This is a genomic window from Streptomyces sp. NPDC059897 (assembly GCF_042730865.1).
In the GTDB taxonomy this organism is placed as follows: domain Bacteria; phylum Actinomycetota; class Actinomycetes; order Streptomycetales; family Streptomycetaceae; genus Streptomyces.
In genome coordinates this window covers 68864-150437 of sequence record NZ_JBHWKQ010000018.1, presented here as the reverse complement: position 1 = coordinate 150437, position 81574 = coordinate 68864, and the positions used below count along the sequence as shown (strand labels likewise).

Below are 81574 nucleotides of genomic sequence, written 5' to 3'. Positions count from 1 at the left end.
CCGCCGCCGAGCCGATGTCCTCTTCGCGATGCTCCGCGACGGCACCTACTACCAACCACCAACCCCGATTGCCCCTTGACCAAAGTCATAGGGGCACCCCCCCCGGGTGGGCCGATTCCTAGACCTGCGGAGGCCTCGCCTCGTACGGGGTGGAGAGGACCACCGTCGTGCGGGTGGAGACGCCGGCCAGGGAGCGGACGCGGGCCAGGAGGTTCTCCAGCTCGTGGGGGGTCTCGACCCGCACCTTGAGGATGTAGTTCTCGTCGCCGGCCACGCTGTGGCACGCCTCGATCTCCGGGACGCCCGCGAGGCGCTCCGCGATGTCGTCGGGGGCGCTCGGGTCGAACGGTTTCACCGAGATGAACGCGGTGAGCGGCAGGCCGACCGACTCCGGGTCGACGACCGCGGCGTAGCCACGGATCACCCCGCGCTGTTCGAGGCGGCGCACCCGCTGGTGCACCGCGGACGTGGACAGGCCCGTGGCCTTGCCCAGGTCGGTGTAGCTCATCCGCCCGTCCTTGACGAGCAGCTGCACAATCTGTCGGTCGAGCTCCTCCATGCCGCTGAACCTACCCGCCCCTTGATCCTCACGGATACCTGGAGGAACGAGATGGGCGATACGTCTACCGCCGGACGGGCAAGTCCATTCGACATGTGACGAACACCACAGGCCTGGGGCCGTGTCCACCGGCATGGAGTGATTACCTCGACGAGGAGCCGGGAAATGCTTGCTGTGGCCGAGGCCGCCACTCATGGACATCAGCGGCCGGCCCACCCGAGGGGGAGAATCCCATGCAGAGTGTGAAGCGTTCCGGACGTCCTGGCGCGCGCGGACGCCAGCAGGCGATCGCCGAGCCCCAGCCGGAGGGCGTCGAACCCGACCTCTTCGGCATCGAGGGGGACGCGGGCGACGGTTACGAGACGTTCGAGATGTACCGGGTGGCCTGCCCCGACTGCGGCAAGGCCATCGCCCTCCTCGCGGAGGAGGAGGTGCTGCCGGAGCACGCCCATGTCACGTCCCCCTGGGACCCGTTCGGGCTCACCGTCTGCGTCGGCAGCGGCAGGACCATCACGGACGCCCTGCCCACCGACGACCTGGTGGGTGCCCAAGAGCAGGACGCCGCGCTTCTTTTGACGCTCCCTCAGGGGCTCGACTGGCGTACCCAGCCCTTCTCGCACGCCGGTGGCCCCGGCTCGCGCCCCATCCGGGTGCCCGACCAGCCCTACCGCCGGGCCGCGGCCTGATCCACTACGCCCGGTCGGCCGGCCCGTCGGTCCAGTAGCTGCCCCGCACCATGGCCCGCAAGCTGTCGTGGTGCAGGATCAGCGTGTCCGGGTCCGCGGGTTCGGTGGCCTCGCCGAAATGGATCTGCCGGTAGGCGACGCGGAGCATCACGACGGCGTGCCGCAGGGCCGCGTAGAGCGTGTAGAAGTCCATGTCGCGCGGTGTGTGCCCGGTGAGTCGGGCGTACCGGGCCTCGACGCGGTCACGGCGCAGGAAGTCCGGCAACCCGCGCTGCCCGAAGGCCTCGGTCAGATCCTGGAAGAAGCGGTGCAGATACACCGTCCAGCCGAGGTCGACCTCGCGCGGGGCGAGCGCGGCCATCTCCCAGTCGAGGACTGCGGCGGGCGCGAACCCGTCCTGCTCGTAGATGATGTTGCCGATGCGGGCGTCGCCCCAGTTGAGGACCGTGGGGCCCGGCTCTCGCGGCCACAGTTCCTCCAGTCGTGCGAAGGCGCTCTCGATGAGGGGCGAGGGGCTCCGGCCGTCCACCACCCATGCGTAGTAGGCGCGTTGGGCGTCCACATGGCGGCGCAGCGGGCTCCCCTCCCCCGGCAGTTCCAGGAAGGACGCCTCGGCCGCCGGCACTCCGTCGTGCAGTCGCGCGAGCACCTCGATGCTCGCGTCCTCCAGTCGCTCCCGTTCGTCGTCGGTCGCCTCGTGCAGCCAGTTCCCGTCGTACGTATAGGGCATGACGTCGGGCGGTACACGGCCCGCGACCCGTTCCATGACGAAGAACGGGGCGCCGAGCGGCCCCGCGTCCTCCTCCAGCCACAGCACGCGCGGCACCGGAAGGCCGGTGCGTTCGGCGGCGAGGCGCATCGTCCGGTACTGGCGCGGCATGTCGTACACCGGGAAGATCGTGTACGCCGACGGGTCGGCGGCCAGCCTCAACGCGCAGGCGCGTACGGGTGGTTCGGGGTGCTCGATGTCGAAGAGCAGGGTTTCGCTCGACATGCCGTTGGACTCGGGGACGGTGACGTTCACCGCCTTCGCCCCGGGCAGCCGGCGGCCGAGCCACGCGGTCAGGCGCCGGGCGATCTCCTCGGGCTCGCGGGTGGAGGTGCGGGGCCTGGGCTGTCGGGGCGCTGTCGCCATCGCCGAACTCCCTGTCCGTGAGGGGTGGTTACGACCGTTCGGGGGCCGGGGCGACCGAGTCGAAGCCCGTGAAACCGCTCGGGTCGTGGCGGCCGAAGGAGCCGTGCTCGAAGATGCCGTGCCCGACCTGTCCGTCGAGGGTGAAGCGGGCGGCGTGGTCGATGACCCCGTACGCGGCCCGGGGGTGGGCCGCAGGGTCGGCCAGGTCGTACGTCCGCCGCTCGCGCCAGTCGCGGCCGCGCCAGGTCCCGTGCTGCCAGTCGTCGGCCGGCGGGTAGCCCGCGCCGACGGCGAGCGGGGAGGAGGCAAGGATCTCGACGCCCACGTCGAGCGGTTTGCGGTCGACCGGGTCCATGAGGTGGATGACCGCGCGCTCGGGGTGGCGGGTGCCGGGGCGGTAGGTGATGTCGGTCTGCGGCCAGCCGAGTTGGCGGTCGCGGTGGCCCGCGCGGACGAGCGTGGCGTCGTTGAGGGTGCGGTAGCCGTCGGCGTCCTCCTGGGTGATCACCATGAGGAAGCGGTCGTCGAAGCGGATCGGCGCCCAGATCCAGTGGAAGCCCTCGGTGGGGTGCTCCTGTGCGAGCCGGCCGCCTTCCTCCCCCGGTATCGGCCGCACGCCCCAACTCCGGTCCCGGGTCCCGGTCCAGCCGTCCAGGCGGGTCTCCCGGCCGCCGATCCGCAGCCAGCCGTCGCACCGGCCGGCCTGCACGAACCGCTTGCCCTCCAGCGTGAGCCGGGCGCCCTTGCGCTGGGTGTGGTGCGGCTCCCACAGGGCCGGGAAGTCGGCGGCCCAGTTGATCTCGTACGAGAGCCCGTCGGGGTCGTCCGGATCGGCGGCGCAGGTGAGGATGAAGTCCTTCAGGGGGCGCTCGACCATGATCTTCAGCGGGCCGACCCGCATGTTCATCCGCGTCTCGTCGCTGAGGGCGTCCGAGGCGCGGACCGCGTGCAGGGTGTCGCCGACGCGCAGGGTGGCGTAGGCGTCGATCACCCCCAGGTTCGGGTAGACGCCGAGGCCGAGGATGAGCAGGAACCGGCCCTCGGGGTCGAAGAGGTGGAAGATGCAGCGGTCGTAGGCGTTGCGGTCGCTGGTGGCGACGTGCTTCATCGACAGCGGCACCTGATGGACGGGCCACTCGTCGAAGGCGACCGGGCGGTCGACGGTCTCGTCTGCGGACACGGCAAACCTCCGTGGATGCACGGCAGTTGACGTCGCCCGGAGGGGTGCGGCCTGCCCGGCGGCGGAGTTGACGGTACGTCAGCCCGGCGGTGCTGGCCAGACGTTCGACCGGCCCATGCCACGCGTACGGGTATGTCGTGAACTGACGCTCGAATTCGTCAACCAGTGACCTCGTCCATCCCTCTTTCGTTGAACGGACATGACCTCGACGCAGACCTCGGCACCTGCGCCCACGGGACGACGCAGGCGCATCCTCGTACCGGTTACCGCAGAATCGGTTCACCAGGGGCGGCAGCCCCCCACGTCCCCCTCGTCCAACCCGCTGCCCCAGGGCCGGCAGACGCCACAGGGACAGCAGTCCCAGCAAACGTCACAGGCTCAGCACACCCCCCAGGCCGCACCGTCCCCGCGGCCTCCCGCCCCCTCGGCCGCGCAGCCTCCCGCCGCGCAGCCCCCCGCGCTCCAGCCGCCCGCCCTCCAGCCGGCGGGACCGCAGCCGCTCCCCCGGCCGCAGCAGGCCCGGCCGCCGCAGCCGCCGCACCCGCAGCCACCCCAGCCGCGCCTGCACAACCCGCCGATCTACCAGGCGATGATCACGGCCTGGACCGAGCGCGGCAGGACGCTGCCGGGGCGCGAGGACCCGGAGTGGACACGGCTGATCGCGCCCACCGTGCGCGCCGGGCAGTTCAGCGCGATGCAGAGCGGCCGACAGTAGGTCCCGCGGCGTCTCGCCCCCCTTACTGCCGGCCGCTCTCGGGACCGGCGAGGTGACGGGCAATGACCATGCGCTGGATCTGATTGGTGCCCTCGACGATCTGGAGCACCTTCGCCTCCCGCATCAGGCGCTCCACGGGGAAGTCGGCCGTGTAGCCGTACCCCCCGAGGACCTGCACCGCGTCCGTGGTGACCTTCATCGCGGCGTCCGTGCACAGCAGCTTCGCCATGGCCGCCTGCTTGGAGAAGGGCCTGCCCGCGTCCCGCAGCCGGGCCGCCGACAGATACAGGGCGCGGCCCGCCTCGATCTGCGTGGCCATGTCCGCGAGCATGAAGCGCAGGCCCTGGAAGTCCGCGATGGGCCGGCCGAACTGGGCGCGCCCCTTCGCGTAGTCCACCGCCGCGTCGAGCGCGGCCTGCGCGACGCCGACCGCGCAGGCCGCGATCCCGAGGCGGCCCGAGTCGAGCGCCGAGAGGGCGATCTGGAAGCCCTGCCCCTCGTCCCCGAGGCGGCGCGCGTCGCTCACCCGCACCCCGTCCAGGTGGATCTGGGCGGTGGGTGAGCCCTTCATGCCCATCTTCTTCTCGGGGACCGCCGCGCTCAGTCCCGCCGCGCCACCGGGCACCAGGAACGCCGTGATGCCGTGCGCCCCCTCGCCGCCGGTGCGGGCCAGGACCGTGTAGAAGTCGGCGACGCCGCCGTGGGTGATCCAGGCCTTCGTCCCGGTGAGCACCCAGTCGTCGCCGTCGCGGACCGCCTTGGTGCGCAGGGACGCCGCGTCGGAGCCCGAGGACGGCTCGGAGAGGCAGTAGGCGCCGAGCAGGCCGCCGCCCAGCATGTCGGGCAGGTGCTCGGCGCGCTGCTGCTTCGTCCCGAAGTTCGCGAGGGCGTGGCAGGACAGCGAGTGCACGCTGACGCCGAGGCCCACCGTGAGACGGGCGGCCGCCAGCTCCTCCAGGACCTGGAGATAGACCTCGTACGGCTGCTCGCCGCCGCCGAACTCGGCGTCGTACGGCAGCCCGAGGAGTCCCGACTCGGAGAGGAGGCCGAAAGTCTCGCGCGGGAAGCGGCCCGCCTCCTCGTCCTCGGCGGCGCGCGGGGCGATCTCCCGCTGCGCGATGTCGCGGACGAGCCGCATCAGATCTTGAGCTTCGTCCGTCGGCAGCTGACGCTCGACTCCTGGCTCCGGCATGGCGACGCTCTCCTCCCTGGGCGGGCACTGCGGCGGCGGCCGCCGGGTGGGCGGGCGCCGCCGGATGGTCACTGCCGGGCCGATGCTGCCCTTCCGGATCACGGAAAGCGCAGACCAAGCGGCCGCGGCGTGTTGAGTATTCCCGATCCGGAGCGCCCCGTCACTGGTTAACGACCGCTTACTCAAAGTTTTTCCGGGGCGGCGGAATTGGTTCGGACCATTGACCCCACTGGTCTAGTCCTTCTAAGGTGCGGCGCGCAGGTCCACAGCACGAACCCCCACGCTCCCCTCCCCCACGAGGAGACACGATGCTCAGACCGCACCTCCCCCGTAGAGGCCTCAAGGCCCTCGTATCCGCCGCATGTTGCGCCGTCCTCGGCGCGGGGCTGCTCGCCGGAGCGGGCGGCGCCTCCGCACAGCCGCAGAGCGACACCGAGCCGAAGGCGGCAGGCTCGAAGGTCGTCGGATACTTCACCGAATGGGGTGTCTACGACCGGAATTACCACGTCAAGAACGTCGAGACGTCGGGTTCGGCCGACAAGCTCACGCACATCAACTACGCCTTCGGCAACGTCCAGGGCGGAAAGTGCGCGATGGGCGACTCCTACGCCGCGACCGACAAGGCGTACACGGCCGATCAGTCCGTGGACGGCGTCGCCGACACCTGGGACCAGCCGCTGCGCGGCAACTTCAACCAGCTGCTCAAGCTGAAGAAGAAGCATCCGGACCTCAAGATCCTCTGGTCGTTCGGCGGCTGGACCTGGTCCGGCGGCTTCGGCGACGCGGCCAAGGACCCGGCCGCGTTCGCGCAGTCCTGCTACGACCTGGTCGAGAACTCCAAGTGGGCCGATGTCTTCGACGGCATCGACATCGACTGGGAGTACCCGAACGCCTGCGGACTCACCTGCGACACCAGCGGGCGCGACGCCTACAAGAACCTGATGGCGGCGCTGCGCGCGAAGTTCGGGGGCGACTACCTGATCACCTCCGCCATCCCGGCCGACGCCTCGGAGGGCGGCAAGCTGGACGCCGCCGACTACGCGGGCGCCGCCCAGTACGTCGACTGGTACAACCCGATGACGTACGACTTCTTCGGCGCCTGGGACGCGAAGGGGCCGACCGCCCCGCACTCGCCGCTGACCTCGTACGACGGCATCCCGAAGGCGGACTGGAACTCCTCTGCCACGATCGCGAAGCTCAAGGCGATGGGCGTGCCCGCCGCCAAGCTGCTGCTCGGGGTCGGGTTCTACGGGCGCGGCTGGACCGGCGTCACACAGGACGCCCCCGGCGGCACGGCGACCGGGCCCGCCGCCGGCAAGTACGAGCAGGGCATCGACGACTACAAGGAGCTGAAGAGCAAGTGCCCGGCCACCGGCACGGTCGGCGACACCGCCTACGCGCGCTGCGGAAACGACTGGTGGAGCTACGACACCCCGCAGACGATCGCGGGGAAGTCCGACTACAAGAACCAGCAGGGCCTCGGCGGCACCTTCTTCTGGGAGCTGTCCGGGGACACGTCGGACGGTGAGCTGATCAAGGCGATCGGCTAGGGCCTGATCCAAACAACAGACCCTGGGGCCTGACCGGCCCCGAACACCCGCTCCCCTGACCACGCGCGCGTACCCGCGCGTGGTCAGGGGAGCACCGGCGCCGGATGCGCGGGCTCGAACTCCTCGATCACCCGCAGGGTCTCGCCGAGCGTGCGCACCAACAGGGCGCGCACCGTGTCCCGTTCGAGCGCGTGGTGGCCGATCCAGTCGAGGGTGATGCCCTCGACGCTGCACAGCCAGCCGAGCAGCGCCGTGCGCGCGAGCAGCGGCACCTGTGAAGTCCCGTACGCGGCGCGGGCGATGGTGGCGATCAGTGCGTCCCGCACCTCGTCCCTGATGGCCTGCACCTCGGCGTCGAAGCCCACACCGCCCGTGACGATCGTGCGGTACGCCGCCTGGTTGCGCTCCGCGTAGCGCAGATAGCCGTCCACCGTGCGGTGCACCCGCTCGACGGGGGCCAGGTCACCGACGCTGCTCGCGCCGTCGACCAGCTCGCCGACGGACTCCTCGATGATCGCCAGGTAGTAGCCGCGCTTGGACGTGAAGTAGTAGTAGATGAGCCCCTTGGCCACGCACGCGTGCCGCGCGATGTCGTCCACGGACAGCGCGTCGTAGGACGTGTCGGCGAACAACTTGCGGCCGATGGCGATGAGTTCGGCGCGGCGGGCGGTGGAGCGGTCGGCGCTCTGCGCCCGCTGTTGGCTGGTCTTCAATTCCGGCCCTGGTCTCGGACTCCGTGCGGAAGCCCGCAGTATGGCACTTTTCGGCGTGCCCTCATGACTCCGAGGTGGGGCGCCTCACGTCGCGGTGCGCGACGGGGCGGTCACATCCAGCCGAGCTGTGTGACGAGCATCGCGAGGACCACGACGAAGGTCCAGCCCAGGACGTGTTCGAGGATCTTGGGCCCGTTGTCCTCGGGCCCGCCGGTGCGGGCGCGCGGGGCGGCGGTGGAAGCGGTGGCGGAATTCGCGGTCATGGGTGTCTCGCTCGGGTCGCGGTGCTGGTCCTGACTCCCCCGGCTGCGCCCGATGTCCCCCTGCGGCGCCTTCTCCACCTTGCCATCGGATCGCCGCCCCGCGGCCGAGACCTTGGTCACGTACAACCGGGCCGCGGCGTCGCGCGTCCCACCTAGCGACGCGTTCCGTCCGACCGGAAGGTTCCCGATGAGTACGTACCGGACACCCCGCCGCAGAACCCGTCTCGCCCTCGCGGCGGCGATCACCGCCACGGCCGCGCTGACCGGCCCCGCGGCCGTCTCCCGGGCGGCCACCGATGCCGCGACGCCGGGCGCCCCGGGCCTCGGCGATCCGATGTTCCCGCTCGACGGGAACGGCGGCTACACGGTGTGCCACTACACGCTCGACTTCGACTGGCAGGCGCCGCGGACCCCGTTCGCCGCCGCCACCACGATCAAGGCCACCGCGACGCAGGGGCTGTCCCGCTTCAATCTCGACTTCGCCGGGAACGAGCTGCGCTCGGTGACCGTGAACGGCCGCACGGCACAGGCCCGGCGGGACGGCGACGAGCTGATCGTCACGCCCGCCGCGCCGATCCCCAGGGGCAGCGCCTTCACCGTGAAGGTCGGGTACACCGCCGACCCGACCCAGGTGCGCCACCGCGACGACGCGATCGAGGACTACGGCTGGATCCCGACGCCCGACGGGACGGTCCTGTACCCGCAGCCCAACGGCGCCAAGATGATCTTCCCGTCGAACGACCATCCGAGCCGGCGCGCCCCCGTCACGTTCCGCGTGACGACCCCGGGCGACCGCACAGCCGTCGCGAACGGGCGCCTCGTCGACCGCACCGAGCGCGCCGACGGCCGGATCCGCTGGACGTACGACTCCGAGCAGCCGGTCGCGACGCAGCTGGTCCAACTGGCCGTCGGGAAGTTCACGTTGATCGACGGCAAGGGGCCCGGCGGGCTGCCGCTGCGCGATGTCGTGCCGGACGCGCTCGTGGCGCCGACCAAGCAGTACCGCGACCTGACGCCCGAACACCTGACCTGGCTGCAAAAGAAGTTGGGCCCCTACCCCTTCAACCGGTACGGCGTCCTCGTCGGCGACACGGACCTCGGGGTGGCCCTGGAGACGCAGACGCTGTCGCTCGTCCCGAAGGCGGACCTGCTCGGCACGAAGGTCGACGCCGAGCGCAATCTCGTCCACGAGCTGGCCCACCAGTGGCTGGGCGACAGCGTCGGGATCGCCACCTGGTCCGATCTGTGGGTGAGCGAGGGCCACGCCCGCTTCTACGAGCGCTGGTACTCCGAGGAGCACGGCGGCGACAGCTTCGAGGCCGCGATGAGGACGGCCTACGAGAACCACGACCAGTGGCGCCACGACTTCGGTGCCCCCGCCGAGCCCACGGAGCCGAACCTCTTCAAGCGGATGCGCTACGACGGCTCGGCGCTCGTCCTGTACGCGCTGCGCGAGCAGGTCGGCGCGGAGACCTTCGGGAAGATCGAGCGGGCCTGGGTCACTCAGTACCGGGGAAGGACGGCGTCCACGGCCGACTTCATCGCGCTCGCCTCCAAGGTGGCGGGCCAGGATCTGACGGGCTTCCTGCGTCCCTGGCTGTACGGCTCGAAGACGCCTCCGATGCCGGGCCACCCCGACTGGGTGGTGAAGCCGGTCGTCACCGGCTGACCCGGCCGCCGGGAGCGTCCCTCGGCGAGTGCCCGTCGCCGGCACTCGCCGAGGAGCGGGGTGCGCTCAGCGCACGCCCACCGCCGCCAGCGCCTTGCGCTGCTTCTCGGTCGGCTGGGCCGGGAAGTACAGGTAGCAGACGCCGCCGGTGCCGGAGACGACCTTGCCGGTGGCGTTGTAGCGCTTGGTGCGGAGCCAGATGTTCTCCCATTCCCGCCGCTTGTAGACGCGGCGGACCGCGGGGTTGCTGGGCGAGGCCGGGTCGTTGGCGATCACGTCGCCGTCGGCGGTGAAGCCGATGACCGTCATCAGGTGTCCCGCCGTGCCGTACCCCGCGCCGGTCAGCTCCTCCTTGAGGAACGACTGGGACGTTATGGCCGGGATGCCGGCCGCGATCAGCTTCTCCAGGTCGCCGAGGGAGGAGAGGCGGGTGACGACGCCCTGCAGGTCCTTGTACGTCGCCGCGTACGCCGCGTTGAACGGCCAGTTGCCGCAGCCCTCGTACTGGTAGTCATACGTATAACGGGCGGCGTGGCAGACCTGCGGGTCGGCGAACGAGGGGTCCACCCAGGCCAGCTGCTCCGGCGTCGGCTTCCGGCCCCAGTACTCGATGATCATCTGCGAGGACGTGGGGCTGCACCAGGCCTCTCCCCCGTTGTCGTACTCGGGGTACTGGCCGATGTGGGTGTTCTGCGAGTAGCGCGGGACCTTCAGCTCCTTGGCGAGGCCCGGTGTGGACGCGGGGACCGTGAAGCGGTCCGGGACGTCCGAGCCCATGGCGCCCAGGCGCCACACCGTGGGCGCGGCCTTCGAGCCCGGCGCGCGCAGCAGCCTCAGACGCAGCCGGTAGGAGACCAGGCGCAGCCCCGAGGCCGTGTCGTCGATGGAGAACGTGTCCGTCCAGATGCTCGACTTGCCGTCCGACTGGTCGTCCACGGACGTGCGGCGGATGTCGGCGTCCTTGTCGTCGCCCGCGGTCCAGCGGCCCATGACGTACCAGGGGGTCGTCGCGCCGTCCGTGTAGGTGCCCTGGAGTTCGATCTGGATCCAGGTGCCCTTCGGGGTGCGCGCGTTCCAGGACGCGATGACCTCGGTGGCGGGCGCCGCGAGCGCGTGCACCGGGGAGAGCCACTCGGCGTACTCCCACTCGGCCGTCTTGTTCAGGTGCGGGTCCTTGTACGTCGTCGTCCCGGCGGGCGTGCCGATCGTCACGCCGGGGCGCGCGCCGCCCACGACGCGCGTGCCGCGCGCGGTGCCGGTGCGCCAGTCGGCGGACGTGGTCCAGGTGCGGTTGTCCACGTGGCGGTTCACGGCGGCCTTCCGTGCGGCCGGGGTGGTCGGTGCGGACTGCCGCCCGGACGAGGCGGCGCCCGCGACGCCCGCGGCGGCCGTCGTGGCGAGCGCGGCGCCCGCGGCCGCCGCGAGAACGGTTCTCCGGGAGAGCGGGGACGGGGTTTCGGGTCGGGTCATCGGCTGATCCCTCGGTCGTCGGTGCTGACGGACGTGACGGAGACGGAGACAGAGGCGGAGACTGACGTGACAGAGTGCGCCAACTATGGCCGCCGGGGCGAGATTTCCACCAGCGTTTCGCAGCGGCGCGCCCGCACGAATATTGGTCTTCACCACTGGCATGACCTGCGGCGGCGCGCGCGAAACCGATCCGGGCGGCGTCGTACCCTTGCGGCCGTGAGCTATCACCATGTGCCCCTCGCCGACTGCGCCGACCGGATCCGCCGGCTGCCGCCTTCCTGCGGCCCCGTGCGGCTCGTCGGCATCGACGGGCACGCGGGTTCCGGGAAGTCGACCTTCGCGACACGGCTGGCCGGAGCGCTCGGCGGGGCGCCCCTGCTGCGGCTCGACGACCTCGCGAGCCACGACGCGCTCTTCGGCTGGACCGAACGCCTGCGCGACCAGGTCCTCGCCCCGCTCTCCCGCGGCGAGGCCGCGCGCTACGAGACGTACGACTGGCGCGCCCGCCGCTACGCCGCCGTGCGCGAGCTGCCGGCGGCGGACGTCGTCCTGATCGAGGGCGTGGGGGCGGGCCGGAGCGAACTTCGGCCGGAACTCGCGATGTTGCTGTGGCTCGACATGCCCCGCGAGGCCGCCTGGGCGCGGGGACGGGCGCGGGACGGGGAGGAACAGCGGGAGTTCTGGGACGGCTGGATCCCAGCGGAACAGGAGCACTTCCAAGTGAACCCGTCCCTCCCCTTCGCACACCTTTTGGTACGGGAGTGTCCAGAGGGATACGAGGTACGCGAAGGGCCTGGCGGGATCCCACCCTTGAAGGAGACCGTCACTCACGGTGATGGACCGCCAGCGGTCCGGTGAACCTGTGGAAACACCCTTCCGCCACTTTCCACGAGAGCCCCAACTCTGCTTGACCGAGGGGCCGTACAGGACTTACGTTCTCAATGTGCGGCCTTTCGGGGCCGCCTACAGACGCGAAGCCCCCGGTTGTTCCCCCGTGATCGGGGGCTTCGTTCTGCCCTCAATGCCCCTTGCCGAGCGCACCGAGCCGCCGTTCGCTCACCCTGGGTCACCATCCGGTACCGCGCTCACCTGCACCGAATCCCCCCGCCCGTGCCCCGATCCGGCCGGGTCGCGCCCTACGGCCGAGCTCGCCCCCGCAGGTACGATGCCCTCGGTGCGGTCTACGGACGGCTCGCTGTCCGCATCGTGACAACTCCCGTCCATGACAGAGCGGTTCATCGGGGGCACGGTTTGTGGGGGACGTGATGGACTTCGGCACCGGTGCACAGGCCGGCCCGGCCGACCTCGCCTGGCTGCGAGGCGTCGACGCCTACACCATGGGCGCCTATCCGCAGGCGGAGGACGAATTCCGCACGGCGGTACGGATGGACCCGGGGATGGCCGACGGCTGGCTCGGGCTGCACGCCCTGCGCGTCGACACGACGACGGCGCTGCTGCGCATGTTCCGGCACCGCGACCGGTTCGGGGAGCAGCGCATGCGCCATCGGCGCACACTCAACTCCTGGTACTGGCTGGGCTGGTGGGTCCAGCCGGTCCTTGAACACCCGCGCGACCTGCTGCTCGCGCACGCCTCGCACTGGCTGGACGGGCGTCATGTGCCCGACCTGGACCGGGCGTTGGCCACGCTGCCGCCGTTCGACGCGGACCCGCAGGTGAGGTTCCTGCACGCCTGCCGCTCGTACCTGGTGAAGGACTGGGATCAACTGGTCCGGCACACCGACCCGTTGACGAACGACCCGATGCTGGGCATCGAGGCCGGTCTGTTCGGCGGCATGGCCCGGGTGCGCCTGGAGATGTACGGGCAGGCGGAGCCGCTGCTCTCCTCGGCCCTGATGCGCTGCCGCAGCGAGCAGCCGCAGCGCAAGGAGCTGCGCTACTGGCTGGCCAGGGCGCACGAGGGCACGGGACGCTCGGCGGCCGCGCTGCCCCTGTACCGGGCGGTGCACCGGGTCGACCCCGCCTTCATGGACACCTCCGCGCGGCTCGCGGCGATCGCCGAGGGAGACGGTTACGGCGACTTCGGCGACGGGTCGGACCTCACGCCGCTGTCCATGACGGGATACCAGGACGGGGTCGACGGCGACGCGGTCGATCCGCTGTACGAGAGCGACGGGCGCGACCTCAAGGTGACCGACCCCGACCTGCCGCCCCCCGGTGGCGGGTCCGGCGACGACGCCGACATGGTCCGGGAGAAGGCCGTCGTGCCGGTGCCCGCGCCGCCGCCGGCCGGCAGCGCGGATCCGGTGCTCCTGGAGGAGGCGCTCAGCGAGCTGGAGCGGATGGTGGGCCTCGAGCCCGTGAAGCGCCAAGTGAAGGCGCTGTCCGCCCAGTTGAACATGGCGCGCCTGCGGTCCGGGCAGGGGCTTCCGGTCCAGCCGCCGAAGCGGCACTTCGTCTTCTCCGGGCCTTCGGGTACGGGGAAGACGACGGTGGCGCGGATTCTCGGGCGGGTGTTCTACGCGCTCGGGCTGCTCGGCGGGGACCACCTCGTGGAGGCGCAGCGCGCGGATCTGGTCGGCGAGTATCTGGGGCAGACGGCGGTCAAGGCGAACGAGCTGATCGACTCGGCGTTGGGCGGTGTGCTGTTCGTCGACGAGGCGTACGCGCTGTCCAACTCCGGTTACGGGAAGGGCGACGCGTACGGGGACGAGGCCCTTCAGGTGCTGCTGAAGCGGGCCGAGGACAACCGGGACCACCTCGTGGTGATCCTCGCCGGGTATCCGGAGGGGATGGACCGGCTGCTCGCGGCCAACCCAGGGCTTTCGTCGCGGTTCACGACGCGGGTCGACTTCCCCTCGTACCGGCCGCTCGAACTCACCTCCATCGGCGAGGTGCTTGCCGGGGAGAACGGGGACGTGTGGGACGAGGAGGCGCTGGACGAGCTGCGGTCCATCGCCGGGCACGTCGTCGACCAGGGGTGGATCGACGAACTCGGGAACGGGCGGTTCCTGCGGACGCTGTACGAGAAGTCGTGCGCGTACCGGGACCTTCGGTTGACCGGGTATGTGGTCGAGCCCACGCGGGACGATCTGGCCACGCTCCGGTTGCCCGATCTGATGCAGGCCTACGGTGAGGTGTTGTCGGGGCGGGGGCCGTCCGGCGGTTGATCCGTCGGGCCCCGGTCCCGTTTTACCGGAACCGGGGTTGACGTCTCGGGGCGCTGCCCCGGACCCCGCGCCTCAATCGCCGGCGGGGCTTGAATTGGCTCAATTGGCGCCGAAGCCTGCCGACTTCCCTACGCCAGTGCCTCCTCACGCTTGCGGGCCGGGGGGACCTGGACGTGGGTCGGGTCGTTGACCTCGCCGACCAGGAGTTCGAGGACGTCCTCCAGGGCGACCAGGCCGAGCACGCGGCCGGAGGCGTCCGCGACCTGCGCGAGGTGGGTGGCCGCGCGGCGCATCACCGTGAGGGCGTCGTCCAGGGGGAGTTCCGAGCGGAGCGTCGCCATCGGGCGCCACAGCTGCTGCGGGACCGCGCGGTCCGTGTCGGGGCCGTCGATCAGGTCGAGGACGTCCTTGACGTGCAGATAGCCCATGAAGGCGCCGTCGTCGGAGCAGAGCGGGAAGCGGGAGTAGCCCGTGCGGCCCGTGAGGCCGATGATCTCGGCCGGGGTGACCGCGGGGCCCACCGTCACCAGCGAGGCGCGGTCGAGCAGCACGTCCGTCACCGGGCGGGAGCCCAGTTCCAGGGCGTCCTCAAGGCGCTCCTGTTCCTCGGGGGCCAGCAGCCCCGCCTGGCCCGAGTCCTCCACGAGGCGGTTGAGCTGCTCGCTCGTGAAGACCGCCTCCACCTCGTCCTTCGGTTCGACCCTGAAGAGCTTGAGGATCAGCCGGGCACAGGCGCCGAGGGCGACGGTGACCGGCTTGCAGAGGCGGGCGAAGGCGACGAGTCCGGGGCTGAACCACAGCGCCGTCCTCTCCGGCGCCGCCATCGCCAGGTTCTTCGGGACCATCTCGCCGATGACGAGGTGGAAGAAGACCACGGCCGCGAGCGCGATCACGTACCCGAGGGGGTGGATCATGCCGTGCGGGACGTGGGCCGCCTCGAAGACGGGCTCCAGGAGGTGCGCCACCGTCGGTTCGGCCACCGCGCCCAGTGTCAGCGAGCACACGGTGATACCGAACTGGGCCGCCGCCATCATCTGCGGCAGGTGCTCCAGGCCGTACAGGACCTGCTTGGCCCGCTTGCCCGGGATCGGTTCGATCTGGCTGCGGCGGACCGACACGAGAGCGAACTCCGCGCCCACGAAGAAGCCGTTGGCGAGGACCAGCAGGGCGGCGAAGACGAGTTGCAGCGCGCTCACCGGGCCGCCTCCAGGACGGGCCGCGGGGCGTCCGCGAGCTTGACGACACGGACGCGCTCCGCCCGGTAGTGGTCCACGGCGCGCACCGACAGGCGCCAGCCGGGGAGTTCGGCCTTGTCGCCGGGGGCCGGGATGCGGCCCAGGAGATCGGCGACGAGCCCCGCCACGGTCTCGTACGGGCCCTCGGGGGCGTCGAGGCCGATGCGGCGCAGGATGTCGACGCGGCAGCCGCCGTCGGCGTCCCAGGCGGGACAACCGTCCTCGGCCGGGGCGACCGCCAGTTCCGGCAGGTCGAGCCCGTCGTGCTCGTCGCGGACCTCGCCGACGAGCTCCTCCACGATGTCCTCCAGGGTGACGACCCCGGCCGTGCCGCCGTACTCGTCGACGACGACGGCGATCGGCTGCTCGCTGCGCAGGCGCGCCAGGAGGGGCTGTACGGGGAGGGTCTCGGGGACCAGGAGCGGGGGCTGCGCGATGCGGCTCACCGGTGTGCGCAGCCGTTCGTGCGCGGGCCTCGCGAGGGCGTCCTTCAGGTGGACCATGCCGATGATCTCGTCGATCCGCTCCCGGTAGACCGGGAAGCGGGACAGACCCGTGGCGCGGGTCAGGTTGACCACGTCCTCGGCGGTCGCGGACGCCTGCAGCGCGCTGACCTTCACGCGCGGCGTCATGACGTGCTGCGCGGTCAGCCCGGCGAGGGAGAGGGTGCGGACGAACAGGTCGGCCGTGTCCTGCTCCAGGGCGCCCGCCTGCGCGGAGTGCCGGGCCAGGGAGACCAGCTCGCCCGGGGTGCGGGCGGAGGCCAGCTCGTCGGCCGGCTCGACGCCGAGCGCGCGCACGATCCGGTTCGCCACCGCGTTGAGCAGGGCGATGACCGGCCGGAACAGCCGGGAGAAGGCGTGCTGCGGGCCGGCCACGAACCGGGCGACCTGGAGGGGTTTCGACACCGCCCAGTTCTTCGGGACGAGTTCACCGATCACCATTTGCACGGCGGAGGCCAGGAGCATGCCGACGACGACGGAGACACCGCCGACGGCGCCCTCGGGCAGGCCGACGGCGGTGAAGGGGCCGTGCAGCAGCTCGGCGAGGGCCGGTTCGGCGAGCATGCCGACGACCAGTGAGGTGATGGTGATGCCGAGCTGGGTGCCGGAGAGCTGGAAGGACAGCTGTTTGAGGGCGCCGACAACGGTGCGGGCGCGCTTGTCGCCCGCGGCCGCGGCCTTCTCGGCGTCGGGGCGTTCCACGGTGACGAGGCCGAACTCGGCCGCCACGAAGAAGCCGTTGGCGAGGATCAGGAGGAAGGCGGCCGCAAGGAGCAGCAACGGGATGGTCATGCCGCCGCCTCCGGGGACGTGTGCGCCTCGGAGGCGCTGTGTCGGGAGGGGGCGGCGCAGGTACTACCGGACGATCCGTCCATCGCTGGAGGGAGTCACTCCTCGGTTAGCAGGAGCCCTTGGCTCCGCCGGGTTGGCGGGTGGGGGCGGGGCGGCGCGGTGGGCGCGCCCCGGGACCAGATTAATCAAGCCGGGGGGTTGTGCGGCAGGCCTCACGCGGTTGACGTCTCGGGGCTCTGCCCCGGACCCCGCGCCTCAATCGCCGGCGGGGCTTGACTGGTGCGCGGATTCGGTCAGGGCGCGGAGCGCCTTCGCGTCGCGGATCGCGGCCTGCTTGGCCATGCCGGGCTGGATGCCCATCGCCGCCATGCTCGTGCCGTCGGTGAGGTCGAGGAAGGCCCAGGGGTCGCCGGGACGCAGGTTGACCTGGACGATCTCCGCCCAGGTCAGGCGGCGGCTGCGGGCCACGTTGACCACCGTGACGCCCTCGGCGTCGGCGACGACCTTGGGCCGGGCGAGCAGCCAGAGCACGGCCCAGAACAGGGCCCCGGTGAAGACGAAGCTGGCCTTCTCCCCCGGGTTCAGGCCGCCGAGCAGCAGCGCGACGACCGTGATCACCACGAAGGACGCGGCGCCGAGCGCGTGCAGGACGGCGCGGGTGCGGCCCGGTCGGAAGGTGACGGGCAGGCTGGGGTGGTCGGACATGGCAACGTCCTCAGACATGGCAGCGTCCTCAGAGGCGGCAGGCGTGGATGGCCGTGGTGAGGATGGCCCGCGCGCCGAGGGCGTACAGGTCGTCCATGATCCGCTGCGCGCCCTTCGACGGGACCATGGCGCGCACCGCGACCCAGCCCTCGTTGTGGAGGGGCGAGATCGTCGGGGACTCCAGGCCGGGGGTGAGGGCGACCGCCTTCTCCAGGTGCTCGGCGCGGCAGTCGTAGTCCATCATCACGTACGTCCGGGCGACGAGGACGCCCTGGAGGCGGCGCAGGAACTGCTGCACCTTGGGGTCGTCCGACGTGTCGCCCTTGCGGCGGATGACGCAGGCCTCGGAGCGCATGATCGGCTCGCCGAAGACCTCCAGGCCCGCGTTGCGCAGCGACGTGCCGGTCTCGACGACGTCGGCGATCGCGTCGGCGACACCGAGCTCGATGGCGGTCTCGACGGCGCCGTCGAGGTGCACGACGTTGGCCTCCACGCCGCGCTCGGCGAGGTACTTGGCGACGATGCCCTCGTACGAGGTGGCGATCGTCCGGCCCGCGAGGTCGGCGAGGTCCTTGACGGCTCCCGGGCGCGAGGCGAACCGGAAGGTCGAGCGGGCGAAGCCGAGCGGCAGGATCGTCTCGGCCTGGGCGCCGGAGTCGATCAGCAGGTCCTCGCCGGTGATGCCGATGTCGAGCTTGCCCGAGGACACGTAGATCGCGATGTCCTTGGGGCGCAGGTAGAAGAACTCGACCTCGTTGTCCGGGTCGACCGTGACGAGTTCCTTGGACTCCTTGCGCTGCCGGTATCCGGCCTCATGCAGCATGTCCGACGCAGGCCCTGAGAGTGAACCCTTGTTGGGGACGGCGATGCGCAGCATGAGGTCGGATTCCTTTGCGTAAGGGGTGAGTTGCGGATGGAGGAGGTACGCGGGCTTAAAGGTGCGCGTACACGTCGTCGAGGGAGATGCCGCGGGCGACCATCATCACCTGGACGTGGTAGAGGAGCTGCGAGATCTCCTCGGCGGCGGCTTCCTTGCCCTCGTGCTCGGCGGCCATCCAGACTTCGGCGGCCTCCTCGACGACCTTCTTGCCGATGGCATGGACGCCCTTGTCGACCAGCTCAGCGGTGCGGGACGTGGCGGGATCGCCGTTGGCTGCCTTGTGCTGGAGCTCGGTGAAGAGCTCCTCGAACGTCTTATTGGACATGGTGGCGTCTACTTTACGCGTCCCGGCCCCGCGCTCAGCGCCAGGGCTCGGCGACAGTGCGCAGCGTGGTCGCGGTGGCGACGGCGGCGGTGACCGCCTCGTGCCCCTTGTCCTCGCTGGAGCCCTCGATACCGGCCCGGTCGAGCGCCTGCTCCTCGGTGTCGCAGGTCAGGACGCCGAAGCCGACGGGGACGCCGGTGTCGACGGTGACCTGGGTGAGGCCGTTCGTCACGCCCTGGCAGACATACTCGAAGTGCGGGGTGCCGCCGCGGATGACGACGCCGAGCGCGACGATCGCGTCGTAGCCGCGGCCCGCGAGGACCTTGGCGACGACCGGCAGCTCGAAGCTGCCGGGGACGCGCAGGACGGTGGGCTCGCTGATGCCCAGCTCGTTCAGGGCGCGCAGCGCGCCGTTCACGAGTCCGTCCATGACCTGCTCGTGCCACTGGGCCGCGATGACGGCCACGCGCAGGTCGCCGCAGTTCTTCACGCTCAGTTCGGGTGCACCCTTGCCGCTCACGCGCTTCTCCTCGTACGTACGTATCTGAAAACGGTTGGCTTACTGGTTGTTGCAGGCGGACGTGCGCGGGGCGTCCAGCCACGGCAGGTCGTGGCCCATGCGGTCCCGCTTGGTGCGCAGGTAGCGCAGGTTGTGCTCGCCCACCGTGACGGGCATCGGCTCCCGCTCGGTGACCTTGAGGCCGTGCCGGGTGAGGGCGTCGGTCTTGTCGGGGTTGTTCGTCATCAGGCGCAGGCTGCGGACGCCGAGGTCGCCGAGGATCTGGGCGCCGGCGGCGTAGTCCCGGGCGTCGGCGGGCAGGCCGAGCTCCAGGTTGGCGTCGAGGGTGTCGCGGCCCTGCTCCTGGAGCTCGTAGGCGCGCAGCTTGGACAGCAGGCCGATGCCGCGGCCCTCGTGTCCGCGCAGGTAGACCACGATGCCGCGGCCCTCCTCGACGATGCGGCGCATGGATTCCTCCAGCTGGGGGCCGCAGTCGCAGCGCAGCGAGTGGAAGACGTCGCCGGTCAGGCACTCGGAGTGGATCCGGGCGAGGACCTCCTCGCCGTCGCCGATCTCGCCGTGGACGAGAGCGACGTGCTCGACGCCGTCGACCGTGGAGCGGTAGCCGTAGGCGGTGAACTCGCCGAAGGCGGTGGGGAGCTGGACGGTCGCCTCGCGCTTGACCGTGGGCTCGGAGGTGCGGCGGTAGTCGATCAGGTCCTTGATGGAGATGATCGTCAGGCCGTGGCGGCGGGCGAACGGGACGAGCTCGGGCAGGCGCAGCATGACGCCGTCCTCGCCCGCGATCTCGACGATGGCGCCGGCCGGGCGCAGGCCCGCGAGCCGGGCGAGGTCGACGGCGGCCTCGGTATGGCCGTCGCGGACCAGGACGCCGCCTTCCTTCGCGCGGAGCGGGAAGATGTGGCCGGGGCGGACGAAGTCGCCGGCCATCGAGGTGCCGGAGGCGAGCATGCGCAGCGTCTTGGCGCGGTCGGCGGCCGAGATGCCGGTGGTCACGCCGTGCGCGCCGGAGGCGTCGACGGAGACGGTGAACGCGGTCTGCATCGACTCGGTGTTGTTGCCGACCATCTGCGGCAGTTCGAGCCGGTCGAGCTCGGCGCCCTCCATGGGTGCGCAGATCAGGCCGCGGCACTCGCTCATCATGAAGGCGACGATCTCGGGCGTGATCTTCTCGGCGGCGACGACGAGGTCGCCCTCGTTCTCGCGGTCCTCGTCGTCGACGACCACGACGGGGCGTCCTGCGGCGATGTCGCGGATCGCCATCTCGACCGGGTCGAGGATAAGGTCCTCGACCTCGTAGAGGTTCGGTGCCGTGCTCATGCGCGAGCTCCTTCCATGGCCGGGGTGGCGGGGGCAGCGGCGGCGCGGGAGCGCAGCCACCAGTCGCGCATGCCCCACAGGACGAGCGCGCCGTAGATGACGTAGACGAAGCCGGAGAAGGCGAAGCCGTTGGCGAAGTTCAGGGGGACGCCGACGAGGTCGACGAGCAGCCAGGCGAACCAGAACTCGACCATGCCGCGGGCCTGGGCGTACATGGCGACGACGGTGCCGACGAAGATGTACGCGTCCGGCCACGGGTCCCAGGACAGCGTCGGGAACGCGGTGAACAGGCCGCCGACGGCGAGCGTGCCGACGGCCGCCGCGCCGACCAAGTAGCCGCGCTCGCGCCAGGTGGCGAAGCGGACCGCGATGGAGCCGTCCTGCGCCTGGCCCTTGCCGCGGTTCCACTGCCACCAGCCGTACAGGGCGACGGCGATGACGACGAGCTGCTTGCCCGCGCTGCCCGAGAGGTGGGCGGTGGCGAAGGCGGTGAGCAGGATCGCGCCGGATATCAGCTGGGCGGGCCAGGTCCATATGGAGCGGCGCCAGCCGAGCGCGAGGGCGATGAGGCCGATGGTGTTGCCGATCATGTCGGACCAGAGGATGTGCTGGCCGAAGATCGTGAAGGCCTCGGTGTTGAGCCAGTTCACCGGGCACCGCCCTGGGCTCCGAGCATCCGCTCGACGTACTTGGCGATGACATCGACCTCGAGGTTGACCGGGTCCCCGGCCTGCTTCACGCCGAGCGTGGTGAGGTCGAGGGTGGTGGGGATGAGGCTGATGGTGAAGTAGTCGTCGGCGGCCTCGACGACCGTCAGGCTCACGCCGTCGACGGTGATGGAGCCCTTCTCGACGACGTACTTCGACAGCTCGGCGGGCAGCGAGATCTTGACGATCTCCCAGTGCTCGGAGGGGGTGCGGTCGACGATCGTGCCCGTCCCGTCGACGTGGCCCTGCACGACGTGCCCGCCGAAGCGGCCGTCGGCGATCATCGGCCGTTCGAGGTTGACGCGGGAGCCCGTGGCGAGCGCGCCGAGGCTGGAGCGCTTGAGGGTCTCGGCCATGACGTCGGCGGTGAACTCGTCGTCCTCGTGCTCGACGACGGTCAGGCACACGCCGTTGACGGCGATGGAGTCCCCGTGCTTGGCGCCTTCGGTGACGACGGGGCCTCGGACACGGAAGCGACATGCGTCATCGAGCGTCTCGACGGCGGTGATCTCGCCCAGCTCTTCGACGATTCCGGTGAACACTTCCCGGGTCCTCCCTCTACGGGCCTGGACTCCGGGGCACTGTCGTTCGACGACGACAGAACGTACGGACTGCGACACCTGGGGCGACGCCGCGGTCGACACCGGTCCCCTTGACAGGGACCGCTGAAACAGCCGGCGACGCGCACTCACGTGCCCGCCCGCCGCGCACTGCCTCCCATCCGGACTTTAACCGTCGGTCCAGGAATTTCACCTGGTCAACCGGTCACAAGGTGCGTGACCGGGTCGCGGACTGTAACCGCCGGTTCGGACTTTCACCGACCCCGGAGTGCGCTGCTTCTGGTACAGAGCCAGTCTGCCACGTCTGCCCGACGCGCACGCATGCGAATGCTGTGGGCTGACTCACAGGCCGCGTCGCTGGTTTTCGTCCGCCCGCGGGAATACGCCGCCGTTCTGGCAGTCTGAGCGCGTGACCAGCACGCAAGGCCCGGAGCGCGCCGCCGAGTTCGAGACCCACAGGGCCCGGATGTTCGGGCTCGCCTACCGGATGCTCGGCTCCGCCGAGGAGGCCGAGGACACGGTTCAGGACGCGTATCTGCGGTTCGGCGCGACCGAGCCGGGGGCCGTCGAGCACGCCGGGGCCTGGCTCGCCAAGGTCGTCACGAACCTCTGCCTGAACCGGCTGTCCTCCGCCCGCGTCCAGCGGGAGCAGTACGCGGGGCCCTGGCTGCCCGAGCCCGTCCTCACCTCGGACGGTGCCCTCGGCCCGCTGGAGTCGGCCGAGCAGCTGGACTCGGTGTCGTGTGCGCTGCTGGTGCTCCTGGAGCGGCTGACGCCGACGGAGCGGGCGGTGTACGTGCTGCGGGAGGCCTTCGCGTACGGGTACCGGGAGATCGCCGGGGTGCTCGACCTCGGGGAGGCGAACTGCCGTCAGCTGTACCGGCGTTCCGTGGCGCGCCTGGAGGAGGAGCGGGCGCGCTTCGAGCCGTCGGAGCGGGTGCGGCGGGAGCTGGTCGAGGCGTTCGTCGGGGCGGCCCGCGAGGGCGATGTGGCGGGCCTGGAGAAGTTGCTCGCCACGGATGTGCGGTGGTGGGGCGACGGCGGCGGCAAGGTCACCGCGGCCCGCAAGGCCGTCTCGGGCCGCGAGAAGGTGCTGCGGTTCCTGGCGGGCATCGCCGAGCGGTACCTGGTGGGCGTGGAGCTGTACGTCGAGGAGATCAACGGGGAGCCGGGGATCGTCGCGCGGCAGCCGGACGGGGGCCTGTTCGCGGTGGTCTGCTTCGAGGCCCGGGACGGGCGCGTTTCGGTGGGGCGGACGATCCTGAATCCGGACAAGCTGGGGTTCGTGACCCGTCAGCTCAAAATGGCGGCCTAGGGGCTGTCACAAACGCGCGGCGCCGCCGGTTCTCAGCTGACGACGGGCGTTCCGCAGGGGGACGTCCGGGCGCGAAGGAGCTGAGAAGGCGATGACCACGATCCTGGTGACCGGCGGAACCGGAACGCTCGGCCGGCTCGTCACCGAGCGGCTGCGCGGGGCGGGGCACGAGGTGCGGGTGCTGAGCCGGCACAGCGAGCCGTACGCCGTGGACCTGCGCGAGGGCGGGCCCGCGCTCGACCGCGCGGTGACGGGTGTGGACACGATCGTGCACTGCGCGTCGACGCAGACCGGCGGTGACGAGAAGGCGGCGGCGAACCTGATCGCGGCGGCGCGGCGGGCGGAGGTCCCGCACCTCGTCTACATCTCGATCGTCGGCGTGGACGAGGTCCCCTTCCCGTACTACAGGGCGAAGCTCGCGGTGGAGCGGCTCGTCGAGGAGTCGGGGCTGGGGTGGACGGTGCTGCGGGCGACGCAGTTCCACGATCTGGTGGCGACGGTTCTGCGGGTCGCGGCGAAGCTGCCGGTGGTGCTGTCGCCCTCCGGGGTGAGCGATCAGCCGATCGAGGTGGCGGAAGTGGCGGAGCGGCTGGCCGAGTTGGCGCAGTCGCCTCCGGCGGGGCGGGTGGAGGACATGGGCGGGCCGGAGGTTCTCGCGTTCACGGATCTTGCGCGTACGTATCTCAGGGCGGCGGGGAAGCGGCGGGCGGTCGTCTCGGTGCCGCTGGCGGGGAAGGCGTATCGGGCGTTTCGGGCGGGTGGGCATCTGACGCCGGAGCGGCGGACCGGGAAGGTGACGTTCGCGGAGTATCTGTCCCGGCGTTGACCGGTCCTACGTCGCGGGGCTCCGCCCCGGACCCCGCGCCTCAATCGCCGGCGGGGCTTGAATTGCGAGCGCCGCGGGGGGGCATTCCAAGCACCACGGGGGCGCGCATTTCAAGCGCCGCGGGGGTGAGCACTTCAAGCCCCTGCGGCGATTGAGCAGCGGGGTATGGGGCGGAGCCCCAAGCTCAGCGCCGGGTGGCCTCGTGGGGATAGACCGCCTCCTGCGCCGCCTCCCGGGCCATCAGGAGCGCCCCGCGGAGGACCGCGTCGCCGCCCAGTTCGCCCGCGCGGATGTCGGTCGGCAGCGGGGACATCGCGGCGACGCGGGTCGCCACCCGGTCGGCGAGGGCCGCGCCGCCCGCGCGGCCGATCTCGCCCGCGAGCACCACGCAGCCGGGGTCGAGGACGGCCACCATCGCGGCGGCGCCCAGCACCACCCGGTCGGCCAGCGCGTCGAGGAAGCCGGCGGGCCCGTCGCGGACCACGTCGGTGGCGCGCTCCAGCGGTTCGCCGGGGCCCACGAGCCCGTGGGCGACGGCCAGTTCGAGGATCGCGGCGGAACCGGCGAGCGAGTGGAAGCCGCCGTCGCAGCCGGTGGCCGAGGGCAGGCCGGCCGTTCCGGGCACCGGCAGGAAGCCGACCTCGCCGGTGCCGCCGGAGGCCCCGCGGCGGAGCTTGCCGTCGAGGACGACCGCCGCGCCGATGCCGAGCCCGAGCCACAGCAGCACGAACGTGTCGCGGTCGCGCGCGGCGCCGTCCTGGCGTTCGGCCACGGCGGCGAGGTTCGTCTCGTTCTCCACCAGCACCCGCGCGGGCAGCCGCTCCTGGAGCGCGGCGACGAGGCGGCGGTGCCAGCGCGGCAGCCCCGAGGAGTCGCGCAGCTCACCCGTCGCCGGGTCGATCAGCCCCGGCGCCCCCACGCCCACCGTGTGCAGGCGCTCGACCCCGGCCTCCTTCGCCGTGCGTTCGAGCAGCCCCACCGCGCGCTCGACGGCGACCCCGGTGCCGTCGCCGGGCTCGACCGGCGCGGACGCCTCCGCGAGCACCCTGCCCAGCAGATCCGCGACGACGAGCCGGACGCCTCCGGTGCGCACGTCGAGCGCGGCGAGGTGGGCGCGGTCGGCGACGATCCCGTAGAGCCGGGCGTTGGGGCCGCGCCGCTCGGCGCCCGACTCGCCCGCGATCTCGATGAGGCCCGCCGCGGTGAGCCGCTCGACGAGGTCGGCGACGGTGGGCCGGGACAGGCCGGTGCGGTCCTTCAACTGCCCGGCGGTGAGCGGCCCTTCCTCCTGCAGGAAGCGCAGCGCGAGCCGGTCGTTGATGGCTCGGGCGGTTCTCGGCGAGGCGGGCGGCATGGCGGGATCCTACGCGGATATCACTGGCATTATCAGGCAGGGTTCCTGATAGTTTACGGCGGCACGCAAGGGAGACTTGGGGAGGGCTCGCGGGATGCCGGAACTGACGTACAAGCCAAGGGAGTTGAAGCGGGCGCGGTACGCCGTCGCCACCGTCTTCTGCATCCATGGCTCCGTGACGGGGTCGTTCGCAACGCGGGTGCCCTGGATCCAGGAGCACGCGGGCGTGAGCGCGGGCCAGCTGGGCCTCGCGCTCGCCTTCCCCGCGATCGGCGCCTCGCTCTCGATGCCCCTTGCGGGCAGCGTCACCCACCGCTTCGGCGCCCGCGCCGGGCTGCGCGGACTGCTCGCGCTGTGGACGCTGGCCCTGATCCTGCCCTCGCTCGCGCCCAACCTGCTCACGCTGTGCGCCGCGCTGCTCGTCTACGGGGCGACCGCGGGCATGTCGGACGTCGCCATGAACGCGCTGGGCGTCGAGATCGAGACCCGGCTCGACAAATCGATCATGTCTGGGCTGCACGGGCTGTGGAGCGTGGGCGCCCTGATCGGCTCGCTCGGCGGCACCCTCGCCGCGCATCTGGGCTCGGACGCGCGGCTGCACCACGCGCTCGCGGCGGCCGTCCTGACCGTGGCGGGGCTGATCGCCTGCCGCTGGGTGCTCGATCTGCGTCCGACGGAGGAAGAGGAGGCGCCGCCGCGCTTCGCGCTGCCGCCGAAGTCCGCCCTCCTCATCGGGGCCGTCGGCTTCTGCGCCGTGTTCGCGGAGGGCGCGAGCCTCGACTGGTCGGCGGTGTATCTGCGGGACGTGCTCGGCACATCGGCCGGGCTCGCGGCCGCCTGCACCACGGCGTTCACCCTGACGATGGCGGTGGCGCGGATCGCGGGCGACGCGGTGGTGGACCGGTTCGGCGCGGTGCGCACCGTGCGGATCAGCGGCATCGTGGCCACGCTCGGCGGGCTGCTCGTGGTGGTCGCGCCGAACCCGGGCGTCGCGATGGCCGGATTCGGCCTGGTGGGCCTCGGTATCGCGGTCGTCGTGCCGCTGTGCTTCGCCGCGGCCGGGCGCAGCGGCCCGAACCCGAGCCTGGCCATCGCGGGCGTCGCCACCATCACGTACACCTCGGGCCTGATCGCCCCCTCGGCGATCGGCACGATCGCCGACGCGACCAGCCTCGTCGTGTCGTTCGGCCTGGTCACGGTGCTGGCGACCGGGCTCGTGGTGTTCGCGAAGGTGCTGCGCGGCGGCGACCGTACGCCGACGGGGGCGGTGGAACCGAACGCCGCGCGGGCGACGGATCACGCCTCGTAGGACCGTTCAGGTGGGCGGCGGCTCGGTACGAACTCGCACTTACGTCGCATTAACATGAAGCGATCATTCCGAGCCGCACAGGCACCACCCACCTCACGGCCACCACAGAAGGCGGAAACTCTCATGGACCTCGGCGTGCGCTGGAAACTGCACGGCGACGGGCGCACGCCGGCTCCCGGCGCGGTCGTCCGCCCCGACGAACGCCTCTCGTGGCCGCGCACGGTCGGGCTCGGCGCACAGCATGTGGTCGCGATGTTCGGCGCGTCCTTCGTGGCGCCCGTCCTGATGGGCCTCGACCCGAACCTCGCGATCATGATGTCCGGCGTCTCGACGGTCATCTTCCTGCTCGCGACGCGCGGCCGGGTCCCCAGCTACCTGGGCTGCTCGCTCTCCTTCGTGGGGGTCGCGGCCGTGATCCGGGCGCAGGGCGGCAGCAGCGCGACGGTCACGGGCGCGGTCTTCGTCGTGGGGGCCGCCCTGTTCCTGGCCGGACTCGCGGTGCGGAAGTTCGGGGCGCGGATCATCCACGCGGCGATGCCGCCCGTGGTGACCGGCGCGGTCGTGATGCTGATCGGCTTCAACCTGGCCCCGGTCACGGCCTCCACGTACTGGCCGACGGACCAGTGGACGGCGCTGCTCGTCATGCTGTTCACCGGTTTGGCCGTGGTGTGCCTGCGCGGTTTCTGGTCGCGCATCGCGATCTTCCTCGGCCTGGTCTTCGGCTACGCGCTCTCCTGGGTCCTCGACCAGGTCTTCGGCAAGATCCACTCGCCGAACAGCGGCGGCAAGGCCGTCGACCACTGGCGCCTCGACCTGTCGGCGGTCGGCCAGGCCGACTGGTTCGGCCTGCCGTCCTTCCACGCCCCGTCCTTCCAGTGGTCGGCGATCCTCGTGGCGCTCCCGGTCGTCATCGCGCTGATCGCGGAGAACGCCGGGCACGTCAAGGCGGTCGGCGAGATGACCGGCGACAACCTCGACGGCAAGCTCGGCACGGCGATCTCGGCGGACGGCGTCGGCTCGATGCTCTCCACGGCCGTCGGCGGCCCGCCCAACACCACGTACTCCGAGAACATCGGCGTCATGGCCGCGACCCGCGTCTACTCGACGGCGGCGTACTGGGCGGCGGCGGGCTTCGCGCTCCTCTTCGGCCTGTGCCCGAAGTTCGGCGCGATCGTCGCGGCGATCCCGGGCGGCGTGCTCGGCGGCATCACGGTCATCCTCTACGGCATGATCGGCCTGCTCGGCGCGCAGATCTGGATCAACGCGGGCGTCGACCTCCGCAACCCCCTGAACCTCGTCCCCACCGCCGCGGGCATCATCATCGGCATCGGCGACGTCTCCCTGAAGTTCACCGACACCTTCTCGCTGAGCGGCATCGCCCTCGGCACCGTCGTCGTCATCACCGGCTACCACGCGCTGCGGGCCATGGCCCCCGCCCACCTCAAGACGCAGGAGCCGCTGCTGGACGAGGGGACGTCCTCGTACGACGAGGGCGCGTCGTCCGACAACCAGGGCGCGGCGTCCGACAAGAAGTAGTCACCCTCCCGCCCACCGGTCCACATCGGGACCCGGCAGGGCGAGTTGATCGAGGACCCGGGCGACCGTGTGGTCGACCAGGTCCTCGATCGTTTTCGGGCGCCGGTAGAAGGCCGGCATCGGCGGCACGATCCGGACGCCCATGCGGGCGAGGGCGAGCATGTTCTCCAGGTGGATCTCGTGCAGCGGGCTCTCGCGCGGCACGAGGACCAGCGGGCGGCGCTCCTTGAGGACGACGTCGGCGGCCCGGCCGATCAGTCCGTCCGCGTACCCGGCGCGGATCCCCGCGAGCGTCTTCATGCTGCACGGGGCGATCACCATGCCGTCGGTGCGGAACGAGCCCGACGAGACGGCCGCCGTCTGGTCGCCGGGACGGTGCACGACGTCGGCGAGTTTTTGTACGTTGCCGGGGCCCAGGTCCGTCTCCGACTCGACGGTCGTCCGGGCCCAGCGAGTGAGGATCAGATGCGTCTCGATGTCGGGCACTCCACGCAGGGCCTCCAGGAGGCGGATGCCGTAGACGGCGCCGGTCGCACCCGTGATCCCGACGATCAGCCGCCGCATGCCGGGCCCCGGTCCAGCAGGTCGCGGGCGCGGGCGACGCGGGCCGGTTCCGTGCGGATGCGGACGGCGTCGAAGTGCGGGCCGCGGGTGGCGTCGAGGGCCATGCGGGACGTGGTGCCGTCCGGCGTCGACGACGGATCGAGGGGGCTGCCGGGCAGCCCGTCGACGGTGAACAGGTCGGTGTGCGGCTGGAAGTGGGTGGCGAGCGCCCACAGCACGTCCGCGTCGCGGGTGACGTCCACGTCGTCGTCGACCGCGACGACCGTCTTCAGGTACGGGTCCCAGCCCAGCAGCGCCAGCATGATCTGCCGGGCCTGTCCGGGGCGGGCCTGGCGCAGGGCGACGTACGCATGGAAGTGCGTGCCCGATGTCGGGTAGTGCAGGGCGATGACCTCGGGGAACCGGGACCTGAGCTGTTCCGCCATCTCCGACTCGCGCGGAATGCGGGCGAGGTTGAGGTGCTCGGCGCTGTTGCCGCCGACGACGTCGAAGAGGACCGCGTCACGGCGGCGCAGCACGCTGTGCACGGTGAGGACGTTGTTCGTGGAACGGTCGGACGAGTAACCGGAGAACTCGCCGAAGGGGCCCTCGGGGGCGGTGCGCGCCGGGTCGATGACGCCTTCGAGGACGATCTCGGCGTGGGCGGGGACCCGGATTCCGTGCCGTGGGGTGCGTACGACGTCCAGAGGTGCGCCCAACAGGCCGCCCGCGAGGGTGCGTTCGTCGACGTCGGGGCCGACGCGGGCGGAGGCGGCGAGCTGGAAGAAGGGGTGGGCGCCGATGACCATGGCGACGGGGAGGGGTTCGCCGCGCTCCTCGGCGAGGCGCAGCAGCTGCCAGAGGTGTCCGCGGGAGTGCAGGCTCGTGGCGAGTTCGGTGCGACTGTGCAGGAGGGCGCGGTGGTAGCTGAGGTTGCCTGAGCGGTGCGGGGTGTCGGGCCGGTCGGGTGTGCCCGGTGGTGCTTCGGCCGTGATAACGCCGCTGGTGATGTACGGGCCGCGGTCCGAGTCGAAGTGCTTGAGGAGCGGGAGCGTGGTCAGGTCGACGTCCGGGCCCTCGGCGACCGTGTCGAGGACGCGGCCGGTGGGGACGGTGCGGGGTTCGGTGCGGCGAGCGGCGGCCCGCTGGTAGGCGTGGTGCAGGCCGGCCGGGTCGGTGCCGAGGAGGCGGGCGACGCGGGTGCGCGAGGCGAACAGGTTGGTGACGAGGGGCGTGCCGTCGAGGCCCGACACCTGGCGGCAGAGCAGGAGTTCGGTGCGGCCGCGGGCGGCGAGTTCGGCGACGAGGGCGGCGACGTCCTCGCCCTCCAGCTTCTCGTCGACGGTGAGTACGTCGTCGGGGTGGGCGGTGCGGTAGGCGTCGAGGAAGGCGTGCAGGTCCTGCTCGCGGGTGGCGGTGGCCGTGGCCGTGGTGATCGCGGTGGCACGGGTGGGGTCAGTGGGTGTCACAGCAGACTCCCGCGTGCACGCCGCCCGTGAACAGCCCGCCCCACGCGGGTGCTTCGACGCCCGTGCCGAGCAGGTCGAGGCCGGTGCGGACCGCGACGCGCGCGCCGTCGTGCACCGGCTTGCCCAACTCCCGTTCCACCATGGCCGCGACGGGGGCGACCGGCAGCTCGGTTCCCGCCACCACCAGGCACTCCGCGTCGGCGGAATCGGCGTCGAGGAGGATCCGGCGGACCCTCGACACGGGCAGCTCGGCCGCCTCGCGCGGGGTGGCGAGGTCGAGGGCGGTGACGGAGGCGATGCGGAGGCCCGCGGCGAGGCAGGTGTCGGCGAGGCGGCCCGCCTGTTGTGCGGAACCGGCGGTGACCAGGGCGATGGAATGGGTCGCGGCGCGGGCCAGGAGGTCGAGTTGGCCGAGGGTGACGGTGGAGGCGCGGACGCCTGCGGTGCGTTCGATGACGCGGGCGGCGGCGCGGGCGTGGGCGGCGCCGTCGAGGCCGCCCGATGTGCCGTGCCACACGATGGCGTCGGCGCCGGCCTGGGCCAACTGTGCGGCTCCGCGTTGCAGTTCGGCGGTGTGGGTGGGGGGCAGGGCCGGGCCGTACTGGAACTCGGGGAGGAGGGCGCGGGCGGTCGGGTGGGCGATGTCCACCTGGACCGGGGCGCAGATCTGGGCAACCCAGCGGTCGGCGCCGAGGGAGGTGGCGGGGAGGAGGTGACCTATACGTCGCATTCTTGGCGGGTCCTGTCTGTTGCGGTGGGGCGGGGTCGGGGGTGTGGTTCGGGTCGTCGGTGTCTGGTGGCGGGGGCGGGGGTGTGGCCAGGGTCGTCCGTGACGGTTGGGCGGGGCCGGGGCACGGGCCGTGGCCAAGGCCACCCGTGACGGTTGCGCGGCACTGGGGCACCGGCCGTGGCCAAGGCCACCCGTGACGGTTGCGCGGCACCGGGGCACCGGCCGTGGCCAAGGCCACCCATGCCCGATAACACGGCACCGGGCCTCCGCCGGCTGCGCCGGTGCCCGCCCATCTCCCACCCGCCCGCCCCCTCCGGGGGCTTCGGCCCCCGTGGGTGCCCCGGCTCGGCGCCCCCGTTCCCTTGCACCGCACCGCGCCTACGCACCGTCCGCCGACCGGCACCGAGGTTACGTACCTGCGCCGTAGCCTGGGCCGTCGTTCGCGGTGCGCGGCACCGGGGGCCGCCTTGCCCACCCTGCCGCCCAAGGCGGCAGATTGCCCAAGGCGGGGGCGGCCCACCGGAATGGGTGGGGAGCCGCGGCCTGCGGCCCGTCGCCCAAGGCGGTGGCGGCCCACCGAAATGAGTGGGGAGCCGCGGCCTGCGGCCCGTCGCCCAAGGCGGTGGCGGCCCACCGAAATGAGTGGGGAGCCGCGGCCTGCGGCCCGTCGCCCAAGGCGGTGGCGGCCCACCGAAATGAGTGGGGAGCCGTGCCCCGCGGCCCGTCGCCCAAGGCGGGGCTCGACCGACCGCAACGGATGGGAACCGTGGCCGACGACCCGTCACCCAAGGCGGGGCTCGACCGACCGCAACGGATGGGAACCGTGGCCGACGACCCGTCACCCGAGGCGGCGGCCCGGTCGACCGCAACCCTTGGGAGTCACGGCCGGGAGCAACGGGCACCGGCACCCCGGCGGGCCGACGCCCCCGGAGGGGGCGGGTGGGTGGGAGATGGGCGGCGGATTCGCCCGAGGCCGTGGCGGTCGGCCGCAACGGCCCCGGAGCCACGCCCCGGAGCCGCCCCGCGGCAACGACACCCCCTCCACCCCGGGTGACCGATCAAGCCCGTCCGGCGATTGAGGACGAGGGGGTCCGGGGGCGCAGCTCCCTGGGGCCGGCCCCGTCGCAGGCCACCGGAGGCCGGAGCCGAGCCACGCCACACCCCAGCCCGCCCCGGCCCCCGCCCCCCGTCACCTCCGCGCGACCGTGTCCAACGACGCGTACGTATCCGTGAGGCGAAGTTGCGCCTCTTCCTGGTTGCGCGGCGGAGGCGTCGGCTTGAGGTCGAGGAGCTTGGCCATGTTGTTGCCGAGGTATCCCTCCAGGTGTTCCTCGGAGAGGTTCATGCCCTGCGGCGGCGGCCCGCACAGCACTTCCAACTCCCGCGCCCACATGCCCGGTTCGTTCGGCGGGGAGTCCGTGCCGAAGACCAGCTGGTGCTTCTCCATCTGCTGCGCGAACTCCACGATCCGCGACTGGAGCAGCCAGCCGGACTCCCCGTACACGTTCGGCGAGTCGAGGATCATGTAGAGCGCCTCGAAGCAGTACACGCCACCGGTCTGCACACCGAAGTGGGCGAGGATGAAGTTGACGTTCGTGAACTCCCGGATGATCGGGTAGAACTGCGTCGGGATCGAGTACGGCCCATCACCGGTGTGGATGAGGACGACGACACCCAGTTCGTCGCAGACCCGCAGCACGGGCCGCAGCCAGTCGAGGGCCCGGTCGGGCCGGTAAGCGTGCATGTTGGCATGCAGCTTGAGCATCTTGTAGCCGTACTCCTTGACGTGGAACTCCAGCTCCTTCGCGCCGTTCTCGGGCCCGAAGCGCGGGTTGTACATGAAGTTCCCGATGAACCGGTCGGGGTACGTGGTGACCAGTTCGGTGATGTACGACATGTAGTCGCGGATGCCCTCGCGGCCGGTGCGCATCCCGTCCTGCCAGACGGAGTTGCCGGGGGGCGGCATGATGCAGCCGTAGTCGATGCGGCGCGGCTTCCCGTTGATCATGTACGGGCCGTCCATCATCTCCAGCGTGCGCTCACCCGTGAACGGGGAGCCGTCGTGCCGCCACGCCTGGTCGACGATGTTGGTGGGGTGCATATGGGTGTCGATGATCAAGGTCTTGTTTCCTTCCCAGCTGGTGCCAACCGTGTTCTGTGGTGGACCGTTTGGGGACCCAGGGCAGGGCCCGCCTCACCTCCCTTCTGCTGCGACGACGATGTGTTCCGGCCGCACCGGCACCTTCGCCAGCTCCAGTCCCGTCGCGGCACGCAAGGCGTTCGCGATCGCCGGAGTCGACGACAAAGTGGGCGGCTCACCGACGCCGTTGAGGCCGTACGGCGAATCCGGGTGCGGAAGTTCCAGAAGCTCAATGGGCACGTGCGGCATGTCGGCGATGGTCGGGATCAGGTAGTCCGTGAACGACGGGTTGCGCAGCCGCCCCGCCTCCACGCGCAGTTCCTCCATCACCGCGAGGCCGAGTCCCTGTGCGCTGCCGCCCTCGATCTGGCCCGCCACGGCAAGGGGATTCATCGCTTTGCCGACGTCCTGGGCCGTCGCCAGCTCGACGACCTTCACGAGCCCCAGTTCCGTGTCCACGTCCACGACCGCCCGGTGCGCGGCGAACGCGAACGCGATGTGCGCGTCGCCCTGCCCGCGTTCGTCGTCGACGGGGAACGTGCGGCGGTGCGCGTACTCGTACTCGGCCTCCAACGGGCCGACCTCGGTGAGCAGTTCGGCCAGCGGCCGGTCGTTCCCCAGCTCCGTGATCCGCTCGCGCAGCGCCTTGCACGCGCCCTGCACCGCTCCCCCGCTCATCCAGGTGATGCGCGACGCCGAGGACGATCCGGCATCGCCCACCCGCGTATCGGCAGGGAGCACCACCACCCGCTCGACGCCCAGCTCCGTCCGTACGATCTGCGTCTGTACGGTGACGATGCCCTGGCCGCACTCGGCGGCCGCGGTGTGCACTTCGGCGACGGGTTCGCCGCCGTTCAGGACGAGCCGTACTCGGGCGATCGACCGGTCGTCGACGCCGCCGGAGAAGCCGATGGCCTTGACCCCGATGGCGTACCCGACCCCACGCCGGATGCCCTCCCCACGACTGGTGTTGTTCAGCCCGCCCGGGTTCCCGAACGCCCCCTCCCCCACCCCCGGAAGAGGCCGCGCCCGCAAGCGCTCCAGCAGCTCCGCCGCCGGCGCGGGGCCGTCCACGGCCTGTCCGGTCGGCAGCACCGTCCCGGTCGTCATGGCGTTCCGGATCCTCAACTCGACTGGATTTACGCCGAGTTCGCCCGCGAGCTTGTCGAGATTCGACTCGACGCCGAAGCCGCGCATCGCGCCGCAGGGCGGGTTGTTGGTGAAGACGGACCAGCCGTCGATCTCGGCGTGCGGCACGTCGTAGGCGCCGGCCGCGAAGTACGAGCCGTTGGCGATGACGACCTGCGAGGTGGAGGTGTAGGCGCCGCCGTCGAAGAGCAGCCTGGCCCTGACGAACACGATCCGGCCCTCGCGCGTCGCCCCGTGCTCGAACCACATGCGCGCGGGGTGGCGGTGCACATGGCCGTAGAAGGACTCCTCGCGGTTGTAGCTCATCTTCACCGGACGGCCGGTGCGCAGGGCGAGCATCGCCGCGTGGATCTGCACGGACACGTCCTCGCGCCCGCCGAACGCGCCGCCCACGCCGGACATCGTGAGCCGTACCTTGTCCGGCGGCAGGCCGAGCGCGGCGCACATCTGGTGCTGGTCGTCGTGCAGCCACTGCGTCGACACGTAGACATCGACGCCGCCGTCCTCCGCGGGGATCGCGAGCCCCGACTCGGGGCCGAGGAAGGCCTGGTCCTGCATGCCGACCTCGTACGTGCCGCTGACGATCACGTCGGCCTCGGCGCGCGCCGCCGCGACGTCGCCGTGGCGGATGCGGACGTGCCGGACGACGTTGCCGTGCTTGCCGTCGACGCGCTCGGTGTGGACCAGCGGGCCCGTGCCCCGTACGGCCTCCTCGGGGTCGGTGAGCGCGGACCGCTCCTCGTACGCGACGTCGATGAGCGCCAGCGCCCTGCGGGCCGTCTCGGGGTGGTCGGCGGCGACGAGCGCCACCGGCTCCCCCTGGTAGCGGACCCGGTCGGCGGCGAGGACCGGCTGGTCGGGGACCTTCATGCCGTACGTCGCCCGCCCGGGGACGTCCTCGTGGGTGAGCACCGCCAGCACCCCGGGCAGCCGCAGCGCCGCGCTCGTGTCGAGCCGGACGATGCGGGCGCTCGGGTGCGGCGAGCGCAGGGTCGCGCCCCACACCATGCCCTCGGCCCGCAGGTCGGAGGAGTAGGCGAAGTCGCCCTTGACCTTGAGTCGGCCGTCGGGTCGTGCGGTGCTGGCGCCGACGCCGTCACGGACAGCGGTGGCGGTGCCGGTTGCGGTGCTCACGGTCGTTCACTTCCCTTCTGGCTTGCGCTGAACGGGAGTTGATCGTGCGAACGTGGTGCGTTGCTCCAGGCGGTGACGGCGCTATTCGACGGGGCGTACGCGGCCGGGCTCTGCGGTGTCCGAGGGCCCCGGCGCGACCGCCTGCGAGAGGCGGATGCGGAGCTTGCGGATGTGGTCGCGGGCCGCGAGGTCGGCGGCGTCCGGGTCGCCCGAAGTCATCGCCTCGAAGATCCGGCGGTGCTCGGCGACGGCGAGCCGCGGCGCCTCCTGGCCGCGCCACAGCTGGTGCAGCGCGAGGTGGGCGCGGCCCTGGATGGTGTCGAGGGCAGCGGTCAGGTGCGGGTTGTCGGCCACCTCGCGGATCATCCGGTGGTACGCCATGTCCATCTCGATGTGGGTGCGCTCGTCGACCCCGGTGCCGACCTCCCGCTCATGGCGCTCAAGGAGGTCGCGCAGTTCGGCGAGGCGGGAGGCGTCGAGCCGCTCGGTGGCGAGGCGGGCGGCGAGGCCCTCCATCACCTCACGGACGACGTACAACTGCCGGACGTCCTCCACGTCGACCGTGGCGACCACGGCCCCTTTGTGCGGGACGTGCGTGGCCAGGCCGTCGTGGATGAGGCGCTGGACCGCCTCGCGCACTGGGCTGCGGCTGATGCTCAGCTGTGCGGCGAGGGCGGGCACGGAGAGGGCGTCGCCGGGGCGCAGCCGGTTCGCCAGGACGGCGCCCTTCAGCTCCTCGTACGCCCGGTCCGCCAGGAGGCTGCCGGCCGCGACCGGATTGACCGCACGCTCTGCGCTCATCCCAACTCCCCCTCACTGCTTGCCCGTTGGAGATACATGTTGCATGTAATGTTCGGGCGCGTCAATGGATCCGGCGTCCTTCGACGGCTCCTCCCGGTCCTTGTGCCGTTTTCCGAAGGGCAGGCGCAGGTGGTGGAAGAAGAGGTTGAGGAACACCGCCGTGAGCGTGCCGAGGATGATGCCGCTCTCGAAGAGCGCGTGCAGCTGCCGCCCCGGCATCTGCTCGGCGAACTGCGGGAACGCGGTGGGCAGGAAGCCCACGCCGACGCTCGCGGCGACGAGGATGGTGTTGCGCTGGTCGGTCAGGTCGGCCTGGAAGAGGATCTGCACGCCGACGACGGCGATGGTCGAGAACAGCACGATGGTCGCGCCGCCGAGCACCGAGGCCGGCATCGCGGCCACGACCGCCCCCACCTTCGGTACGAGCCCGAGCACCATCATGATCACGCCGGACGACGCGACGATCCACCGGGACTTGACCCTGGTCAGCCGGATCAGGCCGATGTTCTGCGAATAGACCGTGCTGGGAAAGGAGTTGAGGACCCCGGCGACCGCCGTGGCCAGGCCGTCCGCCCGCAGGGCGCGCGTCACGTGCTTGCCCTCGACCTCGCGGTCCACGATCTCGCCGACGGCGAAGAACTGCCCGATGGACTCGACCGCGATGATGATCATGACCAGGAATATGGAGAGCACCGCGACGACGTCGAACCGGGGCGCCCCGTAGTGCAGCGGCGCCGCCGTGCCCAGCCAGGGCGTGGAGGCGATCCCGGAGAAGTCGGCGAACCCGGTGAACGCGGCCACGACCGTGCCGATGAACAGGCCGACCAGGACCGCCACCGTCGCGAGGAAACCGCGCGAGAGCTTGTGCAGCAGCAGGATGACGACGAGCGTGACGGCGGCGAGCCCCAGATGCGCCGGCGAACCGAACGAGCCCTGGCTCGGGTCTCCCCCGCCCACCTGCCGCGCGGCGACGGCGAGCAGCGTGATCCCCACGATGGTCACGATCGTGCCGGTGACCAGCGGCGGGAAGAACCGCACCAGCCTGCTGAAGACGGGTGCCACGACGAACAGGGCGAGCCCCGCCGCGATCACCGCCCCGAACACGGTCGGCAGGCCCGCCTTCGCCCCGCCCGCCGCGAGCCCCACGGACACCAGCGAGGGCACCGCCGTGGTGGAGGTGCCCTGCACGACGGGCAGCCTGATGCCGATGCCCGGCAGCCCCGCGGACTGCAGGAGCGTGGCGAGGCCGCAGGTCAGCAGCGAGGCGTTGACGAGCAGGGCGATGTCGTCGCCCTTCATGCCGATGCCCTCGGCGACGAGCAGCGGCATCACGACGGCGCCCGCGTAGAAGGCGAGCACGTGCTGGAACCCGTAGACGACGAGGCGCCACGCGGCGGGCACGGAGTCGACGGCGTCCTTGCGCGGCGCCTCGATGCCGACCCCCGCCGCCTCCACCTCCGCCCCCGCCGCCGTGCCGCCCTGCGTACCGTCCTGAACTTCCTTCTCGGACATGTGCGTTACTCCCTCCACCCGGCGGTCCGGGTGTTGTCTCGTGCGCACTAGGGTTCTTCTGACGGATCAGGCTGGATGCGGGAGGCCGCTTTTTCGGCTCGGGGTAATGGGGCCTCCCCTGCTCGAGCGGAGCCGAGAGCTTGGGGAAGCGTGCAGCTGCAAGGCGGAGGAGGGCGTCAACGCGAAGGGGGCACCTCCCGCCCGAGCCTGGCGGAGCCTGGTTCGAGGGTGGGGGAGTTGGCAACCGACGACAACGCCGCAGATGCGCGTGCCAGGGCCCGCGACTCCAGCAAGATCCGTCAGGAGGGTCCTAGACCGGGGCCGTGGACGGACGGCCGCTACCTGTGGCTGTCAGTGGCTCTCCGTGCTGCCGGTGGCTCTCAGTGCTGCCAGGGGGTGGTCAGCGGGGCGAAGCCGGCCCGGTGGACGAGGCGTTCGGCGCGTTCCTGGGCCTCGGCCAGCAGCGCCTCCTCGTCGACGAGCGTGCAGCGACCGTCCTCGACGACGACGCGGCCGCCGACGACGGTCGTCTCCACGTCGCCGCCGCGCGCGGAGTAGACGAGCGCGGCCACCGCGCGGTGCAGCGGGCGCAGGTGGGGGCGGTCGAGCGCGACCACGGCGAGGTCGGCGGGGGTGCCGGGCGCGAGCACCCCGGCGCCGTTGCCGACGTACCGGCCGCCCTCCCTGGTGGCGAGCTCCAGGGCCTCCTCGCAGCGCGCCACCGCCGGGTCGAGCGTGTCGAGGCGCTGGGCGAACAGGGTCTGCTTCATGACCTCGAACATGTCCTGGCGGTGCCCCGCGCTCGGCCCGTCGGTGCCGAGCGCCACCACGGCCCCGGCCTCGCGCAGCCGCCGCAGCGGCATCACTCCGGAGGCGAGGTACGCGTTGGAGGCCGGGTTGTGGGCGACCGCGGCGCCGCGCTCCCCGACCGCCTTGGTCTCGGCGTCGTCGAGCCAGACGGCGTGCGCGAGGGTGGCGCGCTCGTCGAGGAGGCCTTCCGCGGCGAGCCAGCTCACGGGCCTGATCCCGTACGCGTCGAGGTAGCTCGCCGGGTCCTTGGCGCCCTCGCTGCAGTGCGTGTGCCAGCGGGTGCCGAACTCCCGGGCCAACTCGACGGCTCCGCGCACCAGTTCCTGGTCGCCGTAGCTGAGGTTGAGGGGCGCGGGCCAGATCTCGACGCGGGAGCCGGGCGGCCGGCTGCGCATGCAGTCGCGCGTGATGTCGAGCTCGTCGGCGACCGAGTGGCGGAACAGGCCGTCGGGCAGTCCGCGCGCGGCGGCGACGGCCGTCTTGTGCCCGATCATGCCGCGCGCGACGACGCCCCGCAGCCCAGTCGCCTCAATGGCGTCCGCCACGGAGAGAACCGTTTCGGCATCGGTGGGCGCGTAGTGGTTGTCGACGACCGTGGTGATGCCGGAGCGCAGCGCCTCCACCGCGCCGAGCGTCGCCGCGATCCGCGCGTCCTCGGGGTCGACCGCGATCGAGTACGGCCACATGAACTCGCACAGCCACGGCCAGATGGCCTTGCCTTCGCCGAGCCCCCTGGCCAGCGCCTGGAACAGGTGGCTGTGCGCGTCCACGAACCCCGGGAGCACGGCCCGGCCCCGGCAGTCCACCACCCGCGCGGCCCGCCACCCGGCCTCGATCTCCGCCGCCGGGCCCACCGCCACGATCCGCTCGCCCGACACCGCGACGGCGCCGGGTTCGTACACGTTCCTCGCGTCGTCCACCGTGACCACGTGGCCACCGGTGAACAGAAGATCGCACTGCCGCACGGATTCCATCGAGCCTCCAGGGTCCAGGGATCTCGGGCATCGGCCATATTTCACATTGCATGCAACATATTCCGGCCACTGGAACTGTCAACCCCTCAAGTACGTACGGGACTTACCGGAGCGGCCGCCCGGTGAGCGCTTCAGTCCGCCAGCTCGTACGCGTAGTCCGCCGTGAAGGTCCCCGGCTCCCCCTTGCACCCGTCCGACTCCCCGGGCAGCTTCACCCACAGATACGCGTCTATGCGGGCCTCCCCGGTGCGCAGCGTCGGGGGCCGGCCCAGTTCGCGGCCGTCGGGGTCGCACCACTCGCCGTCGGCCGGGGCGCCGTTGCCGTTGCGGCTCGTGTCGATGACGGCGCCCAGGCCGCTCGGCCCGCCCAGCGCGGCGAGCACCTTGCGGGCGTACACGATCTCGTCCGGGGTCCGGTGGAAGTTGGAGACGTTCGTGAACACGCCGTCGGACGACGCGGCGGAGGCGGCGCCCGCCGCGCGCAGCCGTGCCGCCTGCGTTCCGGGCGGGTTCCAGGCGGAGTGCCCGGCGTCGTAGTAGACGCGGGCGCGCGGGTTCGCCGACTTCAGGGCCCGGCCCGCGTGCGCCAGCGCCGCGTACCGGTCGGCCTGTCGGCCCTTGGACAGGCATTCGGTCTGGGACAGCGCGTCGGGCTCCAGGATGACGATGACCTCGCGGGAGCCGAGGCCCCGCGCGAAGTTCTCGATCCAGTCGCCGTACGCGTCCAGGTCGGGCGCCCCGCCCTCGGAGTGCCCGCCGCAGTCGCGGTCGGGGACGGCGTACGGAACGAGCACCGGCACCTGTCCGGCGCGCGCACCGGCCGAGGTCACGGCGCGCACCCGTGCCGTGATCGTGGCGGGCGCGTAGTCGGCGAACCAGACGGCGGCCGGGCGGTCCGCTATCCGGGACTCGATGAGCGGGCGGCGCGGGTCGGAGCGGTTGGCCCGCACCCAGTCGAGGACCTGGGAGTCGCCGTACCGGTACAGGTCGTTCGCGGCGGGAGGGGCGCTCGTCGGCTTCGGCCGGGCCGGGGCCGTCTTCTTCGGCTTCGGTTTCGGCTTCGAACTCTTCGTCGGTGACGGTGAGTTGCTCGTCGCCGAAGGGGTCGGCACCGCGGGCAGCGGGCGCAGGCTCGGGGTGGCGCTGGCCGTCGGGCGCGCCTCGTCCGCCGTGCCGCGACCGTCGTCCAGGGCGGAGACGAGGCCCGCCACGGCGCCGACGGCCACCACGGCCGAGGCCGCCGCGGCGAGCGCTCCGCGTAAGACGCCGCGGCGTCGTTCCGCCCGTCGTTCGGCCAGCCGTCGCGCGCGTGAGCCCGACACCGCACCCTCCCCCTTCAGGTCCGCCGTTCCCTCGTTCTGGGGAAGCCCCCGGCCAGCCGACGTCCGCGCAAGGCTACGACTGGGACGCTGCGTTCATGGCGCAGTTGGAGCGGTTCGAACAGGCCCGGATTCCCGCTCAGGGGGTCGACATCGTGATCGCACGGATGCGCGCGCTCGGGGCGGATCTGCCGCCGCGCGACGGCGTGGCCGTCTTCAACCGGGTCTATCTCTCCGTCACGGAGGCGGTCGGCCGGGCCATCGACGGCGACCCCACCGGCGGCTTCGCGGACCGGGGAGCAGCGGCCACGCTGGACGTCCGGTTCGCCGAGCGCTATCTCGTGGCGGTCGACGCGGCGGCCCGCGGCGCGCGCCCGCCCGCCTGCTGGCGGCCCCTGTTCCAGCTCCGCCGGCATCCCGGCGTACGCCCGTTGCAGTTCGCGCTCGCGGGCATCAATGCGCACATCGGGCACGATCTGGCGCTCGCCGTCGTGGACGCGTGTCGCACGCTGGGCTGCGAACCGGATGCCCTGGAGGACGAGTTCGAGCGCGTGGGCGACCTCCTCGTCACGCTGGAGGAACGCATCCGCGAAGAGCTGATGCCGGGCCCCGATCTGCTCCAGGTCGCCGATCCGCTGACCCATCTGCTCGGCGCGTGGAGCCTGGAGCGCGCCCGCGACGGCGCGTGGGGTGCGGCCCGCGCGCTGTGGGCGCTGCGCGACCTGCCGTCCGTGGAGGCCGAGTTCGCGCACCGCCTCGACGCCTCGGTGGGCCTGGTCGGCCGCATGCTGCTCACCCCGCTGCCGGACTGACCCGGTCGGCACGTCGGGAACTTCCGTACCGCATATGGGCGTTGACACGACGACGCGCGCTGTCGAGCGAAGGAGCACGAGCATGGCGACGACCACCCGACTCGGCCTCGGCCTGCCCCAGATGAAGCAGTACGACATCGGCAGGGACGTCCCGGACGTGGCGCGCGCGGCGGAGGCCGTGGGCTACGACAGCCTGTGGGTGTTCGAGCGGGTCCTGTACCCCGAGCCCGCCCGCCAGGGCCTGTACGGGATCCCGGGCCTGCCGTGGCCCGACCAGTACCGCTCGGTCGCCGACCCGTTCGTCGCGCTCACCCTGGCGGCGGCCGCGACGTCCCGCGCCCGGCTCGGCACCAGCGTCCTGGTGGCGCCGCTGCACATCCCGTTCCAACTGGCACGCTCGCTGGCCTCGTTGGACGCGGCGAGCGGGGGCCGCGTCGTCGCGGGGTTCGGCACGGGCTGGTCGCACGACGAGTACGCGGCGGCGGGCGTGGCCCCCTTCGAGCGGCGCGGCAAGGTGCTCGACGAGCTGCTCGACGTGTGCCGCGCGGTGTGGGGCCCGGACCCGGTGGCGTACGAGGGCGAGCTGACGACGATCGCGCCGTCGGTGGTCGGCCCGAAGCCCGCGGGACCGCTGCCGATCCTGCTCCCGGCGAACAGCCCGCGGTCGGCCCGCCGCCTGGTCGACAAGGCGGACGGCTGGATGCCCGCGGCGATGGGCGCGGAGAAACTGAAGCAGCAGTGGGCCGACCTCCAGGCCCTCGCCGAGGAGCGCGGCCGCACCGCTCCCCTCCGGACGGTGCTGCGCGCCAACGCGAACCACACGCGCGATCCGTACACCGGCGAGGACCGCAGGCCGTTCCACGGCAGCGTCGACCAGATCGTCGAGGACCTGGTCGCGCACGACGAGGTGGGCCTGGAGGAGATCCTGCTCGAACTCCAGGGCCAGGCCCGCGACGCCCAGGAGCTCAAGGACGTCGCGGCGGAGGTGTACGAGAAGGCGCGCGCGGCGGGCGTCTGACCCCTCTGAGCGTCTAGTCCTCCGGGAGCTCCACCGGCGCGATCTCCTCGAACACGTCGCCCGGGCCGGGGTTCGACGCGTCCGTGCTGCCGCCCAGGTGGTGCATGACGCCCCACACGGCGTTCAGCGCGGTCTGCACGGCACCCTCGGCCCAGCCGGCCGTCCACGAGATGTCGTCGCCGGCGAGGAAGATGCCGCGCCGGTCCTCGGGCAGCGTCTCCTGCATGAAGTGCGTGAACAGGCGGCGCTGGTAGCGGTAGTGGCCCGGCAGGTTCGCCTTGAACGCGCCCATGAAGTACGGCTCGTTCTCCCAGGACACGGTCACCGGGTTGCCGATGATGTGCTTGCGGATGTCGACCTTGGGATAGATCTCGCCGAGCGACTTCAGCATCACTTCGAGGCGCTCGTTGGCCGACAGCGGCAGCCACTTCAGGCTGTCGTCGCACCAGGTGTAGGAGAGGCAGATCGTGGCGGGCTTGTCCGGACCGTCGTCCAGCAGGTACGTGCCGCGCGTCATCCGGTCCGTGAGCGTCATCGACATGACGTCACGGCCGGTGTCCTCGTCCTTGTCGAGCCAGAACGGCCGGTCCACCGGCACGAACAGCTTGCTGGACTCCATGTAGTGCGTGCGCTCGATCGCCGTCCAGTGGTCGATCGGGAAGAGCGAGTCGTCGCAGTCGACCTTGGACAGCAGCATCCACGACTGGGCCGTGAAGATGGCGGCCTTGTACGTGCGGATGTCGCCGTCGGCGTCCGTGACGGTGATGTGGTTCCCGGCGGTGCGGGACAGCCGGGTGACGGCCGGGCGCGGCTTGCCGTCCGCGTGCAGGCTGGACAGCGAGGTGCCGGGCGCCCAGTGCACGATCTTCTGCGGCTCGCGCTCCCACAGGCGCAGCGGCAGCTGCTGCGAGCCGCCCTCGATGCCGCGGTGGTGGTCGTCGGCCTCGGTGTAGACGACGCGCAGGATCTCCAGGATGGAGTTCGGGAAGTCGGTGTCCCAGCCGCCGGTGCCGAAGCCGACCTGGCCGAAGATCTCGCGGTGCCGGAAGGACTTGAACGCCTCGGACTCGCAGAGGAAGCCGTAGAAGGTCTGGTTGTCGAGCTTCTCGACGAGCTTGCCCCAGATCTCGCGGATGCGCGGCACGTCGCGCTCGCGCATCGCCTGGTTCATGTCGGAGAAGTCGGCGCCCTCGTCGAGGCACTTGTTCCAGGCCTCGGCGACGTCGCGGTAGACCTGCGGCAGGTCGGCGATCGTCTCGGCGTAGTGGGACTCGCCCTTGAGGTCGACGACGGTCGAGGGCGTGGCCTCGGACAGCGGGTTGGGGAACGCCCTGGTCTTGAGGCCGACCATGTCGATGTAGTGCTGCAGCGCCGTGGACGACGGCGGGAAGCGCATCGCGCCCATCTCGGCGGTCAGACCGGAGGCCTGCGGCGGGGTGCCCTCGAAGCCGACCGTGCGCAGCCGGCCGCCGATCTGGTCGGCCTCGTACACGACGGGCGTGAGGCCCATCTTCATCAGCTCGTACGCGGCGACGATGCCGGACAGACCGCCGCCGATGACCGCGACCTCCGTGCCGTGCTCGGTCGCGGGTATCTGGCCGAGGCCCGCCGGGTGGGCGAGGAAGTCGTCGTACGCGTACGGGAAGTCCGGCCCGAACATCGTGATGGGCGGCTGGCCCTCGGTGTGCTGGGCGGCGGTGGGCACCGTGGACGTCATGGGGTGCGGACTCCTTGCGGGGTACTGAAGTGCTGGGCAGGAAGCGGGAGTTGAGGCAGGGCCGGGGGGGGCGGGGCCTCAGGAGGTGAGCGGGCCGTACAGGGACGGGCGGCGGTCGCTCAGATACGGGTTGGCCGCGCGGGAGGCGGCGAGGAAGTCGGGGTCGGCGTCGGCGAACACCAGCTCCTCGCCGCGGCCCGCGCGGGCGCGAGCCACCCCGTCGGGCCCCGCGAGCGTGGAGAGCCCGACGAACTCGAACTCGCCCTCGGGGCCGACCCGGTTGACGTACGCGACGTACAGCTGGTTCTCGAAGGCGCGCACCGGCACGACCGATTCGGCGACGAACTGGAAGGGGTGCATCTGCGCCGTCGGCACGAGCAGCAGGTCGGTGCCGGCGAGGGCGTGGGCCCGTACGTTCTCCGGGAACTCGACGTCGTAGCAGATCATCAGGCCGACCCGCAGACCGTTCACCTCGGCCTGCACGACGGGCTGCTCGCCGGGCGTGAACTGCTCGCGCTCGAAGCAGCCGAAGAGGTGCGTCTTGCGGTAGTTCGTGAGGCGGGCGCCTTCGGCGGAGATCAGCTGTACGGCGTTGTAGACCGTCTCGCCGTCCCGCTCGGGGTAGCCGTAGGCGACGGCGAGGCCGTGCCGGTGGGCGATCTCCGCGACGGCGTCGGCGGAGTCCCCGTCGGCGGACTCGGCGAGCCGGGCCACGTCGTCGCCGATCGCGTACCCGGTCAGGAACATCTCCGAGGTCACGAGGATGCCGGCGCCCGCCGCGGCGGCCCGGCCCGCGGCCGCGTCGAGAACCTTGAGGTTCGCGGTGGTGGAGCCGGGGTGTCCTGAGCTCTGGAGCAGGGCGGTGCGCATGGGTGTCCTCAACCGGTACGGGGCGGGGTTCGGGGTCACCAAAAAGCTACGGGGACCCGCCACCGCGGACAAGAAGCACCTGTTGCACGCTGCCGAGCTGTTCGTTGCGTGATTTTCGCGCGGAACGGCGATTCGTTGCGCGAGGCCGTGCGCAGGCGTGGGATTCCCGCTAGGCGGGCGAACCCGAGGTGAAGCGCCGCATCAGCGGCGACAGGACCAGCACGGATTTCGTCCGCTCGACGAAGGGCTCCCCCGCGATCCGCTCCAGGACCCGCTCGAAGTGCCGCATGTCGGAGGCGAAGATCTGGACGAGCGCGTCCGCGTCCCCGGTGACGGTGGACGCGGACACGACCTCTGGATAACGCTCCAGGCCCCGCCGGATCGCCTCCGGCGAGGTGTTGGAGCGGCAGTACATCTCGATGAACCCCTCGGTCTCCCAGCCGAGCGCGGCCGGGTCGACGCGCACCGTGAACCCGGTGATCGCGCCGGTGGCCCGCAGCCGGTCCACGCGGCGTTTCACGGCGGGCGCGGACAGGCCGACCAGCTGGCCGATGTCCGCGTAGGAGCGGCGGGCGTCCTCGGCGAGGGCGTGCACGATGCGTTCGTCGAGATCGTTCAGCAAGGCAGGAGGTTCACTTTTCTGCGTCTACGAGGCCTGTGTCAGAGGCGGCCAGGCGGGAGCGGCGCATCCCGTAACTGAAGTAGAACACGAGACCGACGGCCATCCAGACACCGAAGACGATCCAGGTGATAGCGGACAGGCTGCCCATCATCCACACGCAGAACGCGAAGCCCGCGATCGGCAGGACCGGCGAGAGCGGCACGCGGAAGGTGCGCTTCATGTCGGGGCGGGTCCGGCGCAGGATGATCACGGCGATGTTGACCAGGGCGAACGCGAAGAGCGTGCCGATGCTGGTGGCGTCGGCGAGCTGGCCGAGCGGGACGGCGGCCGCGAGGATGCCGCAGAACAGGGAGACGATGATCGTGTTGGCGCGCGGCGCCCCGGTCTTCGGGTGCACCTTGGCGAAGCTCTTGGGCACGAGGCCGTCGCGGGACATCGCGAAGAGCACACGGGTCTGGCCGTATAGCACGGTGAGCACGACGGACGCGATGGCGATGACGGCACCGGCGGCGAGCACCGTGCCCCAGAACGGCTGCCCTGTGACGTCCTTCATGATCGCGGCGAGCGTCGCCTCGGAGTCCGTGAAGTCCGTCCAGCGACGGGCGCCGACGGCGACGGCGGCCACGAGGACGTACAGCGCGGTGACGATGATCAGCGACAGCATGATGGCGCGGGGCAGGTCGCGCTGCGGGTTCTTCGCCTCCTCGCCGGCGGTGGAGGCGGCGTCGAAGCCGATGTACGAGAAGAAGAGCGTGGCACCGGCGGCGCTGACGCCCGCCATGCCGAGCGGCATGAAGTCCTCGTAGTTGCCGGACTTGAAGCCCATGAAGCCGATGGCGCAGAAGAGGATCAGGGCCGCGATCTTCACGGCGACCATGATGGTGTTGGCGCGCGCGGACTCCTTGGCGCCGCCCAGCAGGAACACCATGGCGAGCAGCACCACGATGAGCGCGGGCAGGTTGAAGATTCCGCCGTCACCGGGCGGCGCGGACAGCGCGGCCGGGATGGTGACGCCTATCGTCCCGTCGAGCAGCTCGTTGAGGTACTCGCCCCAGCCGACGGCGACCGCGGCGACCGAGACGCCGTACTCCAGGACCAGGCACCAGCCGCAGACCCAGGCGAGAAGTTCGCCCATCGTTGCGTACGCATACGAGTAGGAGGATCCGGCGACCGGGATCGTGCCGGCCAGCTCGGCGTACGAGAGCGCCGAGAAGAGCGCCGTGAGGCCGGCGATCACGAAGGACAGCGTGACGGCGGGACCGGCCTTCGGAACGGCCTCGCCGAGCACCACGAAGATGCCGGTGCCGAGCGTGGCACCGATGCTGATCATGGTGAGCTGCCAGAGCCCGAGGGAGCGCCGCAGCGATCCGCCTTCTCCCTGGCCGCCCTCCGCGACCAGCAGGTCCACCGGCTTGCGCCGCATGAGGCGGGCGCCGAACCCCACGGGCGTGGGGGCTTGCGGGGTGCGCGGTGGTGCGCCGTGATCGAGCACGGACTGGCTCCTTGATCGCTGCCGGGTGGGGTTGACCGCAGCGAGGGGGACGCGGCGGAGCACACCCGGAAAACGGGTCCCGCCGAGCAGGCCGAACCCCCGCCACGCAACGTACAGCGGATGACTCTAGAGGAGTTCTGTTCTCAGGTGTAATGCAGCAACCTTGCGCAGTCGCGCATGATCGTTGCGCTACGTTCCGAGGATCGAACGATCGTTGCGCGCGACCTTTCGTCCATTGCGCGCGGATTGGCCGAATACGACAAAACCCCGCGCCCCTCCGGAGAGGGACGCGGGGTTCGCGACGGGGTCGCGCCGGGGTCTGGGTGGGGTCAGCTCCAGCTGGCGTGCAGCGGCTTGCCCTCGGCGTAACCGGCGGCGGACTGGATGCCGATGGTGGCGCGCTGCTCGAACTCGGCGAGCGAGTTGGCACCGGCGTACGTGCACGAGGAGCGGACGCCCGCGATGACCGAGTCGATCAGGTCCTCGACGCCCGGACGCTCCGGGTCGAGGAACATCCGCGAGGTGGAGATGCCCTCCTCGAAGAGCGCCTTGCGGGCGCGGTCGTAGGAGGACTCGTCGCTCGTCCGGTTCTTCACGGCGCGCGCGGAGGCCATGCCGAAGGACTCCTTGTAGGCGCGGCCCTTGGCGTCGTGCTGGAGGTCGCCCGGGGACTCGTAGGTGCCCGCGAACCAGGAACCGATCATCACGTTCGACGCGCCGGCGGCGAGCGCCATGGCGACGTCGCGCGGGTGCCGGACGCCACCGTCGGCCCACACGTGCTTGCCGTACTTCTTGGCCTCGGCGGCGCACTCCAGGACGGCGGAGAACTGCGGACGGCCGACGCCGGTCATCATGCGCGTGGTGCACATGGCGCCGGGTCCGACACCGACCTTGATGATGTCGGCGCCGGCCTCGATGAGGTCCTTGACGCCCTCGGCGGCCACGATGTTGCCCGCGACGATCGGCACCTGCGGGTCGAGCGCGCGGACCTTCTTGATCGCCTCGATCATCGACTCCTGGTGGCCGTGGGCCGTGTCGATGACGAGCGTGTCGGCACCGGCGTCGAGCAGCTGCTTGGCCTTGCCCGCGACGTCGCCGTTGATGCCGACGGCGGCGGCGATGCGCAGCTTGCCGTTGGCGTCGGTGGCCGGGGTGTAGAGGGTGGCACGGAGCGCGCCCGTACGCGTCAGGATGCCCGCCAGCCTGCCGTCCTTGTCCACGGCCGGGGCGTAGCGGCGGTTGGCGCCGTCGAGCTTGTTGAAGGCGTCGCGCGGGTCGATGTCCGCGTCGAGCAGCAGCAGGTCCTTGGACATGACCTCGGACAGCTGCGTGAAGCGGTCGACGCCGGTCAGGTCCTGGTCGGTGACGACGCCGACGGGCCGCTGCTCGCCGTCGACGACGACACCGGCGTTGTGCGCGCGCTTGTTGAGCAGCGCGAGGGCGTCCGCGACGGTCTGCGTCGGCGCGAGGACGATCGGGGTGTCGAGCACCAGGTGGCGCGTCTTGACCCAGCCGATGACCTCGGTGACGACGTCGATCGGAATGTCCTGCGGAATGACGACGAGCCCGCCACGACGGGCGACGGTCTCGGCCATGCGGCGCCCGGCGATCGCGGTCATGTTGGCGACGACCAGCGGAATCGTGGTGCCCGTACCGTCCGGCGACGAAAGGTCCACGGCCTGCCGGGAGCCGACGGCGCTCCGGCTCGGCACCATGAAGACGTCGTCGTACGTCAGGTCGTACGCGGGCTTGATGTCATTGAGGAAACGCACGTGCGGACATCCCAGTCGGTAGAAGGGGGTCCCCGGAAGTCTGCTCCCGGGGCACAAAGCACGTACTTCATTTTCCCATGCCGCTCGCAGGCGCGTCTTCGGGCCGAACGTCCCAAGGTCAGGGGGCCGGCCTGGATGATCATCCAAGTTCGAGGCGGATCCGCGCGGCCGACGCCTGTGCGAACACCTCACGGGCGATCGCCCACTGCTCCGGGTGGGCAGCCTCGAAGGCGGCCCACCCGGTCACGACAACGGCGAGCGCCTCGCCCTCGGGGGCCTCGGGCAGTTGCCCGGGGTCGCCGAGGGCGTCGGCGAGGGCGTCCCAGTTCCGCCCGAACCACGACGGCAGTTCGAGCGCGGCGGCACACCGCTCCATGAACCCGTCCTTGTCGACCACGCCCTGAAGATCAACCCGCCGCACGCCCACCGATCCTCCAAATCAAGCCCCGCCGGCGATTGAGGCGCGGGGTCCGGGGCAGAGCCCCGAGACGTCAACCCCGCCTCCGGCCTCACACCCCGTCCGGATCCGCCCGCTGCAGCGCCGGCTTCGGCGCCGACCCGGCCGCCAGCAAGAAGTCCGCCGCGGCCGTATCCGTGACCAGGCTGGTCACGAGGCCCGACCGCAGTACCGCGTCAATGGCGGCAGCCTTCCGCTGGCCGCCCGCGATGGCCACGACCTCCGGAATCCGCCGAAGCCGGTCCGCCTCGACGGTGATGCACCGCTCCCCGAGGTCACGCCCGACCCGACGCCCCTGCGCGTCGAACAGGTGCGCCGACATCTCCGCCGCGACACCGAGGGACGCGTAGTGCGCACGCTCCTCGTCGCTGAGCATGTCGTGCACGGTCGAGATGCCCGGCTCCCAAGAGCCGATGGACACGCACGCGACGGTGACCTTGTCGAAGTACTCGAAGGCGCGGGCGATCCCCGTCTGGTTGCGCAGCGCCGCCGCCGTCGCGGCGTCCGGCAGCAGCATCGGCGCGTAGATGGGGTGCGCGTCGCCGCCGGACACCTGCGCCGCACGCCGCACGGCCTCCACGGAGCCGCGCTCCGCGGTCCCCGCGTCGTACACGCCCGTCAACTGCACCACGGTGCACGGCGGAAGCCGGTCGAGGGCGGCCGCCATGTGGATGGTGGAGCGGCCCCACGCGAGGCCGAGCACATCGCCCTCGGTGACCAGCTCGCCCAGCAGATCGGCCGCGACCTCGCCCAGGTTCTCCGGGTCGGGGGACTCGTCGACCTCGGCGGGCGACTCGACCACGACCGCGTGGCGCAGCCCGTAGCGGGCCCGCAGCGCGTCGGAACGCTCGGCGTCCAGCTCGGCAGGGACCCGGATCTCGATGCGTACGAGATCCCGCTCGAGGGCCGTCTCGAGAACCCGCGCCACCTTGAAGCGGCTCACGCCGAACTCCTCGGCGATCTGGATCTTGGACTTGTTCTCGAGGTAGAAGCGACGGGCCATGGCCGCCGCCTGCACCAGCTCCGCGGGTCCCATCCGCAGGGCCGCCCGTCCCGCCGATGATGCGGACACGGCGTTCTCCTCACTTCTCTTACGTCACGAAACTTCTCTTAAGCCATGAAATCGACTGCTGCTCACGAATCGACTCGCGAGTCGACTTTCGGATCGACTGCTGCGCACAACCTGGATACGCCGTTCATCCTTGCAGATCCGACGCGGTTGATCAGCCCCGATGGACGCCGTTCACGAACCCGTGGCTCAGTGGTCGCACGCCCAGGCCGCGGACGCGGTGGCGCCTTCCGCCTGGGTGCGCAGTGCACGTACCGCCTCCGCCGGATCCTTCGCCCCGTAGACCGCCGAACCGGCCACGAAGACGTCGGCGCCCGCCTCGGCGCACCGCTCGATCGTCGCGGCGGACACTCCGCCGTCGACCTGCAGCCACAGCTCCAGACCGTGCTTTCCGATCAGCTCACGGGTGCGGCGGATCTTGGGCAGCATGATGTCCAGGAACGCCTGCCCGCCGAATCCCGGCTCAACCGTCATGATCAGCAGCATGTCGAGCTCGGGGAGCAGATCCTCGTACGGCTCGATCGGCGTCGCCGGCTTCAGGGCCATCGACGCGCGGGCGCCCTTGGCGCGGATCTCGCGCGCGAGGCGGACGGGGGCGGCTGCCGCCTCCGCGTGGAAGGTGACGGACCCGGCACCCGCTTCGACGTACTGAGGGGCCCAGCGATCGGGGTCCTCGATCATCAGATGGCAGTCCAACGGGGTGTCCGTCGCGCGCGCCAGCGACTCTACGACCGGAACCCCCAGGGTCAGGTTCGGGACGAAGTGGTTGTCCATGACGTCGACATGGAGCCAATCGGCGCCTTCGGCGGCCTTTGCCTCGTCGGCAAGGCGGGCGAAGTCCGCGGACAGGATGCTGGGGTTGATCTGCACGGCCATGCCCCAAGCGTGCCATGCCCCGGGCGCCCGCTCCGCCTCGGTCCGGACCAATACGTGAGACCGATACCGAGCCGTGCCCGCCCATGCCATTCTTGGCGGCTCGCAGGAGGGGCCGGACTGCGGCCCCCAGGAGCACCGCGCACGACGCAGCGGGGGACGCCATGGCGGACGAGCAGAGCACGGTGAGCACGACGCCCGGACGCCGCGGCGTGGCGTGGCTGGTGTGCGGGCGGCGCAGCAAGTGGCTGGTGCTGCTGCTGTGGCTGGTGGTCATCGTCGGTACGGCGCCGCTCGCCCAGAAGCTCACCGACGCCCAGGACAACGACGCGCAGTCCTGGCTGCCCGGCTCCGCGGAGTCCACCCAAGTCCTCGACCTCTCCAAGGACTTCAGGCCGGAGACGATCCCCGCCGTGGTGATCTACGCGCGCGAGGGCGGGCTCACCGTCGCGGACCGGGCCCGGATCGCCAAGGACGTCGCGCAGATCAAGCAGCTGACCGCGCACGGGGTGCGGGGCACGGAGACCCGCGGCCCGCTCCTCGACGAACGCCGCCGGCCGTCTGCGGCCCAGGTCTACGTCCCGATCACGATGGACGCCAAGGGCTGGGAGCGGATCGGGCCCGCGGTGGACTCCGTCAAGGAACTGACCGGCACGTCGGCGGAGGGGCTTCAGGTCCACGTCACCGGGCCCGGCGGCACCTCCGCGGACTTCTCCGAGGCCTTCGAGGGCATCGACTCGACGCTGCTGTTCTCCGCGCTCGGCATCGTCATCGTGATCCTGCTGTTCACGTACCGCAGTCCGTCCCTGCTGCTGGTGCCGGTGCTGAGCGTGGTGGCGGCCCTGTTCACGGCGCAGGCGCTGATCTATCTGCTGGCCGAGCACGCCGGGCTGACGGTGAACGGGCAGAGCGCGGGCATCCTCACCGTCCTCGTGTTCGGCGCGGGGACGGACTACGCGCTGCTACTCGTCGCCCGCTACCGCGAGGAACTGCGCAGGCACGAGGACCGGCACGAGGCGATGGCGCTCGCCCTGCACCGGGCGGGCCCCGCGGTGCTCGCCTCGGGCGCGACGGTCGTGCTGAGCATGCTGGTGCTGCTGACGGCCGAAATGAACTCGACGCGCGGCCTCGGCCCGGTCTCGGCGATCGGCGTCGCCGTCGCCCTGCTCGCGATGCTGACGCTGTTCCCCGCCCTGCTGGTGATCTTCGGCCGCTGGCTGTTCTGGCCCGTGATCCCGCACCTCGGCTCGCCGGAACCCACCGAGCGGGGCGTGTGGGCGCGCACCGGGCGGAAGATCGCGCGCCGCCCGCGCCTGATCTGGATCGCGACGGCGGCGGCGCTCGCGCTGCTCTCCCTCGGCCTGATCCAGCTGAAGGCGGAGGGCATCAGCAACGCCGACTCGTTCACCGACAAACCCGACTCGATCGTGGGACAGGAGGTCTCGGCGGAGTACTTCCCCGCGGGCACCGGCGACCCGCTCGTCATCGTCGCCAACCAGGAGCGGGGCGAACAGGTGCGGCGCGCGGTCGCCACGACGGAGGGCGTCGTACGCGGCAGCATCGGCGTACCGCCGAACACGAAGCCGGCGGCGGACGGCCGGATCCTCTTCGAGGCGACGACGACGGCGCCGTCGGACAGCCAGGCCGCCAAGGACACGGTGGACCGGGTGCGGGCCGCGGTGCACGACGTGGACGGCGCGGAGGCGAAGGTGGGCGGCGGCACGGCGGCCCTCCTCGACATGGACCGGGCGACCACGCACGACAACAAGCTGGTGATCCCGCTGGTCCTGGTGGTCGTCCTGCTGATCCTGGGCCTGCTGCTGCGGGCCCTGGTGGCACCGCTGCTGCTGATCGGGACGGTCGTGCTGTCCTTCGCCGCGGCCCTCGGCATCAGCGCGCTGGCCTTCCGCCACATCTTCGACTACGCGGGCGAGTCGACGGACTTCCCGCTGTTCGTCTTCGTGTTCCTGGTGGCACTCGGCATCGACTACAACATCTTCCTCACGACCCGCATCCGTGAGGAGGCCGCGCGCCAGGGCACACGCCCCGGCGTCGTCACGGGCCTGGCCGCGACCGGCGCGGTGATCACGTCGGCGGGCCTGGTCCTCGCGGGCACCTTCGCGGCCCTCGGCACACTCCCCATGGTCGCCTTCGCCGAAATCGGCTTCGCGGTGGCGGTGGGCGTCCTCCTGGACACGTTCGTGGTCAGGTCGGTGCTGGTGACGTCCTTGTTCCTGGACGTGGGGGCGAAGGTCTGGTGGCCGGACAAACTGAGCCGCGACCTTTCAAGCCCATCCGGCAATCGAGGCCTTGCAAACCCCGCCGGCGATTGAGGCGCGGGGCCCGGGGCAGCGCCCCGCGACCTCAACCCCGGACGACCGCGACACGACTCAGGCCGTACGCCGGATCAACGCCAGATACATCGCATCGGTCCCATGCAGATGCGGCCACAACTGCACATCCGGCCCCTCCCCCAGCGCCGGCACCCCCTCGAACAACGGCCGCGCGTCGACCAGTTCCGCCCCGGCGACCTGCTTCAGCACGTCGTCCACGACCGCCCGCGTCTCCGCTAGATGCGGCGAGCACGTCGCGTACCCCACGACGCCACCCACCCGCACGGACTCGAGTGCCTTGCGCAGCAGCCCCCGCTGCAGCGGACCGAACCCGTCCAGGTCCTCGGGACGCCGCCGCCACCGCGCCTCCGGACGCCGCCGCAGCGCACCAAGTCCCGTACAGGGAACGTCCATCAGGATCCGGTCGAACGTCCCGGGCCCCCACGGCGGCCGCGTGCCGTCCGCGGCGATCACCTGGTACGGACCCGGGTTCCCGGCCAGCGCCTTCGCGACGAGCCCGGCCCGGTGCGGCTGCTTCTCGGAGGCGAGCAGCGTCGCGCCCCGCTCACTCGCGAGCCCGGCCAGCATGGCCGCCTTGCCGCCGGGGCCCGCGCACCCGTCGAGCCACTTCTCGTCGCGCCCCTCGATGGGAGCGTTCGCGAGTGCGATGGCCACCAGCTGGCTTCCCTCGTCCTGCACTCCGGCACGGCCGGACCGCACGATGTCGAACGAGCCCGGCTCACCGCCCTCGGCGAGTCGCACGGCGTACGGCGACCAGCGCCCGGGAAGCCCCGACTCCTCGCCCACCTCGGCGAGTACGGCCTCGGCCGTGGTCCGCCCGGGCCGCGCCACGAGCGTCACCTCGGGCCGCTCGTTGTCGGCCTCGAGCAGGTCCTCGATCCCGGCCCGGCCGCCGCCCAGCGAGTCCCACAGCGCGGAGACGACCCATCGCGGATGCGAATGCACCACGGCCAGATGGTCGTCGGGGTCCTCGTCGTAGGGCGGCGCGACCCGCTCGACCCACGCGTCGAGATCATGCTGCGAGACCTTCCGCAGCACGGCGTTGACGAACTTGGCCCGCCCGTCGCCGAGCACCACACGCGCCAGCTCGACCGACGCGGACACGGCGGCGTGCGTCGGGATGCGCGTACCGAGCAGCTGATGCACACCCAGATTCAGCACGTCGAGAACCGGCGGGTCGACCTCCCGCAGCGGCCGGTCGATGCAGGCCGCCACGATCGCGTCGTACGTCCCCTGCCTGCGCAGCGTCCCGTACACCAGCTCGGTCGCGAGCGCGGCGTCCCGGCCGTCGAAGTCGCCCTTCTCGCGGGCCTTGCGCAGCAGCGGCGGCAGCACGAGGTTCGCGTACGCGTCCCGCTCGTCCACCGCGCGCAGCGCCTCGAAGGCGAGGATGCGCACGGGGTCCTTCTTGGGACGACGGTGGGGCTTGCCGGGCTTACGAGGGGGCCGGCCGGGCTGGTCGCTCAAAGGTGCTCCGCTGCTGGGATCGTACGGGCGCTACGCACGGGTCGTACGCCGGGATGAACCCTCCCAGGGTACGTCCCGGCGCCGACAGCGGTCCTCGTGGGCCCGTCGGTCCAAGGCGTGCGGGCCCGTCAGCCCAGGGTCTCCCCCTCGGCGATCCGGGTGCCGCGCGCCCAGTCCGCCGCGGCCATCGGCTTCTTGCCCTGCGCCTGCACCCAGAGCAGCTCGACGGCGTGCGAACCGGTGCCCACGTAGAGGTTCTTCTTGCCCGCGCCGATCTCGCCGGGCGCCAGGTCCGTGCGGTCGGGCGCGAGGACGGCCGTGCGCACCTTGAGCCGCTCGCCGCGGAACTCGGTCCAGGCACCCGGCGCGGGCGTGCAGCCGCGCACGACCCGGTCGACCCGGAGGGCGGGGGCGTTCCAGTCGATCCGGGCGTCGTCCACGGTGATCTTCGGCGCGAGCGTGACGCCGTCGGCGGGCTGCGGCACGGCCTGCACCGTGCCGTCCTCGATCCCGTCCATCGTCGCGGAGAGCAGCCCGGCGCCCGCGAACGCGAGGCGGGTGAGCAGGTCGCCGCTGGTGTCGGTGGCACGGACCGCCTCGGTCACCGTCCCGTACACGGGCCCGGAGTCGAGCCCCTCCTCGATGAGGAACGTGGACGCACCGGTGATCTCGTCGCCCGCCATCACCGCGTGCTGCACGGGCGCGGCGCCCCGCCACGCGGGCAGCAGCGAGAAGTGCAGGTTGACCCAGCCGTGGGCGGGCACGTCGAGCGCGACCTTCGGGAGCAGCGCCCCGTACGCGACGACCGGGCAGCAGTCCGGGGCGATCTCGCGCAGCCGCGCCAGGAACTCCTCGTCGCGCGGCTTGGCCGGCTTGAGCACCTCGATGCCGGCCTCCTCCGCCCGCTGGGCGACCGGGCTCGCGACCAGGCGACGGCCGCGCCCCGCCGGGGCGTCGGGCCGGGTGACGACCGCGGCGACCTCGTGCCGGTCGGAGGCGATCAGGGCGTCCAGGGCGGGAACGGCGACCTCGGGGGTGCCTGCGAAGACGAGCTTCATCGGTGGCGTACAGCCTCTCGGGGCAGGGTCACGGGCAGCGCACCAGTCTATGGGCGCCGTCCGGCGGGCGCGTACGGGGCGCACGCCGTGACGTGCGCCCCTCGCATATGCGGATACGCCCGAACAGCGTGACCCGACACCGGATGGCGCGTTGGTCAAGAAAGAGTTGACCAGTCATGGGCCGCATTCAGTCATCCGTCATCGCTCACTCGTCTTCGTCGGTGTCGCCTGACGCGAGCGTGGCCCGATCCTTTTTCATCGCCGGTTCGAGAGGCTTGTTCATGGCCGACCACGCAACCCACGACGCCCAGGCACGGGCCAGCCTGCATCTTCTTGTGCGGGACATCGAGCGGGTCCGCCGTCAGGTGGACGCACTGCGCACCCTCACCGCACAGCTGGGCAACGTCTACCGCCCGCGCCGCTCCGGCCCCTCCGCGGGGTTCGTCGTCTACGGGAGGGCGCCCGCCCCCACCGTCCGTCTCGCCCAGGAACTGCGCGACAGCGTCGAGACGTTGGTCACCGCAGCCGTGGACTTCGACCGTTCACTGGGGTTCTCGTGGGACGCGGTGGGCTCCGCGCTCGGCGTCACCAAGCAGGCGGTGCACCGCCGGTACGGGGCCCGCAGGGCGGTCACCCAGGCGGCGGCCGAGGCCGAGCGCGGGGCGGAGGCCCCGGCGTCTCCGACGTCCGCCGTGCCGTCCCCGGCCGGGGCCCCGCGTCCCACGGTGCCGATGGGAGCGGGCCCGTTGGTGCCCGCCGCCCGCGCGCTGCCCACCCAGCCGACGGCGGTCACGACGGGCCTGCGCGACGACTCGCGGCCCAGCGCCTTCCCCGGCCCGCGGCACGGCTGAGCCCGCCACGGCTGAGCCACCGCGTCACATACCTCTGCCTCCCCGTGCGCGACCTGGCGCACGGGGAGGCAGAAGTGTGTGGCATAGGGTGTCCGACATGAGGCGATGGGTACCGCGTTCGGCCGCGACGTCGGTCGTGCTGCGCGGAACCCTCGCGCTCCTTGTGGCCTTCGTCGGGGTGCTGTGCGTGTTCTCGCGCGCCATGGACCAGCAGCCGGTGACCGTCGAACGGGCATCGGTCACGCAGATCGAGGCGCGGTCGGGCGAGCGAGCCGCGGCGCAGCCCGAGGCGTCGGCCGCGTCCATGACGCCGTGCGGCAAGGTCAAGGCCGTCGCCGAGTCCGGCCCCTCCCGCGCCCAGAGCGAGGCGCACGCGCCCGCCCTGGCCGGCGCCGCCCTGGCGCCCGACGTCACACCGCGGTTCGCCCCGGACGCCGTCCACGCCCGTGCCTGCGGACCGGAGCCGCCCCCACCGCCCGCCACCCACTCCGTCCTGCGGATCTAGGCCGACCCGTGTGGTCCTGCCTTCCCTCTTCCCGCAGTTGAACGGAGTCCTTCCTCATACGCTCTTCCCGGCGCTCTGTCAGCCGGGCGGGCCGGTCGCTGCTCGCGTGGCGGGCCCGGCAGTGGTGGGTCGCGGGCGCCGGTGCGCTCGTCACCGCCGCCGTCGTCGGCATCCCCACGGATGTCGTGCCCAACCCGCTGTTCAGCCGTTCCGTCCCCGTCCAGTGGTGGAACTATCCGGCCCTCGCCCTGACCTCGGTCCTCGCCGGACTCGTCCTCGGTACGTACGTCTCGGCGCCCCGCACTGAGCGGATGAGCCGCTTCGGCGCGGCGGGCGCGGTGCTGTCGTTCTTCGCGGTGGGCTGCCCGGTCTGCAACAAGCTGGTGCTGCTGCTGATCGGCACGTCCGGCGCGCTCAGTTACTGGGCCCCGTTGCAGCCGCTGCTCGCGGTCGTCTCCGTCGCGCTCCTCGCGGAGGCCGCGCTGCGCCGCCTGAGCAACGCGACGGTCTGCGCCCCGGCCGGTCGCGCGTGACGCACGGCGCCCGCCGCTGACGGCTCCCTCCTGACGCCTGCTCCACCTTCCTTCGCCGCGAACGGCGGCGCCGGGCCCGGCCCCGGCGCCGCCCCGCACGGTCACCCGATATCCAGCGGATCCACCCGCACCCGAACCGGCTCCCCCGCCCCCCGGGCCATCCGCGCCGCCTGCGCCTGCTTCAGGGCGCGTGCCAGCACCGCCCCGCTCCCCGGCGGCACCCGCACCAGCACCCGCTCCCACTGCTCCCCGGCCGGCGGCCCCCCACCCCGCCGCGCCCCACCCGGTATCGCCTCCGGCACCGGAACCGGCCCCAACACCTCCGCGTCTCCCGGCAGTTCCACCGCCGCCATGAACCCGGCGACCGCCTCCGCCGTCCCCGTGACCGCCGCCATCCGCGACACCGGCGGAAACCCGAGCTCCGCCCGGTCCGCGAGCTCCCGCACCGCATGCCCCACGGGATCCCACCGCACCAGCGCCTGCACGGGCCGCAACGTCGGCTCGGCGACCACGACCACCGCGCCCCCCACCTCCTGCGGCCGCACCAACGCGGACGCCGCGATCCACCGCCGCAGCGCCTCCTCCCCCGCCCGCAGATCGGCCCGCCCCAGCATCGCCCAACCATCGAGCAGCAGCGCCGCCGCGTACCCGCCCTCGGCGACCGGCTCGGCCCCCGGCGTGCTCACGACGAGCGCGGGCGTCCCCGGCACCGTGTCGAGCACCTGCTCGCGCCCCGACGTCCGCACCGGAACGGTGGAGAACGCCCGCCCCAACTCCTCGGCGGTGCGCCGCGCCCCGACGACCTGCGCCCGCAACCGGGTCCCCCCGCACTCGGCGCACTGCCAGCCCCCTTCCTCGCGGCCGCACCACCCGCACGCGAGCACCCCGGTGGCCTCCCGCGCCTCCAAGGGCCCCGCGCACTGCCGGCACCGGGCGGGCTCACGGCACCGCTGGCACGCGAGCCGCGGCACGTACCCCCGCCTCGGCACCTGCACCAGCACCGGGCCCTCGCGCAGCGCGGTCCGCGCCACCTCCCAGGCGAGGCTCGGCAGCCGGGCGGCCCGCGCCGCCTCGTCGCGCGCCACATCGCGGTCCCCCACGGTGCGTACGAGCGGGGCGACCCGCCGTACGACGTCCCGCGGCGCGCTCACGGCAGCGGCCCACCCGCTCCGCACCAGCTGGGCCGCCTCGACGGTGCAGCTCCAACTCCCCAGCAGGAACGCGCACTTGTCCCGCGTGGCCCGCAGCTCCAGAACCTCCCGCACGTGCGGGAACGGGGCATGGTCGTCGCTGTGATGCTGGTCCCCGTCCTCCCAGACCACCACAAGGCCGAGATCACGCACCGGGGCGAACATGGCCGCCCGGGTCCCGACGACAGCCCGCACCGCCCCGCGCCGCACGGCAAGCCACTCGGAATACCGCCGCTGCTGACCGGCATCGGCGGTCAGCAACGCATGCTGTCCCTCCCCCAACTGCTCGCGCAGCGCGGCATCGACGCGCGCCGCGAGCCGCACGGTCGGGACGACGACCAGAGCCCCGCGCCCGGAGGCCAGCGTCGCCCGCACGGCCCGCGCGATCTCGTCGGCCCACTCGGGCCCCGGCAGCGCCGTCCACACCGCCCGCGGCGCGCCCCCCGCCGCCAGCGACCCCACGAAATCGGCGCCCCGCTCGTACCGCGCCCAGGACCCCGCGTCCGGGGCCCCCGGCGGCGCGGGCGGAGCGGGAAACTCCCGGGCCTCGGCCTTCGCATGACGCGGCGGGATCGCGAGCTGCAGCACATCGGCGAGGCTCCCCGCGTACCGGTCGGCGACCGCCCGCGTCAGCCCCAGCAGCTCCGCGTCGAGCACCGGCTCCGGCGACACGACCTGCGCGAGCGCGGCCAGTGGGCCCTGGTACTCGGCCTCGGCGACCCGCTCGACGAGAAACCCGTCGATCAGCCCGCCGCCTTCGCGCCGCCCGTCCCGCACGTTCCGGTTCCCCGCCCCGAAGCGCACCCGTACCCGCACACCCGGCTGCGCGGCGGCGTCCAGCTCCTTCGGCACCGCGTACTCGAAGTACCGGTCGAGATGCAGCACCCCCTTGTCCACGAGCACCCGCGCCACCGGCAGCTCGTCCGCCAAGGGCGCCCCCCGCCACGTACGCGGCTTCGCCTTCGGCACCTTGGCAGCCCGCACGCTCTCCCGGATCAACGCAAGCTGCTCCGGCTCCCCGCCCTCGTCGCCCCTGTCGTTCTCGCTGCTCACACGTGCATTCCTACCAGAGCGCACTGACACCGGGCCCGCCCCGAAGCGGCCCGGACACGCCGAAGGGCCCGGCTCTCCCCGAGGAGAACAGGGCCCTTCGGGCCGATCAAAGACTCAAGGCCTACAGGCCCGCCGCCTTGCGCAGCGCGTCCACGCGGTCGGTCTTCTCCCACGTGAAGTCGGGCAGCGCGCGCCCGAAGTGGCCGTACGCGGCCGTCTGGGAGTAGATCGGGCGGAGCAGGTCGAGGTCGCGGATGATCGCGGCCGGGCGGAGGTCGAAGACCTCCGAGATGGCCTGCTCGATCTTGTCCGTGTCGATCGTCGCCGTACCGAAGGTCTCGACGAAGAGACCGACCGGCTCGGCCTTGCCGATCGCGTACGCGACCTGGACCTCGCAGCGCGCGGCGAGACCCGCGGCCACGACGTTCTTCGCGACCCAGCGCATCGCGTACGCGGCCGAGCGGTCGACCTTGGACGGGTCCTTGCCGGAGAAGGCGCCGCCACCGTGGCGGGCGTAGCCGCCGTAGGTGTCGATGATGATCTTGCGGCCGGTCAGGCCGGCGTCGCCCATCGGGCCGCCGATCTCGAAGCGGCCGGTCGGGTTGACCAGCAGGCGGTAGCTCTCGGTCTCCAGCTTGATGCCGTCGTCGAGCAGCGCCTTCAGCTCCGGCTCCACCACGAACTCGCGGATGTCGGGGGCGAGCAGGGAGTCCAGGTCGATGTCGCTCGCGTGCTGCGAGGAGACCACGACCGTGTCCAGGCGGACCGCCTTGTCGCCGTCGTACTCGATGGTGACCTGGGTCTTGCCGTCGGGGCGCAGGTAGGGGATCGTCCCGTTCTTGCGCACCTCGGACAGGCGGCGCGACAGGCGGTGCGCGAGGTGGATCGGGAGCGGCATGAGCTCCGGCGTCTCGTCGCACGCGTAGCCGAACATCAGGCCCTGGTCGCCCGCGCCCTGCTTGTCGAGCTCGTCCTCGTCGCCCTCGACGCGCTTCTCGTACGCCGTGTCGACGCCCTGCGCGATGTCGGGCGACTGCGAACCGATGGAGACCGAGACGCCGCAGGACGCGCCGTCGAAGCCCTTCTTCGACGAGTCGTAGCCGATCTCGAGGATCTTGTCGCGCACGAGCTGCGCGATCGGCGCGTACGCCTTCGTGGTCACCTCGCCGGCGACGTGCACGAGGCCAGTGGTGATCAGCGTCTCGACGGCGACGCGGGACGTGGGGTCCTCGCGCAGCAGCGCGTCGAGAATGGTGTCGCTGATCTGGTCAGCGATCTTGTCGGGGTGACCCTCGGTCACGGACTCCGAGGTGAACAGGCGACGGGACACAACGCTCCCTGTGGTTGCAGCGGCTGCTGGCTGATCATTTGACGGTTGGTGCGGGGGGCTGCGCCCGGCACCGTCCTGGAACAGTTTATCGGTCGTACTCGCCCGCCGGTCCACGTGTCTCGCCCAATGGGAGTGCTGTGACCTGCGACACCGCATTCTGCGATACGACGATCGGTCTTCGGAAGGGTACTGCTCGCCCGAAAATGGCGTGTTTTCCGGGTTTCCCTGCGCCAAACGCGCCGGATGTGAATTTCACGTACCGGTGAGGTTCCGCGCGTGTTCGACCAAGGTTCAGCCCGACGCCAGGGGCGTGAGCCGCCGCGCCGTCTCGTCCCAGATGCGGTCGGCGAGCGCTTCCTTCGGGCCGTACGGGACCGGCGTCTCGTGCCCGTCGGCGCCCAGGATCACGGCCTCGTTCTCCTCGGAGCCGAAGGTCTTGCGCTCCCCCACCTCGTTGACGACGAGCAGGTCACAGCCCTTGCGGGCGAGCTTCGCGCGGCCGTTGGCGAGGACGTCGTCGGTCTCCGCGGCGAAGCCGACGACGACCTGTCCCGGGCGGGCCCGGTCGGCGGACAGCTCGGCGAGGATGTCCGGGTTGCGGACGAGGACGATCGGCGCGGGCTCCTCGCCGTCCTTCTTCTTGATCTTCCCGGTGGCGTACGCCTCGGGGCGGAAGTCGGCGACGGCCGCGGCCATGACGACAGCGTCGGCGTCGGCGGCCGCCTTGAGGGCCGCCTCGCGCAGTTGAACGGCCGTTCCTACGTGGACGACGTCGACGCCCGCCGGGTCCGGCAGGTCCGCGTTCGCGGAGAGCAGTGTGACGCGGGCGCCGCGCGCCGCCGCCGTGCGGGCGAGCGCGTAGCCCTGCTTCCCGGAGGAGCGGTTGCCGAGGAAGCGGACCGGGTCGAGGGGCTCGCGGGTGCCGCCGGCGCTGACGACCACGTGGCGCCCGGCGAGGTCCTGCGAGGCGTCGCCGCGGGCAAGGACCCGGCGCGCGTACTCGAAGATCTCGGTGGGGTCCGGGAAGCGGCCCTTGCCGGTGTCGACGCCGGTGAGGCGGCCGACGGCGGGCTCGATGACGAGGGCGCCGCGGCGGCGCAGCGTGGCGACGTTCTCCTGGGTGGCCGGGTGCTCCCACATCTCGGTGTGCATCGCGGGGGCGAAGACGACCGGACATCGGGCGGTGAGGAGCGTGTTCGTGAGGAGGTCGTCGGCGAGGCCGTTGGCCGCCTTGGCGAGCATGTCGGCGGTGGCCGGCGCGACGATCACCAGGTCGGCGTGCTGGCCGATGCGCACGTGCGGCACCTCGTGGACCGCGTCCCAGACCTCGGTCGACACCGGGTTGCCGGAGAGCGCCGACCAGGTCGCGGCGCCGACGAAGTGCAGCGCCGATTCGGTCGGCACGACGCGCACGTCGTGGCCGGACTCCGTCAGCCGACGCAGCAGTTCGCACGCCTTGTAGGCGGCAATTCCACCGCTGACCCCCAGTACGACCTTCGGCTTCGACGACACCGGCTCTCCCCTGATTCGGAAACGTACGACGGAAAAACGTACGCCTCCATGACACACCACAGGCCCGACAGCTGCGCTGCCGGGCCTGAAGTACCGAGACTAGGAGCCTTACTGAACCGGGCCCTCGATGGCCTCGGAGGTCAGCAGACCCGCGTTGATCTCACGAAGGGCGATCGAGAGGGGCTTCTCGTGGACGTGCGTGTCCACCAGCGGGCCGACGTACTCGAGCAGGCCCTCACCGAGCTGCGAGTAGTACGCGTTGATCTGGCGCGCGCGCTTGGCGGCGTAGATGACCAGGCTGTACTTCGAGTCGGTGGCCTCGAGGAGCTCATCAATCGGCGGGTTGATGATGCCCTCGGGCGCGGTGATGGTAGAGGACACTCTCTGCCTTCCGATGGGGTAAAGACTGCTAAAGATCAAAGAACTTTCATCAAGGCTAGCAGCTCGGCGGCCACGCCCTCGACGGAGGTGTTGACAAGCGTGGTGTCGAACTCCGACTCGGCGGCGAGTTCCACCTTGGCGGCCCCGAGACGGCGCTCGATGACCTCCGGCGCCTCCGTACCGCGCCCGGTGAGCCGGCGGACCAGCTCCTCCCAGCTCGGCGGGGCCAGGAAGACCAGCTGCGCCTCGGGCATCGACTCCCGGACCAGGCGGGCACCCTGGAGGTCGATCTCGAGCAGCACCGGCTCCCCCGCCTCAAGGCGGTCGAGCACGGCTCGGCGCGGGGTGCCGTAGCGGTTCCCCGCGAACTCGGCCCACTCGAGGAGCTCACCGTTGGCGATCAGCTTGTCCATTTCCTCGTCGGTGACGAAGAAGTACTGGACACCGTGCTGCTCGCCGGGGCGCGGCTTGCGGGTCGTGGCCGACACCGAGAGCCAGACCTCGGGGTGTTCCTTGCGCATATGGGCGACAACCGTGCTCTTGCCGACCCCCGAGGGGCCGGAGAGCACGGTCAGCCGCGGACGTTCACTCATGCAGCGATTATTCCAGTTGTTCCGGAGTGCCCGGACCAGCCCCGGGAATCAGCCCGGGGCGGCCTCGGCCACTCAGGCGCCGGTGCTGCCGAACTCGCGCTCCAGGGAGGCGATCTGGTTGGAACCGAGACCGCGCACCCGGCGGGATTCGGAGATCCCGAGCCGCTCCATGATCTGCTTGGCGCGGACCTTGCCCACGCCCGGCAGGGACTCGAGGAGGGCGGAGACCTTCATCTTGCCGATGACGTCGTTCTCCTGGCCCTGCTTGATGACCTCGTGGAGGGAGGCGCCGGAGTGCTTGAGTCGATTCTTGACCTCGGCCCGCTCCCGGCGAGCCGCGGCGGCCTTTTCGAGCGCGGCTGCGCGCTGTTCAGGGGTAAGGGGCGGAAGAGCCACGCCTACGTCACCTCGGATGTCGAACTGTCGGATACGGACCGGTGAGGAACCTAGTCGCCCCACACCTGGGGAGCAACGAACAACCCGCTGGCGTGCAGTTGACCGTTGACTCTCGACGGAGACTAGCGGGCATGGCCGCCAGAGTCAGCGAGAACAGACGAAAAGTCCTGGTCAGCCTCTGTCGAGCCGTACATTCTGGACAAATCGACCGCTAAACAGGACAGGATTCGGACGCAAAACCCAAGGTCGGCACGGAGTGCCACCCTTAAACCTCCCGCGAAACCGCTTCCCTGACCTCGTCCGCGAACCGCACGGAGGCGTCCCGCAGGGCCGAAACCGAGGGCCCCGCCTTCAGGACGCCACGGCTCACGTTCGGTACGACATTGCGCACGGCCGCGCCGAACACCGACGGAAGATCGGCGGCGGTGGCACCCTGCGCCCCGATGCCGGGCGCGAGGAGCGGCCCGTTGATGTCCAGCTCGTACGAGGACAGGTCGCCGAGCGTCGCGCCGACGACCGCGCCGAAGGAGCCCATGGGCGTCTCCCCCGCGTTCTCCTCGGCGAGGTGGCCGAGCATCGTCGCGCCCACGTTGCGGCCGTCCGCGCGCACCGCGTGCTGGACCTCGCCGCCCTCGGGGTTCGAGGTGAGCGCGAGGACGAAGAGGCCTGCCCCGGACTCGCGGGCCAGGTCGACGGCCGGCTTCAGGGACCCGTAGCCGAGGTACGGCGAGACCGTCAGGGCGTCCGAGAACAGCGGGGAGTCCTTGCGCAGGTACGTCTCCGCGTAGGCGGTCATCGTGGAGCCGATGTCGCCGCGCTTGGCGTCCATGACGACGAGGGTCCCGGCCTCCCGCAGGTCCGCGACGGCCTGCTCCAGGACGGCGATGCCGCGCGAGCCGAACCGCTCGAAGAACGCCATCTGCGGCTTGACCACGGCGACGGTGTCGGCCATGGCCTCGACGCACGCGCGCGTGAAGGACTCCAGGCCCGCGATGTCGTCGCTGAGGCCCCAGGAGGAGAGCAGGGCGGCGTGCGGGTCGATGCCGACGCAGAGCGGGCCGCGCTCGTCCATGACGCGGCGCAGGCGGGCGCCGAAGGGTTCCATCGAGGTCATGCGGCGGCCTTCTTCACATCGGCGCCGATCGCGTCGGCGAGCGTGGCGTACGGGGAGTCGTTCAGGCGGGCGGCGAGGCCCTTGTGGATCGCGCGGGCGTAGCAAGGGCCTTCGTAGATGAAGGCCGAGTAGCCCTGGATGAGGGTGGCACCGGCGAGGATGCGCTGCCAGGCGTCCTCGGCGTTCTCGATGCCGCCGACGCCCACGAGGGTGATCCGGTCGCCCACGCGCGCGTAGAGGCGCCTCAGGACCTCCAGGGAGCGCTCCTTGAGGGGCGCGCCGGACAGGCCGCCGGTCTCGTTCACGACGTCGCCCTTGGTGGCGAGGCCCTCACGGGAGATCGTCGTGTTGGTCGCGATGATGCCGTCGAGGCCGAGCTCCACGGCCAGGTCGGCGACCGCGTCGACGTCCTCGTCCGCGAGGTCGGGCGCGATCTTCACGAGGAGCGGGACGCGACGGGACTTCACGGTGCGGTCGGCGGCCTCGCGGACGGCGCTCAGGAGCGGTCGCAGCGACTCGGTGGCCTGGAGGTTGCGCAGGCCCGGCGTGTTCGGCGAGGAGACGTTCACGACGAGGTAGTCGGCGAACGCGGCGAGCCGCTCGGTCGACTTCACGTAGTCGGCCGCGGCGTCGGCCTCCGGCACGACCTTGGTCTTGCCGATGTTCACGCCGACCGTGGTCTTGAAGACGGGGTTGCGGGACGCCAGGCGGGCCGCGACGGCGAGCGAGCCCTCGTTGTTGAAGCCCATGCGGTTGATGAGCGCGCGGTCCTGCACGAGGCGGAAGAGGCGCTTCTTGGGGTTGCCGGGCTGCGCCTCGCCGGTGACGGTGCCGATCTCGACGTGGTCGAAGCCGAGCATCGACATGCCGTCGATCGCGACGGCGTTCTTGTCGAAGCCGGCGGCGAGGCCGAAGGGCCCGTGCATACGAAGGCCCAGGGCTTGCGTACGCAGCTCCTTGTAGCGCGGCGCGAAGTACGCGGCTACGAAGGTGCGCAGAACAGGTGTGCGGGCCGCGAGGCGGATCCAGCGGAAGGCCAGGTAGTGGGCCTTCTCGGGGTCCATGCGCTTGAAGACGAGGTTGAAGAACAGCTTGTACATGGTGGAAGTCCTATAGGTTCCTCACGAGGCGGTGGCCTCATGAAGAGGGGGACACCGGTGTGGTGTCCCCCTCTTGGGCTGCTACTGGATCCTTAGTCGCGGGCCGCGGTCAGGTGCTCCGCGTGCTCCTGCAGGGAGCGCACGCCCACGTCGCCGTGGCCCAGCGCCTCGATGCCCTGGACGGCCGCGGCGAGCGCCTGGACCGTGGTCAGGCACGGCACGGAGCGGGAGACCGCCGCCGTACGGATGTCGTAGCCGTCGAGGCGGCCACCGGTGCCGTACGGGGTGTTGACGATCAGGTCGACGTCGCCGTCGTGGATCAGCTGGACGATCGTCTTCTCGCCGTTCGGGCCCTCGCCCTCGGACTGCTTGCGCACGACCGTGGCGTTGATGCCGTTGCGCTTGAGGACCTCGGCGGTGCCGGAGGTGGCGAGCAGCTCGAAGCCGTGGGCGACCAGCTCGCGCGCCGGGAAGATCATCGAGCGCTTGTCGCGGTTGGCCACCGAGATGAACGCCCGGCCCTTCGTCGGCAGCGGACCGTAGGCCCCCGCCTGCGACTTGGCGTACGCCGTGCCGAAGACGGAGTCGATGCCCATGACCTCGCCGGTGGAGCGCATCTCCGGGCCGAGGACCGTGTCGACGCCGCGGCCGTGGATGTCGCGGAAGCGCGACCACGGCATGACGGCCTCCTTGACGGAGATCGGCGCGTCCATCGGCAGCGTGCCGCCGTCGCCGGTCTTCGGGAGCAGACCCTCGGCGCGCAGCTCGGCGACGGTGGCGCCCAGCGAGATGCGGGCGGCGGCCTTCGCGAGCGGCACCGCGGTCGCCTTCGAGGTGAAGGGGACCGTGCGCGAGGCGCGCGGGTTGGCCTCCAGGACATAGAGGATGTCCCCGGAGAGCGCGAACTGGATGTTGATCAGGCCGCGCACGCCGACGCCCTTGGCGATGCCCTCGGTCGAGGCGCGCAGTCGCTTGATGTCGTGGCCGCCGAGCGTGATCGGGGGCAGGGCGCACGCCGAGTCGCCGGAGTGGATACCGGCCTCCTCGATGTGCTCCATGACGCCGCCGAGGTAGAGCTCCTCGCCGTCGTAGAGCGCGTCGACGTCGATCTCGATGGCGTCGTCGAGGAAGCGGTCGACGAGGACCGGCCGCGAGGGGCTGATCTCCGTCGACTCCTCGATGTACGAGGAGAGGCGCTCCTCGTCGTAGACGATCTCCATGCCGCGGCCGCCGAGCACGTACGACGGGCGGACGAGGACCGGGTAGCCGATCTCGTCGGCGATCGTCTTCGCCTCCGCGAACGTCGTTGCGGTGCCGTGCTTCGGGGCCGGCAGTCCAGCCTCGGCGAGCACGCGGCCGAAGGCGCCGCGGTCCTCGGCGGCGTCGATCGCCTCCGGCGGGGTGCCGACGATCGGGACGCCGTTGTCCTTGAGCGCCTGCGCGAGGCCCAGCGGGGTCTGGCCGCCGAGCTGCACGATGACGCCCGCGATCGGGCCCGCGAGGGACTCCGCGTGGACGATCTCCAGGACGTCCTCGAGGGTCAGCGGCTCGAAGTAGAGGCGGTCGGACGTGTCGTAGTCCGTGGAGACCGTCTCCGGGTTGCAGTTGACCATCACGGTCTCGTAGCCGGCGTCGCTGAGCGCGAAGGAGGCGTGGACGCAGGAGTAGTCGAACTCGATGCCCTGGCCGATGCGGTTCGGGCCGGAGCCGAGGATGATCACGGCGGGCTTCTCGCGCGGCGCGACCTCGGACTCCTCGTCGTACGAGGAGTAGAAGTACGGCGTCTTGGCGGCGAACTCGGCGGCGCAGGTGTCGACCGTCTTGTAGACCGGGCGGACGCCGAGGGCGTGCCTGACCTCGCGGACGACGTCCTGGCGCAGGCCGCGGATCTCCGCGATCTGGCGGTCGGAGAAGCCGTGCCGCTTGGCCTCGGCGATCAGGTCCTTCGTCAGCTCGGGGGCCGCGGCGAGCTCGTCGGCGACCTCCTTGATGAGGAAGAGCTGGTCGACGAACCACGGGTCGATCTTCGTGTAGTCGAAGATCTCCTGCGGCGTGGCGCCGGCGCGGATCGCCTCCATGACGGTGTTGATGCGGCCGTCGGTCGGCCGCACGGCCTCTTCGAGGAGGGCGGTCTTGTCGCCGGTCTCGCCGACGAAGGAGAACTGCGAGCCCGCCTTCTCCAGCGAGCGCAGCGCCTTCTGGAACGCTTCGGTGAAGTTGCGGCCGATGGCCATGGCCTCGCCGACCGACTTCATGGTCGTGGTCAGCGTGGAGTCGGCGCTCGGGAACTTCTCGAAGGCGAAGCGCGGGGCCTTCACGACCACGTAGTCGAGCGTCGGCTCGAAGGACGCGGGGGTCTTCTCGGTGATGTCGTTCGGGATCTCGTCCAGCGTGTAGCCGACGGCCAGCTTGGCGGCGATCTTCGCGATCGGGAAGCCGGTGGCCTTGGAGGCGAGCGCGGAGGACCGGGAGACGCGCGGGTTCATCTCGATGACGATGACGCGGCCGTCGTCCGGGTTGATCGCGAACTGGATGTTGCAGCCGCCGGTGTCGACGCCGACCTCGCGGATGATCGCGATGCCGATGTCGCGCAGGCGCTGGTACTCGCGGTCGGTGAGGGTCATCGACGGGGCGACGGTGATCGAGTCACCGGTGTGCACGCCCATCGGGTCGAAGTTCTCGATGGAGCAGACGACCACGACGTTGTCGTTCTTGTCGCGCATCAGCTCCAGCTCGTACTCCTTCCAGCCGAGGATGGACTCCTCCAGGAGCACCTCGGTGGTCGGGGAGAGCGTGAGGCCCTGACCGGCGATGCGGCGCAGCTCCTCCTCGTCGTGCGCGAAGCCGGAACCGGCGCCGCCCATGGTGAAGGAGGGGCGGACGACGACGGGGTAGCCGCCGAGCTCCTCGACGCCCTTCATGACGTCGTCCATGGAGTGGCAGATGTACGAGCGGGCGGACTCGCCGTGCCCGATCTTCCGCTTGACCTCCTCGACGACCTCCTTGAAGAGGTCGCGGTCCTCGCCCTTGTTGATCGCCTCGACGTTGGCGCCGATCAGCTCGACGCCGTACTTCTCGAGGACGCCCTGGTCGTGCATCGAGATCGCGGTGTTGAGCGCGGTCTGGCCACCGAGGGTGGGCAGGAGCGCGTCAGGGCGCTCCTTGGCGATGATCTTCTCGACGAACTCGGGGGTGATCGGCTCGACGTACGTGGCGTCGGCGATCTCCGGGTCGGTCATGATCGTCGCCGGGTTGGAGTTGACGAGGATGACCCGCAGGCCCTCCTTCTTCAGCACCCGGCAGGCCTGGGTGCCGGAGTAGTCGAACTCCGCGGCCTGGCCGATGACGATCGGGCCCGAGCCGATGACGAGTACGGACTTCAGGTCGTTGCGCTTAGGCACGGGCGGACTCCATCAGAGACACGAAGCGGTCGAACAGGTACGCGGCGTCGTGCGGGCCGGCCGCCGCTTCGGGGTGGTACTGGACGGAGAAGCCCGGCTGGTCGAGCAGCTGGAGCCCCTCCACGACGTCGTCGTTGAGGCAGACGTGGGAGACCTCGGCGCGGCCGAACTTGGTGTCGCTCACCTTGTCCAGCGGCGCGTCCACGGCGAAGCCGTGGTTGTGGGCGGTGACCTCGACCTTGCCGGTGGTGCGGTCCTGCACCGGCTGGTTGATGCCGCGGTGGCCGTACTTCAGCTTGAAGGTGCCGAAGCCCAGGGCGCGGCCGAGGATCTGGTTGCCGAAGCAGATGCCGAACAGCGGCGTCCTGCGCTCCAGGACGGCGGTCATCAGCGCGACCGGGCCCTCGGCGGTGGCCGGGTCGCCCGGGCCGTTGGAGAAGAACACGCCGTCGGGATTCACGGCGTACACGTCCTCAGGAGTCGCGGTCGCCGGCAGGACGTGCACCTCGATGCCGCGCTCGGCCATCCGGTGCGGGGTCATGCCCTTGATGCCGAGGTCGATGGCGGCGACGGTGAACTTCTTCTCACCGATGGCCTCGACGACGTAGGCCTCCTTGGTGGCGACCTCCTCGTAGAGGGAGGCGCCCTTCATCTGGGGCTGCGCCTGGACCTTCGCGACGAGCTCGGCGTCGGCCGGGAGCGTCTCGCCGGAGAAGATGCCGGAGCGCATGGAGCCGCTCTCGCGCAGGTGGCGGGTGAGGGCGCGGGTGTCGATGCCGGAGATGCCGACGATGTTCTGCGCGACCAGCTCGTCGTCCAGGCTGCGCTTGGCGCGCCAGTTGGACGCCACGCGCGCGGGGTCGCGCACCACGTAGCCGGAGACCCAGATGCGCTTCGACTCGTCGTCCTCGTCGTTCCAGCCCGTGTTGCCGATCTGCGGGGCGGTCGCGACCACGATCTGGCGGTCGTACGACGGGTCGGTGAGGGTCTCCTGGTAGCCGGTCATGCCGGTGGAGAACACGGCCTCGCCGAAGGTCTCCCCCACGGCCCCGTAGGCGCGGCCGCGGAACACCCGGCCGTCCTCCAGGACGAGTACGGCGGGAGTCTTGGCGGCTCCCCTGGTGGAGGTGGTCATCGTGCGGTGCCTTCCGTCGTGATCTTCGTGTCGATCATGTTGTTGATTGCGGTGACCCAGTCCGCCTGCTCGGCGGCGTGGTCGGCGCGGAAGCCGGAGTCGATCAGCTTGTCGCCGTGCGCCCAGGTGACGATGAGCAGGCCGCCCTCGGTGAGGACCTTGCCCGCGATGCCCTTGTCGAGCCGGGCCTCGCGCAGCGCGGCCGCCGGGACGAAGAAGTCGCTCGCGCCGGGGCGTACGACGTTCAGGCCCTCGTCGGTCAGGCTCAGCTCGACGCGGCTGCGGGTGCCGAGGCCGTGCGCCACGATGCGGTCGAGCCACTGCCCGGCGCTGGTGGAGCCGTGGTACCGGCCGCTCAGCTCCAGTTTCACCGGGCCCTGCCCGGAAGGCGCGCTGGGCAGCTCCGGCAGGTCGCCCTGCAGGGTGCCGCGCCACTTCCAGCCCTGGCGCATCAGCCAGTAGACGAGCGCGATGAAGAGCAGCAGACCGACGATCCAGCCGATCCGGTTCGGCCAGTCGGTGACCTCCGCCGACTTCTGTTCGGCGGCGAGGACGGCGAGTGGTTGCAGAGGTGTCACGCGAGCTTCCCGTCGGCGAGGGTGGCCTTGCCCCGCAGCCAGGTGTGGGTGACGCGCCCCGGCAGCTCACGGCCCTCGTAGGGGGTGTTGCGGCTGCGGGAGGCGAAGCCCGCGGGGTCCACGTCACCACGGTAGTCGGCGTCGACGAGAACGAGGTTCGCGGGCTCACTTGCCGAGACGGGACGTCCATGGCCGTGCGCCTGTCCGATCTCTGCGGGCTTCACGGACATCCGGTCGGCGACTCCGGCCCAGCTCAGCAGGCCCGTCTCCACCATGGTCTGCTGCACGACGCTGAGCGCGGTCTCCAGCCCCACCATGCCCATGGCGGCGGCGGCCCACTCGCAGTCCTTGTCCTCGTGAGGGTGCGGGGCGTGGTCGGTGGCGACGATGTCGATCGTGCCGTCGGCCAGCGCCTCGCGCAGCGCCATGACGTCCTTCTCGGTGCGCAGCGGCGGGTTCACCTTGTAGACCGGGTTGTACGAGCGCACCATCTCGTCGGTGAGGAGCAGGTGGTGCGGGGTGACCTCGGCGGTGACGTCGATGCCGCGGGACTTGGCCCAGCGGATGATCTCGACGGACCCGGCGGTCGACAGGTGGCAGATGTGCACGCGGGAGCCGACGTGCTCGGCGAGCAGCACGTCGCGGGCGATGATCGACTCCTCGGCGACGGCGGGCCAGCCGCCGAGGCCGAGCTCGGCGGAGACGGTGCCCTCGTTCATCTGGGCGCCCTCGGTGAGGCGGGGCTCCTGGGCGTGCTGCGCTACGACGCCGCCGAAGGCCTTCACGTACTCCAGGGCGCGGCGCATGATCACGGCGTCGTGCACGCACTTGCCGTCGTCGGAGAAGACGGTGACGCCGGCGGCGGACTCGTGCATGGCGCCGAGTTCGGCGAGCTTGACGCCCTCCAGGCCGACGGTGACGGCGCCGATGGGCTGCACGTCGCAGTAGCCGTGCTCCTGGCCGAGCCGGTAGACCTGCTCGACGACTCCGGCGGTGTCGGCGACGGGGAACGTGTTGGCCATGGCGAACACGTTCGTGTAGCCACCGGAGGCGGCGGCGCGGGTGCCGGTGAGGACGGTCTCGGAGTCCTCGCGGCCGGGCTCACGCAGGTGGGTGTGCAGGTCGACGAGGCCCGGCAGGAGGACCTTGCCCTCGGCCTCGACGACGGTCTCGACGCCGTCGGCAGACAGTCCGGTGCCGACCTCGGCGATCACACCGCCGTCGATGAGCACGTCCTGCGGCTCGCCGCCGAGCACCTTCGCACCACGGATAAGGGTCTTGCTCATGATTACTTCGTCTCCTCGGTACGAGAGTGGCTGACGGCGGGCTCGTTGCCGCCGAGCAGCAGGTACAGAACGGCCATCCGCGTGTGCACGCCGTTGGCGACCTGCTCGATGACCGTGCAGCGGTCGGAGTCGGCGACCTCGGCGGTGATCTCCATGCCGCGGACCATCGGGCCGGGGTGCATCACGATGGCGTGCTCCGGCATCCGCGCCATGCGGTCGCCGTCGAGCCCGTAGCGGCGCGAGTACTCGCGCTCGGTCGGGAAGAACGCGGCGTTCATCCGCTCGCGCTGGACGCGCAGCATCATCACGGCGTCGGACTTGGTGAGCGTGGAGTCGAGGTCGTAACTGACCTCGCAGGGCCAGTTCTCGACGCCGACGGGCACCAGGGTGGGCGGCGCGACGACGGTGACCTCGGCGCCGAGCGTGTGCAGCAGGTCGACGTTCGAGCGGGCGACGCGGCTGTGCAGCACGTCGCCGACGATCGTGACGCGCTTGCCGTCGAGGCCCTTGCCGATGCCGGCGTCGGGTCCTACGAGGCGGCGGCGCATGGTGAACGCGTCGAGCAGCGCCTGCGTGGGGTGCTGGTGGGTGCCGTCACCGGCGTTGATGACGGGCGCGTCGATCCAGCCGGACGTGGCGAGCCGGTACGGGGCGCCGGACGCGCCGTGCCGGATCACGACGGCGTCGACGCCCATGGCTTCGAGGGTCTGCGCGGTGTCCTTGAGGGACTCGCCCTTCGAGACGCTCGACCCCTTGGCGGCGAAGTTGATGACGTCCGCGGACAGCCGCTTTTCGGCGGCCTCGAACGAGATCCGGGTCCGCGTCGAGTCCTCGAAGAACAGGTTGCAGATGGTCCGGCCGCGCAGCGCGGGCAGCTTCTTGATGGGCCGGTCGGCGACGCGGGCCATCTCCTCGGCGGTGTCGAGGATGAGCACGGCGTCGTCGCGGGAGAGGTCGGCGGCCGAGATGAGGTGTCGCATCATCTGGGGTGCTCCGTAAGGCAGTTCAGGAGATTCAGGACATACGGGCGCGCGAGGGCACACCTGTCGGGCCGTACGCGCGCACGCGCACGGCGGGAAGGGGTGCTACTGCTCGGCCGCCTGGGCGTCCGGCTTGGCACCGAGCAGCACGGCGTCGCGGCCGTCCTCCTCGGCGAGCTGGACCTTGACCGTCTCCCGCAGCGACGTGGGGAGGTTCTTGCCGACGTAGTCGGCACGGATGGGGAGTTCGCGGTGGCCGCGGTCGACGAGGACGGCGAGCTGCACGGCACGCGGGCGCCCGATGTCGTTCAGCGCGTCGAGGGCGGCGCGGATGGTGCGGCCGGAGAAGAGCACGTCGTCGACGAGGACGACGAGGCGGCCGTCGATGCCGTCACCGGGGATCTCGGTGCGGGCGAGCGCGCGCGGCGGGTGCATGCGCAGGTCGTCGCGGTACATCGTGATGTCGAGCGAGCCGACGGGGATGGCGCGGCCGGTGATCTCTTCGAGCTTCTCGGCGAGCCGGCGGGCGAGGAAGACGCCTCGCGTGGGGATGCCCAGGAGAACCACGTCCTCGGCGCCCTTGGCGCGCTCGACGATCTCGTGGGCGATACGGGTCAGTACCCGCGCGATGTCAGGGCCTTCGAGAACCGGCCGGGCATCGGACTGCTGCGTGTCCATACGAAACGGACCCCCTTCTCCGCCTCACGGGACGGACCTTAAAGGACGTCGGATTTTGCGGTGTCAACACTACCAGCCCCCGGAACATCACTGATCACCCGCCTGGAGGTGCGGAACGGCGGAATTCACGAGAAGGTCGGTACGGACCATTCGGCTTGACGCGGCCAAGTAACGCTGCGTAACCTCACAGTGAGTTACAGCCACGCGGCGCAGCCGCTTAGTGATGCAGTGTCCGGGGAGCTATATGTCCAGCGAATACGCCAAACAGCTCGGGGCGAAGCTCCGCGCGATCCGTACCCAGCAGGGCCTTTCCCTCCACGGTGTCGAGGAGAAGTCCCAGGGACGCTGGAAGGCGGTCGTGGTGGGGTCGTACGAGCGCGGCGACCGTGCCGTGACCGTGCAGCGTCTCGCCGAACTGGCGGACTTCTACGGCGTGCCGGTGCAGGAGCTGCTGCCGGGCACCACCCCGGGTGGCGCCGCCGAGCCGCCGCCGAAGCTGCGCCTCGACCTGGAGCGTCTGGCCCACGTGCCGCCGGAGAAGGCGGGCCCGCTGCAGCGTTACGCCGCCACGATCCAGTCGCAGCGCGGTGACTACAACGGCAAGGTGCTCTCGATCCGCCAGGACGACCTGCGCACCCTCGCCGTCATCTACGACCAGTCGCCCTCGGTCCTGACCGAGCAGCTGATCAGCTGGGGCGTGCTCGACGCGGACGCGCGCCGCGCGGTGGCGCACGACGACGTCTGATCCGGCCACACGCAGCAGAAACGTCACAGCCCTGAGGGGGCGGAGCGAATGGGCTCCGCCCCCTCAGGGGTTTCCGGGGCCGGGACACCGGGGCCCGCGCGCGGACCACCGGGTCCCGCGCCGCGGGGCTCCGCCCCGGACCCCGCTGCCTCTCGTCCGACGGCGGGGCTGAGATACCGGAGCCCTACCCTCACGTCCGGTACAAGGGCTGAAATGCCGGAGCCCTACCCTCACGTCCGGTACAGGCGCCCGATCACCTCGGGCAGCAGGCGGGCGCTCAGCCTCGGCGGCAGCGCCTGGAGGACCGCGAGCACGGGCGCCATCCGCTCCGGCAGCCGGCCGCCCTCCCCCACCCCGGCGAGCGCCAGCGCGAGCTCCACCTCCTCCGAGGTCAGCGCGTCCGGATCCAGCGTGGCCGCCGCCCGGGCGACCTCGGGATCCACCCGAACGGGCCCCAGTTCCCGAGCCCGTTCGACCGCCTTCTCCAGCTCCGCGAGCAGCAGCCGCGCGGTCTCCTCTTGCGCCACGGCCGCGGTCACTGTCAGATGCAGGGTTGCCGGTGACGCGCCGAACGCCGGCTGCGGCTGCAGATACCAGCCGCTCCCCCGCAGCTCGTCCGCCACCACGAAGACATCGACGTCCGGGTCGTCGGAGGCCACGGCGATCAGGGACGCCTCGGGCCGCGCGGCGAGCCGCAGACCGCCGATCGCCTCGACACCGTCGGCGAGCGCGCGGGTCGTGCGGTGTACGCGCGTCGACAGCACCGCGTAACCTTCGGCGCCGACGCGCTCCGTCACCGCCCAGGCCGCCGCGAGCGGCCCTGCCGACTTCGTGCCCTGGAGCGTGGAGTTGACCACGGGGTAGCCGGGCCAGGCGGCGTGCGCGAACCAGCCGTGGCGGCGCAGCCCCGCGTCCCGGAACAGCAGCAGCGAGGCCCCCTTCGCCGTGTACGCGTATTTGTGCAGGTCGACGGAGAGGGACGTGACGCCGGGGACGGTCAGGTCGAACTCCGGGATGCCCGGTACGTCCCGCTCCTGCCGCGCCGCGAGCCTCAGATGCCCGAGGTACCAGCCGCCGATGCACGCGTCGACGTGGCACAGCACCCCGCGCCGCTCGGCCTCCCGCGCCACCTCGGCGACCGGGTCGATGACCCCGTGGGCGTACGAGGGGGCGGAGACGACGACCAGGGCGGTGCGGTCGGTGATCGCCGCGGCCATGTCGGCGGGGCGCGCCTTGAAGCTGTCCGAGTCGACGGGGACGCTCACCACGCGCAGGCCGAACAGCTCTGCGGCCTTGTGGAAGGCGGCGTGCGCGGTCTCCGGCAGTACGAGTTCGGGCTCGGTCACCCCGCGTTCCTTGCGGGCGTGCTGACGTGCCGTCAGGACGGCGAGCAGGCAGCTCTCGGTGCCACCGCTGGTGAACGTGCCCGCGCTGCCGCCGAGCAGCGCGGTGGCCCGGCGCACCAGGTCGTTCTCCAGCTCCACGACGCTCGGGAACGCTGTCATGTCGAGCCCGTTGACCCCGGTGAAGGCGGCCTGCGCGGCGTTCGCCAGTTCGTCGAGGCCTTCGAGTCCCGAGTCGTAGACGTACGCCATCGTGCGGCCGCCGTGCACCGGCAGGTCGCCCGCGCGCAGTGCGGTCAGCCGGGCCAGGATCGGGTCGTCGGTCGTCATGCGGACTCCTCGTCTCGCTGAGTGGGCTCTCGGTGCTCGCCCGGCGCGAAGGACTCGTCGAAGTCGGCGCGCAGGCGCATCAGTTCGGACTCGGTGAGGCGGTACCTCGCCAGCAGCGGAAGGCTCAGCGCGAGCAGCAGGGCGGGCAGCGCGCCGAAGCCGACGACGATCGCGGTCAGCGCCGAGCCGGGCTGCGCGACGCGGTCGGTGGCATCGGACGAGACGAACCCGCCGACGGCGAGGACCAGGCCGAACAGCCCCGGCCCCAGCGCGAGGCCGAGCGTTTCCCCCGCGGTCCACAGGCCGGTGAGGACTCCGGCCCTGCGCCGCCCGCTGGTGTAGGCGTCGGCGGCGATCGCGTCGCCGAGCATCGCGAGCGGCAGCATCTGCACGCCCGCGTACCCGATGCCGGCCACGGCGACGGCCACGTAGACCGCCGTCGTCGGCAGTTCCCGGCCCGCGGCGGCGCCGAGTGCTCCCAGCAGGAAGCACACGGAGGCTCCGAGCGCCGCGTTCCGCTTGCCCGTTCGGCGGCCCACGGCCAGCCACAGGGGCATCGCGAGGAGCGAGGGCACGATGAGGCAGGCGAACAGCACGGTGGTGGCGCCCGGCCGGTCGAGGATGTACGTCGCGAAGTACTGGGTCCCGGCGAGCATCAGGCCGGACGCGGCGGCCTGCACGACGTACGCGCCGAACAGCCATCCGAAGGGTGCGTTGCCGCGGGCCGCGCGCAGTTGGGCGCGCAGGCTGGTCCCGCCCGTTGTACGTATGACGTCCATTGGGGCGGATGTGTCGTCGCGCGTTGTACGTATGACGTCCTGCGTCGTACGTATAACGCTCCGTGCCCCCGCCGTGGCGAGCACGGCGGCCAGCATCCCCACGGCGAGCAACCCGCCGATGACCACGCCCATCAGCCGGTAGCCGCCGGGGCTTCCCCGGTCGTCGCCGGTGGCGCCCGCGAGGATCGGGGCGACGGAGCCGGAAAGCAGGATGGCCACGGCGAGGAAGGCGACGCGCCAGGCCATGACGCGGGCCCGCTCGTCCGGGTCCCCCGTGAGCTCGGCGGGCAGCGCGACGTACGGCACCTGGAAGCAGGCGTACGCGGAGGCGCTGAGCAGGAACAGGACGGCGACGTACGCGGCGGCGGGCCCGCCTTCGAGGCCCGCGGGCGCCGCGAACATGCCCGCGAAGCAGACCGGCAGGGTGAGCGCGCCGAGCAGCATCCAGGAGCGGCGCGGGCCCAGGCGCGAGCGGGTGCTGCGGTCGGAGCGGCCGCCGACCCATGGGTTGAACAGCACGTCCCAGGCCTTGGGCAGGAAGACGAGGAGCCCGGCGAGGCCCGCGCCGACGCCGAGCACATCGGTCAGGTAGTAGAGCAGCAACAGGCCGGGGACCGTGCCGAAGGTGCCGGTGGCGAGGGAGCCGAGTCCGTAGCCGATGCGCACGCGCGCGGGGAGGGAGTCCGGTCCTGTCGGTGACATGACCAGAACCTAATGAAGATCCCCGGAAACGCACCAGGCCCGGAGCAGAACATTGTTCATGTTCTGCTCCGGGCCCGTGGAACGGTGCTGCGCTCGACGGCGGGGCTCAGGCCTCGTCGCGGCGCAGGGAGGACTTCAGGTCCTTGAAGCGACCGAGCAGTCCGTTGATGAACGCCGGGGACTCGTCGGTGGAGAACTCCTTGGCCAGCGAAACGGCCTCGTCGAGCACCACGGCGTCCGGGGTCCCGTCGACCCAGACCAACTCATAGGCGCCGAGCCGCACGATGTTGCGGTCGACGACCGGCATCCGGTCCAGGGTCCACCCGACGGAGTACTGCGAGATGAGCTCGTCGATCCGGGCCGCCTGCTTGGCGTACCCCTCGACCAGCTCCATCGTGTACTCGCTCACCGGCGGCTGCCGCGTGTCGCTGCGGGAGTGCCGGATCCAGTCCGCGAGGACCGTCAGGGTGTCGGCGCCGCGCTGGTCTGCCTCGAAGAGGATCTGAAAGGCGCGCTTGCGGGCCGTATTACGGGCAGCCACGGTTAGCTGTTCACCCGGCCGAGGTAGTCGCTGGAGCGGGTGTCGACCTTGATCTTCTCGCCCTGGGTGACGAAGAGCGGGACCTGGATCTGGTGGCCGGTCTCCAGGATGGCGGGCTTGGTGCCGCCGGTGGAGCGGTCGCCCTGGACGCCCGGCTCGGTCTCCTTGATGACCAGCTCGACGGCGGCCGGCAGCTCGACGAAGAGCACCTCGCCCTCGTGCTGGGCGACCGTGGCCTCGAAGCCCTCGATCAGGAAGTTGGCGGCGTCGCCGACGGCCTTGCGGTCGACGTGCAGCTGGTCGTACGTCTGCATGTCCATGAACACGAAGTAGTCCCCGTCCATGTACGAGAACTGCATGTCGCGCTTGTCAATGGTGGCCGTGTCGACCTTGACGCCGGCGTTGAACGTCTTGTCGACGACCTTGCCGGAGAGCACGTTCTTGAGCTTGGTGCGCACGAAGGCAGGGCCCTTGCCGGGCTTGACGTGCTGGAACTCGACGACGGACCAGAGCTGGCCCCCGTCGAGCTTGAGCACCAGGCCGTTCTTGAGGTCGTTCGTGGAAGCCACGGTTGCGGAATCTCCTGGACTGACGTGGACGACCCAGGGGCACGCGAGCAGCCTTTGCGGGCTAGAGCGCGAGCAGCTCCTTGGTCGTGATGGTGAGTAGCTCGGGTCCGCCGTCCGCCTCGGGGCGGACGACGAGCGTGTCATCGATCCGGACGCCGCCCCGACCCGGGAGGTGGACCCCCGGCTCGACGGTGACCGGCACACAAGTGTCCAGTTTACCCATGGCTGCGGGGGCCAACTGCGGGTCCTCGTCGATTTCGAGTCCCACCCCGTGTCCGGTCAGCGGCGCGAGCCCGTCACCATACCCTGCCGCGTCCAGGACGTGACGGGCGGCCCGGTCCACTTCGCGGCACTCGACGCCCGGCGCCAGGCTCTCGCGGGCGGCCCGCTGGGCGGCGAAGACGAGGTCGTACAGCTCGATCTGCCAGTCCGCGGGCGAGGTTCCGATGACGAACGTACGGCCGATCTCGCAGCGGTAGCCGCGGTACGTCGCGCCCAGGCACACGGAGAGGAAGTCGCCCTCCTCGACCCGGCGGTCGCTGGGGCGGTGCGCGACGCGTCCCGAGTTCGGGCCCGTGCCCACGGAGGTGGGGAAGGCGGCGCCGTCGGCGCCGTGGTCGACAAGTCGACGTTCCAGTTCGAGGGCCAGGTGCCGCTCCGTGCGGCCGACGAGAATGGATTCGAGCAGTTCACCGAGCGCCTGGTCGGCGATCTCCGCCGCGATCCGCAGGCAGGAGATCTCCTCCTCGTCCTTGACGAGGCGGAGCTGCTCGACGCCGCTGTTGAGGTCAAGGAGGCGCAGCCGGGGCGCCACGGAGCCGATCGCGCGGTGCCGGGCCACGGTCAGGTGGTGCTCCTCGACGGCGAGCGAGTCGCCGCCACGGGACGCGGCCACGTCCGCGGCGGCGACGGCCGGGTCGCCCGCGGGCACGTCCAGTACCTGTACGCGCAGTGCCTCGTCGAGCCGCCCCTCGACGGGCTCGTCGCTCGGCGCCCGCGCGCACAGCAGGAGGTCGTCACCGCCGCCGGGGTCGCGGCCCAGCAGGAGGGCGGCGCCGTTCGGTGCCGTTCCCGCCAGGTAGCGGACGTTGGCGGGCCGCGAGACGAGGGTGGCCGCGCCGCCACCCGCCGTCGCGCGCTCTCTGAGCCGGTCCCGTCGGGCCGCGTACACCTCTGCCATGTCGCCGAGCGTACGAGCGGGTGGCCCGGCCAGCCGCCGGAGCGCGTCCGGACGGGTCCCTCCGGGGGGTGCGGGTGGGGTGTCGCCGGTGGGGGGTGGGGGTTGTCGGGGTGGGGCGGAGTGGTGGGGGGTACCGGGGGGGGGCGGGGCCCGCGCCGGTGGAGGGCGGGGTTGCAGGGGTGGGTGGTGCAGGGCGCGGTACCGGGGCGGGGGCCCGCGCCCGTGGGGGTCAGGGTTGTCGGGGTGGGCGGAGCCCGCGAGTGAGGGTGGGGGTTGTCGGGATGGGGGGGTACCGGGGGCGGGGTTGCAGGGGTGGGTGGTGCGGGGCGCTGTACCGGGGCGGGGGCCCGCTCCGGTGAGGGGCGGGGTTGCCGGGTGGGCTAAGCGGCGCGCGGGACCGCGGGGCGGGGCCCTCGCCGGGGTTGTGGCTGCCCGAGGCATGGCCGCTCAACGGGGCCCG

General features: G+C 71.6%; 72 protein-coding genes and 1 riboswitch. Of the genes, 17 read left to right on the top strand and 55 right to left on the bottom strand.

Annotated features, from left to right (window positions below):
• Positions 1 to 118 precede the first annotated feature (118 nt).
• Positions 119 to 559: an Lrp/AsnC family transcriptional regulator gene (locus ACFV9W_RS21520; RefSeq protein WP_385763184.1), complete on the bottom strand. Its 441-nt coding sequence runs from the start codon at positions 557 to 559 to the stop codon at positions 119 to 121.
• Between the two features lie 233 nt (positions 560 to 792).
• Here ACFV9W_RS21520 and ACFV9W_RS21515 point away from each other — a divergent pair, with 233 nt between their 5' ends.
• A complete protein-coding gene (locus ACFV9W_RS21515) occupies positions 793 to 1245 on the top strand; it encodes a hypothetical protein (RefSeq protein ID WP_385763182.1) in 453 nt (150 codons plus the stop codon).
• 4 nt (positions 1246 to 1249) lie between these two features.
• Here the strand turns inward: ACFV9W_RS21515 and ACFV9W_RS21510 are convergent, their stop codons facing one another.
• Together ACFV9W_RS21510 and ACFV9W_RS21505 are read right to left on the bottom strand one after the other, a co-directional pair.
• Positions 1250 to 2380 carry a phosphotransferase family protein gene (locus ACFV9W_RS21510; protein WP_385763180.1) on the bottom strand — a complete coding sequence of 377 codons (1131 nt, stop codon included), beginning with the start codon at positions 2378 to 2380 and terminating at the stop codon, positions 1250 to 1252.
• A gap of 28 nt (positions 2381 to 2408) precedes the next feature.
• A complete protein-coding gene (locus ACFV9W_RS21505; RefSeq protein WP_385763200.1) occupies positions 2409 to 3488 on the bottom strand; it encodes a hypothetical protein in 1080 nt (359 codons plus the stop codon).
• A gap of 661 nt (positions 3489 to 4149) precedes the next feature.
• Here ACFV9W_RS21505 and ACFV9W_RS21500 point away from each other — a divergent pair.
• Positions 4150 to 4275 (top strand): hypothetical protein, encoded by a 126-nt coding sequence (locus tag ACFV9W_RS21500; protein ID WP_385763178.1) that lies wholly within the window; start codon positions 4150 to 4152, stop codon positions 4273 to 4275.
• A 22-nt stretch (positions 4276 to 4297) separates the two neighbouring features.
• On the opposite strand, the gene ACFV9W_RS21495 is transcribed toward ACFV9W_RS21500, so the two are convergent.
• Positions 4298 to 5467 carry an acyl-CoA dehydrogenase family protein gene (locus ACFV9W_RS21495; protein WP_385763176.1) on the bottom strand — a complete coding sequence of 390 codons (1170 nt, stop codon included), beginning with the start codon at positions 5465 to 5467 and terminating at the stop codon, positions 4298 to 4300.
• Between the two features lie 308 nt (positions 5468 to 5775).
• Here ACFV9W_RS21495 and ACFV9W_RS21490 point away from each other — a divergent pair, with 308 nt between their 5' ends.
• On the top strand, positions 5776 to 7017 hold the full coding sequence (locus ACFV9W_RS21490; protein WP_385763174.1) for a glycoside hydrolase family 18 protein: 1242 nt from the start codon (positions 5776 to 5778) through the stop codon (positions 7015 to 7017).
• A gap of 83 nt (positions 7018 to 7100) precedes the next feature.
• Here the strand turns inward: ACFV9W_RS21490 and ACFV9W_RS21485 are convergent, their stop codons facing one another.
• Positions 7101 to 7730 (bottom strand): TetR/AcrR family transcriptional regulator, encoded by a 630-nt coding sequence (locus ACFV9W_RS21485; RefSeq protein WP_385763172.1) that lies wholly within the window; start codon positions 7728 to 7730, stop codon positions 7101 to 7103.
• A gap of 110 nt (positions 7731 to 7840) precedes the next feature.
• The gene (locus ACFV9W_RS21480) at positions 7841 to 7993 is read right to left on the bottom strand and encodes an SCO1431 family membrane protein (RefSeq protein ID WP_385763170.1); all 153 of its coding nucleotides are present in this window, start codon (positions 7991 to 7993) and stop codon (positions 7841 to 7843) included.
• A gap of 187 nt (positions 7994 to 8180) precedes the next feature.
• On the opposite strand from ACFV9W_RS21480, the gene ACFV9W_RS21475 reads away from it, so the two are divergent.
• The gene (locus ACFV9W_RS21475) at positions 8181 to 9662 is read left to right on the top strand and encodes a M1 family metallopeptidase (protein ID WP_385763168.1); all 1482 of its coding nucleotides are present in this window, start codon (positions 8181 to 8183) and stop codon (positions 9660 to 9662) included.
• A gap of 66 nt (positions 9663 to 9728) precedes the next feature.
• On the opposite strand, the gene ACFV9W_RS21470 is transcribed toward ACFV9W_RS21475, so the two are convergent.
• Positions 9729 to 11132, bottom strand: coding sequence for a peptidase C39 family protein (locus tag ACFV9W_RS21470; RefSeq protein WP_385763166.1), 1404 nt, complete (start codon positions 11130 to 11132; stop codon positions 9729 to 9731).
• Between the two features lie 216 nt (positions 11133 to 11348).
• Between ACFV9W_RS21470 and ACFV9W_RS21465 the strand changes: the two genes are divergently transcribed.
• Both ACFV9W_RS21465 and ACFV9W_RS21460 read left to right on the top strand, forming a co-directional pair.
• Positions 11349 to 11990, top strand: a complete 642-nt coding sequence (locus ACFV9W_RS21465; protein ID WP_385763164.1) for a uridine kinase — start codon at positions 11349 to 11351, stop codon at positions 11988 to 11990.
• 407 nt (positions 11991 to 12397) lie between these two features.
• Positions 12398 to 14260 (top strand): AAA family ATPase, encoded by a 1863-nt coding sequence (locus ACFV9W_RS21460; protein WP_385763162.1) that lies wholly within the window; start codon positions 12398 to 12400, stop codon positions 14258 to 14260.
• Positions 14261 to 14388: 128 nt separating this feature from the next.
• Here ACFV9W_RS21460 and ACFV9W_RS21455 read toward each other — a convergent pair whose 3' ends face one another.
• The 9 genes from ACFV9W_RS21455 to ACFV9W_RS21415 form a co-directional block, all read right to left on the bottom strand.
• Positions 14389 to 15456 carry a hemolysin family protein gene (locus ACFV9W_RS21455; RefSeq protein WP_385763160.1) on the bottom strand — a complete coding sequence of 356 codons (1068 nt, stop codon included), beginning with the start codon at positions 15454 to 15456 and terminating at the stop codon, positions 14389 to 14391.
• The gene (locus tag ACFV9W_RS21450) at positions 15453 to 16790 is read right to left on the bottom strand and encodes a hemolysin family protein (RefSeq protein WP_385763158.1); all 1338 of its coding nucleotides are present in this window, start codon (positions 16788 to 16790) and stop codon (positions 15453 to 15455) included. Before ACFV9W_RS21450 ends, ACFV9W_RS21455 begins: the two co-directional genes overlap by 4 nt.
• A gap of 255 nt (positions 16791 to 17045) precedes the next feature.
• Positions 17046 to 17495: a PH domain-containing protein gene (locus ACFV9W_RS21445; RefSeq protein ID WP_385763198.1), complete on the bottom strand. Its 450-nt coding sequence runs from the start codon at positions 17493 to 17495 to the stop codon at positions 17046 to 17048.
• 28 nt (positions 17496 to 17523) lie between these two features.
• Positions 17524 to 18372, bottom strand: coding sequence for an ATP phosphoribosyltransferase (hisG, locus tag ACFV9W_RS21440; protein WP_385763156.1), 849 nt, complete (start codon positions 18370 to 18372; stop codon positions 17524 to 17526).
• A 55-nt stretch (positions 18373 to 18427) separates the two neighbouring features.
• The gene (locus ACFV9W_RS21435) at positions 18428 to 18700 is read right to left on the bottom strand and encodes a phosphoribosyl-ATP diphosphatase (protein ID WP_266721891.1); all 273 of its coding nucleotides are present in this window, start codon (positions 18698 to 18700) and stop codon (positions 18428 to 18430) included.
• Positions 18701 to 18734: 34 nt separating this feature from the next.
• A complete protein-coding gene (gene ribH / locus ACFV9W_RS21430) occupies positions 18735 to 19220 on the bottom strand; it encodes a 6,7-dimethyl-8-ribityllumazine synthase (RefSeq protein ID WP_385763153.1) in 486 nt (161 codons plus the stop codon).
• Positions 19221 to 19259: 39 nt separating this feature from the next.
• Positions 19260 to 20540, bottom strand: a complete 1281-nt coding sequence (locus ACFV9W_RS21425) for a bifunctional 3,4-dihydroxy-2-butanone-4-phosphate synthase/GTP cyclohydrolase II (RefSeq protein WP_385763150.1) — start codon at positions 20538 to 20540, stop codon at positions 19260 to 19262.
• Positions 20537 to 21190 carry a nicotinamide riboside transporter PnuC gene (locus ACFV9W_RS21420; RefSeq protein ID WP_385763148.1) on the bottom strand — a complete coding sequence of 218 codons (654 nt, stop codon included), beginning with the start codon at positions 21188 to 21190 and terminating at the stop codon, positions 20537 to 20539. The genes ACFV9W_RS21425 and ACFV9W_RS21420 overlap by 4 nt, the downstream gene beginning before the upstream one ends.
• Complete coding sequence (locus ACFV9W_RS21415) at positions 21187 to 21789, bottom strand: riboflavin synthase (RefSeq protein ID WP_385763146.1); 603 nt, start codon at positions 21787 to 21789, stop codon at positions 21187 to 21189. The genes ACFV9W_RS21420 and ACFV9W_RS21415 overlap by 4 nt, the downstream gene beginning before the upstream one ends.
• A 161-nt stretch (positions 21790 to 21950) precedes the next feature.
• Positions 21951 to 22083, bottom strand: a riboswitch (FMN riboswitch).
• Between the two features lie 133 nt (positions 22084 to 22216).
• Here ACFV9W_RS21415 and ACFV9W_RS21410 point away from each other — a divergent pair.
• Together ACFV9W_RS21410 and ACFV9W_RS21405 are read left to right on the top strand one after the other, a co-directional pair.
• Positions 22217 to 23122 carry an RNA polymerase sigma-70 factor gene (locus ACFV9W_RS21410; RefSeq protein WP_385763144.1) on the top strand — a complete coding sequence of 302 codons (906 nt, stop codon included), beginning with the start codon at positions 22217 to 22219 and terminating at the stop codon, positions 23120 to 23122.
• A 91-nt stretch (positions 23123 to 23213) separates the two neighbouring features.
• Entirely contained in the window at positions 23214 to 23948 is a 735-nt protein-coding gene (locus ACFV9W_RS21405; protein ID WP_385763142.1) for an SDR family oxidoreductase, read from the top strand.
• Positions 23949 to 24132: 184 nt separating this feature from the next.
• Here ACFV9W_RS21405 and ACFV9W_RS21400 read toward each other — a convergent pair whose 3' ends face one another.
• Positions 24133 to 25302, bottom strand: coding sequence for an ROK family transcriptional regulator (locus ACFV9W_RS21400; RefSeq protein WP_385763140.1), 1170 nt, complete (start codon positions 25300 to 25302; stop codon positions 24133 to 24135).
• Between the two features lie 94 nt (positions 25303 to 25396).
• On the opposite strand from ACFV9W_RS21400, the gene ACFV9W_RS21395 reads away from it, so the two are divergent.
• Together ACFV9W_RS21395 and ACFV9W_RS21390 are read left to right on the top strand one after the other, a co-directional pair.
• The gene (locus ACFV9W_RS21395) at positions 25397 to 26611 is read left to right on the top strand and encodes an MFS transporter (RefSeq protein ID WP_385763138.1); all 1215 of its coding nucleotides are present in this window, start codon (positions 25397 to 25399) and stop codon (positions 26609 to 26611) included.
• A gap of 123 nt (positions 26612 to 26734) precedes the next feature.
• Positions 26735 to 28147, top strand: coding sequence for a uracil-xanthine permease family protein (locus tag ACFV9W_RS21390; protein ID WP_385763136.1), 1413 nt, complete (start codon positions 26735 to 26737; stop codon positions 28145 to 28147).
• Here the strand turns inward: ACFV9W_RS21390 and ACFV9W_RS21385 are convergent, their stop codons facing one another.
• The 9 genes from ACFV9W_RS21385 to ACFV9W_RS21345 form a co-directional block, all read right to left on the bottom strand.
• A complete protein-coding gene (locus tag ACFV9W_RS21385) occupies positions 28148 to 28711 on the bottom strand; it encodes a UbiX family flavin prenyltransferase (RefSeq protein WP_385763134.1) in 564 nt (187 codons plus the stop codon).
• On the bottom strand, positions 28699 to 30159 hold the full coding sequence (locus ACFV9W_RS21380) for a UbiD family decarboxylase (protein ID WP_385763132.1): 1461 nt from the start codon (positions 30157 to 30159) through the stop codon (positions 28699 to 28701). The genes ACFV9W_RS21385 and ACFV9W_RS21380 overlap by 13 nt, the downstream gene beginning before the upstream one ends.
• On the bottom strand, positions 30146 to 30889 hold the full coding sequence (locus ACFV9W_RS21375) for a hypothetical protein (RefSeq protein ID WP_385763130.1): 744 nt from the start codon (positions 30887 to 30889) through the stop codon (positions 30146 to 30148). Before ACFV9W_RS21375 ends, ACFV9W_RS21380 begins: the two co-directional genes overlap by 14 nt.
• A gap of 1189 nt (positions 30890 to 32078) precedes the next feature.
• The gene (locus ACFV9W_RS21370) at positions 32079 to 33008 is read right to left on the bottom strand and encodes an amidohydrolase family protein (protein WP_385763128.1); all 930 of its coding nucleotides are present in this window, start codon (positions 33006 to 33008) and stop codon (positions 32079 to 32081) included.
• Positions 33009 to 33083: 75 nt separating this feature from the next.
• Positions 33084 to 35312, bottom strand: coding sequence for a molybdopterin cofactor-binding domain-containing protein (locus tag ACFV9W_RS21365; RefSeq protein WP_385763126.1), 2229 nt, complete (start codon positions 35310 to 35312; stop codon positions 33084 to 33086).
• A gap of 81 nt (positions 35313 to 35393) precedes the next feature.
• A complete protein-coding gene (locus ACFV9W_RS21360; protein WP_385763124.1) occupies positions 35394 to 36113 on the bottom strand; it encodes a GntR family transcriptional regulator in 720 nt (239 codons plus the stop codon).
• Between the two features lie 12 nt (positions 36114 to 36125).
• Positions 36126 to 37625, bottom strand: coding sequence for a nucleobase:cation symporter-2 family protein (locus ACFV9W_RS21355; RefSeq protein ID WP_385763122.1), 1500 nt, complete (start codon positions 37623 to 37625; stop codon positions 36126 to 36128).
• A gap of 380 nt (positions 37626 to 38005) precedes the next feature.
• On the bottom strand, positions 38006 to 39409 hold the full coding sequence (locus ACFV9W_RS21350) for an amidohydrolase family protein (RefSeq protein ID WP_385763120.1): 1404 nt from the start codon (positions 39407 to 39409) through the stop codon (positions 38006 to 38008).
• A 131-nt stretch (positions 39410 to 39540) separates the two neighbouring features.
• Complete coding sequence (locus ACFV9W_RS21345; RefSeq protein ID WP_385763196.1) at positions 39541 to 40707, bottom strand: glycoside hydrolase family 6 protein; 1167 nt, start codon at positions 40705 to 40707, stop codon at positions 39541 to 39543.
• A gap of 119 nt (positions 40708 to 40826) precedes the next feature.
• On the opposite strand from ACFV9W_RS21345, the gene ACFV9W_RS21340 reads away from it, so the two are divergent.
• On the top strand, positions 40827 to 41540 hold the full coding sequence (locus ACFV9W_RS21340; RefSeq protein ID WP_385763118.1) for a DUF5995 family protein: 714 nt from the start codon (positions 40827 to 40829) through the stop codon (positions 41538 to 41540).
• 82 nt (positions 41541 to 41622) lie between these two features.
• Positions 41623 to 42558, top strand: a complete 936-nt coding sequence (locus ACFV9W_RS21335) for an LLM class F420-dependent oxidoreductase (protein WP_385763116.1) — start codon at positions 41623 to 41625, stop codon at positions 42556 to 42558.
• A 13-nt stretch (positions 42559 to 42571) separates the two neighbouring features.
• On the opposite strand, the gene ACFV9W_RS21330 is transcribed toward ACFV9W_RS21335, so the two are convergent.
• The 8 genes from ACFV9W_RS21330 to rpe all read right to left on the bottom strand — a co-directional run bounded on the left by ACFV9W_RS21330 (position 42572) and on the right by rpe (position 51433).
• Complete coding sequence (locus ACFV9W_RS21330; protein WP_385763114.1) at positions 42572 to 44275, bottom strand: flavin monoamine oxidase family protein; 1704 nt, start codon at positions 44273 to 44275, stop codon at positions 42572 to 42574.
• Positions 44276 to 44353: 78 nt separating this feature from the next.
• The gene (locus tag ACFV9W_RS21325) at positions 44354 to 45145 is read right to left on the bottom strand and encodes a carbon-nitrogen hydrolase family protein (RefSeq protein ID WP_385763112.1); all 792 of its coding nucleotides are present in this window, start codon (positions 45143 to 45145) and stop codon (positions 44354 to 44356) included.
• A gap of 169 nt (positions 45146 to 45314) precedes the next feature.
• Positions 45315 to 45767, bottom strand: a complete 453-nt coding sequence (locus ACFV9W_RS21320; protein WP_385763110.1) for an Lrp/AsnC family transcriptional regulator — start codon at positions 45765 to 45767, stop codon at positions 45315 to 45317.
• Positions 45768 to 45777: 10 nt separating this feature from the next.
• On the bottom strand, positions 45778 to 47259 hold the full coding sequence (locus ACFV9W_RS21315; RefSeq protein ID WP_385763109.1) for an amino acid permease: 1482 nt from the start codon (positions 47257 to 47259) through the stop codon (positions 45778 to 45780).
• 329 nt (positions 47260 to 47588) lie between these two features.
• The gene (locus ACFV9W_RS21310) at positions 47589 to 49031 is read right to left on the bottom strand and encodes a GuaB1 family IMP dehydrogenase-related protein (RefSeq protein ID WP_385763107.1); all 1443 of its coding nucleotides are present in this window, start codon (positions 49029 to 49031) and stop codon (positions 47589 to 47591) included.
• Positions 49032 to 49170: 139 nt separating this feature from the next.
• A complete protein-coding gene (locus ACFV9W_RS21305; RefSeq protein ID WP_385763105.1) occupies positions 49171 to 49452 on the bottom strand; it encodes a barstar family protein in 282 nt (93 codons plus the stop codon).
• Positions 49453 to 49540: 88 nt separating this feature from the next.
• Entirely contained in the window at positions 49541 to 50524 is a 984-nt protein-coding gene (locus ACFV9W_RS21300) for a sugar-binding transcriptional regulator (RefSeq protein WP_385763194.1), read from the bottom strand.
• A 222-nt stretch (positions 50525 to 50746) separates the two neighbouring features.
• The gene (gene rpe / locus ACFV9W_RS21295) at positions 50747 to 51433 is read right to left on the bottom strand and encodes a ribulose-phosphate 3-epimerase (RefSeq protein WP_385763103.1); all 687 of its coding nucleotides are present in this window, start codon (positions 51431 to 51433) and stop codon (positions 50747 to 50749) included.
• 161 nt (positions 51434 to 51594) lie between these two features.
• Between rpe and ACFV9W_RS21290 the strand changes: the two genes are divergently transcribed.
• Complete coding sequence (locus ACFV9W_RS21290; RefSeq protein ID WP_385763101.1) at positions 51595 to 53763, top strand: MMPL family transporter; 2169 nt, start codon at positions 51595 to 51597, stop codon at positions 53761 to 53763.
• A gap of 57 nt (positions 53764 to 53820) precedes the next feature.
• On the opposite strand, the gene ACFV9W_RS21285 is transcribed toward ACFV9W_RS21290, so the two are convergent.
• Both ACFV9W_RS21285 and fmt read right to left on the bottom strand, forming a co-directional pair.
• On the bottom strand, positions 53821 to 55251 hold the full coding sequence (locus ACFV9W_RS21285; RefSeq protein ID WP_385763099.1) for an RsmB/NOP family class I SAM-dependent RNA methyltransferase: 1431 nt from the start codon (positions 55249 to 55251) through the stop codon (positions 53821 to 53823).
• Positions 55252 to 55379: 128 nt separating this feature from the next.
• Positions 55380 to 56309: a methionyl-tRNA formyltransferase gene (gene fmt, locus ACFV9W_RS21280; RefSeq protein WP_385763098.1), complete on the bottom strand. Its 930-nt coding sequence runs from the start codon at positions 56307 to 56309 to the stop codon at positions 55380 to 55382.
• A gap of 281 nt (positions 56310 to 56590) precedes the next feature.
• Between fmt and ACFV9W_RS21275 the strand changes: the two genes are divergently transcribed.
• The 3 genes from ACFV9W_RS21275 to ACFV9W_RS21265 all read left to right on the top strand — a co-directional run bounded on the left by ACFV9W_RS21275 (position 56591) and on the right by ACFV9W_RS21265 (position 58198).
• A complete protein-coding gene (locus ACFV9W_RS21275; protein ID WP_385763096.1) occupies positions 56591 to 57160 on the top strand; it encodes a hypothetical protein in 570 nt (189 codons plus the stop codon).
• Between the two features lie 97 nt (positions 57161 to 57257).
• Positions 57258 to 57665, top strand: a complete 408-nt coding sequence (locus ACFV9W_RS21270) for a hypothetical protein (protein WP_385763094.1) — start codon at positions 57258 to 57260, stop codon at positions 57663 to 57665.
• A gap of 56 nt (positions 57666 to 57721) precedes the next feature.
• Positions 57722 to 58198, top strand: coding sequence for a hypothetical protein (locus ACFV9W_RS21265; protein ID WP_385763192.1), 477 nt, complete (start codon positions 57722 to 57724; stop codon positions 58196 to 58198).
• Between the two features lie 101 nt (positions 58199 to 58299).
• Here ACFV9W_RS21265 and ACFV9W_RS21260 read toward each other — a convergent pair whose 3' ends face one another.
• From ACFV9W_RS21260 to pyrR, 14 genes are all read right to left on the bottom strand, one after another.
• Positions 58300 to 60441, bottom strand: a complete 2142-nt coding sequence (locus ACFV9W_RS21260) for a primosomal protein N' (RefSeq protein ID WP_385763092.1) — start codon at positions 60439 to 60441, stop codon at positions 58300 to 58302.
• 121 nt (positions 60442 to 60562) lie between these two features.
• A complete protein-coding gene (metK, locus tag ACFV9W_RS21255; protein WP_385763090.1) occupies positions 60563 to 61771 on the bottom strand; it encodes a methionine adenosyltransferase in 1209 nt (402 codons plus the stop codon).
• Positions 61772 to 62062: 291 nt separating this feature from the next.
• Positions 62063 to 63283 carry a bifunctional phosphopantothenoylcysteine decarboxylase/phosphopantothenate--cysteine ligase CoaBC gene (coaBC, locus tag ACFV9W_RS21250; protein WP_385763089.1) on the bottom strand — a complete coding sequence of 407 codons (1221 nt, stop codon included), beginning with the start codon at positions 63281 to 63283 and terminating at the stop codon, positions 62063 to 62065.
• Between the two features lie 108 nt (positions 63284 to 63391).
• The gene (gene rpoZ / locus ACFV9W_RS21245; RefSeq protein WP_385763087.1) at positions 63392 to 63664 is read right to left on the bottom strand and encodes a DNA-directed RNA polymerase subunit omega; all 273 of its coding nucleotides are present in this window, start codon (positions 63662 to 63664) and stop codon (positions 63392 to 63394) included.
• A gap of 35 nt (positions 63665 to 63699) precedes the next feature.
• On the bottom strand, positions 63700 to 64257 hold the full coding sequence (gene gmk, locus ACFV9W_RS21240; RefSeq protein WP_385763085.1) for a guanylate kinase: 558 nt from the start codon (positions 64255 to 64257) through the stop codon (positions 63700 to 63702).
• A 72-nt stretch (positions 64258 to 64329) separates the two neighbouring features.
• Entirely contained in the window at positions 64330 to 64653 is a 324-nt protein-coding gene (locus ACFV9W_RS21235) for an integration host factor (protein WP_026246651.1), read from the bottom strand.
• A 265-nt stretch (positions 64654 to 64918) separates the two neighbouring features.
• Positions 64919 to 65767, bottom strand: a complete 849-nt coding sequence (gene pyrF, locus ACFV9W_RS21230; protein ID WP_385763083.1) for an orotidine-5'-phosphate decarboxylase — start codon at positions 65765 to 65767, stop codon at positions 64919 to 64921.
• Positions 65764 to 66867, bottom strand: coding sequence for a quinone-dependent dihydroorotate dehydrogenase (locus ACFV9W_RS21225; protein WP_385763081.1), 1104 nt, complete (start codon positions 66865 to 66867; stop codon positions 65764 to 65766). Before ACFV9W_RS21225 ends, pyrF begins: the two co-directional genes overlap by 4 nt.
• 92 nt (positions 66868 to 66959) lie before the next feature.
• Positions 66960 to 70268 carry a carbamoyl-phosphate synthase large subunit gene (carB, locus tag ACFV9W_RS21220; RefSeq protein ID WP_385763079.1) on the bottom strand — a complete coding sequence of 1103 codons (3309 nt, stop codon included), beginning with the start codon at positions 70266 to 70268 and terminating at the stop codon, positions 66960 to 66962.
• The gene (gene carA / locus ACFV9W_RS21215; protein WP_385763077.1) at positions 70261 to 71403 is read right to left on the bottom strand and encodes a glutamine-hydrolyzing carbamoyl-phosphate synthase small subunit; all 1143 of its coding nucleotides are present in this window, start codon (positions 71401 to 71403) and stop codon (positions 70261 to 70263) included. The genes carB and carA overlap by 8 nt, the downstream gene beginning before the upstream one ends.
• A complete protein-coding gene (locus ACFV9W_RS21210) occupies positions 71400 to 71972 on the bottom strand; it encodes a hypothetical protein (protein ID WP_385763190.1) in 573 nt (190 codons plus the stop codon). Before ACFV9W_RS21210 ends, carA begins: the two co-directional genes overlap by 4 nt.
• Positions 71973 to 71977: 5 nt before the next feature.
• Entirely contained in the window at positions 71978 to 73267 is a 1290-nt protein-coding gene (locus ACFV9W_RS21205) for a dihydroorotase (RefSeq protein WP_385763075.1), read from the bottom strand.
• A gap of 2 nt (positions 73268 to 73269) precedes the next feature.
• Positions 73270 to 74250 (bottom strand): aspartate carbamoyltransferase catalytic subunit, encoded by a 981-nt coding sequence (locus ACFV9W_RS21200; protein ID WP_385763073.1) that lies wholly within the window; start codon positions 74248 to 74250, stop codon positions 73270 to 73272.
• A gap of 102 nt (positions 74251 to 74352) precedes the next feature.
• Positions 74353 to 74925, bottom strand: coding sequence for a bifunctional pyr operon transcriptional regulator/uracil phosphoribosyltransferase PyrR (pyrR, locus tag ACFV9W_RS21195; RefSeq protein ID WP_266721807.1), 573 nt, complete (start codon positions 74923 to 74925; stop codon positions 74353 to 74355).
• Between the two features lie 244 nt (positions 74926 to 75169).
• Between pyrR and bldD the strand changes: the two genes are divergently transcribed.
• Positions 75170 to 75670, top strand: a complete 501-nt coding sequence (gene bldD, locus ACFV9W_RS21190; RefSeq protein ID WP_266721805.1) for a transcriptional regulator BldD — start codon at positions 75170 to 75172, stop codon at positions 75668 to 75670.
• 230 nt (positions 75671 to 75900) lie between these two features.
• On the opposite strand, the gene ACFV9W_RS21185 is transcribed toward bldD, so the two are convergent.
• The 5 genes from ACFV9W_RS21185 to ACFV9W_RS21165 form a co-directional block, all read right to left on the bottom strand.
• Positions 75901 to 77343: an aminotransferase class V-fold PLP-dependent enzyme gene (locus ACFV9W_RS21185; RefSeq protein ID WP_385763070.1), complete on the bottom strand. Its 1443-nt coding sequence runs from the start codon at positions 77341 to 77343 to the stop codon at positions 75901 to 75903.
• Positions 77340 to 78824: an MFS transporter gene (locus ACFV9W_RS21180; protein ID WP_385763068.1), complete on the bottom strand. Its 1485-nt coding sequence runs from the start codon at positions 78822 to 78824 to the stop codon at positions 77340 to 77342. Before ACFV9W_RS21180 ends, ACFV9W_RS21185 begins: the two co-directional genes overlap by 4 nt.
• A 106-nt stretch (positions 78825 to 78930) precedes the next feature.
• On the bottom strand, positions 78931 to 79365 hold the full coding sequence (gene nusB, locus ACFV9W_RS21175) for a transcription antitermination factor NusB (RefSeq protein WP_385763066.1): 435 nt from the start codon (positions 79363 to 79365) through the stop codon (positions 78931 to 78933).
• A 2-nt stretch (positions 79366 to 79367) separates the two neighbouring features.
• Complete coding sequence (efp, locus tag ACFV9W_RS21170; RefSeq protein ID WP_385763064.1) at positions 79368 to 79934, bottom strand: elongation factor P; 567 nt, start codon at positions 79932 to 79934, stop codon at positions 79368 to 79370.
• 61 nt (positions 79935 to 79995) lie between these two features.
• Entirely contained in the window at positions 79996 to 81114 is a 1119-nt protein-coding gene (locus ACFV9W_RS21165; RefSeq protein ID WP_385763062.1) for an aminopeptidase P family protein, read from the bottom strand.
• Positions 81115 to 81574 lie beyond the last annotated feature (460 nt).

Excerpts from the sequence above, each read along its gene's own strand:
- ACFV9W_RS21450 (WP_385763158.1), bottom strand. The coding sequence starts at position 16,790 with ATGACCATCCCGTTGCTGCTCCTTGCGGCCGCCTTCCTCCTGATCCTC.
- rpe (WP_385763103.1), bottom strand. The coding sequence starts at position 51,433 with ATGGCCGTGCAGATCAACCCCAGCATCCTGTCCGCGGACTTCGCCCGC.
- ACFV9W_RS21225 (WP_385763081.1), bottom strand. The coding sequence starts at position 66,867 with ATGTACAAGCTGTTCTTCAACCTCGTCTTCAAGCGCATGGACCCCGAG.
- ACFV9W_RS21495 (WP_385763176.1), bottom strand. The coding sequence starts at position 5,467 with ATGCCGGAGCCAGGAGTCGAGCGTCAGCTGCCGACGGACGAAGCTCAA.
- ACFV9W_RS21390 (WP_385763136.1), top strand. The coding sequence starts at position 26,735 with ATGGACCTCGGCGTGCGCTGGAAACTGCACGGCGACGGGCGCACGCCG.
- ACFV9W_RS21515 (WP_385763182.1), top strand. The coding sequence starts at position 793 with ATGCAGAGTGTGAAGCGTTCCGGACGTCCTGGCGCGCGCGGACGCCAG.
- ACFV9W_RS21520 (WP_385763184.1), bottom strand. The coding sequence starts at position 559 with ATGGAGGAGCTCGACCGACAGATTGTGCAGCTGCTCGTCAAGGACGGG.
- ACFV9W_RS21505 (WP_385763200.1), bottom strand. The coding sequence starts at position 3,488 with ATGAAGCACGTCGCCACCAGCGACCGCAACGCCTACGACCGCTGCATC.
- ACFV9W_RS21270 (WP_385763094.1), top strand. The coding sequence starts at position 57,258 with ATGAGGCGATGGGTACCGCGTTCGGCCGCGACGTCGGTCGTGCTGCGC.
- ACFV9W_RS21180 (WP_385763068.1), bottom strand. The coding sequence starts at position 78,824 with ATGTCACCGACAGGACCGGACTCCCTCCCCGCGCGCGTGCGCATCGGC.
- ACFV9W_RS21435 (WP_266721891.1), bottom strand. The coding sequence starts at position 18,700 with ATGTCCAATAAGACGTTCGAGGAGCTCTTCACCGAGCTCCAGCACAAG.
- ACFV9W_RS21445 (WP_385763198.1), bottom strand. The coding sequence starts at position 17,495 with ATGTCCGACCACCCCAGCCTGCCCGTCACCTTCCGACCGGGCCGCACC.
- ACFV9W_RS21360 (WP_385763124.1), bottom strand. The coding sequence starts at position 36,113 with ATGAGCGCAGAGCGTGCGGTCAATCCGGTCGCGGCCGGCAGCCTCCTG.
- ACFV9W_RS21405 (WP_385763142.1), top strand. The coding sequence starts at position 23,214 with ATGACCACGATCCTGGTGACCGGCGGAACCGGAACGCTCGGCCGGCTC.
- ACFV9W_RS21325 (WP_385763112.1), bottom strand. The coding sequence starts at position 45,145 with ATGCGCACCGCCCTGCTCCAGAGCTCAGGACACCCCGGCTCCACCACC.
- pyrR (WP_266721807.1), bottom strand. The coding sequence starts at position 74,925 with ATGGACACGCAGCAGTCCGATGCCCGGCCGGTTCTCGAAGGCCCTGAC.
- ACFV9W_RS21200 (WP_385763073.1), bottom strand. The coding sequence starts at position 74,250 with ATGATGCGACACCTCATCTCGGCCGCCGACCTCTCCCGCGACGACGCC.
- ACFV9W_RS21355 (WP_385763122.1), bottom strand. The coding sequence starts at position 37,625 with ATGTCCGAGAAGGAAGTTCAGGACGGTACGCAGGGCGGCACGGCGGCG.
- pyrF (WP_385763083.1), bottom strand. The coding sequence starts at position 65,767 with ATGACCTCGATGGAACCCTTCGGCGCCCGCCTGCGCCGCGTCATGGAC.
- ACFV9W_RS21185 (WP_385763070.1), bottom strand. The coding sequence starts at position 77,343 with ATGACGACCGACGACCCGATCCTGGCCCGGCTGACCGCACTGCGCGCG.
- carA (WP_385763077.1), bottom strand. The coding sequence starts at position 71,403 with ATGACCACCTCCACCAGGGGAGCCGCCAAGACTCCCGCCGTACTCGTC.
- bldD (WP_266721805.1), top strand. The coding sequence starts at position 75,170 with ATGTCCAGCGAATACGCCAAACAGCTCGGGGCGAAGCTCCGCGCGATC.
- ACFV9W_RS21460 (WP_385763162.1), top strand. The coding sequence starts at position 12,398 with ATGGACTTCGGCACCGGTGCACAGGCCGGCCCGGCCGACCTCGCCTGG.
- ACFV9W_RS21290 (WP_385763101.1), top strand. The coding sequence starts at position 51,595 with ATGGCGGACGAGCAGAGCACGGTGAGCACGACGCCCGGACGCCGCGGC.
- ACFV9W_RS21385 (WP_385763134.1), bottom strand. The coding sequence starts at position 28,711 with ATGCGGCGGCTGATCGTCGGGATCACGGGTGCGACCGGCGCCGTCTAC.
- ACFV9W_RS21510 (WP_385763180.1), bottom strand. The coding sequence starts at position 2,380 with ATGGCGACAGCGCCCCGACAGCCCAGGCCCCGCACCTCCACCCGCGAG.
- ACFV9W_RS21500 (WP_385763178.1), top strand. The coding sequence starts at position 4,150 with ATGATCACGGCCTGGACCGAGCGCGGCAGGACGCTGCCGGGGCGCGAG.
- ACFV9W_RS21395 (WP_385763138.1), top strand. The coding sequence starts at position 25,397 with ATGCCGGAACTGACGTACAAGCCAAGGGAGTTGAAGCGGGCGCGGTAC.
- ACFV9W_RS21425 (WP_385763150.1), bottom strand. The coding sequence starts at position 20,540 with ATGAGCACGGCACCGAACCTCTACGAGGTCGAGGACCTTATCCTCGAC.
- fmt (WP_385763098.1), bottom strand. The coding sequence starts at position 56,309 with ATGAAGCTCGTCTTCGCAGGCACCCCCGAGGTCGCCGTTCCCGCCCTG.
- hisG (WP_385763156.1), bottom strand. The coding sequence starts at position 18,372 with ATGCTGCGCATCGCCGTCCCCAACAAGGGTTCACTCTCAGGGCCTGCG.
- ACFV9W_RS21165 (WP_385763062.1), bottom strand. The coding sequence starts at position 81,114 with ATGGCAGAGGTGTACGCGGCCCGACGGGACCGGCTCAGAGAGCGCGCG.
- ACFV9W_RS21300 (WP_385763194.1), bottom strand. The coding sequence starts at position 50,524 with ATGGGACCCGCGGAGCTGGTGCAGGCGGCGGCCATGGCCCGTCGCTTC.
- ACFV9W_RS21490 (WP_385763174.1), top strand. The coding sequence starts at position 5,776 with ATGCTCAGACCGCACCTCCCCCGTAGAGGCCTCAAGGCCCTCGTATCC.
- ACFV9W_RS21480 (WP_385763170.1), bottom strand. The coding sequence starts at position 7,993 with ATGACCGCGAATTCCGCCACCGCTTCCACCGCCGCCCCGCGCGCCCGC.
- ACFV9W_RS21335 (WP_385763116.1), top strand. The coding sequence starts at position 41,623 with ATGGCGACGACCACCCGACTCGGCCTCGGCCTGCCCCAGATGAAGCAG.
- ACFV9W_RS21275 (WP_385763096.1), top strand. The coding sequence starts at position 56,591 with ATGGCCGACCACGCAACCCACGACGCCCAGGCACGGGCCAGCCTGCAT.
- ACFV9W_RS21340 (WP_385763118.1), top strand. The coding sequence starts at position 40,827 with ATGGCGCAGTTGGAGCGGTTCGAACAGGCCCGGATTCCCGCTCAGGGG.
- ACFV9W_RS21330 (WP_385763114.1), bottom strand. The coding sequence starts at position 44,275 with ATGACGTCCACGGTGCCCACCGCCGCCCAGCACACCGAGGGCCAGCCG.
- ACFV9W_RS21400 (WP_385763140.1), bottom strand. The coding sequence starts at position 25,302 with ATGCCGCCCGCCTCGCCGAGAACCGCCCGAGCCATCAACGACCGGCTC.
- ACFV9W_RS21475 (WP_385763168.1), top strand. The coding sequence starts at position 8,181 with ATGAGTACGTACCGGACACCCCGCCGCAGAACCCGTCTCGCCCTCGCG.
- ACFV9W_RS21470 (WP_385763166.1), bottom strand. The coding sequence starts at position 11,132 with ATGACCCGACCCGAAACCCCGTCCCCGCTCTCCCGGAGAACCGTTCTC.
- gmk (WP_385763085.1), bottom strand. The coding sequence starts at position 64,257 with ATGAGTGAACGTCCGCGGCTGACCGTGCTCTCCGGCCCCTCGGGGGTC.
- ACFV9W_RS21350 (WP_385763120.1), bottom strand. The coding sequence starts at position 39,409 with ATGGAATCCGTGCGGCAGTGCGATCTTCTGTTCACCGGTGGCCACGTG.
- ACFV9W_RS21205 (WP_385763075.1), bottom strand. The coding sequence starts at position 73,267 with ATGAGCAAGACCCTTATCCGTGGTGCGAAGGTGCTCGGCGGCGAGCCG.
- ACFV9W_RS21375 (WP_385763130.1), bottom strand. The coding sequence starts at position 30,889 with ATGCGACGTATAGGTCACCTCCTCCCCGCCACCTCCCTCGGCGCCGAC.